Raw genomic sequence first — 115,343 nt, 5'->3', positions numbered from 1 at the left:
TTGCCGTTCCAGACGTCGAGCTTGTCCAGCAGGGAATCGGCGAACGCCATGAATTGCCCGAAGACTCGCCAATGTGTCGGACGTAGCTCGGTACGGCCGCTCCAGTCGGCCAGGCGCCGCTGGTACTGCCACGCCGCATGCCGGGCGCTGCGGCCGAAGATGAAGAAGTACAGAACGATGCCGTACAGCAACGGGCTCAACAGTCGGCGGCCCAGTACCCTGGCGGCGAACGCCGTGAACTTCATCAGCCAGAAACTGCCGCGTTCCTGGCGATCGGCCCAGTGCTGCTGGTCGGTACTCATGTCCGCCACCGTCGCCAGAGAATCAGCGGCAGGCGCACCAGCATGCCGAAGAACAGCCGGGTGTGCATGCGGGTAATCAGTACGTTGTCGTGGAACAGGCGGAAATGCGAGACGCCGTCCTGCGGATAGTGAACCCGGGTGCGCAACCAGCGCATCGGCTGCTTGCGCCACGCCAGACGTACCAGGACGTCCGAATCGAAATCCATGCGCTTGCCGATATTCGCCGAGCCAATCAGCGCCAGGGTCGCAGGCAGGGGATACACCCGGAAGCCGCACATGGAGTCGCGGATTTGCAGGGACAGGCTGTTGATCCACACCATGACGTGGGTCAGGTAACGGGCGTACAGGCGGCCTTTGGGCACGCTGGCGTCATACTGAGGATAGCCGCAGATCAGCGCATCGGGGTAAGCGCGGGACTCGTCAATGAAGAGCTTCACGTCGCCCAGGTCATGCTGCCCATCAGCGTCAACCTGCAAGGCGTGGCTGAAACCCAGGCGCGAGGCTTCCCGCAGGCCTGTCATCACCGCGCCGCCCTTGCCCTGGTTGACCGCCAGCCGGACCAGGTAGACCTGCTTATTCTCGGCCAACTGTTCCAGCACCGCAGCGCAGGCCGGGCTGCTGGCGTCATCCACCAGCACACAGGGCAGGTTATTGCCGAGCAAGGCCTGGACCACCGCCGCGATGGCGGTTTCATGGTTGTAGACCGGGATGACGGCGCAGGGGTTATGCATCAGCCACTCCCAACACTATTCGCCCGCTTGAGCAGGTTGCCGTGTCATTGCGGTAAGCGAAATAGAGCTTGCCGCGTTCCCGGTCAAAGCGCAGGTGCAGTTGGACCTCATCGCCGGGGCGAATCAGTTGCTGGAATTTCAGCACTTCCATGCCGACGAAGCGGGGGGGCAGGTCCAGCAGCTGTCGGCCAAGGCTCAGGGCCCAGTCGACCTGGACTACGCCGGGCAACACCGGCGCGGTGGGAAAATGCCCGCTGAAGTACGCCAGGTCCGGGGGAACCGCCAGTTGCAGGCTCCATTCACCGTCGGCTTCAATTTTCTCCAGCACTTCGGCGGCTTTCGGACGTGGCGCCAACAGCAGGGCTTCGACGTCGGCCTGGGGCAGTTTGCCCTGGGCATTGAAGGGCAACTGCCGCAACCAGCGCCAGCGTCGGGGCAGTGCCAGGGGCTCGCAGTGGCCGCTCAGGTGTTGGCGCAAGGCCTCGGTGATGGCGCGTCGTCCCAGGCTACGCAGAGTGTGGAGGCCGGTTTCGTTCAGTACTACCAGGGCGCCGAGAGAAGCACGATTTTCCTGTACCACCCCGAGCCGTGCTTCGCTGACCCATTCGTGGGCCAGCAGGGCCTGTTCAAGCATCGGCAGGGAGATGCGTTTTTCTTCGAGCTTGACGATGCGGTCCAACCGGCCAAGCAGTTCGAAGCGTCCGTCGGCCGCGATCCGTACCGCGTCGGCGGTGTGCTCCACATGGCCGGGCGGCAGATAGGGCGAAGCGATCAACAACGCACCGTCGCGGTCCTGGCTCAGCTCGACGCCGGCAAAGGGCAGCCACCCTTCGTCGCCCTGGCGCCAGGCGATACCACCGGTTTCCGAACTGCCGAATATTTCCGTCGGCCATTGCCCAAGGCGCTGTTGCAGGCGTTGGGCAGCCTCTGTCGGCAACGCGCCGCCGGAAGAAAATACCCGGCGCACGCCGCTCAGGGCTGGCCAATCGAGGTTGTCGCCCATGCGCTTGAGCAGCGCCGGGCTGGCGACCCAGGCGAAGGCCGGGTGCTCACGGCTGGCGCGTTGCAGGTCTTCCGGGAAAGCCACTTGCCGGCGCACGAAAGGGCGACCCGCGCACAACGGCCAGAGCACCCGGAACAGCAAGCCATAGATGTGCTGGGCGGCAACACTGCCAATGATGCAGGCCGGCCCGAGGTCGGCGCCCCAGAGTTGTTCCAGGGCCTGTACTTCCTGGCTCAGCTGTCGCAGGTTTTTCTCGATGCGCTTGGGCTCGCCGCTGGAACCGGAAGTGCACAGGGTCAGCCAGCACAGCTCCGGATCCAGTTCGGCGGGGGGCAGCGGTGCTTGCTGCACATCACGGGGATGGGCGTCGCCGGTTTGGTCGGTCAGCCACAAGTCGACATCCGCTGACCAGCGTTGGCGGGTCTGTGTCTGCAGGTCAGCGGGCAGCAGCACGTGTGCTCCGGCGCGCCAGGCGCCGAGCAGGGCGATGGCCAGGTCGGCGGCATCTTCCAGGTGCACGGCCACATGCCGTACGTCCCTGGCCCGCAGACCCGAGGCCAGGCGCAGTGCCTCGTCCCGCAATTGCGAGTGATTCATGACCGGATCGACTGCCATGAGGCGTTCCGGTCGAGCGTCGAGCAACATCTGCTCAAGCGTTATCCAATTCATGGGCGGCCTCTTACCCGTTGTCGTATGAGCCATTCAATGGCAAACAGCAGCCCCATCAATCCGTAGGAAATCAGGCCTGTATACAACATCCACCAACTCAGTGGCGCCCAGAGGGTCAGGGCGGCGGCGAATAAACCGTTACACAGGAAAAACACACACCAGACCACCGTGACCTGGCGGGTATAAACCACCGCTTTTGCCGACAACTGCGGCTCGCGCAGGCGGGCGATGCGTTCGATCATCGGCGGGCCGTACTTCAGGCTCAGAATAAACAGCCCGAGCATGAAAGCGCTGATCAGCACCGGGTACCAACGCAGCAGGAGCGGGCTGTCGAACAAGGCGAGCAACACGCAGAACACGATCGCCGTCACCGCCATCCAGCGTGTGCCGGGTCCGCGTTTTCCGAGCACTGAGCGGGCCAGCCAGAGGCTACCCAGCAGCAGGCCGAACTGCCACGGAGCGTAGTGCTCCATGCCGAAATACACCGCAAAGGGGTAAAGCAGGCCTGCCAATAGCAGGCCGAGGCCAATCAACCGGCTCATGCGGCCGGTTGGACCAGTCGATAGACCGCCTCGACCACATCGTTGACGGTGCGCACGGACTTGAATTCTTCGGCGGCGATTTTCTTGCCGGTCTGGCGCTTGATGTGGTCGATCAGATCGACCGCGTCGATGCTGTCGATCTCCAGGTCCTGGTACAGGTTCGCTTCCAGTGTCACACGCTCCGGTTCCAGCTCGAAGAGCTCGACCAGGGCATCGCGCAGGGTGTTGAAAATGTCATCACGAGTTTGCATGGTCCGGTCTCAAGCGCGTTTTGCGGTGACGAAGGCAGCAAGGCTTGCCACATTGCTGAAATGGTTGCGGGTGTCCTTGGCGTCGGCATCAATCTTGATGCCCCACTTTCTCTGGATCGCCAGGCCAAGCTCCAGGGCATCCACCGAGTCCAGGCCCAGGCCTTCGCCGAACAGGGTCTGGTGATCGCCGATATCGTCGACACTGATGTCCTCAAGGCCGAGGGCGTCGATGATCAGCTGTTTGATGTCACGGTGCAGATCGCTCATCTTCGGCGAGCTCCTTGATGTAATAGTGATGCAAAAAATCGTTGAGCCTGCGCGAAGCCTGGGGCGCAGGACCGAGCGCGGCGAATGCCTGTGGATCTATATCGGCCCCCACATGGAAACTGAAGTGCACGCGGCGTTGGGGGATGCGGTACCAGGGTTCGGCTTTGGTCAGGGTGGTGGGGCTGACCTTGATCGTCACGGGCGTGAGAATTTTCGCACCCCGCAGGGCGATGGCCGCTGCGCCCCGATGAAAGGCCGGCGCCTGGCCGGGCTGGGTCCGTGTACCTTCCGGAAACACGATAAGGGTCTGGCCATCCCTCAGGGCATCGCTGGCGGCATCGAGCATGTCCATACTGCCGTCGTTGCTGATGTATTGGGTCGAACGCAACGGGCCACGGGTAAAGGGGTTGTCCCACAGGCTTTTCTTCACCACGCAGTTGGCATCGCGCACCAGCCCGATCAGGAACACCACGTCGATCAGCGACGGGTGGTTGGCAATGATCATCTGCCCGGGGCGGCCAAGCTTTTCCGCGCCGTCGATCCGGTAGGTGAGCACGCCGGTGCGGGCCATGAAGCGGATGAAGAACCAGAACAAGCGTCCAACCGTGCGCCGAGCCCGTTGCCGGTGGGCCTGGGCATCGCCAGGCCAGCGGGCCAGCAGCGGAAACACCAGCAGGCGCAGGCACAGCCCGCCCAACCCGAACAGGGTAAAACTTGCCGCGGTGGCGAGCAGGCGCCAGTAATAGGCGTCGCGGTGTTTTCCTGTCACCGGTTGCGTTGCCAGGTCCATACACGATTCTTCCAGGCATGTTGGCAGGTGGTTTCGTTGTTCAGCAGCGTACGCACCAGATCAAGGGCATGGGGCCATTCGCTGCCTTGCGGTTGGGCGTGCGGGGATGACAAGGTCAGTTGCCAGTCGTCGCCCCGGGTCAGTAAAAGCCCTACCGCATAGGGAAACGGCACATCGTCCACCCAGGGTGAATACACCTGGGGCGGCTGTTCTTCGGCAATGACCAGCAATACTGCCTGCGCGCCTTCATTCAACAGCGCGACGGCTTCCAACACGCCATGTTCCAGCCCGTCGCCGGTCGCGGCCAGGGCGGTCATCTCGCTGGTTTCGCCGCGCATGATCGACCACAGGCCGATCACCGCGTTATGCACCGACAGGCTGAACTGCGTCGGTGACAACGGCTGGTCGATGGCCAGGTCCTTGAGAATCTCAAAAGTGCGTGGGGTTTCACCGTGGCGGGAAATAAAGACCAACGGCAGGTCCGGTCGATTTTCTGCCAGGGGCCAGCCGACACTGAAGGCCATCCGCGCCAGGCGGCTGAGTCGCCGACGCTGCATGGCCGGCAGGAACGAGACGTCAGGGGCGCCGTCGCCTGGGGGCAGCATGACCGGCTGTCGGCTCCACGCCTGCCAGTCGTCCACGCTTTCGAGCCCTGGGGCCCAGGCGCGCCATTGGGCGATGTTGAAATCGATCACAGAATTCATCCCACCCCTGCGGGCTTTTATTGTCACGGTTCAGTGGTTTGACCCGCGTCCAACCCTGCATGATCTTGCGACCCAAGTGGCGCGCATTATCCCGGTGCGGTTGGCTTGTAGCAAATAATGGTTACATTGGCGTGCAGGGAGATTTGAAAGGTCACCCCGGCCTCAGAGACATCATTGTCGCGATTATGACGAGCCTGTCTGTCAGCTGCTTCCGTAAGACTCTGGGCGAATTGACGCCTCCTATTCGGAAAAAGCCACTAACGCGGTAGTCCATCCATTTCGAAGGTAGCGAAGCGAGGGCTTGCCCTACTACACTCGGGAATCTTTGATACACGGAGGTTTTGCCATGCGGCGTGTGGTGTTCAATCAGAAAGGTGGCGTGGGCAAGTCCAGCATCGCCTGCAATCTGGCGGCAGTCAGCGCCAGTGAAGGGTATCGCACGCTGTTGATAGACCTGGATGCCCAAGCCAATTCCACTCAATACCTGACCGGTCTCACCGGCGACGACATTCCCATGGGCATCGCCGATTTCTTCAAGCAGACGCTGTCGTCCGGGCCTTTCTCGAAGAAGAATAAGGTCGACATTTACGAAACGCCGTTCGACAACCTCCATGTCGTCACTGCCACCGCCGAGCTGACGGATTTGCAGCCCAAGCTGGAGGCGAAGCACAAGATCAACAAACTGCGCAAACTGCTCGACGAGTTGGACGAGGATTACGACCGGATTTATCTGGATACACCGCCAGCATTGAATTTCTATGCGGTTTCAGCGTTGATCGCCGCCGATCGGGTATTGATCCCCTTCGACTGCGATAGTTTCTCCCGTCAGGCGTTGTATGGTCTGCTGTCGGAAATCGAAGAACTCAAGGATGACCATAACGACAGCCTTGAAATCGAAGGCATCGTCGTCAATCAGTTCCAGGCACGCGCCAGCCTGCCGCAGCAGATGCTGGATGAACTGATTGCCGAAGGCCTGCCGGTGCTGCCGGTGTACTTGAGTAGCTCGGTACGCATGCGCGAATCCCACCAGGCAAGCTTGCCGTTGATCCACCTGGACGCGCGGCACAAGCTGACCCAGCAGTTTGTCGAGCTGCATGGGTTGTTGGAAAACGCTTGATTTATGGCCGATGCAGGCCTCTGTGGGAGCGGGCACGCTCCCACAGGAGCTGGTGTGTTTTCAAATGCCCTGGCTACGCAACCAGCCCATCAGCTGCGGCAAGGGCAACGCGCCGCTCTGGCGCGCAACCTCCCGGCCGTTTCTGAACAGGATCAGGCTGGGAATCGAGCGAATCCCCAATTGCGCCGATAGCTGCTGATTGGCTTCGCTGTCGAGCTTGGCCAAGCGGCATTTACCCATCAGTTGCGCGGCGGCCTGCTCAAACACAGGCGCGAAAGACTTGCAGGGTCCACACCAATCCGCCCATACGTCGACCAACAGCGGCAGGTCGCCCTTGATCTGGCTGGCATAGTCGCCTTGTTTGAGTTCGAACGGTTTATCCAACAGCACCGGGGACTTGCAGCGTCCGCACTTGGGCCCGTCTGCCAGACGGTCGGTGGACAGGCGATTGAGGCCGTTGCACTGGGGACAGGGAATCAGCATAGGGTCAGGCATGACGGGCCTCCAAAAGACGGTGATGAGCCTGATCTGGTGCCGTCGGCGTGGATTATCAAGGGTTGCCATTCATCAGATACGTTGCACGGATGGCGCGCCCGGACCTCAAAAAAACACCGCGTATCCATTCGCAACCCATGGAGGTCCCATGAGTCATCCAAGAAATGATGCCCTTGACGAAGTAAGGGGCAACCCCAACGACGACGGCTTCGTACTTGGCACGGCCGGTCGCGACGAAGACCCGAACGCCGCCCCTGCCTATGCAATTGACCGTCGTCATGAGCGGGACGAGCTTACCCCGGAGGATGCCCGCGGCATGCCGGGCTACCCTGAGAAAAAGCCACCGACCGAGCCGACCGAGAACGATGGCGCCGAGACGGAATCTGGGATCGAGACCCCTGAACAGGGAAACGACAAAGTGGGGTAAGCGACCCCCATCCGGTCACAGCCGCCGATGGTCTGGCTTGATGCCGTGCAGCCTGTTCAGGACGAGCAGCTGATTTCCAGGTGCTTGCCCCACTCGGGCGGACGTTGGGCGTACGCGTCCATGCCCGGTTGCTCTTCGAACGGGTTGCTCAGCACGTTGTGCAAGCGGCGCACTTCGTCGTAGTCGCCAGACTCGGCGGCGTCGATGGCGTTCTGTGCCAGGTAGTTTCGCAGTATGTACAGCGGGTTGACCGCATGCATGCGAGTACGGCGCCGCTCTTGATCGATGGCGCCTTCGCGGTTGACCCGAGCGATGTAAAGGTCACCCCAGGCGTCGAAACCCTTGAGGTCGACGAAGTCATCGCGCAGGGTGGCGATGGCCTGGCCGGGCGCCTGGTCTCCCAGGCGGCGGAAGAACAGGCTGTAGTCGACGCCGCTGTTCTGCATCAACTGCAGGAGCCGTTCAACCAGTTTCTGGTCATCCTCTTCGGCGCGGGTCAGGCCGAGGCGGCGACGCATCAAATCCAGATAGTGGGCCTGGTACAACGGCAAATACAAACCGAGGGTCTCGCGCAGGGCCTCGACGCTGATGAAGGGCGTCAGGGCCTGGGCCAGGGCACTGAGATTCCATTGGCCGATGGGCACCTGGTTGCTGAAGGAGTAGCGGCCCTGGTCATCGGAGTGGTTGCAGATGAAATTGGCGTCGAAATCGTCGAGGAAGGCGAACGGTCCGAAGTCGAAGGTAATGCCCAGAATCGACATGTTGTCGGTGTTCATCACCCCGTGGCAGAAGCCATAGGCTTGCCATTTCGCAATCAGTTCAGCGTTGCGCTCGACGATTTCTCGAAACATTGCCAGGTACGGCTCCGGCTGCTCGCGGCACTCGGGATAGTGCAGGTTCAACACATGCTCGGCGAGCGTCGCATGCAGCTCGGGCTTCTTGGTGTAGTAGAAGTATTCGAAATGGCCAAAACGCACGTGGCTCGGTGCCAGGCGCAGCACCATGGCGGCGCGCTCCTGTTTTTCACGCCACACGGGGGTGTCCGAACCGATCACGCACAACGCCCGCGTGGTGGGGATGCCCAAGGCATGCAGCGCTTCGGAGGCGAGGAACTCGCGGATCGAGGAGCGCAGCACCGCGCGTCCGTCGCCCATCCGCGAAAACGGTGTTTGCCCGGCGCCCTTGAGGTGCAGGTCCCAGTGCTGGCCGGCTTCGTTGTACACCTCTCCCAATAACAGTCCGCGGCCATCGCCCAGTTGCGGGTTGTAATGGCCGAATTGGTGCCCGGAATACACCATCGCCCGTGGCTCGGTTTCGGCCCACAGCTTATGCCCGCCGAACAGCTCGGCGAACAATGGCGCCTGGGCTTCGGCCGGGTCCAGGTCCAACAGCGCCATGGCGGCCGGGCTGGCGACGACCAGTCGGGGGTTGTCGATGGGTTCAGGCAGGACATGGGCCGAGAAACCGTCGCCCAGGCGGGCGAAGCGGTTATCGAAGGTCAGGGTTTCCAGCGTTTTCATGGCCATCTCCGGCGCGATGCCTGCTGGCACCGGCGCGATCAGTCGAGTGTATCGTGCGGCGGTTCCGGCACCGGTTTGATGTTGGCTACGGTCGAGGGCACGGCCGTGATGGTTTTCTTGTCGGGCTCGGCGGGTACCAGTTTGTATTCCTGGCCCTGGAGGTTCTTCAGGTAGATCTCCATCTGCCGGAAGGAGATGTTGATGTGCTCCTTCTTGAACTCACGGTTGATGAAGCGGTTGATCTCGTCCAGTACCGGGTTGCGGTCACCGAGGTCGCGCACATGCATGCGCAGCTCATGATCGAGGGTGCTCTCGCCGAAGTTCAGGAAATACACGATCGGTTCCGGCTCCTTCAGCACCCGCGGGTTCTCCCGGGCGGCCTTGAGCAGCAGCTCGCGGACCCGATCCAGGTCGGAGCCATAGTCCACGCCCAGTTTCAGGGTGACCCGGGTGACGGTGTCGGTCAGCGACCAGTTGATCAGTTGCCCGGTGATGAAGGTCTTGTTCGGGACGATGATGTCCTTGCGGTCGAAGTCGGTAATGGTGGTGGCGCGAATGCGGATCTTGCTCACCGTGCCCGACAGGTTGCCGATGGTGATGGTGTCGCCGATCCGCACCGGGCGCTCGAACAGGATCATGATCCCGGAGATGAAGTTGGCGAAGATTTCCTGCATGCCGAAGCCCAGGCCTACCGACAGCGCCGCCACCAGCCATTGCAATTTGTCCCAGCTCACGCCCAGGGTGGACAGGGTGGTGACGAAGCCGACGCCGGCGATTACATAGGACAGCAGCGTGGTGGTGGCATAGGCGCTGCCCTGGGCCAGGTTCAGCTTGGACAGCACGAACACTTCCAGCAGGCCTGGCAGGTTGCGTGCCAGGGCGAAGGTGATACCGATGATGATCAACGCGCCGAGCATGTCGCCGATGCTGATGGGCACCATGCTCATATTGACGCCGGTGCCGCTGGTGTATTCGTAGAGCGTGATGTTGTCCAGGTACGAGAACACGCTGATCAGGTCCGACCAGACCCAGTACAGTGCGGCGATGAAACCACCCAGCAGGGCCAGGCGGATCAGGCGCAGGGACTGTTCGTTGACTTTCTCGATATCCAGTGTCGGTTCCTCGACTACTGCTTCGCCGTCGCCGGCTTCCTTGGCCGCCTGGCGCTTGGCCAGGGCCCGCTGATAGGCCAAACGCCGTGCGGCGACCGACAGACCTCGCACGAAGGTCGCCTCGATCACCAGCCAGAACATCAGCAGGTACAGGGTGTTGATCAACCGGTCGCTGAGTTTGAGGGCGGTGTAGTAGTAGCCGAAGCACACCGCCACGAACAAGGCGATCGGCAGGGCGGTGAAAATCACCCCTAGAGCCTTGCGGAACAGTGAGGTATTGCGGTGCGTCGGGCTGCTGAGCAACAGGCGACTGAGCAGCCAGGCCATCAGGGCATAGCAGGTCAGTACCACGGGCATGCCCAGGACGTCGTCGGCCAGGGTCGACGGTTGCAACTCGGCCACAGCCACCACGGCCACCAACGCCAGCACCACCAGACCTAGGCGACGGATCCAGCCCTGGAGAAATTCGACCTGGGGTTTCTCCCAACGGAAATGCAACTCGGCCACGCCACCGGGGGCCAGTATCCGATAGGCGGTGTAGAACACCAGCCAGGCCTGGCCAATCTGCAACAGCGCGGCGCCGAGGTTGGCGTTCTGGCCGCGGGCGTCGATCTGCAAGGCATAGCCACACAAGGCCAGTGCCAGGGCTACCGGCATTGCCAGCAGGATGTTGATCAGGATCGCCTGGGGCGTATGCCACTGGCTGTCGCGCTTGAAGTGGCCAACGTCCTGGTGAACCTTGTTCAGTCGGGCATAAAGATGCTTGCGTCGCCACAGCAGTGCGCCAATCAACAACGCCAGGGGCAGGAACAACAGCGGTCGTTGTGTCAGGCCATCGGCCAGCTCACTGAGGCTCGATGCCCAGGGCAGCGAGTCGATCTGTTTTTCCAGGCGGTTCGGTACGCCGCGCATCCATTCGAAATCCAGGGGTTTGTTGCTGGGGATCCAGAACATCTGTTCTTCGAGGGTCGCCCGCAGGTTTTGCGCGGTGCTGAGCAATTGCTTCTGGTTGAGCTGCAAGGTGATGGATTCGTTGAGCACCGCGCTCAACTCGCGGTTCAGGCGTTCCAGCAGGTCGATTCGGGTCAGGGCCAGGTCCAGCAGGGTCTTGCGCAGCTGCGGTGTAACCTGCTCCGACGGCTGGGATGCCAACAGGCTATCGACGTAGGCGCTCGGATTGTTCAGAAGCTCACGTTGCTGGCTGACTTCGAACTGGTACAGGCGGATATCGGCGATCTGGTCGGCCAGGTTCTGGTCCAGCTTGAGACGCGGCAGCGTCTGGCGTTGTTTGTAGAGAATCTTGGAGAGCAGGAGGCTGCCCTTGAGCACGCTGATCTGCTCGTCCAGGGCCGCGTCGGTCTGGGTGACGCTGTCCAGTAGTTGCTTGGTTTGCAGGTTCTGCTGGGTGACTTCATTAAGGCGGTCGGTGCTTTTGAGCAAATAATCGGAAAGCTTGAGGTTGGCCGCGCTTTCGGTGGCCAGCAGGCTACTGCCGCCAGCCTTCTGTGCTTCGATGGATTGCTGGGTCACCGTCTCCTGGGACTGGGCCAGGCGCTTCTGGTTGATCAGGTTCTGCAGGTCCTGGATTTCCTGCTCCATGCGGGCGATTTTTTCCATCAGCAAGTCGTGCTGGCCGTTGCCCAGGTCTTGCAATTGGCTGTTGCCGGCCAGCTCCTGACGCCGCAACGGGATCAGCGCGTTAAGGGCCGCCAGCTCGGCGTTGAGTTGGTCGCGCTGTTCGCTGCTCAGGGTTTTTCCGGCGTCTCTTCCCGCCTTGAGGGTGGCATTGATCTGCTGGATACGGGTCTGGCTGTTGGCGATCTCGGCCTGGGCCCGCTCGGGACGAGTCTGGGCGGTGATGATCAGGCTGTTGGCGTCTGCGAGGGCCTTTTGCAGATCGCTCTGCTGGGTGGAGCGATCCGTCAGCATTTGTTCGAGCTGGGGAATCGGCAGGTTCGCGTAGCGCTGCGCCACAGGCACCACGGGTGTGTTTTTCAGTCGTGCCAGCTCGCGCTGGTTTTCAATGTTCTGCTTGGGAGCGCTGGCCAATTGCTGTTTGAGGGCCTGCAGCTTCTGCTCGTATTCAGCCTTGCTGGCGAGTTGGGCCAGGGTGCCTTGCAGCACCGCTTGCAAGGCCTTTTGGTCGGCCTCCGGCAGTTTACGGTCGGCGATCTTGTCCAGGCTGGCCTGCACCGATTCGCTCGTAGGCGGTTCAGCGGCCTGCAGTGGGCAGATGGAAAGACTCAGGCCCAGCAGGGCAATGGCGAAAAAGGAGCGCAGGGTAGGCATAGAGACCGGTCAAGCAAATAAAGAATGGGAGCAGTTTAGAGGAACAAGCCGGGGCCCGGGCGACTTCCTTCGGGGAATCTGACGCCCACTTTACCGATCTTGTTCCCGTCCATGGCCGCGACAGTCCACAAGGTGTTGTTCCACTCCACCTGGTCGCCGACTACTGGCGCACCGCCAACTTTCTGGGCGATGAAACGTCCCAGGGACATGTCCGGGTCGATGCCGTCGAGTTTCAATCCGTACAGTGCCGCAACCGCGGCCAGCTGGGCGTCTCCTTCGAGTACGAAGTCGCCGAAGAAGCGCAGATCGAGGCCTCGTTGTGGTGCCTGGCTGAACAGTTTTCCAAGGGCCGGCAAGTCGTGTTCATGGCCGATGACACACAGCAAATCATTGACTTCCAGCACCGTACTACCCGACGGATGGAGCAATTGCTGGCCTCGAAACAGTGCCGCGATACGGGTTCCGTCCGGCATTTTAAGGTCGCGCAAGGGCGAGCCGATGCACCACTTCTCTGCACCGAGCCGATAGATGAACAGTTCCCACTCGCTGGTGACGTGCACTTCCAGCGCGGCGCGGGATATCGGCAGGGGCTCGGGCGGGACGGTGACATGCAGCAGCTTGGCGACCCAGGGCAGGCTCGTACCCTGCACCAACAAGGACACCAGCACGATAAAGAACGCCAGGTTGAAATACAGTTGAGCATGGGGCAGCCCGGCCATCAGCGGGAACACCGCCAGGATGATCGGAACTGCGCCGCGCAGACCGACCCAGGAAATGAAGGCTTTCTCGCGACCGTGGAAAGCCCGGAACGGCATCAGGCCCACCACGACCGACAGGGGCCGTGCAAACAGGATCATCCACAGCGCCAGGCCCAGGGCAGGCAAGGCAATCGGCAACAGGTCATGGGGGGTGACCAGCAGACCCAGCACCAGGAACATGCCGATCTGCGCCAGCCAGGCCATGCCGTCGAGCATGTGCAGGATGCCGTGGCGGCTGCGCACCGGGCGGTTGCCCAGCACCAGGCCGCACAGGTACACCGCCAGGAAGCCACTGCCGTGCAGCGCGTTGGTCAAGGCAAACACGGCCAGCCCGCCGCTGATGACGAGGATCGGGTAGAGGCCGTTGGCCAGGTTGATCCGGTTGACCAGTTGCAGCATCAACCAGCCACCGCCCAGGCCGATCACCGCGCCGATGCCGAACTCGCGCACCAGATGCCCCAAGAGGCTCCAGTGTAGGCCGGTTTCTCCGCTGGCGAGCATGCCGATCAGGGTAACGGTCAGGAACACCGCCATGGGATCGTTGCTGCCGGACTCGATCTCGAGGGTAGCGCTTACCCGCTCGTTCAGGCCTTTGCCGCCCAGCAACGAAAACACGGCCGCGGCGTCGGTCGAGCCGACAATGGCGCCGATCAGCAGGCCCTGGATCAGATTCAGGTTGAACAGCCACGCGGCTGCGAGTCCCGTCAGCCCGGTGGTGATCAGCACGCCGATGGTGGCCAGCGACAATGCCGGCCACAACGCCACCCGGAAACTGGAGACCCGTGTGCGCAAGCCACCGTCCAGCAGGATGACGGCCAGTGCAAGGTTGCCGACCAGGTAGGCCGTTGCGTAGTTATCGAAAAGAATGCCGGCGCCATCGACCCCGGCCACCATGCCCACGGCCAGAATGATCACCAGGATGGGGATGCCCAGGCGGGATGAAAGGGAACTGACCAGAATGCTCGCACCCACCAGCAACGCGCCGATCAAGAACAGGCTGTTGATGGTCGTCGCAGTCAAAGGCAGTACTCCGGGAAACTGAAAGACGGGCACAGACTGACCATGCAGCCTGCGTGCCAGCGATTCTAACCTGTTGAAATGCGATGCTGTCAAAAAGGTTTTGTGTCCGTCAGACACGCCTTCAGGATCCCCGTGTCTGATTCTGTATAAGGGAACAGAGCCAGACCGCGTGGATCCCGGCTATCGAGAGCCAAGGAGCCGAACGCTCCTTCTCAGCCAACCCAGCCAACTGCCGTTTTCGGAATGACCTCGGACTCGTCGAGCTTGGATGCAAACATGCTCACGGCTTCGAGTGCGTCTGTCGTCCCGGTGCGGATCTGTACGATGACCGATCCGGCCTGGTCCGCCAGGGTCACACCGCGCAGGGCGCCTTCGTGGGTGACGTTCATGCTGGTGACGGCTTCGCGGGTTTCGGAAAGGATCATGCCGATCATCTCGGCAATCTCCGCTGTCGAGCGGCTTGTACGCCCTGCCAACTGGCGGACTTCATCGGCGACCACCGCGAAGCCCCGGCCCTGGTCACCGGCCCGCGCCGCTTCGATGGCTGCATTGAGGGCCAACAGGTTGGTCTGGTCGGCGATGCCGCGGATGGTGTTGACGATGGCGGTGATCTCCTCCGAGCGCGATCCCAGTTGTCCGACAAGACGCGCGGACGCGCCGATATTGTCGGCGATCTGACGCATTTCCTTGGCTGTCTGGTGGATAACCTCGGCGCCCTGTTCGGCCACCCGCTCGGTCTCGGCGGAGATGTGGTAGGCGCGTGAGGCGCCGCGAGAGTCTTCCTCGAACTTTTCGACTCGTTCGGTGATGTCGCTGGCGAACTTCACGACCTTGCATAACTTGCCTTCGGCATCGTAGACCGGGTTGTAGCTGGCTTCGAGCCAGACGACCTTGCCGTGCTTGCCTAGACGCTTGTATTGACCGCTGAAGAATTCACCCGCATTCAAGCGCCGCCAGAAATCACTGTATTCCGGGCTGTTCACCAGGTTTGGCTCACAGAACATCCGGTGATGTTTGCCCTGGAGTTCGGCCAAGGAGTAGTTCATGGTCCTCAGGAAGTTATCGTTCGCGGTGAGGATGTGGCCGCTGAGGTCGAATTCGATCACCGCCATGGCGCGGTCGAGGGCTGCCAGCTTGCCTCGGATTTCCGCCTCGTTGGCGACCTTGGCAGTGACGTCCAGGGCGTACTTGACCACTTTCACCACGCGATTGTGCTCATCGACCACGGGGTTATAGCTGGCTTCCAGCCATACCATCTGGCCGCGCCCGCTGCGCCGTTGGAAAGTCCCGGAAACGAACTGACCGGCGCGCAACTGGTTCCAGAATTCGCGGTACTCGGCGCTGCCTGCCAGAGCAGGGCTGCAGAAATCGCGGTGTGACAGGCTGGCCAACTGTTCTGCGCGGTAGCCCATGGTTTTCAGGAAATTGTCGTTCGCACGGAGCACTTTGCCGTCGGGACTGAACTCGACCACGGCCATCGACCGTTCCAAGGCGCCTACCAGTCCCTTGTATGTCGTTAATTCGGCTGTCCTAGCCGTCAGTTCACTTTTTAGAGTTGTATTAAACATGACGTACCCTCGGCGAACCCGGAGATGACCGGACCATATCTCGCTATCGACATGCCGATGGCGGAACTGAAGGGGCAGGCGTAATCATGTTTCGGCGTCAAAAAATGCCGAATTCAGTGATCAGGTTCTATAGGGGACCCTGGCAAACAAACGAAGGTGTTCCCAGGCTGGGTGCGGGAGCGCCGCCAGGAACGCTCCGCGGGCTGGAAGACAGCCGCGGAGCGAGGCGAGGCATGCCCACGTCAGACGTGGGAATGCTCAAAGGTCAGAGGCTGAAGCGCCCTACCATGCTGTTCAGGTCCACCGCCAGGCGCGACAGTTCGGCGCTGGCAGCGCTGGTCTGATTGGCGCCGGTGGCCGATTGCACCGACAGGTCGCGGATGTTCACCAGGTTGCGGTCGACTTCCCGGGCCACTTGGGCCTGTTCTTCGGCAGCGCTGGCGATCACCAGGTTGCGCTCGTTGATCTCGACGATGGCTGTGTTGATCGTGTCCAGGGACATGCCGGCGCCACGTGCAATATTCAGAGTCGACTCGGCACGTTCGGTGCTGTTGCGCATCGAGTCCACAGCCTGCTCGGTGCCGCTCTGGATGCTGCCGATCATGCGTTCGATTTCGCTGGTCGACTGCTGGGTGCGATGGGCCAGGGCACGGACCTCGTCCGCTACCACGGCGAAACCACGACCGGCCTCACCGGCCCGTGCCGCCTCGATGGCTGCGTTCAGGGCCAGCAGGTTGGTCTGGTCCGCCAGGCCACGAATCACGTCCAGAACCTTGCCGATGTCACGGGACTCGTCGGCCAGGTTGCCGATCAGTGTGGCGGTGCTCTGCACGTCGGCGCTCATGCGTTCGATGGCGCCAACCGTTTCCTGCACCAGATCCCGACCGTCGCCGGCGGAGGTGGTGGCATTTCTCGAGGCTTCGGAGGTGCTGACCGCGTTGCGCGCCACTTCTTCCACGGCGCTGGTCATTTCGTTCACCGCCGTAGCGGCCTGTTCGATTTCGTTGTTCTGCTGGGTCAGGCCCCGAGCGCTTTCGTCGGTGACGCTGTTGAGTTCTTCCGCGGCGGAGGCCAGTTGCGTGGCCGAGCCGGAAATACGCTGCAAGGTGTCCCGCAGTTTTTCCTGCATGGTCGACATCGCCCGCAGCAGGCGACCGGCTTCGTCGCTGCCATCGACAGTGATCGGCCGGGTCAGGTTGCCCTTGGCGATTTCTTCGGCGGCGTCCAGGGCATTGGCGATCGGGCGAGTAATGCTGTTGGTCAGCAGCCAGGCGAACAACAGGGTCAGGCCGGTGGCGATGACCAGCAGCGTGACGACCCAGTTGAACGCCATCGAATATTGCTGCGTTGCGCCTTGGTTCAGGGATTCGGCTTGCAGGTTGTTGATTTCCACCAAGCGGCCGATGGCCGCGTTGACGGCATCGGAATTACTCAGCAGTTCGGTGTTGAGCAAGGCGCGCAAGTCATCGATCTGGTTGTTGCGCGACAGGGTTTTCATCCGATCTTCAAGCTGACGGTACTGGCCCAGCAGTTGTACCAATTGGTCATAGGCGGCGCGTTCATCCGCAGCGCTGATGAGTTTTTCATACGCGGCCTGGGCAGTTTGCAACTGTTGGTTGCGCTGATCGAACAGCTCATAGGTTTTCTGTTGGATGTCCGCTTCACGGTTGACCAACAAGCGATAGGACAGCACTCGCAGGCGCAGCGAGAGCTGGGTGAACTCGTTGAGGGCCTTGATGCTGGGCACGCTGTTCTCGACGATATTCTCGCCGGAGGTGCGGATCTTGCTCATCTGGCTCAGGGCAAATACCCCGAGGGCCAGCATCAGGGCGCCGATCAGGGCAAACCCCAGGAACGCCCGTGGCGCGATATTCATATTACGTAGAGACATGGGAAGTACCGGGAAAAGCGCGTCCGTGCGGAGCTGTGGCGGGTATGTACAGACTTATCGGACATACGAATGAAGTCTTGAGTGGGGTGGGGCCTTTTGTCGCAGAGCATCCCGGCAAAGCGACGAAGGGTAGGAACCAGACTCCTCGTTCACAGTCTTTACGACTCGCCAGCGAAGTACCGCCGCCGCTGGACCGTGGCATTGGCGGTCACTTTTCTTTATCGTACGCGCCCCCTGAAAAAGCCTGGAAATCAATATGTTGGAAACATCCCTCAGCCAGCTGGAGCAACTGGTCAACGACCTGGTGCAACAGAACCGTCATCTCGCCGGCCTGAATGAAACCCTGAGCGCGGAACTTGCCAGGGCCAAGGACGAAAACGAGAGCCTGCAACTGAGCCTGATGGAACAGGAAGAACTGCACGGTGCCACCGCCGCCCGTATCCAGGCGCTGATCGAGCGCGCCAGCACCGGCCCTGTCAGCGCATGAAGCAGGGTGTCAATGGGGTGACTGTCATCTCGATCCTGGGAGAGGACTATTCGATCAAGGCCCCGGCCGGGCAGGAGCAGGCTCTGCTGGACGCCGCAGCGATGCTCAAGACGGCCCTGACCGATACCAAGCGCAAATACCCGACACTGATCGGCGATCGGCTGTTGGTGTTGACGGCCATGAACCTGTGTTCGCAGCAGATTGAAATGCAGAAGCAGCATGAGGCCGAGCTCGACCGTTACCAGGAGCAGGTCAGCGCCACGGTGGATGTCATTGCCAAGACGATCCAGCAGGCCTGAATGGATCGAGAATGACTGTGGGAGCGGTCTTGCTCGCGAAGGCGGTGTGTCAGCAGGCACATATGTAGCTGACACACCGCTTTCACGAGCAAGCCCGCTCCTACAGTGGATTTGGATGGCCGCTCAATCAGTGTTTACAGCAGAACTACTATGGGAGCGAGCCTGCTCGCGATAGCGATTTGAGTCCGTTGCAAAAGCCGGATCAGAACCACTCATCCCGCATCCCCAGGCACGTATCGTCCCGCGCCTCGAGCAATGCCAGCTCATGGTGGCAACCGGGAACTTCCCAGGTCAGGAAGTACCGCGCCGCTTGCAGCTTGCCTTTATAGAAGTCGCTGTCCGCGGCGTTGCCCCTGGCCAGCCCTTCTACGGCACGAATGGCTTGTTCCAGCCAGCGCCAGCCGATCACCATGTGGCCGAATACCTTGAGGTACAGCGCCGAGTTGGCGAGGCTGCTGTTGACCTTGCCTTGAGCCAGGTCCGTCAGCAGGCCAAGGGTGACCGTTTGCAGGTTCGCCACCAGGGTTTCCAGCGGCTGGCGCAGTGGCGTCAGTGTATCGTATGCCTGGGCGCGTTCGGTGGTGTCGGCTACCAGGCGGATCAGTTGCTTGAGCCCGGCGCCGCCATTCTGCGCCAGCTTGCGCCCCAGAAGGTCCAGGGACTGGATACCATGGGTGCCCTCGTGAATAGGGTTCAGGCGATTGTCGCGGTAATACTGCTCTACCGGGTATTCGCGGGTGTAGCCATGACCGCCGAGAATCTGGATCGCCAGCTCGTTGGCCTTCAGGCAAAACTCCGAGGGCCAGGATTTGACGATTGGAGTCAGCAAGTCCAACAGTTCATGGGCACGCCGGCGTTCGGCATCGCTCTCGAGTGTGGTGGTGTCGTCGAACAGTCGCGCCGCGTACAGGCCCAGGTCGAACGCGCCTTCCACATAGGCTTTCTGGGTCAGCAGCATGCGGCGCACGTCGGCGTGCTGGATGATCGCCACGGGGGCGGTGGTCGGGTCCTTGCTGTCGGGCAACCGACCCTGGGGACGCTCGCGGGCGTATTCCAGTGAATACAGGTAGCCGGCGTACCCCAGCATTACCGCGCCCATGCCGACGCCGATCCGTGCCTCGTTCATCATCTGGAACATGTAGCTCAGGCCATGGTGCGGTTTCCCCACGAGGTAACCGACACAGTCGCCATTGTCGCCGAAGTTCAGTGCCGTGGAGGTGGTGCCGCGCCAGCCCATCTTGTGGAACAACCCGGCCAGCAGCACGTCGTTACGCTTGCCGAGGCTACCGTCGTCGTTGACCAGGAACTTGGGCACGATAAACAGCGAAATCCCTTTAACGCCGGGCGGCGCGTCCGGCAGTTTCGCCAGGACCATGTGCACGATGTTTTCCGACAGCGGATGATCACCGCCGGAGATGAAAATCTTGTTGCCCTTGAGTCGATAAGTGCCGTCGGGTGCGGGTTCGGCACGGGTGCGGATATCCGACAGTGAAGAGCCCGCGTGGGGTTCGGTCAGAGCCATGGTGCCGAAGAAGCGACCGTCGATCATCGGTTGCAGGAAGCGGCGCTTCTGCGCCTCGTCGCCGAAGCTTTCGATCAGGTTCGCCGCGCCCATGGTCAGGAACGGATAAGACGTCGATGCGGCATTGGCCGATTGGAAATGCGCGAAGCAGGCCTGGGACAGCAGCGTCGGCAATTGCATGCCGCCTGCCTCGAAACTGCGCGCAGCGTTGAGGAAGCCTGCCTCCAGGAAGGCGTCCACCGCGGGTTTCACTTCCGGAATCAGGATGGCCTGACCGTCTTCGTAGCGCGGTTCGTTCTCATCGTTCTTGCGGTTGTGCGGCGCGAAATATTTCTCGGCGATGTTGCGGGCCGTACCAATGGCCGCGTCGAAGGTTTCGCGGGTGTGCTCGGCGAACCGCTCGCGCTGGGTCAGACCCTCGGCGTCGAGGACTTCATACAGCTCGAAAGCCAGGTTGCGGGAACTGAGCAGCGTCTCGGACATGGCGGCCTACCTTTCTTTGGAATGGGCCGAGTCTAGGCGGGGGAATAGAGGTTGAACAGGATGATTGATTTGGGTGATGAAGAGGCGGGGGCGACACTAATCCAAATGTGGGAGCGGGCTTGCCAGGCACCCATTGCGGGTGCCTGGCTTGCAGTGGTTTAACCGATGGTCATCAGGCTGGCATTACCGCCCGCTGCTGCGGTGTTGACGCTCAACGCCCGCTCGATCACCAGGCGCTCCAGCGCAATGCCGGTTTCGCCCTGGGACAAGCCGTGGACCCCGACGATGGCGCCGGCACGCTTGGCCACTTGTTGGCAGACGCTGCGCAACTGGTCCGAGTCGCCGTGATGCAGGACAGCGTCGAACACCACGTCATCCTTGGTCCAATCGGAAACGCGTTGGACACGTGCCTGAATATCCTTGGGCAAGCGTGCGAACAGTGCCTTGGTGGTATCGGTTTCCGGCCACACGACCGAGCCGCCCACGGCCAGTACGGCCGCCAGTTGCGTCAGCAGGTCACCTTCCACCTCGGCCAGGCACAGCACATGTTCGCGCGGCAGAATGGCGTAGCTGTTGCGTTCACCGGTCGGGCCGGTCAGCTGGCGGGTGATACCGCTTTGCGATTGGGCTGCGAACTGCACGCACAGGGCGCTCAGTTCGGCGAGCTTCTGGCTGTCGGCCCAGGCTTGCAGGGCGGTCAGCGGTTTGCTCATGGCCTCGCGCAGGCGCAGGTCCGGCGCGCTGACGGCATCGGCGCGAACGAAGGATTGCTGGATCGCATCGGTAGGACGAGTCGACAGCAGGCGGTACAGGTACAGCGGACCACCGGCCTTGGGCCCGGTGCCCGACAAACCTTCGCCACCGAACGGTTGCACGCCAACCACGGCACCCACGATGTTGCGGTTCACGTAGACGTTGCCGGCATGGACGTTATCGATCACCTTGGCGATGGTTTCATCGATACGGGTATGCACGCCCAGGGTCAGGCCATAGCCGGAGGCGTTGATCTGGTTGATCAACTGATCCAGCTCCTTGCGCTTGTAGCGCACCACGTGCAGCACTGGGCCGAAGATCTCGCGCTGCAGCTCATCGAAGCTTTCCAGCTCGATCAGGGTCGGCATCACGAACGTGCCGCGCTTGCACTCTTCACTGTCGGCAATTGCCATCTGGTAAACGGTGCGACCTTTGTCGCGCATGGCCTGGATATGTTTCTCGATGCCGGCCTTGGCTTCGGCGTCGATCACCGGGCCAATGTCCACCGACAGGCGCTCCGGGTTACCCAGGCGCGATTCGGCCATGGCGCCCTTGAGCATTTCGATGACGCGGTCAGCGGAGTCTTCCTGCAAGCACAGCACGCGCAGGGCCGAGCAGCGCTGGCCTGCGCTGTCGAAGGCCGACGACACCACGTCGATGACCACTTGTTCGGTCAGGGCCGAGGAGTCGACGATCATGGCGTTCTGGCCGCCGGTTTCAGCGATCAGCGGGATCGGACGACCCTGGCTGTCCAGGCGACCGGCAATGTTGCGTTGCAGCAGGCGAGCGACTTCGGTGGAGCCGGTGAACATCACCCCCTTGACCCGCTCGTCACCCACCAGGCGGGCGCCGACGGTTTCGCCACGGCCCGGCAGCAGTTGCAGCACACCTTCCGGGATACCGGCTTCGAGCAGCAGGCGCACGGCCTGGGCGGCCACCAATGGCGTCTGTTCGGCTGGCTTGGCCAATACCGGGTTACCGGCGGCCAGGGCAGCGGCTACCTGGCCACTGAAAATGGCCAGGGGGAAGTTCCACGGGCTGATGCAGACCACCGGACCCAATGGGCGGTGGGCATCGTTGGTGAAGTCATTGCGTGCCTGCACCGCGTAGTAGCGCAGGAAATCCACGGCTTCGCGAACTTCGGCAATGGCGTTGGCGAAGGTCTTGCCGGCTTCACGGGCCAGCAGGCCCATCAATGGCTGGATCTCGCCTTCCATCAGATCGGCGGCGCGCTCCAGGATCGCGGCGCGCTCGGCCGGTGGCGTGGCCTGCCAGATCGGCGCGGCGTTGAGCGCGCACTGAATGGCATTGTCGACATCAGCCACCGTGGCTTCCTGCACATGGCCGACCACGTCGCGGTGATCGGCTGGGTTCAGGACCGGGGTCGGTGTTTCTTCACTGGCGGCGCAACCGAGCATCGGCGCGGCTTTCCAGTCGTTATGGGCGGTCGCCAGCAGGGCGCAGGACAACGAGGCCAGGCGATGTTCGTTCGCCATGTCGATGCCGCTGGAGTTGGCGCGCTCGCTGCCGTACAGGTCGCGTGGCAGGGGAATGCGCGGATGCGGCAGGCCGAAACCACCTTCCAGAGTCGCCATCTGCTCAATGCTGGCGACCGGGTCGGCCACCAGTTCCTGAATGGAAATCGACTGGTCGGCAATGCGGTTGACGAAGGAGGTGTTCGCGCCGTTTTCCAGCAGGCGACGCACCAGGTAAGCCAACAGTGTTTCATGGGTGCCGACTGGAGCGTACACGCGGCACGGACGGTTCAGCTTGCCTTCGGAAACCTTGCCTACAACCTGTTCGTACAGCGGCTCACCCATGCCATGCAGGCACTGGAATTCGTACTGGCCCGGGTAATAGTTCTGACCGGCGATGTGATAAATAGCCGACAGCGTATGGGCGTTGTGCGTGGCGAACTGCGGGTAGATGGCTTCTGGTACCGACAGAAGCTTGCGGGCGCAGGCGATGTAGGACACGTCGGTGTACACCTTGCGGGTGTAGACCGGATAGCCTTCCAGGCCTTCGACCTGGGCGCGTTTGATCTCGCTGTCCCAGTACGCGCCTTTTACCAGGCGGATCATCAGGCGATGGCGACTGCGGCGCGCCAAGTCGATGACGTAGTCGATCACATACGGGCAGCGCTTCTGGTAGGCCTGGATCACGAAACCGATGCCGTTCCAGCCGGTCAGTTGCGGCTCGAAGCACAGGCGCTCCAACAGATCCAGGGACAGTTCGAGGCGGTCGGCTTCTTCGGCGTCGATGTTCAGGCCGATGTCGTATTGCTTGGCCAGCAGGGTCAGCGACAGCAGGCGTGGGTACAGCTCATCCATGACGCGCTCGTACTGGGCGCGGCTGTAACGCGGGTGCAGGGCCGAAAGCTTGATGGAAATGCCAGGGCCTTCATAAATCCCACGACCGTGGGAGGCTTTGCCGATCGAGTGGATGGCTTGTTCATACGAGGCCAGGTACTTCTGAGCGTCGTGCTCGGTGAGTGCGGCTTCACCCAGCATGTCGTAGGAGTAGCGGAAACCCTTGGCTTCGAATTTGCTCGCGTTGGCCAGGGCTTCGGCGATGGTCTCGCCGGTGACGAACTGCTCGCCCATCAGGCGCATGGCCATGTCGACGCCCTTGCGGATCATCGGTTCGCCGCTCTTGCCGATGATGCGGCTCAGGGAGGAGGTCAGGCCTGCTTCATTATGGGTAGCGACCAGCTTGCCGGTCAGCAGCAGGCCCCAGGTCGCGGCGTTGACGAACAGCGATGGGCTGTTGCCCAGGTGTGGCTGCCAATTACCGGTGCTGATCTTGTCGCGGATCAGTGCATCACGGGTACCTTTGTCCGGGATGCGCAGCAGCGCTTCGGCCAGGCACATCAACGCCACGCCTTCCTGGGACGACAGGGAGAATTCCTGCAGCAGGCCCTGGACGATACCGGCGCGACCACCGGCACTCTTCTGGTTACGCAGTTTTTCTGCGATCGAAGCGGCCAGCTTGTTAGTGGCTTCGGCCATCTCCGCCGGCAGGCGAGCCTGTTCGATCAACATCGGTACCACTTCGGGTTCCGGTCGTCGGTAAGCGGCAGTGATGGAGGCACGCAGCACCGATTGCGGCAGGATGCTTTCGGCAAACTCCAGGAAACATTGGTGAGCATGGTCAGGCTGGACATCGCCAGCCTCGTCATTGTCGACGCGGGTCGAACCGTTCAGCTCGGTCAGGGTTGCACCACCCTCGAGTTTTTCCAGGTAATTGAAAATTGCCTGCTTGATCAGCCAGTGCGGCGTGCGATCAATCGAGGTAGCGGCCGCTTTGAGGCGTTCGCGGGTCGGGTCATCGAGTTTGACCCCAAGAGTGGTGGTAGCCATATTTTTATCCTCATGTTTACCACGTATCGCGTGGCATCAGCTGGCGGCAAGATTAGCCCCGAGCTGCATGAGGTGCAACCGGGTGCAACCCTTTTTTTGACGAAACATCAGGCTGCTCATCAGGAAGTGAGCGCTGATCTCGTTGCGCTGCACCGGCTTAGTGCGTTGGCTTATAGCGAGACTGTCTCCACTGCACAAAAAGGGAGCAAAAAACACGGTTCGGATGGAAAAACCGATCAGGTGCAACTTATTCGAGCGAAACAGGTTGCACCTTATTTGATTTGTTGAATAGCATTCGCGGCCAAGGTGCAACCGGTTTCGAGCCGAGGGGCATCGGCTGATGGCTTTCCTGGGGAAACATCAGTCATAAATTCGCGGGTCTGCTAATCGTCGCTACAACATCTGTGTTGTCGGCGCTTTCAACTGCCACCGCTACATAAAAACAAAGCCAGGGCGTAACTCATGAGTGTAAGCAATCCCACCCTGATCACCTTCGTGATCTATATCGCAGCCATGGTCCTGATCGGCCTGATGGCTTATCGATCCACCAACAACCTTTCCGATTACATCCTGGGCGGCCGCAGCCTGGGCAGCGTCGTGACCGCATTGTCCGCCGGTGCCTCCGACATGAGCGGCTGGCTGCTGATGGGCCTGCCTGGTGCCATCTACATGTCCGGCCTGTCGGAAAGCTGGATCGCCATCGGCCTGATCGTCGGTGCCTACCTGAACTGGCTGTTCGTGGCTGGTCGCCTGCGGGTCCAGACCGAGCATAACGGCGATGCACTGACCCTGCCGGACTACTTCTCCAGCCGTTTCGAAGACAAGAGCGGTGTGCTGCGTATCATCTCCGCGGTGGTGATCCTGGTGTTCTTCACCATCTATTGCGCCTCCGGCATCGTGGCCGGTGCCCGTCTGTTCGAAAGCACTTTCGGCATGTCCTACGAGACAGCGCTGTGGGCCGGTGCCGCGGCGACCATCGCCTACACCTTCGTGGGTGGTTTCCTGGCCGTGAGCTGGACCGACACCGTACAAGCCACCCTGATGATCTTCGCCCTGATCCTGACGCCGATCATCGTGCTGCTGGCCACCGGCGGCGTGGACACCACGTTCCTGGCTATCGAAGCGAAAGATCCTTCGTCCTTCGACATGCTGAAGAACACCACCTTCATCGGTATCATCTCGCTGATGGGCTGGGGTCTGGGCTATTTCGGCCAGCCTCATATCCTGGCGCGTTTCATGGCGGCGGATTCGGTCAAGTCGATCGCCAATGCCCGTCGTATCTCCATGACCTGGATGATCCTGTGCCTGGGCGGCACCGTGGCCGTGGGCTTCTTTGGCATTGCCTACTTCTCGGCGCATCCCGAGGTGGCCGGTCCCGTGACCGAAAACCCTGAGCGCGTATTCATCGAGCTGGCCAAACTGCTGTTCAACCCATGGCTTGCCGGTGTCCTGCTGTCGGCCATCCTGGCGGCGGTGATGAGTACCCTGAGCTGCCAGTTGCTGGTGTGCTCCAGCGCCCTGACCGAAGACTTCTACAAGACCTTCCTGCGCAAGAATGCTTCGCAGCTGGAACTGGTCTGGGTCGGCCGTGCCATGGTGTTGTTAGTGGCTTTGATCGCCATCGCCATGGCCGCCAACCCGGAAAACCGCGTTCTGGGCCTGGTGAGCTATGCCTGGGCCGGTTTCGGTGCTGCCTTCGGTCCGGTTGTCCTGATCTCCGTCATCTGGAAAGGCATGACCCGTAACGGTGCACTGGCCGGTATCCTGGTGGGTGCACTCACCGTGATCGTCTGGAAGCACTTCGAATTGCTGGGCCTGTATGAAATCATCCCGGGCTTTATCTTCGCCAGCCTGGCCATCTACTTCGTCAGCAAGATGGGCTCGCCTACCGCCGGTATGGTGCAGCGCTTCGAAGCGGCCGAGAAAGATTTCCGCCTGAACAACTAAACAAGGCTTTCGGCGAGGCCTGGACGGCTCGCTCGAAGGTTGGATGAAAAAAACGGCCCGGCTCCAGTGGAGGTGGGCCGTTTTCATTTGCGCGGTCAGTCCACCGTGGCGTCGGGCTGGTTGAGGAAGATCAGTACACCCAGCAGCGCCATGTAGAACCTGAACGCAGCGTCCTGGCCATTCCAGATTTCGGATTGCCACATCAGAAACCATTCCCCTCCGACCACCATGAAGCCAAAGAACCAGACGAGGAATCCCGTCGTCAGGCCGGCGATGCTCCAACGTTTGGCCCGTGTGAATATCGCGCCCTCGGCCTTGCGCGCCTGCCACAGTTTCAGTGCCCCGTAGCCGAGCAGCCCGGCAGTGAACGCTTCGCCGAGGATGATCAGCCAGTAGGCGCCATGCCACAGCCATGGCTGGACGATAGCCCGATAGCGGGCGGCGTTGTCCGGGAACGTGGTGTCCATGCTCAGCACGTGCTGGACGAAATTGAAGTTGGAGCGGTAGTCGGTGATGTTGTTGAACACGGTCAGGAAAGCGAATGTGGCGAGTGCCAGGGTCATTGCGATTTTTGCGTAGCGAGTCGTCATGCGGTGCGTCCTTTGCTTTTTTGCGACGAAGGGAACGTTATCACGCCGTGTTGCAGTCCCGAGGCTCGTCAGGTTGTAAGACGCCGCTGATTCAATCGTGCGACGGGTTCCGTAGGCTGCTACGCAAAGGATGTCTATCGGAAAATGCAGCACATGCTGCGGCTTTTATCTCCCCAGATGTAAGGCAAATCTGTTTTTCCTGACCTCCAGCCCGCTCTCCGTGTGGCTCATGCAGAATCGTCCGCCTACATTTTTGCAGAGAGACATCGGATGTTCGCGTCTGCCAACCAACCGCGTTTCACGCTGACGCTCGACGACGGACCGAATGAGTTCAAGGTGCTTGAGTTCACGGGCGAGGAGGGCATCAGTCAACCCTATTGCTTCGATGTAGAGCTGGTGAGCGAGCGAGGGGATCTTGCGTTGGAGGCATTGTTGCATCGCCAGGCTTACTTGGGGTTCGACCACTTGGGGCGCGGGATTCATGGCCAGGTTTACAGCGTGGCCCAAGGCGATCCGGGGAAGCGCCTGACTCGTTACCAGATCAGCCTGGTGCCACGCCTGGCTTACCTGCGCCATCGCATCAACCAACGGATTTTCCAGCACCTGAGCGTGCCTTCGATCATCGCCAGGGTGCTGAAGGATCATGGCATCCATGGCGATGGGTTCCAGTTCAGCCTCGGTGGTGAGTACCCCGAACGTGAATACTGCGTGCAATACGGTGAAAGCGATCTGGCCTTTATCGAACGGTTGTGTGCCGAGGTGGGGATCCATTACCACTTCCGGCACAGCCCCGACGGCCACTTGCTGGTGTTTGGTGATGACCAGACCGTCTTCCCCCGCCTGCCCGAGCCGACGTTGTATCTGCCGGGCAGCGGCATGGCCGCCGGGGAAGCGGCGATCAAGCGCCTGGCGGTCCGGCTCCAGACACGCACCAACGCGGTGACGCTGCGCGACTACGATTTCCGCCAACCCGGCCTGCTGTTGCAAACCCACCAGGATAGCCAGCAGCAGCCGGCGCTGGAGGAGTATCGCTATCCCGGTCTTTTCTCTGATCGCGAGCATGGCACGCATTTGGCCCGGCGTGCACTGGAGCGCCATGGCGCCGATTCCCGACTGGCCGAAGGCCGCGGTGATCAGTGCGCCCTCGCCAGCGGACATTTCATGCAGATCGCCGGGCATCCACAGGTGCAGTGGAATGATCTATGGCTCCTGACACACCTCACTCATCGGGGCCGTCAGCCGCAGGTGCTGGAAGAGACGGTCACGGATAGCGCGGATGAGTTCCAGGGCTACAGCAATACTTTTTTTGCGACGCCGTGGGACGTATTTTTCCGCCCCTCGCTGCATTACGAAAAACCCTCGGCCCGTGGTTATCATCCCGCGGTGGTGACGGGACCGGTCGACAGCGAGATCCATTGCGACGAGTTCGGACGGGTCAAGGTGCAGATGACTTGGGATCGCGAAGGCCAGCGGAACGAGCATTCCAGCTGCTGGCTGCGGGTGGCCTCGGGATGGGCCCATAATCGCTATGGCGGTGTGATGATTCCCCGGGTCGGCATGGAAGTGCTGGTGGGCTTCATCGACGGGGACGTGGACAAGCCCCTGGTGGTCGGCTGTTTGCCCAACGGAGCCAACCCATTGCCGTTGGATCTGCCAGCGGACAAGACCCGCAGCATATTGCGCAGCCAGAGCAGCCCTGGCGGAGGCGGCTACAACGAATTGCGCATCGAGGATCGCAAGGGGGCCGAAGAAATCTATCTGCGGGCACAACGGAACTGGACCCAGCATGTACTTCATGACCAACGGGTGCAGGTCGATCATGAGCGCAGTGTGGTCGTCGCCGGTACGGCTCGGCATGAGCTCGGGGCCGATGACCTGCACATCGCCCGTGGTCGCCGCCAGGTTGAAATCGGGCACGACGATCACTTGCTGGTCAGCGGTGACCGGCACATCCGTGTGACCAGCCAGACCCTCGGTGCCAGCCAGCATTTCCACGTCAGCGCCGGTCAGCAAGTGGTGCTGGAAGGTGGGGCCAGTGCAACCATCCAGGCGGGCGGGCACTGGATTAACATCGGCGCGGGCGGGATTTTCAGCAGCGTGCCGATCCAGGTCGGTGGGGCGCCTGTGGCCGTGATGAAGGCCGCGCCGGGTTCGCCGGGCAAGGCCGAGACACTGGTGGCCGCGGTGGCGCCCCGGTTGTCCCTCGCGCAGATGCTCAGCCTGCAAGGTCCGGCACCGTTCTGCGAGGAGTGCGAACGTTGCAGGAGCGGTATTTGCGATACCGGGGGATGCTTATGAGCTGCCGCATGTCTCCCTACGAATGGCTTGAGCGGCATCCGTTGCAAACATCCGAGCAGCTCTTCGCGATCTTCGGTAACGCCAGCACCGCCATGTCGTTGGCAGCCTGGAGGCGTTCGACGATGGTCACGCCCAGCCCGATCTGGGCCGATACGCCCTATGCCGGCTGGGAAGCGGTCATGCCTTATGTGGGAGTGGTCCCTGTGGACGGTGAGTTCCTTCGTTGGGTGGCGAACACCGATTCGCTCGATTGGGGCTGGCTGGCGGTGTCCTCCGTCGATCAGCAAACCCTTGCCGAGCATTTGCGCGGGCTCACCCAGGTGCTTTTGCCGGGCGGCAGCCCTGTGTTTTTCCGCTTCTGGGATGGGCGGTTTCTCCAGCCGATCCTTCAATCCGACGAGGCCGATGCCGGCCAGTTATTGCCTGTCGTCAGTCGTTGCCTTATCAACGGCCAAGCCCTGGCGATCATGGGAAATGCCCGGCAGCCGGGACGAGCCTTCCCCTGGTGGGAAGTCCCTGCCGTTCTGTTGAACGCGTTGGCCGAGGGTACGCAAGACTGCCTGCTGGCTAACCTGCTCAGGTGGCTCGACGAAGAGCATCCGTATCTGTTCGAGCGGGTCGATGAGCGGATCCTGCGCCGTAAGATCGAACACTTTTTTGACGAGTATGAGCCGGTCAGTGGGCCCAAGGCGCCGTTGCACGCTTATCTGTTACAGGAGCTGGGCTGAGGGTCATTGGGGCGGTCGGCGCTCGTCCGCTCGGCTGCGAACCCCTGACGTCCGATGCGCTTCAAGGTAAACTCGTCGCCCTTCGCAGGAGCCGCCATGAATTATCGCCACGCCTTCCACGCCGGCAATCACGCCGATGTGTTCAAACACCTGACCCTGACTCGCCTCATCGCCTTGATGTCGCGCAAGGAACAGCCGTTCGCCTACCTCGATACCCATGCGGGCATCGGCCTGTACGACCTGCAGGGCGACCAGGCCAATCGGACCGGTGAATACCTGGAGGGCATCGCACGGTTATGGGGGCAGGACGACTTGCCGGCACTGACCGCTGATTACATGAACGTGCTGCACGACATGAACCCGGACGGGCAGTTGCGCTACTACCCGGGGTCTCCGGAGCTGGCACGGCGCCTGACCCGGGCGCAGGATCGGGTGTTGCTCAACGAGAAGCATCCCGAGGACGGTGTGCTGCTCAAGGACAACATGAAAGGTGACCGTCGGGTGGCGGTGCACCTGGGTGAAGGTTGGCATGTGCCCCGGGCGTTGCTGCCAGTGGCGGAGAAACGTGGCCTGATGTTGATTGATCCGCCGTTCGAGAAGCTCGACGAGATGCAGCGCTGTGCCGCCTCCCTCAAGGATGCCATTGGCCGGATGCGCCAGACGGTGGCCGCGATCTGGTACCCGGTGAAGGACCAGCGAATGTTGCGCCGTTTCTACCAGGACCTGGCCGGCACCGGTGCGCCGAAGCTGTTGCGAGTGGAGTTGCTGGTGCATCCGTTGGCCACGCCCAACAGCCTGAACGGCTCTGGCCTGGCGATTGCCAACCCGCCGTGGGGGCTTGAGGAGGAGTTACGGGAGCTGCTGCCTTGGTTGTCGAAGAAACTCGGGCAGACCCAGGGTGGGTGGCAGATGGATTGGTTGATTGCAGAAAGCTGAATGGCAATCAGATGTAATGATGGCATCCGAGGGGGCGCCTTCGCGAGCAAGCCCGCTCCCTCAATAGGCCTGTGCTGATCACAAAAATGCGGTCGGACACAAAGCCCATGTGGGAGTGGGCTCGCTCGCGAAGCTCTTCAAGCTTGAAGTCAGATCGGGCAGGTCACGCCCGTGCCACCAATCCCGCAATACCCTTCCGGATTCTTCGCCAGGTATTGCTGGTGATAAGCCTCGGCATAGTAGAACGTCGGCGCTTCGTCGATTTCGGTGGTGATTTCCCCGAGGCCGGCCTTGGTCAGTTCGGCCTGGAAAACTTCCTTGCTCTTTTTCGCCGCTGCCAGCTGTTCTGGCGTGGTGCAGTAGATCACCGAGCGGTACTGGGTGCCGATGTCGTTGCCCTGGCGCATGCCCTGGGTCGGGTTGTGCAGTTCCCAGAACATCGCCAGCAGTTGCTCATAGCTGACTTTCTCCGGCTCATAGACCACCAGCACCACTTCGCTATGGCCGGTCAGGCCCGAGCAGACTTCTTCATAGGTGGGGTTGGGGGTAAAGCCGCCGGCGTAGCCCACCGAAGTGCTGTAGACCCCTTCACGTTGCCAGAAACGCCGTTCCGCGCCCCAGAAGCAGCCCAGGCCAAAGATTGCGAATTCAACATTGCCGGGAAATGGGCCGAGCAGTGGGTTGCCATTGACGAAATGTTCATCCGGAACCTTGATCGGGGTTTCACGGCCAGGCAGGGCTTGTTCTTGAGTAGGCAGCACGTTTTTGTTCACCAGGATTTCCGAGCGCAAGACCATCATCAGTCCTCTCAGTCAGATTGAGTTGAGCGAAGTTGAATAATAAGACTGTCAGTGTGCCCGAGTGTTACATCGCTGTCAGGCAATTGGGCCGCGCGGATAGCGTTTGAGCTTCTCGACCAGCTCTCCTCCGGGGATTGGCCGGTCGAACAGGTAGCCCTGGCCGACGTCGCAGCGGTGGCGGCGCAGGAACGCCAATTGCTGCGCGGTCTCGATGCCCTCGGCCACGACCTTGAGCTTCAGGTTGTGGGCCATGGCGATCACGGCCGAGGTGATTTCCATGTCGTCCTGATTGTCCGGGATCTCATGGATGAAGCTGCGATCGATCTTGATGATGTCGATTGGGAATTTTTTAAGGTAACTCAGGGATGAATAACCGGTGCCGAAATCATCCATGGCCAGGGTCAGGCCCAGCCGCTTGAGCTGGTCGAGTTGCTGGTGGGTGTCTTCGGTGGCTTCCAGCAGCAGGCCTTCGGTCAGCTCCAGTTCCAGCAGGTGTGCGGGCAGTTGTTCTTCCTTGAGGATACTGGCGATCGAGGCGACCAGGTCCGGGTCGGAGAACTGTTTGGGCGACAGGTTGATTGCCACTTGCAGGTTGCCCAGCCCGGAGGCGGTCAGTTGCTTGCTCATCCGGCAAGCCTGGCGGGCGATCCACTTGCCGATGGGGATGATCAGGCCGGTTTCTTCGGCCACGCTGATGAACTGGTCGGGGCGGATCATGCCCTTTTCCGGATGATTCCAGCGCAGCAGCGCTTCCATGCCCAGCAGGCGGCCGCTACGCAGGCACAGCTTGGGCTGGTAGAACACGTCCAGTTCGTTTTGGGTCAGGGCGCGGCGCAGGTTGTTTTCCACGAACAGCTTGTAGCTGGCCTCGGCATTCAGTGCCTCGGTGAACACCTGGACCTGATGCTTGCCGTTGGCCTTGGCCTTGTGCAGGGCGAGCCCGGCGTTGCGCATCAGGGTCTGGGGGTCGCGGCCGTGCAGCGGCGCACAGGCCAGGCCCACGGAGCCGGTCACGCTGATCAGCTGGTTGTCGACGAACATCGGCTTGTCGAGGGTCATCAGCAGTTGACTGGCGACTTGCTGGCCGGCCTCAAGGTCGGTGTCGTCCAGCAGTACGGCAAATTCATTGCTGGCGAAGCGCGCGAGGCTACCGCCCGGGCTCAGGCTGTTGCGCAGGCGCCGTGCCAGGCTGATCAGCAATTTGTCGCCGGTCTGGTGGCCGAGGCTGTCATTGATGCGCTTGAAGTTATCGATGTCCACCAGCAGCAGGCTGATGGGTGAGTCGCTATCCCGTGCGAAGCGTTCGTCCAGGTTGCGAATGAACGCAGGGCGGTTGCCCAGGTTGGTCAGGTTGTCGGTGTAGGCCAGGCGCTCGATGCGCTGCTGGGCGAGCTTGGCCTGGGTAATGTCTTCGTAGATGCCGATGTAGTGGGTCAGCTCGCGATTATCGCCATACACCTTGGAAATCGACAATTGGCCCCAGTACGGTTCCAGGTTCTTGCGCCGGCTCTTGAACTCGCCCTGCCAGCTATTGCTTTGCGCCAGGGCCGAGGGCGCGTCGAACAGCAGTTCGCTGAGGTTTTCCAGGGCTGGCAGTTCGGACAGGCGCTGGCCGTGAACCTCTTCGGTGGTGTACTGGGTGATGGCGGTGAAGCTGGGGTTAACGTATTCCACCACGCCGTCGCAGTTGACCAGCAGAAACGCGTTGGCGCTTTGTTCCACGGCACGCTGGAACAGATGCAGGGCGCTGGTGGCAATGCGTCGGTTGTGGTTGTTGATAACCTGGGCGAACTGGTCCGCCAGCTCGCCGGCAAAGGCTATCTCGTCCGACTGCCAGGCGCGGGTGGCGCCCACCTGTTCCAGGCACAGGACGCCCACCACCTGGCCGTCGATCCGCACGCTGGCATCGAGCATGGCGTTGACGTTGCGCGCGCGCAGGTTTTCAGCCATTTCCCGGGTGCGTGGGTCGCGTGTCGCGTTGTGGGCGTCGATGGCGCGGCAGGTCTGCAAGGCCTCCATGTAATTCGGATACTCGTTGGCATCGATTACATCCGGGCGAAAGTATTCCTGGGTTGCGCGGTTATAGGCCGAAATGGGCACCAGCTTGCCGTCTTCCAGATTCCAGATGCTGGCGCAGTCGATCTGGTAAATGTCGCAGGCACTGCGAGTAATGAGTTCGGCGGCTTCCAGCAGGGAATTGTTGGCGCTGTAGCGTTGGCGGGTCAGCAACAGGATCAGGTCCTGCTGTGCACGTACCCGGTCCAGGTGCTGGAGCTGTTCTTGCTGAGCGCGCTGGTTCAGCTCCAGGGCGATTTGCAGGCGCGAGTTCTGGGTTTCCAGATCCAGGGCCGGCGCCGGAGTCGACGGCTCGCTTTGCAGCAGGTTGTCCACCGCCAGCAGGTAACCACGCAGCAGATGGCGGTTGTGTTGCTTGTAGGCTTCACCCATCTCCAGCAGGTTCATGGGGCCTTTGGCGGTGTGCAGCGTGTAGCGAACCAGATAATGCGGGGCCTCGGCCAGTTGCTGCTGGATCGCGTCGTGCAATTGATAGCGCGCTTCGGGCTCCATCAGGCTGGCATAGGGTGAACTGACCAGCGAGCAAAGCTCCACGGCCGGTACGCCGAAGTAACGTTCGCAATTGGGATCGAGGAATAGCAGCGCCCAGCTCGCTTCATTCAGCCGTTCGAAACGCAGCATACCGAGCCGCGAGGGCACCGGTAATTGCGTCACTACCTCGGCCGCCATACGGCTGGCGGCATCGGGTTGGCTTTTCATGGGGAAACTCGCTTCGAAAATGCTGATCGCGCCGGGCTGACGCCCTCGTTCTCAAGGATTGCCGCAAGGTTGCATCATTGCGACACTGGCTGACAAGAGAGATGAAGGCCAAGTGCTATAAACCTTATCGGCCAATCGGCGGATTTCTCCAGTCCTCCGGTCGATCAGAGGGCGCCGCAAGAGCAACCGTTTGTCAGCGCAACGGGATGTCGACCGTATGCAGGGGCCCTGCGTCGCCGTCGTAGAACGTGACTTGGACGCTCTGGGCCGCGACCTGCAGGTGGGCGAAGTTATCCTGGCCGATCACAGGGCTGGTCAGCTCATAGCGGTATTCACCGTTTCCGGTTCGGGCCATGGCGTTATCGAAAATAAAATCCGATGCCGACGCGTATGGCAGCAGTTCGCTGTTGTAGAACGGCGAGGAAACGATGGTGTGCACCTCGAAATCGGCATCCTCGCTATGGCCCAGACGACTGGTCATGGAGCCATGTACATCGCCGGACACGAATATCACGTTCCTGATCTTCCGTTTACGAATGTGTTCCAGAAGCCGCAGGCGCTGTTGCGGGAAGGCCTGCCAGGCATCGCCGTCATTACGCTTGCTGTCCGGGTAGAACATGACGCTGGTCACGATGAATTTGACTCGGGCTGTGCTGTTGTTGAGCCATTCAAGCAGTACCCGCTCCTGTTCTGTATCCAGGATCCGTCGGTCTTGCGGTGATAGATTGCGCTGGGTCCGGCTATCGGTAACGAACCATTCGATATCGTCATGGGCAAGTTCATACCAATAATGCTTCAGCGACCTGTTCAATGCTCCGTCGCTCATTAGTTCATGGGCGGGACTATGACTGACTTGATAAAGTCGATAAGCGCTCATGGCATTCGCGTACAGGATTTCATCGTGGAGTTGTTTGTTGGCGGGCCAGTTATCTTCGATTTCATGGTCGTCGAGAATCATGTAGGTCGGTACGCTGGACATCAACTTTCCGATATGGGGTTGGGAAAACACTGTGCGGTATTTGAACAGAATGTCTTTATAGGTTCGATCCGGCGCGACGATATTCAGGTCGTCGAGATAAACCTGGTCCCCTGTCATCAGGACCCCGCGGATGGGAGGATCGGCCCGGTCCACGACGCGCTGGATTCCGGCAAAGGTCCGGTCCCCCCGTTCAGGGGTCGATGGGGTACCGGCGGTGATTCTCAAATAGCGACACGAACCCACGATATAGCCGTGTAGCGCGCTGTTTTCACGGGGCAGAGTCCGTAGGCAATAGATGTTTTCGGGCCATCGTACTGGCTGTTTCTGAAGAAGTTCCAGGGAAAGGTTCGGACTTTCCGGGGTGAACCAACCCGCTTGATATTGGTAGAGGCTGTCTGCCTGGAGGCCCGTCAATACGATGACATCGGACATGTCACGGTGGGCATGCAGCTGGATAAAGCGGCCTTTTGACCACTCTCTGTCACCCTGAAGCCTGTAACGCAATCCAGCGTATACCGGATTGTTATTGTATTGATCGCCGCGCAGGAATATCCGTGCATGATCGGTTGTAGTGTGACCAACAATAGGGCCGACAGTGGGTTTGAACATAATTCGAATCCATTCGAAAACAATGTTTGAGGAAGTTTGGTGTTCAGCCGTGCAGAGGCCATGCTAAAGCCCGACGTGGCATTGTTTTTCAAAGGGAAGGGGACAGATGTTGTCGGCCATAACCAACAGGAAACGTAGCCATTTATGTTCTTCAGAGTAGGAAAAGTGGATAGTGCTTTTCCCGTTGCGCAGTCGAGTGTTTATGGCGCGCAAAAAAAAAGCCCCGCCAAACGGGCGGGGTTGAGGTACGAGCGTGGCGCTCGGAAACAGCGGTCTGGAGGGCCCTCCGGTGAAGGAGGGCCGTCCGGTTACAGCAAGATGGTGCGGATGTCGCCCAGCAGGTCACTCAGGCGCTTGGTGAAGCGTGCAGCGGCCGCGCCGTTGATCACTCGGTGATCGTAGGACAGCGACAGCGGCAGCATCAGCTTGGGCTGGAAGGCCTTGCCGTCCCAGACAGGCTGGATGGTGGCCTTGGAGACGCCCAGGATCGCCACTTCCGGCGCGTTGACGATCGGCGTGAAGCCGGTGCCGCCAATGTGGCCGAGGCTGGAGATGGTGAAGCAGGCGCCCTGCATGTCGTCGGCGGTGAGCTTCTTGTTCCGGGCCTTGTCGGCCAGGGCAGCGGCTTCGCCGGCCAGTTGCAGCAGGCTCTTCTGGTCGACGTTGCGGATGACCGGTACCAGCAGGCCTTCCGGAGTGTCGACGGCAAAACCGATGTGCACGTACTTCTTGCGGATCACAGCCTTGCCGCTCGGGGCCAGGGAACTGTTGAAGTCCGGCAGTTCCTTGAGCAGGTGCGCACATGCCTTGAGCAGCAGCGGCAGCACGGTCAGCTTCACGCCGGCCTTTTCCGCCACGGCTTTCTGCGCGACGCGGAAAGCTTCCAGCTCGGTGATGTCGGCCTGGTCGAACTGGGTCACGTGCGGGATGTTCAGCCAGCTGCGATGCAGGCTCGACGCGCCGATCTGCATCAGGCGGGTCATGGCCACTTCTTCGGTTTCGCCGAAGCGGCTGAAGTCCACCGCCGGGATCGGCGGGATGCCCGCGCCGCCGGTGGCGCCTTCGGCAGGGGCGTTCTTGGCCTTCTGCATCATGGCTTTGACGTGAGCCTGCACGTCTTCCTTCAACACACGACCGTGTGGGCCGCTTGGGCTGACGGCCGACAGCTCGACGCCGAATTCACGGGCCAACTGACGCACGGCAGGACCGGCATGGACTTTGGCACCGCTTGGCGCAGGCGCGGCGGCCGGTGCTGGCGCAGCGTCGACCTTGGCGGCTGGCGCGGCAGCCGGGGCCGGAGCGGCTTCGGTCTTGGCGGCAGCAGGTGCAGGGGCTGGCGCTGGGGTAGCGGGTGCAGCGGCACCGGCTACTTTCAGCTTCAGGATCAGGTCACCGGTGCCGACTTCGTCTTCCAGCTTGATCTCGACGCTTTCCACCACACCGGCGGCCGGCGACGGGATTTCCATGCTGGCCTTGTCGGATTCCAGGGTGATCAGCGACTGGTCGGCTTCGACGGTGTCGCCGGCCTTGACCAGTACTTCGATGATCTTGGCCTTGCCCGACGAACCGATGTCCGGGACATGAATGTCCTGGACAGTAGCGGCAGCCGGCGCGGCGGCCGGGGCAGGTGCCGCCTCGGCAGCCGGTGCAGCGGCAGGCTTCTCAGCCGCCGGGGCAGCAGCGGGTGCGGCCGCCTCAGGCGCCGCAGCGGCGCCCTCGACTTCCAGTTCCAGCAGCTCGTCGCCTTCTTTCAGGCGATCGCCCAGCTTCACTTTCAGGCTCTTGATGACACCGGCCTTCGGCGCAGGCACTTCCATGCTGGCCTTGTCCGATTCAAGCGTCAGGATGCTCTGGTCGGCTTCGATACGGTCGCCGACCTTCACAAACAGTTCGATTACTTCACCTTCACCGCTGCCGATGTCAGGTACGCGAATGAGTTCGCTCACGAAAATTCTCCTCAGCAGTCCAGTGGGTTGCGTTTTTCCGGATCGATGCCGAACTTCGCGATGGCTTCGGCCACCACTTTAGGTTCGATATCGCCACGGTCAGCCAGGGCTTCCAGGGCTGCCAACACAACGAACTTACGGTCGACTTCGAAGAAGTGACGCAGCTTCTTGCGGCTGTCGCTACGGCCGAAACCGTCGGTGCCCAGCACCTTGAATTCCTTGGAAGGAACCCACTGGCGGATCTGCTCGGCGAACAGCTTCATGTAGTCGGTAGAGGCGATGACCGGACCCTTGCGACCGTTCAGGCATTCTTCGACGTAGCTCAGCTTTGGCTTCTGGCCAGGGTGCAGGCGGTTGCTGCGCTCTACGGCCAGGCCGTCGCGACGCAGTTCGTTGAAGCTGGTGACGCTCCACACGTCGGCGCCGACGTTGAACTCTTCGCGCAGGATCTTCGCCGCTTCACGCACTTCGCGCAGGATGGTGCCGGAGCCCATCAGCTGGACGTGGTGCGCCGCTTCGCGGGTGTCTTCCTCGAGCAGGTACATGCCCTTGACGATGCCTTCCTCGACACCGGCCGGCATGGCTGGCTGCTGGTAGGACTCGTTCATCACGGTGATGTAGTAGAAGACGTCCTGTTGCTCTTCGGTCATCTTCTTCATGCCGTCCTGGATGATCACCGCCAGCTCGTAGCCGTAGGTCGGATCATAGGTGCGGCAGTTCGGGATGGTGCCGGCCAGCATGTGGCTGTGACCGTCCTCGTGCTGCAGGCCTTCGCCGTTCAGCGTGGTGCGGCCGGCGGTACCGCCGATCAGGAAGCCACGGGTGCGGCTGTCGCCGGCGGCCCAGGCCAGGTCGCCGATACGCTGGAAGCCGAACATCGAGTAGAAGATGTAGAACGGCAGCATCGGCTGGTTGTGGCTGGAGTACGAAGTACCGGCGGCAATGAAGGAGCTCATGGCGCCCGCTTCGTTGATGCCTTCTTCGAGGATCTGGCCCTTCTTGTCTTCGCGGTAGAACATCACCTGGTCTTTATCGACTGGCTCGTAGAGCTGGCCGACGGACGAGTAGATGCCCAACTGGCGGAACATGCCTTCCATACCGAAGGTACGGGCTTCGTCCGGGATGATCGGGACGATGCGTGGGCCGATTTCCTTGTCCTTGACCAGTTGCGCGAGGATCCGCACGAAGGCCATGGTGGTGGAGATTTCGCGGTCGCCCGAACCATCCAGGATTGCCTTGAGGGTTTCCAGCGGAGGCGTCGGGACGCTGAAGCTCTTGGCGCGACGCTGCGGCACGAAGCCGCCCAGCGCGGCACGACGCTCGGCCAGGTAACGGGCTTCGGCGCTGCCTTCTTCGGGCTTGAAGAACGGCAGGTTTTCCAGTTCGCTGTCCTTGACCGGGATGTCGAAGCGGTCGCGGAACAACTTCAGGCTGTCGACATCGACTTTCTTGGTGTTATGCGCGGTGTTCTTCGCTTCGCCGGCGCCGGTGCCATAACCCTTGATGGTCTTGGCCAGGATGACGGTTGGCTGCTCTTTGTGGTTGACCGCCTGATGGTACGCCGCGTAGACCTTGTACGGGTCGTGGCCGCCGCGGTTGAGTTTCCAGATCTCGTCGTCGGACAGATCGGCAACCATGGCCTTGAGTTCAGGCGTGTTGAAGAAGTGCTCGCGGACGAACGCGCCGTCCTTGGCCTTGTAGTTCTGGTATTCGCCGTCGATGACTTCGTCCATGCGACGCTGCAGGATACCGTCGACGTCCTTGGCCAGCAGTGGGTCCCAGAAACGGCCCCAGATGACCTTGTTGACGTTCCACTGGGCACCACGGAACACGCCTTCGAGTTCCTGGATGATCTTGCCGTTGCCGCGAACCGGGCCGTCGAGGCGCTGCAGGTTGCAGTTGATGACGAAGATCAGGTTGTCCAGCTTCTCGCGGCCAGCCAGGGAGATCGCACCCAGGGATTCCGGCTCGTCGCACTCGCCGTCGCCCATGAAGCACCAGACCTTTTGCTTGCCCGGCTGGATGAAGCCACGGGCTTCCAGGTACTTCATGAAGCGTGCCTGGTAGATCGCCTGGATCGGGCCCAGGCCCATGGAAACGGTCGGGAATTGCCAGAAGTCAGGCATCAGCCAAGGGTGCGGGTACGAGGACAGGCCGTTGCCGTCCACTTCCTGGCGGAAGTTGTTCATCTGCTCTTCGCTGATGCGACCTTCCATGAACGCACGGGCATAGACGCCTGGCGATGCGTGACCCTGGAAGTAGATCAGGTCGCCGCCGTGTTCGTCGGTCGGGGCCTGGAAGAAGTAGTTGAAGCCGATGTCATACAGCGTCGCGCTGGAGGCGAAGCTGGAGATGTGACCGCCCAGGTCAGAATCTTTCAGGTTGGTACGCATGACCATGGCCAACGCGTTCCAGCGTACCAGCGAGCGAATGCGGCGTTCCATGAACAGGTCGCCAGGCATGCGTGCTTCGTGGGTGACGGGGATCGTGTTGCGGTACGGCGTGGTGATGGCATAGGGCAATTGCGAACCGCTGCGGGTCGCGAGTTCGCCCATGCGGGTCATCAGGTAGTGAGCGCGGTCTTCGCCTTCTTTGTCGAGAACCGATTCCAGGGCGTCCAGCCATTCCTGGGTTTCGACGGGATCGAGGTCTTGCATGGCTTGCTCCAGGGCGGAAAGGCTACCAGAATCGGTTGCCTGAGTTTGCGACTGGCCTTGTGGGCAGACGATATAAATTCTTGGATTGCCGAAGGTTGTCTCGGCGGCGTGTAGTTTTACTACAAATCGTCGGCCGTTTCAGCCATCCGGATGTATATACGAGTAGTAAAACTACACATGAAAGGCTTTTGGCCCCTCGTTTCGTTGTGAGAATAATCGTTACTGTTGGTCTTGAGCTAACTCGAACAGGTAAAAACTTGATGTCGGCTGCCAATAAAATCAGATTTTCAGCTATTTATCATCTTTGTTCGACAGTCGATCAGGTAGTGTCTATGGGAAAAACACTACATCCAGCCTTTCCCGCGCCGATCAAGGATAGACCATGAGCCTGCCTCTGCTTGCCCAAATACCGGAAATGGTGCCGGGAATTCTCCAGTCTTTGGTCAGTCGTGCCGAGCAGTCGTTCCGTGCGGTGGTCGGTTCACTGGATGATGACCATGGGCTTTGCGCCTGGACGTCGGAACGCTGGATCGAATTCCAGCGCGTCGCGGCCGCCAGCGATTTTGTCATCGAACAGAGTCTTCGTGATCCGATGATGCTGCTGGAGTTGGTGCGCAGCGGCGAGCTGGACCGCAGCCTGGTCGCCGGGGAGATGTGCGCGCAGATCGGCGCCGCGGTCCAGGCCGCCGAGACCGAGGATGAACTCGGTCGGGTCCTGCGCCGCCAGCGCACCCGCCAGCAGGTACGGATCATCTGGCGTGACCTGAATCGCAAGGCGGACCTGGTCCAGACCTGTCGCGACCTCTCGGACATGGCCGACGCCTGCATCGACCAGGCTTACCAATGGCTGTACCAACGCCTCTGCCAGCAGTTCGGCACACCTACCGGACGGCGCAGCGGCGCGCCGCAGCAGATGGTCATCCTGGGCATGGGCAAGCTTGGCGCGGTGGAGCTGAACCTGTCATCGGACATCGACCTGATCTTCGCCTATCCCGAGGGCGGCGAAACCGTCGGCGTGAAGCGAGCGCTGGATAACCAGGAGTTCTTCATCCGCCTGGGCCAGCGCCTGATCAAGGCCCTGGACCCGATGACCGTCGACGGTTTCGTGTTCCGTGTCGACATGCGCCTGCGACCCTACGGCTCGGCCGGTGCCCTGGTGCTGAGTTTCAACGCGCTGGAACAGTATTACCAGGACCAGGGACGAGACTGGGAACGCTACGCGATGATCAAGGCGCGGGTCGTGGCCGGTGATCAGGTGGCCGGTGCGCAACTGCTCGACATGTTGCGCCCGTTCGTCTATCGGCGTTACCTGGACTTTTCCGCCATCGAAGCGCTGCGCACCATGAAGCAACTGATCCAACAGGAAGTGCGGCGCAAGGGCATGGCCGACAACATCAAGCTGGGATCGGGCGGCATCCGCGAAGTGGAATTCATCGCCCAGGCGTTCCAGTTGATCCACGGCGGTCGTGACCTGAGCCTGCAGCAGCGTCCGTTGCTCAAGGTACTGGCGACGCTCGAAGGCCAGGGCTATCTGCCGGCCAAGGTGATCGACGAGCTGCGCCAGGGCTATGAATTCCTTCGTTATACCGAACACGCCATCCAGGCCGTTGCCGATCGCCAGACCCAGATGCTCCCGGACAGCCCCCAGGATCAGGCGCGCATAGCGTTCATGTTGGGTTTTGCCGACTGGGCGGCGTTCCATGAGCAGTTGATGTACTGGCGTGGCCGCGTGGCCTGGCATTTTGGTCAGGTCATTGCCGATCCGGATGAAGAGACGGGGAGCGAAAGCGAAGTGGTGGTGGGCGGCGAATGGTTGCCGTTGTGGGAAGACAGCCAGGACGAAGGGGCTGCGTGCCGTCAGTTGGAGGAGGGCGGATTCATCGATGCGCCCAAGGCGTTGAGGGCCTTGGCGATCCTGCGCGGCAGTCCGCAATTACGCGCCATGCAGCGTCTGGGACGCGAGCGTCTGGATGCATTCATCCCGCGTCTGTTGGCCCAGGCGGTTGAGCATGACAACCCCGACCTTGTACTCGAGCGCGTGCTGCCGCTGGTGGAGGCTGTCGCCCGTCGTTCGGCCTATCTGGTACTGCTGACGGAAAACCCGGGAGCCCTGAGACGTTTGCTGACGCTGTGCGCGGCGAGCCCGTGGATCGCCGAGCAGATCACTCGCTTCCCATTGCTGCTCGATGAGTTGCTCAATGAAGGGCGTTTGTTCAAGCCGCCCCTGGCGCCGGAACTGGCGGCGGAGTTGCGCGAGCGTCTGACGCGAATTCCCGAGGACGACCTGGAACAGCAGATGGAAGCCCTGCGGCATTTCAAGCTGGCGCACCGCCTGCGCGTGGCGGCGTCGGAGATTGCCGGCAGCTTGCCGCTGATGAAAGTCAGTGACTATCTGACCTGGCTGGCGGAGGCGATTCTCGAACAGGTATTGGCCCTGGCCTGGCGCCAGACCGTGGCCAAACATGGTGTGCCATTGCGCACCGATGGCAGTTTGTGCGATCCGGGATTCATCATTGTCGGTTATGGAAAAGTCGGCGGCCTGGAGTTGGGGCATGGTTCCGACCTGGATCTGGTGTTCATCCACGACGGCGATCCCCAGGCGGAAACCGACGGACCGAAACCCACCGACGGGGCACAGTTCTTTACCCGGCTTGGCCAGCGCATCATTCACTTGCTGACTGCCCAGACCAACTCCGGGCAGCTTTATGAAGTGGATATGCGCCTGCGACCATCCGGTGCGTCGGGGTTGCTGGTCAGCTCTCTCGGTGCGTTCGCCCGTTATCAGGAGAACGAGGCGTGGACCTGGGAGCATCAGGCGCTGGTGAGGGCTCGGGTGCTGGTGGGTAGCCCGGACGTGGGCCAGGCGTTCGAGAAAGTCCGTGCCCAGGTGCTCGGGCGCAAGCGTGATCTGCCGACGCTGCGCCAGGAGGTCAGCGAGATGCGTGCCAAGATGCGCGATAACCTTGGCAGCAAGGCCACTGCCGCCGGAACCGCGCCAAATGCCTTCGAGGCCACGGCGCCCTTCGACCTCAAGCAGGACGCGGGAGGTATCGTCGATATTGAATTTATGGTGCAATACGCGGCCCTGGCGTGGTCCGAGCAATACCCGTCGCTGCTGCGTTACACCGATAACATTCGCATCCTCGAAGGGTTGCAGGAGGTCGGGCTGATGCCGTCCGAGGACGCCACTTTGTTGCGCGAGGCTTATAAAGCCTACCGCTCCGCCGCTCACCGCCAGGCCTTGCAGAAAGATGCCGGGGTGATCACCGGCGACCAGTTCGTCGAAGAGCGCCGGCAAGTCATGCGCATCTGGCATGAGTTGGGGTTGAATTGAGTACTGATTGAATGTGGGAGCGAGCCTGCTCGCGATGGCGCAATGTCAGGCAACATGGATGTCGGAGGTAATGGCCCTTTCGCAAGCAAGCCCGCTCCCACAACGGGGTTGCAGTGTTTTTTGAGGCGGGGAGGCGTAGGCCTCCCCGTATCGTTTTTGGAAGCCACATGAATATTCTGATCGTTGGGCCCAGTTGGGTCGGTGACATGGTGATGGCACAGACACTGTTCCAGTGTCTCAAGCAGCGCCATCCGCAATGCGAAATCGACGTCCTGGCCCCGGAATGGAGCCGGCCGATCCTTGAACGCATGCCACAGGTGCGCAAGGCCTTGAGCTTTCCGCTCGGCCATGGCGTGCTGGAACTGGCAACCCGTCGGCGTATCGGCAAATCCCTGGCTGGTCAATATGACCAGGCGATCCTGTTGCCCAACTCATTGAAGTCGGCCCTGGTGCCATTCTTCGCCGGTATCCCGAAACGCACTGGCTGGCGTGGCGAGTTCCGCTACGGGCTGCTCAATGATGTGCGCACGCTGGACAAGGACCGCTATCCACTGATGATCGAGCGGTTCATGGCCCTGGCCTACGAGCCGGGGACCGAGCTGCCGAAACCCTATCCGCGCCCAAGCCTGCAAATTGATCCGTTGACCCGAGAAACGGCGTTGACCCGATTCGGCTTGAGCCTTGACCGTCCGGTGCTGGCTTTGTGCCCGGGTGCTGAATTCGGCGAATCCAAGCGCTGGCCGGCGGAGCATTACGCCCAGGTTGCCGAGGCGAAGATCCGTGAAGGCTGGCAAGTCTGGCTGTTCGGTTCGAAAAAGGATCACCCGGTGGGTGAAGACATTCGCTCGCGACTGATTCCCGGCTTGCGAGAGGAGTCGGTGAACCTCAGTGGCGAAACCTCCCTGGCCGAAGCCATCGACCTGCTCTCCTGCGCCGATTCCGTGGTGTCCAACGACTCCGGGCTGATGCACGTGGCGGCGGCCTTGAACCGTCCATTGGTGGCAGTCTATGGCTCCACCTCGCCAGGCTTTACCCCACCGTTGGCCGACAAGGTCGAAGTGGTGCGCCTGGGCATCGAATGCAGCCCGTGCTTCGACCGCACCTGCCGCTTCGGTCATTACAACTGCCTGCGCCAGCTCATGCCACCGGCGGTGAACGATGCCCTGGCGCGTTTGCAGGGCACCCCGGTGGAGGTCCAGTAACTTGCGGGTATTGTTGATCAAGACCTCTTCGCTGGGCGATGTGGTCCACACCCTGCCAGCATTGACCGACGCGGCGCGAGCGATCCCTGGCATCCGGTTCGATTGGGTGGTGGAAGAAGGCTTCGCCGAAATTCCCACCTGGCACCCGGCCGTGGGCAAGGTCATCCCTGTGGCGATCCGTCGTTGGCGCAAGAACCTCTGGCAAACCGTCAAGAGCGGCGAATGGCGACGCTTCAAACACAGCATGCGTGCCGAAAAGTACGATCTGGTGATCGACGCCCAGGGCTTGCTCAAGAGCGCCTGGCTGACCCGCTACGTCAAGGCCCCGGTGGCGGGCCTGGACAGACACTCGGCCCGCGAACCCCTGGCCGCACGCTTTTATTCCCGTCGATTGGCGGTGGCCCGTGGTCAACATGCGGTCGAACGGGTGCGGCAATTGTTCGCGTTGGCGCTGGGGTACGACTTGCCGCAGACCCTGGGCAACTATGGCCTGAGCGTCGATAAGCTGGTGGAACTGCCGCGCCAATATCCTTACGTGGTGTTCCTGCATGGCACCACCTGGGAGTCCAAACACTGGCCGGAGCTTTACTGGCGTCAATTGGCCGAGCGCATGGGCCAGCTCGGCGTGGTAGTGAAGTTGCCATGGGGCAGCGCGCCGGAAAAGGCCAGGGCCGAGCGTATCGCCAAAGGACTGCGCAATGCCCTGGTGCTGCCGAAGCTGAACCTGGGCGGAATGGGCAAGGTACTGGCCGGCGCCCAGGCCTGTGTGGCCGTGGACACCGGATTGGGACACCTGGCCGCCGCCCTGGACGTGCCGACCATTTCCCTGCTCGGCCCCACCAACCCGGTACTGACCGGTGCCTATGGCAAGGGCCAGATCCATCTCGCCAGCGATTTCCCTTGTGCGCCGTGCATGCAGAAACAATGCACCTACCCGCCGACCGCCGAAGATGCGCGTCGGTTCGACCTGAAACGCGAGCAGCCCCTGTGCTTCACGCGTCTGAATCCCGAGCGTGTCGCCAGCCACCTGAGCACGTTATTGGCTGAGGAACCACGCTGATGCAATTGGCTTTTGTCCTTTATAAGTACTTCCCCTTCGGTGGCCTGCAACGCGACTTCATGCGCATTGCGCTGGAGTGTCAGCGGCGCGGGCATCAGATTCGCGTCTACACGCTGATCTGGGAAGGTGACGTCCCACCGGGCTTCGAAGTGCTGGTCGCGCCGGTCAAGGCGCTGTTCAACCACCGTCGCAACGAGAAACTCAGCGCATGGATGGAGGCTGATCTTGCCAAGCGCCCGGTGGACCGCTTGATCGGCTTCAACAAGATGCCCGGCCTGGACGTGTACTACGCCGCCGATGGCTGCTTCGAAGACAAGGCGCAGAACCTGCGTAACTCCTTGTACCGACGCTGGGGCCGCTACCGGCATTTTGCCGAGTACGAGCGGGCCGTGTTCGCCAAGGATGCCAAAACCGACGTACTGATGATTTCCGAAGTCCAGCAGCCGCTGTTCATCAAGCACTACGGCACACCGCTGGAACGCTTTCATCTGCTGCCACCGGGTATCGCCCAGGACCGCCGTCGGCCTGTCGATGCCGACGAGATTCGCGCGGCGTTCCGTGCCGAGTTCGAACTTGCCGAGGATGACCTGCTGCTGGTGCAGATCGGTTCCGGGTTCAAGACCAAGGGGGTGGATCGCAGCCTCAAGGCCCTGGCTGCGCTGCCGCCCGAGCTCAAAAAACGTACCCGGCTGTTTGTAATTGGCCAGGACGACCCCAAGGTATTCCAACTGCAGGGCGCCGCGTTGGGCCTGGGTGACAATGTGCGGTTCCTCAAGGGGCGCAGTGACATCCCTCGGTTCCTGTTGGGCGCCGACCTGTTGATTCACCCGGCGTACAACGAAAACACTGGCACCGTTCTGCTTGAAGCATTGGTGGCCGGGCTGCCGGTGCTGGTCAGTGCGGTGTGCGGGTACGCCCATTACATCGCCGAGGCCGACAGCGGCCTGGTGTTGGACGAGCCGTTCGAACAGGCCCAGCTCACCGGGTACCTGGAGCGAATGCTGAGCGACGCCGAGGCGCGGGCGGCCTGGAGCCGCAACGGTCTGGCGTTCGCCGAAACGGCGGACCTCTACAGCATGCCGCAGCACGCGGCCGACGTGATTCTGGCGGAGCACGCACAATGAAAGTGATGTTGGCCGAACCGTTCAAGAGCCTTTGGGCCGGGCGCGATGCGTTCGCTGAAGTCGAGGCGCTCAAGGGCGAGGTCTACCGTGAACTGGAAGCCCGGCGCACCTTGCGCACCGAGGTGAACGGCCGCGGCTTTTTCGTCAAGATCCACCGGGGCATCGGTTGGGCCGAGATCGTCAAGAATCTGGTCACTGCCAAATTGCCGGTCCTCGGCGCGGGGCAGGAATGGGCCGCCATCCAGCGTTTGCAGGAAGTCGGTGTGCCTACCATGACCGCCGTCGCGTATGGCGAGAAGGGTAGCAATCCGGCGGACCAGCATTCGTTCATCATCACCGAGGAGCTGGCCCCCACCGTCAGCCTCGAGGATTTCAGCATCGACTGGGTCCGCCAGCCGCCGGAGCCTGCCCTCAAACGTGCCCTGATCGCTGAAGTGGCGCGCATGACCGGCATGATGCACCGTGCCGGCGTCAACCATCGCGACTGCTATATCTGTCATTTCCTGTTGCACACTGACAAGCCGGTCACCGCCGCAGATCTCAAATTGTCGGTAATCGACCTGCATCGTGCCCAGACCCGTCCGGCCATCACCCCCCGCTGGCGCAACAAGGACCTGGCGGCGCTGTATTTCTCGGCACTGGACATCGGCCTGACCCGTCGCGATAAGCTGCGTTTTCTCAAGGGTTATTTCCAGCAGCCGCTGCGCCGGATCCTGGCTGACGAAGCGCTGTTGCTGCGCTGGCTCGAAGGCAAGGCCAACAAGCTCTATGCACGCAAGCAGCGATATGGGGATGCGCTCTGATGTCGGGTTGGAATCTGGAGCCTGCCTACGCGGAACTGGCGCAGGATTTCGGCAGCCTCGACGCGGTGTTCGCCCTTGAGGGTGAGCGGCTGACCCGCGATCCGCTGTCGGAGGTGATCCGGGTGCGGCGCAACGGTGTGAACTACTATGTCAAGCGCTACACCGGGGCTGGCAAGGGCTTGCGGCGTTACCTGGGCAAGCCCCGGGTCAAATCCGAATGGCAGAATCTCAAGCGTTTCGCCAAATGGGGAATTCCCACGGCGCAAATCGTCGCCTGGGGGCTGGAGCGACATGGCGCAGCCTATGCCCGTGGCGCGATGATCACCCGTGAATTGCCCCATACCGAAGACCTCTCGGCCCTGGCCGAACGTCACGACCAGCGTTTGACCGATCGCGCATGGGTCGACAAGGTGAGCCTGCAACTGGCCGGATACACGCGGACCATGCATGAACATCGTTTCACCCATAACGATCTGAAATGGCGCAATCTGTTGGTGGACGACCAGTCGCGACTGTTCCTGATCGACTGCCCCAACGGCGATTTCTGGCGTGGCTTCTGGCTCAAATACCGCATCACCAAAGACCTGGCGTGCCTGGATAAGGTGGCCAAGTATCACCTGTCCGCCACCCAGCGCCTGCGCTTTTACCTGCAATATCGCCAGCATGACCGGCTCGATGCGTGCGATAAGAAACGCATCCGCCACGTAGTGAGATTTTTCGAGGGGCGTGAATGACTGATTTTCTGGCCGCCGAAGACCGGCCATTACTGGCGCGTCACGGCCTGGACAGCTTCGAGGCCCTGTGGGCCCGGCAATTGGATGCGGTGGACGAACCCAACACCTCGGGTGGAGGCTGGAGCAGCGTATTCCGGCTCGAACTGGAAGGGCAGGGGTATTACCTCAAGCGCCAGAGCAATTACCTGACCCGGACCTGGTCCCACCCTTTCGGCGAGCCGAGTTTCTCGCGGGAGTTTCGCAATATCAGCCGCTATCGCGAGTTGGAAATCCCTGCCCTGCAAGCGGTGTTCTATGGCCAGCGCAAGGTGGATGGCGACGTACGGGCAATTCTGTTGACCCGCGCCCTCGACGGCTGGGATGACCTGGAATCGCTGTTACAGCGCTGGCCGGCCCTGGCGTCGGCGCAACGTGTCGCCATCCTGAAGGCCTGTGGTTTATTGGCGCGGCGCCTGCATGGCATGCGCCAGATTCACGGTTGTTTCTACCCCAAGCACATCTTTTTGCAGGCGAGCACGAACGGCTATCAAGCACAGTTGATTGACTTGGAGAAGACCCGACCGCTGCTTTTCGGTCAGCGCGACCGGGTCAAGGATCTGGAGCCCTTGCTGCGGCGCGCACCCGCCTGGAATGACAACGACGTGCGTCAGCTGCTGTCTACCTATCTGGACCAACCGAACGAGGGCGCGCTGGTCGAAAGTTGGATGAACCGCCTTGTCGCCAGGCGCAGTCACAAGGAAGCCCACTGATGCAATTGTCCGAACTCAAAGATGCCGGTCGCAGTCCAGTGCTGCCATTGAGCCTGGAATTGGCGGACGCCGCCGGACCGGCGCAACTGCAACTGCTTTCTCTGCTGCGGGTACTGCCGGGGCAGCGTTATGTCGGCGCCGGTGTGTGGCGCGGCCGACCGGTGCTGGCCAAACTGCTGGTGGGCAGCAAGGCCGCCCGGCACTTCCAGCGTGAACGGCAAGGTGTCCGCCTGCTGGCTGAACAGGGTCTGACCACGCCGCTGCTGCTCGCCGATGGCCTGAAGGACGGCGAGGGCGGCTGGCTGCTGTTCGAGTTGCTCGAAGGGGCCGAGAGCCTGGGCGACGCCTGGAAGCAGGTCGAGCATCTGCCATTGTTGGCCGATGAACAGACAGACGTGCTGGCCGAAGCCTTGGGTGCCATCGCACAACTGCACAGCAAGGGCTTGTGGCAGGAAGACCTTCATCTGGACAATCTGCTGCGCCATGGCGGCAAGCTCTATCTGATCGACGGTGCCGGCATCCGCGCCGAAACCCCCGGGCAACCCTTGTCGCGACAGAAAGTGCTGGAGAACCTCGGGGTGTTTTTTGCCCAACTGCCCAAGGCCATCGAACCGTTCAACGAAGAACTCCTGGTGCATTACCTGCTGAGCAACGCCGAACATGCGCTGCCCATGGAAGCGCTGCAAAAGCAGATCGACAAGGTGCACGGCTGGCGGTTGAAGGACTTTCTGGAAAAGGTCGGGCGCGAGTGCAGCCTGTTCAGCGTGCAGCGCGGCCCGTTTGGTCTGAGAGCAATCCGTCGCGATGAAGAAGTCGCTATGGCACCGGTGCTGGCGCAGGCCGACGCCTTGCTTGACCGGGGGCATCTCTACAAGACCGGGGGCGCGGCGAGTGTCGGCAAGGTCGAGGTGGACGGTCGTCCTCTGGTGATCAAACGCTACAACATCAAGCACTTCGCCCATTGGCTCAAACGCTTCTGGCGCCCCAGTCGCGCCTGGCATTCCTGGCGCGAGGGTAATCGCCTGGCCTTCCTCGGCATCGCCACGCCCAAGCCCCTGGCGTTGCTGGAAAAGCGTTTCCTGTGGCTGCGCCGGAGCGCTTATCTGGTGACCGAACATCTGTCGGGGCCGGACATCATCGAGCGCTTTGCCCCTTACGTGGAAAGTGGCGAGGCGCCTGAACCTGAACTGCTTGCCCTGGATCGTTTGTTCGCCGATCTCATCCGCGAACGCATCAGCCATGGTGATCTCAAGGGGCATAACCTGTTCTGGCAACACGACCGCTGGGCGCTGATCGACCTGGATTCCATGTGCCAGCACCGCTCCCACGCGAGTTTCGCCCCGGCTTACGCCCGGGATCGGGCGCGGTTCATGCGCAACTGGCCTGAGGGGAGTGGGTTGTATCGGGTGATTGATGAGCGGTTGCCCAAGGAAATCTCCAGCGAATCCTGAAGCGGGCCTGCGGCCCTATCAGGTGCCAGCCGCTCACCGCTAGCGGCTTACCGCCGCTTTTAAGCTATAATCCCGCCCTTTAGCTGCCCAACGCCCCTGGCGAGCGGCACATCAATTTTTCGAGGCGCTTGTCGCCCGCATGCAGACATAAGAGGCTAGACCCTGTGGCATTGACGATTCTTGGCCTGTCCGGCGCCCTTAGCCATGATCCTTCCGCCGCGCTGTACATCGACGGCAAGCTGATCGCGGCGGCTGAGGAGGAGCGCTTCGTACGCGATAAACATGCAAAGAACCGCATGCCCTACGAGTCGGCGAAGTTCTGCCTGGAGCAGGCAGGCATCAAGCCGTCCGACGTCGACGTGGTGGCGATTCCGTTCGCCCCGATCAGCCTGTTCGGCGAAGCGCGCTGGCACTACGCCAAGCGCTACTGGTACGCACCGGATCGCGCCCTTGATGCGATCCTGATGGGTAACCGTCGCTACAAGCGTTATCGTCGCAAGATCGTCTGGTGCCTGGAACAACTGGGCTTCGACCCGAAAAAAGTCAAGATCGAACCGGTGGAGCACCACCTGGCCCACGCCTCCAGCGCCTACCACTGCTCAGGCTTTCAGGAAAAAACCGCGATCCTGGGCATCGACGGCAAGGGTGAGTACGCCACGACTTTCTTCGGCTACGGCGAAAACGGCAAGATCCACAAGATCAAGGAATTTTACGATCCGGATTCCCTCGGTGGCCTGTACGGTGCGATCACTGAGTTCCTTGGCTTCGAAATGCTCGACGGCGAGTTCAAGGTCATGGGCATGGCGCCTTATGGCGATGCCAGCAAGTACGATTTCTCGCGCCTGGCTTCGTTCGAGAATGGCCAGTTGGTGATCAATACCGACTACGCCAACGTGATCGGCCTGCGTCGCTATAAAGAGAAGGGTAAGGGCTTTTATTTTTCGCCGAAGCTGATCGAGTGGCTGGGCCCGAAACGTGAAGGCGACATCGCCGACGAGCCATATATCCACTACGCGGCCAGCATGCAGGCGCTGTTCGAGAAGCTTGCGTTGCAAATGATCGATCATTACCTGGGCGACATCCTCAAGGAAACCGGCAAGTTGGCGTTCGCCGGCGGCTGCGCCTTGAACGTCAAGCTGAACCAGAAGATCATCGCCCGCGATGACGTCAAGGAACTGTTCGTACAGCCGGCGTCCGGTGATGCCGGCACCGCGGTGGGCGCGGCGGCCTATGTGTCCCATGCCCGTGGCGTGCCCGTGGAGAAGATGGAGCACGTCTACCTCGGCCCGGCCTACAGCAATGAAGATGTGATCGCCGCGTGCGCTCGTCACCCGAGCAAACCGGCCTGGCGCAAGATCGACAACACCCCCGAGCGCATTGCGAAAATCATGGTCGACGGTAACCCGGTGGCCTGGTTCCAGGGACGCATGGAGTTTGGTCCGCGTGCCTTGGGTGGCCGTTCGATCATTGGTTGCCCGAGCGCTACCGGCGTGGCTGACCGCATCAACGAACAGATCAAGTTCCGTGAGCGCTGGAGGCCGTTCTGCCCGTCGATGCTCGACACCGTTGCGCCGCAGATGATCAAGGTCGATCACCCCGCGCCTTTCATGACGTTCACTTTTGAAGTGGCCGAAGAATGGAAAACCCGCGTGCCGGAAGTCGTCCATGAAGATGGCACTTCCCGGGCCCAGGTGCTCAAGCGCGAATACAACCCGCGCTACTACGACATGATGAAGGCGCTCGAGGTGCTGACCGGCAACGGCGTGTCCCTGAACACGTCGCTCAACCGCCGTGGCGAACCGATGATCTGCTCGCCGACCGACGCGTTGAATATGTTCTACGGTTCCGATCTGCAATATCTGATCATGGAAGACATTCTGGTGGTCAAAGACGGCGTGGACGCTTATGACACGCTCGGCTGAGCGACATGTGCTGCAGTTCTGCCACGGTTATGACGGGCCGTTCCTCGACTGCGCCCGTCAATATGCCAGCCTGTTCGCGGGCACTGGCTATCGCGTGACCACCGTGTTTCTCACTGGGGCGGCCGATGCCGAGGTCGCCGCCGGCTGTGCCTCGGACGAGGTGCTGTTCATGGAGTACAGCTCCAGTGCCGTGCGCGGCCTGAAGCTGGGTGCCATCGGCGATCTGCGCAGGATCGCCGCTTCGCGCAACTTCAGTTTCTGCATTGCCCATCGCTTCAAGCCGATCTACATCGCTCTGCTCGGTACCGGCCTGCCGGTGATTGGCGTGCACCATGCCTTCGGGGACTACCAGCGGCGTACCCGCCGGTTGTTCGCCCACATTTTTCGCAAACGCCTGAGTTTGCTCGGGGTCTCCGACGCGGTACGCGACGACATGCGCCGCTGCCTGCCGAAGTGGCCATCCAGCCGGATCCAGACCCTCTACAACCGCATCGATCTCGACGCCACCCAGGCCAGCCTGGTTTCCCGGGAGGAAGCGCGGCAGACCCTCGGGTTGGATTCGAACGCCTGGATCGTCGGCAATGTCGGGCGCCTGCACCCGGACAAGGACCAAGCCACGTTGCTGCGGGGTTTCGCCGCAGCATTGGCTTATCTACCGGGTAACAGCCAATTGGCGATTCTCGGCAAGGGGCGCCTGGAGCGGGATCTTCGCGATCTGGCACTGGAATTGGGCGTTGCAGACCGCGTCCTGTTCCTCGGCCAGGTGCCCGAGGCTCGTCGTTATTTCCGCGCCTTTGATGTGTTCGCCCTGAGTTCCGATCACGAACCATTCGGCATGGTGTTGCTCGAAGCCATGGCGGCCGGCGTGCCCCTGCTGGCTACGGCCTGCGGTGGGGCGAAGGAAGTGGTCGAGGGTGTCGGTATCCTCTTTCCGCTGGGCGACGCCGAGCACTTGGCCCAAGGGCTGCAGCACCTGGCGGCCATGGACGACATGCAGCGTCGCCAATGCGCCGAATTGATGCGTGATCGCCTGCGTGAGCGCTTCTCGGATCGCGCTGTACGCGAGGCTTTCTGGCGCTTGCCCCAAGTCATCGAACTGGCACCGGGGGCCTGATGCTCAATCGATTCCAAGGCTGGCGCGAGCGCGGCTGGACGGCGGTAGACGCTTCGGTTTATGCCCAGGCCTGGCAACGCTTTGGCGGAAGTGTGGCGACCCATCCGTTGGTGGTCGAGCGTCTGGCGGCCCTGGCCGATATTCCCGTGCGCTACCTGGCCTATGAGCATGAGGGTGAGCTCAAGGCCGCAATCCCGACCTGGGGGCGCGACCTGGCCTTGTCCAAGGACGTGCTCAAGCGCAGCGGCAAAAAAGGCCTGTTCGACCTGGGCAATGCTGAGCTGATCCTGCCGGCCGCAGCCGATGCCCAGGCGCCGTTGCGCCATCGCGGACGTTACCTGTCGGTCCTCAATGAGGGGCGTTTCAGTGGCTTGAAGCCGCAACAGGAACAGCTGGCCATGGCGCGTACACCGGAAGAGCTGTCCAAGAAGTTTCGCTATAACCAGCGCCGCGAGTTGCGCTTGCTGGAAGAGGCCGGCGGAGTGGTGCGGCCGGTCGAGACATTCTCCAGCGAGGAACTGGCCGCGATCTACTGTGATCTGTTCCTGCGTCGCTGGGGCTTTGCGGCTACCGGGGCCGAGCGCATGGCCGAGGTGATCGAGCTGCTGCGCGAGCTGCTGATCGGCTCGGTGATCCTGCTCAACGATGCGCCGATTGCCATTCAACTGGTCTATCGCGTTGAAGCGCCCGAGTGGATCAGTGTTGAATACATCAACGGCGGTGTCGACCCGCAGACCCGTGCGTTCAGCCCTGGCAGTGTGTTGAGCTTCCTTAATACGCAAAGCGCCTGGGAACAGGCTCGTGCCATCGGCAAGCCAATGCGCTTTTCCTTCGGCCGGGCGGACCGCGAATACAAGGACCGCTGGTGCAACCCGGTGCCGGTGTTTACCGTATGAATGCCTCCACGAGTCGCAAGCAGCAATTACTCAAGCGCCACCGTCGCAACAAGCGTATCGGACTGATGTTCGCGCTCGTAGTGCTGGTGATGTCGGGGATCGTGGTGGCCTGGTGGCTACCGTTGGTGCTGGCAGTGTTGGGCTGGATTGCCCATGAAGCATGGTTCGCCGATCATCTGTTCTATTCGCCCAGGGACGACTATCAGTACAGCTTCCCGCCGTTCACCCAACAACCCAAGGTGCATCTGAATGCCGGGCGGTTGCGACTGGATGAAGGGGTAATGCTGGACGAGGGGGCAACGCTGGTCCTGGCGCTGCGAATCAAAAGCAACTGGCTGGGGCGCTTCATCGACCCGGTCGTCGAGTTGTCGGGCGGTGAACATCCGGATCGACAGACTTTCGAGCGCGGGGTCAACGGCCTGCGCTATCTCAATCTCAGCGAGCAGGGGGACGTGCTGTCCCGGGGTGAGCTGCGTCTGCGCGGGCGTTTCTGCCGGGTCCAGGGCGAACCGAAGCTGTGGTCCTTTGCGGCGGCGCAGATGAAGCATCAACGGGTCATGGTCATCGCCCCCCATGCCGATGATGCCGAGTTGGCGGCGTTCGGCTTGTATAGCCGGGCCGACGACACCTGGATCGTGACACTGACCGCTGGCGAAATCGAAGCCGAGCATTACCGCAAGATGGGCCTGGACAGCATCGAGGCGGCACGCCTCAAGGGCCGTTTGCGTGCTTGGGACAGCATCGCCGTGCCACGCTGGGCCGGGGTGCCGCAGGCCAATTGTGTGCAATTGGGTTACTTCTGCCTGCAACTGGCAGCCATGCAAGCCGCGCCGGGCCATCCCCAAGGGTCGCGCGAGGCGGACCTGAGCGATACCCGGCTGTTTCGTCAATTGAACCCATTCACCTTGCCTGGCGATGTCGACGGCGCGCCGACCTGGAACAATTTGCTGGCCGACCTGCGCGAGCTGATCATCAGGGCCCGCCCCGACGTCGTGGTCTTGCCGCACCCGACGCTCGATCCGCATCCCGATCATGTCTGCGCCCATGATGCCGTGACCCAGGCCCTTGAGGGCCTGGAGTGGCAGCCCGCGGTCCTGTTGGGCTATGCCAATCACCTGCACGACAATGACCGCTGGCCCATGGGCGATGCGGGTGCCGGTGTTGCACTGCCGCCGTATTTCGATCCGGTCCGGCCGATGCATCCCATCAGCCTTGCATTGGATTTGGCCGGCCAGCGTGACAAGGCCATGGCGCTGGGCATGATGCATGATCTGCAACCGCCAGCGCCGTTCAAGCGACGTCTGCGTCGTCATATCCAGCGGATACTGGCCGGACGCGGGGGGTCGCCGTATGGCGAGAATGAGTTTTTTCGCAAGGCTGTGCGTCGCCATGAACTGTTCTGGCGGCTGTAGAAGGCCACGGCGGGAGAGTGTTGTGTTCCGACGCACAAAGGCTCCCGGTTATTTCTCAAGTCGTTTGGTACCGCAAGGAAGACGATGAAAGTTCTGTTTCTGGTGCAGAAAGAACAGCGGGCCATCCTGGACCGGCTCTATGAAGGCGTGGCCGCTCATTGCGAGTGTGACCTGCGCTGGCTCGATAGCCAGGAGCAACGCAACCTGCGGAGCTATTTCCGACGTCACGTCGATGTATCGCGCTACGACCGGATCGTCTTCTTCCTGCGCTTCAAGCAAGAGATCCGTCAGACCCGGTTCATCCGTACGATCCCCAACCTGGTGATCCTCGAACACGACGCCTACCAGAACTACATCCCATGCAAATACACCGGTAAGTTCAGTGCCCACTATCGCCGCCTGCCTTGGGCGAGGGTGATCAGCTCCGGCTTCATGGTCACGGAACGCCTGCGAAGCGAAGGTTTCGATGCGGTATTCGTGCCAAAGGGCTACGATCAATCCTTGCTGCAGGATCTGGGGCGCGAACGGGATATCGAACTGGCTTTCGTGGGCAGCACCAACAGCGTCGCCTACAGTGGCCGCAAAGCGCTGTTGGACGAGCTGGGGCGTGTCGAGTCATTGGTGGTGACTCGCACCAAGTCTGGCGAAGAATATTGCGAGACTCTCAATCGCATCCGTTTTTTTGTCAGCGCCGATGTGGGCATGGGGGAGTTCATGATCAAGAACTTCGAAGCCATGGCCTGCGGCTGTGTGTTGTTGGCGTTCGATCAAGGGGCTGACGAAGCCCGCGCATTGGGGTTGCAGGATATGCAGAACGTGGTGTTGTATCGCGACATCCCGCAGCTTCAGGAGAAGCTTGCCCAGCTTCGCGCCGATCCTGAACTGGCTCGGAATATCGCGTATAACGGACAGAAGCTGGCGCTGGAGCAATTCAGTTTCGCACGTATAGGCCAGAAGATCGTCGAAGCGCTGGTGCCGCCACTGCGACCCCGTGCGCCGTTGAGCCTGCTGGAAAGATTGCGCCTGAGGCTGGGCGTTTGACAGGAACCGTTCAGCCATCCCATATCGGGATGGCATCTGACTAAGTGGTATTTCAGGTGCAGTTTTCCAACGAGAGTGACATCACCCTGGTGGTAACCAGTTGCGGTCGACTCGATCTGCTCAAGCGGACGCTGGAGAGCTTCGACCGTTTCAATACCGCGCCGATTCGAGAGGTCTTCATCACCGAAGACGCTGGCGATGAAGGCGTGCATGCCGTTATCCCGGTGCACTGGAAAGACCGTTGTACAGTGTTTATCAATCGGCCGAAGCTGGGGCAGTTGGCCTCGATCGATCTGGCCTACGGGCATGTCAAGACGCCTTATATCTTCCATTGCGAGGACGATTGGGAATTCTATCGTCCTGCCTTCGTGGAGGATTCACGCGCGATCCTGGAACAACGACCCGATATTCTCCAGGTGTGGCTGCGTAACTATGTTTACGACTTGTGTGTACACAGTCCTTACATACGCCTGGGCGAGCGTGAGCTCATCCGGGGGGTGGCCTGCTACCCGCTGATCTCCGACAAACCCGAATGGCAAGGCTTTTCCCTCAATCCTGGCCTTCGTCGGCTCAAGGAATACCGGTTGTGTGCTCCATTTGCCGGCTTCGGTGGCGAGAAAGCCCTGTCGCTGCGCTATGCACAACTGAGCTTGACGGCGGTCACATTGGAAGGGGATGCTGTTTTGCACACAGGATTCGGCGTCCACGTGGAAGTCCCCGTGGAACGTCAGCGCAAGGAGCGCCGCAGGCGTCGCGAGCAAGCCAAGTTGTCCCTGGTCCTTTTGCTCGGAGTCTGCATTGGTTGGCTTATCAATTATTAGATGCCTCGCAGCACGAATCCTGGAGCGCGATGAAAGGTTTGCTGCTCAATGAGCATTATTAATGTCATGTGGGCGGGCGGTTCGCCGTTCGCTTCGGTACACAAGGTTCACCACCAGATACTTTCGCGGATCGAGCCGTCAATGCCCATCAAGACATGGCTCTTGCAGGGCTCGGGAGCTGCCTGCAAGGTCAATGTGGGACAGGCCAGGGAGTGGCATCTCTCGTCTGCCCGGCTCAAGGGACGGCATATCTGGCGGTTGTTCAAACCCTTGATGCGCAGGCGCTTCCGCCAGGCGTTGCTCGACAGCGATGCACGTGTCGTATTGCTCGACGGCCTTGGCGTCGCCCGTACCTTGTTGCCGGTCCTGAAGGACATGCCACAGATCCGCGTCGTAGTGATCTTCCATGGTGTGACACGACTCAACGCCGAAGGCCGTGAATTGCTGCGCGGGTTCCCTGCCTCGCGCTTGAGCCTGGTGGCGGTCTCACAGACCCTGGCAGCTGCCCTCCGGGATGACCTCGCAATGTCGGTGACGGTGCTGCGCAGCGCTTTCGATCCGAAGGCCTTCCGGTCCGCGCTTTTGCCGCGCGAAGAAGCCTGTGCTCGATTGGGGGTGCCGTTGGCCGATCTGAGGGTCTTTGGCGCCGTCGGGCGACTGGTGGATGACAAGGGGTTCGCATGCCTGCTGGAAGCGTTTGCCCTGGTCGCGCAAAGCCAGCCTGACTGGCGCCTGGTCATCGTTGGGGAAGGGCCGCAGCGCGAGGCGCTGCAAGCGCGAATCGTCCAGCCGGATCTATTGGGCAGGGTGGTGCTGACGGGGCATCTGGATAATGTTGCAACACTTTACACGGCATTCGACTGGGTGCTGATCCCGTCCCTTGATGAAGGCCTGGGCTTGATCCTGCAAGAAGCGGTCATGGCCGGTGTTCCGGTGTTGGCCAGTGAACTGCCGGTGTTCCGTGAACAATTGGGCGATGCAGGTTGGTACGCCCCGGTGAACGACGCCAAAGCCTGGGGGGAAGCGCTCCGGCGGATCTCGCAGGCTTCGGCCGCCGTGGTCGCGTCAGCCCAGTATCAGGCGCTGGCCCCCGATGAGGCCTGGCTGAATTTCAGCCAGACCGCCCGGCAATTGTTCTCAGGCGGGCAATAGAGCGTTTTCCAGCGCCTGCATCGGAAAGCTCCCGTTCAGGTTCTCTCTGGCAATATAACGAGCGAAATGCTGCAAATTGCGGCGTGCCAGGTAGCGCGGCAGCGGAGAGCGCAGGAAACGCATGTCGGCCACATCGATCAGCCCCAGTTCGTTGCCCGGGGTAACCACGATGTTGCCCAGGTGCAGCGAGCGGAAATAAATACCGCTGGCATGCAGGCTGCGGATCAGGTCGACCAGCGCAGGCAGGGATCGTTGCCAGCTGAAATCTTGCTGGTTCGATAATTGACGCAGGGTTTTTCCGGGAAGCGGCCGATAGAGAACGGCAGTCATGCCGGGCTTTGGCAACTTGTAGAAGGCCAGTACATCGAGGGTCGGTACGCCGAGTTGCTGCAAGCGGGTCGCGTTCTGGATGAATCGAGCCGAATAAGGCCGTAGAAGGGCCGAAGAAAAAAGCCGCTTGCGGCGAAATAACTTGAGAATATTGCCATCCTGTAACAGATAGACTTTTGGGCCGTAGCTGTCGGCCTCCAGAATACTGGCGCCTTCAATCAATTGATTCAAAGCGGCTTGGGGAAGCCGAGTGGATTGCATCGTAGGGAAACCTTGTTGAAAGAGCCGGTACCATGGCGGGCCATGATGCCCAAAACTTTTCGTTTTAACCATGCCGGTTTGGCGGGTGAGCCGTATTAGGAGCGAAGATGCAAGCGAGACGCTGGGCGCAGGGCTGGATGGCTTTTGGCTTATTATGGTTTTTGCTGGCAATCGCCCTGGCACCGACCAACAAGATTTATCAGCAGGGTCTGGTCGTCTTTGTCTGGTTACCGGTAATCGTGCTCGCCTGGCCGGCCCGTGATCGGCTGGCGCAGCTGTGGCATGCCCAACGTCTGATCTATACGACATTGCTTGCGCTGGCGATCTGGGCGCTGATTACCTTGCTCTGGGCTCACGCACCGGAGCCGGCGCGCGAAGCCAAGCGGTTGCTCTATATCCTGGCGTTTCTGCTGTTCTTCCCGATCCTGGCCGACGGGCAGCCAGATCGAGTGATTCGCATCATGCAGTGGGGAGGTGTTGGACTTGCGCTGACAGCCCTGATGGCAATCATTTATTTCTACGGAATCAAAAACAATCCCTGGGTGGCGCGCTTGGGGGGATTGGGCGAACTGGCCCATCCGATTCTGGGTGGCTATGTAATCGGACTGGCGGTGATCTGGATGCTGCACTGGATACCGCGTTCCATCGGATTTCAGATCGTCTATGGGGTGGCCCTCGCGTTGCTGGGCGTATTTGTCGTGATGAGCCAGAGTCGCGGTGCGGCGCTGGCCCTGCTACTCAGCGTACTGGCCATGCCGATCTACTGTCGGGACCGGCGCACCCGCTTTATCGCCGCGACGGCTCTGGTGCTCGCCATGTTGACCTTCTGGCTGCTCGAACCGTTGGTCCTGGCACGCGGTGCTTCCTACCGACCCGAAATCTTCATGTCGAGTCTGCGCATGATTGCCGAGCGCCCATGGGGTGGCCTGGGACTGGCGGGAGACTACCGGGTTTCCGTCGGCCGCATTTCCTTTGAACACGCGCACAACCTGTTCAGCCATGTCGCCATCCAGCTTGGTTTGCCGGGATTGGTGTTGTGGTGCATCGTCTGGTTCGCCGTGCTGCGAGAAGCCTGGCGGGCTCGCGAGACGCTGCTGGGCCGTGGCGTGCTCGGTATGTGGATATTCTCGTTCCTGGCGATGCAGTTCGACGCCGCGAGCCTGACCGGGACTCCGCGCGCCGAATGGTTCATCAGCTGGTTGCCGATTGGTTTGGCCGGCCTTTTGACCTGGACGCGGGTCATGCCGGATGGCTGTGATAAAATTCCGCGTTCTTCCTAACAGTGAGCTCTACGATGAGTGATGCACCGCCCAAAGCGGAACAGGATTCCAGCCTGAAAATCTATTTTCGGCTGCTGGGATACGTCAAACCCTACGTGGGCATCTTTTTGCTGAGTATCGTGGGTTTCGTCATATTTGCTTCCACCCAACCCATGCTGGCCGGGATCCTCAAATATTTCGTCGATGGCTTGAGCAACCCCGATGCGGTGCTCTTTCCCAACGTGGCGTACCTCAAGGACTTGAAATTGCTGATGGCGGTGCCATTGCTGATCATCCTGATCGCCGCCTGGCAGGGCCTGGGGTCGTTCCTGGGGAACTACTACCTGGCCCGGGTTTCCCTGGGGCTGGTACACGACTTGCGGGTGGAGCTGTTCAACAAATTGCTGGTGCTGCCCAACCGCTATTTCGACACCCACAATTCGGGGCATCTGATCTCCCGCATCACATTCAACGTGACCATGGTCACCGGTGCCGCGACCGATGCCATCAAGGTGGTAATCCGCGAAGGCCTCACCGTGGTGTTCCTCTTCGCTTACCTGGTCTGGATGAACTGGAAACTGACTCTGGTGATGCTGGCGATCCTGCCGCTGATCGCCTTCATGGTCAGCAATACCAGCAAGAAATTCCGTAAGCAGAGCAAAAAGATCCAGGTGGCCATGGGCGACGTGACGCACGTGGCGTCCGAAACCATCCAGGGCTACCGCGTCGTGCGCAGCTTCGGTGGCGAGGCCTACGAAGAGCAGCGCTTTGCCCAGGCCAGCCAGGGCAACACCGACAGGCAACTGCGCATGACCCGCACTGGCGCGGTCTATACGCCGATGCTGCAGTTGGTCATCTACACCGCCATGGCGGCCCTGATGTTCCTGGTGCTGTTCCTGCGCGGCGATGCGACGGCCGGCGATCTGGTGGCCTATATCACTGCCGCCGGCCTGCTGCCCAAGCCGATTCGCCAGCTTTCGGAAGTCAGCTCCACGATCCAGAAAGGCGTGGCTGGCGCCGAGAGCATTTTCGAACAACTGGACGTCGAACCGGAAGTCGACAACGGCACGGTCGAGCAGGAGCGCGTCAGTGGTCGCCTCGATGTGCGCAACCTGAGCTTCACCTACCCCGGCGCCGAGCGCGAGGTGCTCAAGGACATCAGCTTTACCGCGGCCCCCGGACAGATGATTGCGCTGGTCGGTCGTTCGGGCAGCGGCAAGTCGACCCTGGCGAGCCTCATCCCGCGCTTCTATCACCATGAAATCGGCCAGATCCTGCTCGACGACGTGGAAATCGAAGACTATCGCCTGCGCAATCTGCGCCGGCATGTTGCCCAGGTAACCCAGCATGTCACGCTGTTCAACGACACGGTGGCCAACAACATCGCCTACGGTGACCTGGCCGGCGCGCCCCGGGCCGACATCGAGAAAGCCGCCCGGGATGCCTATGCCATGGACTTCATCGAGCAGTTGCCCCAAGGGCTGGATACCGAAGTCGGAGAGAACGGTGTGCTGCTCTCCGGCGGACAGCGCCAACGCCTGGCCATCGCCCGGGCATTGCTCAAGAACGCTCCGCTGTTGATTCTGGACGAGGCTACCTCGGCGCTGGACACCGAGTCCGAGCGGCATATCCAGGCCGCGCTGGATCAGGTGATGAAAGGTCGCACGACACTGGTCATTGCCCACCGCCTGTCGACTATTGAAAAGGCTGATCTGATTCTGGTGATGGACCAGGGCCGCATCGTCGAGCGTGGCACCCACGGCGAACTGCTCGCCCAGAATGGCTACTACGCGCGTCTTCACGCCATGGGCCTGGATGCGCCCGCCCAGGATATCGCCTGATACGGAGTGCTGGCCGCGCGACTACGGGAGACTGGCTTATGGATGAGACGTCAAAGGTATCGATGCAACAGCCGCAGATCCGCCCCTGCGCGCTGGCGCTTACGCCCGGGGACCGGGCCACGCTGAAGTCTCAGCGCCCCTGTTGCATCTGGTTGACCGGGTTGTCGGGAGCCGGCAAGTCGACCCTGGCCAATGCGTTGGAAGTGCAGCTCAATCGGCAGGGCTTGCATACCAGTCTGCTTGATGGCGATAACCTGCGCCGGGGGCTGTGTCGGGACCTCGGAATGGACGATGAGGCCCGCAAGGAAAATGTCCGGCGCATTGCCGAAGTGGCACGGCTTATGGTCGATGCCGGCCTGATTGTCATCGTCGCGGCAATTTCGCCGTTCCGTGCCGATCGGGACGCGGCCCGGCGACTGTTTTCCCCGGACGAGTTCGTGGAAGTGTACGTGAGCACGCCTTTCGAGGTCTGCGCCGAGCGGGATCCCAAGGGGCTGTACCGCGAGGCGCGCGCTGGACGTATCAAGAATTTCACAGGGCTCGACAGTCCCTACGAAGCGCCCTTGGCGCCTGAATGCGAAATCAATACCTGCGAAGTGGAGTTGTCCCAGGCCTGCGACCGGCTTGCGGCCTTGCTGCCAACGTAATTAAAGGAGCGGCTTGCGACTGCCATGGACGAGCCTATCTCCACCCTGTGCTAATATCGCGCCCCTGTTCATTTTGTATGTGGGATGCTCCATGAAGTTGTCGATGCCGCGATTCGATCAAGCCCCTGTCCTGGTGGTCGGCGATGTCATGCTCGACCGCTATTGGCATGGCGGTACCTCACGGATTTCTCCCGAGGCACCGGTGCCGGTGGTCAAGGTCGAGCACATCGAGGATCGTCCCGGTGGCGCGGCCAACGTCGCGTTGAACATTGCCGCGCTCGGCGCCCCGGCCTCCCTGGTTGGCGTCACCGGCGACGACGAGGCCGCCGACAGCCTGGCCAATAGCCTCAAAGGCGCTGGCGTGCGGGCGAGATTCCAGCGCGTCGCGCATCAGCCGACTATCGTCAAGCTGCGGGTCATGAGCCGTCACCAGCAACTGCTGCGGATCGATTTCGAAGAACCGTTCGCCACCGATCCCCTGGCCCTGGGTGCCGAGGTCGACCAGATGCTCGATGGCATCAAGGTGCTGGTGTTGTCCGATTACGGCAAAGGCGCGCTGAAAAATCATCAGGCATTGATCCAGGCCGCCCGTGCCCGTGGTATTCCCGTACTGGCCGATCCCAAGGGCAAGGATTTTTCCATCTACCGTGGCGCGAGCCTGATCACGCCGAATCTCAGTGAGTTCGAAACCATCGTCGGCGGTTGTGTCGATGAGCATGAGCTGGTAAGCAAGGGCGCACAGTTGATGCAGGACCTGGACCTCGGTGCGCTGCTCGTGACCCGTGGCGAGCATGGCATGACCCTGCTGCGTCCCGATCACCCGGCCTTGCACCTACCGGCTCGCGCTCGGGAAGTGTTCGATGTGACGGGTGCTGGCGATACCGTGATTTCTACCCTGGCCGCGGCGATTGCCGCCGGCGAGGAACTGCCTCATGCAGTGGCCCTGGCGAACCTGGCGGCGGGCATCGTCGTCGGCAAGCTCGGTACGGCGGCCATCAGTGCCCCGGAACTGCGTCGCGCCATCCAGCGTGAAGAAGGCTCCGAGCGAGGCGTGCTCGGCCTGGAGCAGTTGCTGCTGGCGGTCGACGATGCGCGTGCCCATAACGAGACCATCGTGTTCACCAACGGCTGCTTCGACATCCTGCATGCCGGCCACGTGACCTACCTCGAGCAGGCCAGGGCTCAGGGCGATCGCTTGATCGTTGCGGTCAATGACGATGCTTCCGTGAGCCGTCTCAAGGGGCCGGGGCGTCCGATCAACAGCGTCGACCGACGCATGGCTGTCCTGGCCGGTCTTGGTGCGGTGGATTGGGTGATCAGCTTCAGCGAAGGCACACCGGAAAACCTGCTGCGCGAGGTCAAGCCGGATGTGCTGGTGAAAGGCGGCGATTACGGGATCGACCAGGTCGTGGGGGCGGACATCGTCACCGCGTACGGCGGTACCGTGAAAGTGCTGGGGTTGGTGGAAAACAGCTCGACGACCGCGATTGTGGAAAAAATCCGCAATAACTGAAGTGCTCCGCAGACGGATCGATGGGAGCGTGGCTCCCACTGATCCATTCTTCTAACGGGCCGCCTTGCGCGGCACGATCTTCTTGAGCAATTGCCGGGCCTTGCCCTTCAATAGCGTCAGCCCGGACTCCTTGCCCACTGGCGTCAGCCCTTGCTGGCGCAGCCAGTCCTTCCAACGAATCCGTTCATCTCGCACCAGCCAGCCGTCCTGCCTGGCAAAACTTTCCGCCAGGTACAGCCCTCGGGTGCTGGCGGGATACAACTGGTCTTTTTTCAGGGTGTACAACTCGGGCAAGGGCTGCCCGTCGTGCAGTGGCATCAGGTAAAGATCGGGGCGCTTGCGATCCAGCCTCGCAACCAGTTGGTCGCCTTCCAGGCGCTCATCGACATGAAACAGGCTCAGCGACTTGGCTTCCCTGGGCACATCCAGGCGCAAATCGTAGATCAGCTGCAGCGATGCCGTCGGCAGATGCACATAGGCCCGTGGCCGCTCGATCAACTGCAGGTTGGCGCTACGCACCGGGCGCGCCGAACCGGACAGCGGGGCCAGGCGAAACGGCAAGGCTTCGCGATAATGCAAGGCGGCGGCGTAGGGGGCCGGCAGCCAAGTGTCGTTGAAGCGTCCGCCAAGCCAACCTTCGGGGGTTTCCAGGAGACACTCCTCCGCCACTTCCTGAATGGCGGTGAGCAGCGGCAGGTTCAGTTCGTGAGCCGGGACGTAGCCGGAAATCAGCTTGAGCACTACATCGCCGCGATCCTGCCGTCGCTGGCGCACCAGCACCCAATAATCACGGTTCTGCCAATGCAGGGTCAGACGCACCGAGACCCCCAGGTTTGCCAACTCCAGGGAGAAGCGTTCGGCATCGGCGACCGTTACGGGACGGCGGCGTTGCAAAGTCTGGGCAAAGTTCAGCGGCATCCCGACGCTCTGGTACGTGAGGCCTTCGGGTGTCGCTTCGACGAACAGGGGCAGGGTCTTGAAGTTGCTGGGGTTTTTTCTGATAAGCGTACGCGGCATGTCGGCTCCTGCTTCATACCGCGAAATGCGGTGTCAGTTTTCTCGTAGGACCGTGGCGACGGTCGCGACGTTATGGGCGAGGTGCAGCGGATTGATGGTGCCGACAATAGCACTGGCGACACCCGGATGCGCAAACAAGAGTTCGAAACTGGCGCGGACCGGATCCATCCCCGGGGTCAGGCAGACATGGCCGCTGGCCAATGCCTTTTTCACCAGGATCGCCTTGCCGTGATCGTTAGCGTAGTCAATGACCGCTTTCTCGCTGCGTTCGTTCAAGTTGTAAGTCACCATCGCGCAATCGCCTTGCTCCAGCGCCTTCAGGCCACCGTCGACGGTTTTGCCGGAAAAGCCGAAACCACCGATCTTGCCCTCGCGCTTGAGGGCCGCGAGGGTCGGGTAGACCTCGCTGTCGTTGAGGATCGCCAGGTCGTTGCCATCGGAATGCACCAGTACCAGGTCGATGTAATCGGTTTCCAGGCGCTGGAGGCTGCGCTCCACCGAAAAGCGGGTGTGGGCGGCGCTGAAATCGTGGCGCGACTGACCGTTGCTGAACTCTTCGCCGACCTTGCTGACAATCACCCAGTCCTGGCGTTGGCCACGCAACAGTGGGCCGAGACGTTCTTCGCTGCGGCCGTAGGCCGGCGCGGTGTCGATCAGGTTGATGCCCAGGTCGCGCGCCAGTTTGAGCAACATGCGCGCTTCGTCATCATCGGGAATCCGGAAACCGTTGGGGTATTTGACGCCTTGATCGCGACCTAGCTTGACAGTGCCCAGGCCCAAGGGCGAAACCATCGGGCCACCATGGCCCAGCGGGCGGTGGAGATCGTGCAGGGTTGGCTGGCTCATGGCAGCAATTGCTCCCAGGCAGGTACGCCCATGGGTGGTTTCGGCAGGTCCGGCAGTGGGGCCGGATGGCTTGGCACGATGCCGTCTCGTTGCAGTGACGCGATCACCCGGTCGGCAAAATCCGGAGCCAGGGCCAGCTTGGTCGGCCAACCCACCAGCAGGCGGTTCTGCTCGGCCAGGAAGGCATTGTCCGGACGGGTCAAGCCCGATTGCAGTGGTTCGGCACGATCCACTCGCAGCGTGGCCCATTGTGCCGTGCTGAGATCGATCCAAGGCAGCAATTGACCGAGCTCCTTCTGGGCCGTGGCGATTTGCGCGGCGGAGTCGCGGGCCACGCCATCGGCTTCGGCAATGTCGCCACCCAGGTACCAGACCCATTGGCCATCAGCGGCCGGGTGCGTGGTGACCGTGATGCGTGGCTTGGGGCCGCCCCCGAGGCAGTGGGCGTAAAGTGGCTTGAGGCTGGGGCCCTTGACCAGGACCATGTGCAGCGGCCGGCGCTGCATGGCCGGCTGATCGAGGCCCAGGGCGGCAAGCAGGTCGGCGGTGCCGGCCCCGGCGCTCAGTACGATGCGTTGGGCGCGGATCTCACGGTCGTCAACCATCAGACCCACCAGTTCGTCGCGTTCGCGCAGCGGTTCGATGCGCTGACCGGCGAGCAGTCCATCGCCGGCCAGTTCTGCCAGGCGCGCGATCAGGCTGGGGACATCCACCACCAGTTCTGCCAGGCGATAGACCTTGCCCTTGAAGCGTTTGTCCTGCAGGGCTTCGGGCAGTTGCTCGCCCTTGACCTGATCGACGCGCCCACGCACGGCCTTACTGGCAAAGAAGCTGGTGAGGTTGCCGGCCAGGGTGCCGGGCGACCACAGGTAATGGGCTTCCGACAGCAGCCGCACGCCCGACAGGTCCAACTCGCCGTCGCCGCTCAGGGCTTGGCGCCAGCGGCGCGGCATGTCGGCGATGGCTTCCGAGGCCCCGGTCAGCGCGCCATGCAGCGCGTACTTGGCGCCGCCATGAATGATGCCCTGGGACTTGACGCTCTGCCCGCCACCCAGGCTGGCGCTTTCCACCAGTACAGTCGAGAAACCCTGGCGGCGCAGGCGTGCGTTCAGCCAGAGGCCGGCGACTCCGGCGCCGACTATCAGCACGTCGGTGGAAATAACGGATGGCATGCAGCGACCTCGGAGCGGATAAAGCTGCAAGTTTCAAGCTTCAAGCTTCAAGTTACAAGCCAGAGCGTCAGCCTGTGCTTGCAGCTTCAATGCCCTGCCGTTTTCGAAAAAAGCTGGATCACCACAACCCCCAACACAATCAGCGCCATTCCCAGCATCGCCGGCACGTCCAGCTTCTGCCCGTAGAGGAACAGGGCGGCGACACTGACCATCACGATACCCAGCCCGGCCCAGACCGCATATGCCACGCCCACCGGAACGGTGCGCACCACCAGGGTGAGCATCCAGAAGGCGGTAGCGTACCCGACGATGACCAGTAACAGCGGCAGCGGCGTGCTCAACCCTTTGATCGCTTTCATGGAAACGGTGGCAATCACTTCGGCGCAGATGGCGATGGCCAGGTAGTAGTAGGCGTTCATGGGCGATTCCTCGTGGTCTGATGCGCTTTCGATGGGATCATTCTAGGGAACGCCCAGATGGGGTAAAGTCATTACCTATCTGTATTCTAGATGGGTTGGGCAATGAACGTTCAGTGGAACCTGGAGCAATTGCGGCTGTTTGTCGGCGTCGCCGAGAAGCGTTCGTTTTCGGCCGTGGCCCGGGATCAGCGCAAGGCCCAATCGGCTATCAGCAGCGCGATTGCCATGCTGGAAACCGACCTGGGGGTGAGCTTGTTCGAGCGCAGCAGCGGTCGTCAGCCAAAGCTCACCGAAGCCGGGGAGGCGCTGCTGGAAGAGGCGCGGGAAGTGCTGCGCCAGTGCGAGCGCCTCAATGGCCGGGCCCTGGCCCTGATGCGGGGACAGGAAGCACGGCTGCGCCTGGCCCAGGACGAAGCGATGCCTTACCAGCCGGTTATTGACAGCCTGGCGGCCCTGGCCGAGCGATTTCCCACCCTGGAAGTGCAACTGGCCAGCGCCGCCCAAGGTGATGTGGCGCGCAAACTCGTGGAGCGCCGTGCCGACCTTGGGCTGTTGTTTCGTCATGACCAGATTCCCGACGCGCTGGAGCGCCGAGTGCTGGGCAGTGTCGAGATGGTGACGGTGTGCGGGCGCGACCACCCCATGGCGGCGCTCGACTACGTCAGTTGCCTGGAAATGGCCCGGCACCGGCAGTTGCTCATGGCGACCCAGTCCAGTGTTTATCCCGGCAGCGAGCAGGCCAGCCCGCACGTCTGGCGCGCCGACAGTTTCTATGTCCTGGCCGAATGGTTGAGGAGTGGCCTGGGTTGGGCCTGGCTGCCACGCCACGTGGTGCAATACCCGGCGTATCAGGGAGAGATGATCGAACTCAACAGCGAATGGACCCCGCCGGCTCTGGTGGTGGAGCTGGTCTGGCGTCGCGACGAACCCCTGGGCCCGGCCGGACGCTGGCTGGCGGAACGTTTTGCCGTGCAGTTGCAGGCGATCGGCTGAAAACCCGATAAACTCCGCCGCCATGAACAGAACTCTCTATAGCGCATTGTTTTACCTGGGGCTGCCACTGGTAGCGATTCGGCTGTGGCTGCGGGCTCGCAAGGCGCCGGCGTATGCCCGGCGCATCGGCGAGCGATTCTCCTGGGGGCTGCCGGTCATGGTGCCGGGTGGCATCTGGGTCCATGCCGTGTCGGTGGGCGAAAGCATTGCCGCCGCGCCGATGATCCGTGCCTTGCTGCAACGTTATCCACAGTTGCCGATCACCGTCACCTGCATGACGCCTACGGGGTCGGAGCGAATCCAGGCGTTGTTCGCCAACGAGCCGCGTATCCAGCATTGCTATCTGCCTTACGACTTGCCCTGTGCCGCAAAGCGTTTCCTCGACCGGGTTCGCCCGACGCTGGCGGTGATCATGGAGACCGAGTTGTGGCCCAATCACATCCATCAGTGCGCCAGGCGGGGTATTCCCGTGGCCTTGGCCAACGCCCGGTTGTCGGAACGCTCGGCGCGTGGCTACGGGCGCTTTCCGAGGCTTACCCGGCCGATGTTGGCCGAGATGAGCTTGTTCGCCGTCCAGACCGACGCCGAGGCCGAGCGTTTCCGTCAACTGGGTGCCCGTGACGAAACCATCGCGGTGACCGGTTCCATCAAATTCGACCTGACCATCGACCCGCAACTGCTCGAAAGCGCCAGCGCCCTGCGCCGACAATGGCAGGCGACGGAGCGTCCGGTGTGGATTGCCGCAAGCACCCATGAAGGCGAAGACGAAGTGGTGCTGGCCGCCCACCGCCGATTGCTCGCCAGCTATCCCGATGCGTTGCTGATCCTGGTGCCCCGTCATCCCGAGCGTTTCGACTCGGTGTACCGACTCTGTGAAAGCGAAGGCTTTGCCACGATCCGCCGCTCCGGAGCCCAGCCGGTGACTGCGCAGTCCTCGGTGCTGCTGGGCGACACCATGGGCGAGCTGTTGTTTCTTTATGCGCTGGCCGATAGCGCGTTCGTCGGTGGCAGTCTGGTGCCCAACGGCGGACACAATCTGCTGGAGCCGGCGGCGCTGGCCAAGCCTGTGCTGAGTGGCCCACACCTGTTCAACTTTCTTGAAATCGCCGCGCAACTGCGCGCCGCCGGGGCCTTGCAGGAAGTCGAGGATGCCGAAAGCCTGGCCCTGGCTGTGCAACGCCTGTTCGAACTGCCCCGCGATGCCCAGCGTATGGCCGAGGCGGGGCTTGCGGTGATGCGTACCAATCAGGGGGCGCTGCAGCGGTTGCTGGATGGGTTGGGGCGGTTGATCGACTGACGGTCAGTGGGAGCAAGACCTGTGGGAGCAAGGCTTGCCCGCGATGGATGCAACCCGGTCTTTGCTCAAACCGCAGTGTTTGCATCGCGAGCAAGCTTTGCTCCCACAGGCATGGATTCCTCCAGCCTCGTTCCTATAGGTTTTTCACTGAGCCGGCCTTGAGCGCAGTTGCTCCGCCGCTGCCTGCGCCAGGTCCGGTGGCAGGAAGTCCTTGTCCGGGTTGTAATCAGGCTTGAGGTAGCGCGACAGGTCCTGCAAGTCGGCCGGGCTCAGGGTGCCGGCGGCTTGCTTGAGGCGCAGGTTATCGAGGATGTAGTCGTAGCGGGCGTTGTTGTAGTTGCGCACCGAGGTGTACAGCTGGCGCTGAGCGTCGAGCACATCGACGATATTGCGCGTGCCCACCTGATAACCGATTTCCGTGGCTTCCACCGCGCTCTGGTTCGAAATGATCGACTGGCGTCGGGCCTGGACCTGCTCAACATCGGTGTTCACCGCTCGATGCAGGTTGCGGGTGTTCTCCACTACCTGCCGGCGTAGGCCTTCGCGCTGCTGTTCGGTCTGGGTCAGTTGCGAGTAGGACTCGCGGACCTGGGAGCTGGTCAGGCCGCCGCTGTAGATGGGGATGTTCAGTTGCAGGGCCAGGGTGCGCTGCTCGACATCGCCACCATACGGCCGGCCAATCGGGTTCGGATTACTGAAGCCCAGCGCATCGTTGTCGCCTTTCTCATATTTCGCCACGGCATCGAGGGTCGGAGCGTGACCGGCCTTGCGCTGGCGCAGGGTGTCTTCGGCGGCGTCGACGGCATGGTTGCTGGCCAGCAGGTTGAGGTTCTGTCTGGCGGCAGTGTCCACCCAGGCTTTGGCGTCGTTCGGGGTCGGTGGCAGGATTGGCAACGTGTGGACGATGCCCTGGATCGAGTTGTACTGACGGTTGGTCAGGGTGATCAGCGCTTCGAACGCATCCTCGACCTGGCGCTGGGCGAGGATCCGGTTGGCCCGCGCGGTATCGTAGCTGGCCTGGGATTGCAGTACGTCGGTCTTGTCCGACAGGCCCACGTCGAAGCGCTCGTTGGACTGGTCGAGCTGGCGCTTGAACGCTGCTTCCTCGGCCTTGGTCGAGGCCAGGTTGTCCTGGCTTCGCAGCACATTGAAATAGCTCTCGGCGCTCTGCAGGATCATGTTCTGTTCGGTGGCGGACAATTGCAGCGCCGCTTGTTCGTTCACCGACTTGGCAGCCTGGAACTGGAACCAGCGGTCGGCACGGAACAGCGGCTGGGACAGCGTCGCCTGGTATGAACGGGCACTGCGGGTAGCGATGGCGGCGGGCTGATCGATATCGGTGCGAACGTTGGCGACTTCTGCGCCGCCGGACAGGTTGGGCAACAACCCGGCGCGGGCCTGGGGCACCACTTCTTTCTGAGCTCCGTACTGGGCACGGGCGGCGGCCAGGTCGGCGTTGTTATCGACTGCTTCCTGGTACACGCTCACCAGATCGGTTCTGGTGGATAAGGGCGCTTCGGCAGCCCAGGCCATTCCGTTGGACGCACAAGACACGGCGAGGGCCAGTGAGAGTTTGCGCAGCATGAGGCGATCCCTAGACAAATGAGTGCGCACAAAAGGCGCGGCGTAGCGAGTGTAGTTGTGCGCACGCACGGCAACAATCCTGTATTTGCGCCATTCATCACGCCTTTTGCCGCGGCGATGGCGTTCTCTCGTGGTTGTGTCTAGACTGGCCGGGTTCTTGTCGGGGTGCCTTGCTATGAGGCTGAGATCGAATAATTTCGGATCCCGTTGAACCTGATCAGGTTAGCGCCTGCGTAGGGAACAAGATTTCTCGTCACCCGGCGAGTCCTCTTGTGCTTCGTCCGGGGTATTGTTCGACAATCGAACACGTCTTGCATCAAGCACAGCATCCGCACAACCGTGCCGGGATGCGTCCATTCGTAACAGGTTCGCTCCGACAAAAATCCACTGCCTGGATGTGTGTCTGGAGAGCCCGTGATGACGACAAAATCAAAAAACGCGATCAACCTCAGTGATTCGGCCCAGGTCGATCAGCAATCGGTTCAGCCCTTTACCCGCTCGCAAAAAATCTACGTCCAGGGCAGCCGCCCGGACATCCGCGTGCCCATGCGCGAGATCAGCCTCGACGTGACCCCCACCGACTTCGGCGGCGAGATCAACGCGCCAGTGACCGTGTACGACACTTCGGGTCCCTACACTGATCCGAACGTGATCATCGATGTGCGCAAAGGCCTGGCCGACGTGCGCTCGCCGTGGATCGAAGCCCGTGGCGACACCGAGCGCCTGGCGGGCCTGAGCTCCAACTTCGGCCAGCAGCGCCTGGCCGACCCCGAACTGACCAAGCTGCGCTTCGCCCACGTCAATAACCCGCGTCGCGCCAAGCCGGGCGCCAACGTCAGCCAGATGCACTATGCGCGCAAGGGCATCATCACCGCCGAGATGGAATACGTCGCCATCCGCGAAAACATGAAGCTGGAAGTAGCCCGCGCAGCCGGACTGCTGGACCAGCAACACGCCGGCCACAGCTTCGGCGCCAGCATCCCGAAGGTCATCACCCCGGAATTCGTGCGTGACGAAATCGCCCGTGGCCGTGCGATCATCCCGGCCAACATCAACCACACCGAACTGGAACCGATGATCATCGGCCGCAACTTCCTGGTGAAGATCAACGGCAACATCGGCAACAGCGCCCTGGGTTCGTCCATCGAAGAAGAAGTGGCGAAACTGACCTGGGGCATTCGCTGGGGCTCGGACACGGTGATGGACCTGTCCACCGGCAAGCACATCCATGAAACCCGCGAGTGGATCATCCGCAACTCGCCGGTACCCATCGGCACCGTGCCGATCTACCAGGCCCTGGAAAAAGTCGGTGGCGTGGCCGAAGACCTGACCTGGGAGCTGTTCCGCGACACGCTGATCGAACAGGCCGAGCAGGGCGTCGACTATTTCACCATCCATGCCGGCGTGCTGCTGCGCTATGTACCGATGACCGCCAAGCGCGTCACCGGCATCGTCAGCCGTGGCGGTTCGATCATGGCCAAGTGGTGCCTGGCGCACCACAAGGAAAACTTCCTCTACACCCATTTCGAAGACATCTGCGAAATCATGAAGGCCTACGACGTCAGCTTCTCGCTGGGCGATGGCCTGCGTCCGGGCTCGATTGCCGACGCCAATGACGAAGCGCAGTTCGGCGAGCTGGAAACCCTCGGCGAGCTGACCAAGATTGCCTGGAAGCACGACGTGCAATGCATGATCGAAGGCCCGGGCCACGTGCCGATGCAATTGATCAAAGAGAACATGGACAAGCAGCTCGAATGCTGCGACGAGGCGCCGTTCTACACCCTTGGCCCGCTGACCACCGACATCGCGCCGGGCTACGACCACATCACTTCCGGTATCGGCGCGGCAATGATCGGCTGGTTCGGCTGCGCCATGCTCTGCTACGTGACGCCGAAAGAACACCTGGGCCTGCCGAACAAGGATGACGTGAAGACCGGGATCATCACCTACAAGATCGCCGCTCACGCCGCCGATCTCGCCAAAGGTCACCCCGGCGCGCAGATCCGCGACAACGCTCTGAGCAAGGCGCGCTTCGAATTCCGTTGGGAAGACCAGTTCAACCTCGGCCTGGACCCGGACACCGCCCGCTCGTACCACGACGAAACCCTGCCGAAGGACTCGGCCAAGGTGGCGCACTTCTGCTCGATGTGCGGACCGAAGTTCTGCTCGATGAAAATCACCCAGGAAGTCCGGGAGTACGCGGCCAACCAGCGCATCGAAGCGGTGGATGTGGACGTCGCCCAGGGGATGGCCGAGCAGGCCGAGCGGTTCAAGCAGGAAGGCAGTCAGCTTTACAAGAAAGTGTGATGTAGGGCTGAGGGCGATGGTGATCTCGCCGCCGTCTTCGCGAGCAAGCCCGCTCCCACAGTGGATTGCTGGTGTGCACCGAAGGTGTGTTCACAGCAGGTTCACTGTGGGAGCGGGCTTGCTCGCGAAAGCGATTATCAAAACGACAAATATTCTGCAGAGATAACCCCCTTGAACATCCAACCCAGCACTTACTCCCCAGACACACCAGTCCCCCTGGACAAACGCGTCTTCGGCGCCCGAGATCTGTTCTCCCTCTGGTTTTCCCTGGGCATCGGCCTCATGGTCCTGCAAGTCGGCGCCTTGCTTGCGCCGGGCCTCGGGCTGAGCGGTTCGTTGCTGGCGATTTTCCTCGGCACGTTGGTGGGCGTCCTGCTACTGGCGGCCGTTGGCGTGATCGGCAGCGACACCGGCCTGTCGGCCATGGCCGCCCTCAAACTCAGCCTCGGCAGCAAAGGCGCGAGCGTGCCGGCGGTGTTGAATCTGTTGCAACTGATTGGCTGGGGCTCGTTCGAAATCATCGTCATGCGCGACGCCGCCAGCCTGCTCGGCGCCCGGGCTTTCAGCGAAGACAGCCTGGGCGCGAACCCGCTGCTGTGGACCTTGTTCTTTGGCGCGCTGGCGACCTTGCTTGCCGTGAGTGGACCGCTGACGTTCGTGCGCAAAGTGCTGCGCAAATGGGGTATCTGGTTGCTGTTGGGGGCTTGCCTGTGGCTGACCTGGAACCTGTTCGCCAAGGCCGACCTGGCGGCATTGTGGGCTCGGGCGGGCGACGGCTCGATGTCACTGGCGGTGGGATTCGATATCGCGATTGCCATGCCTTTGTCGTGGTTGCCGCTGATTGCCGACTATTCACGTTTCGGCAAGCGCGCCACAAATGTCTTCGGCGGCACCGCCCTGGGCTTTTTCATCGGTAACTTCTGGCTGATGAGCCTGGGCGTCGCCTACACCCTCGCCTTTGCGCCAAGCGGTGAGGTCAATGCATTGCTGCTGGCCCTGGCGGGCGCCGGATTGGGCATTCCGTTGCTGTTGATTCTGCTGGACGAATCGGAAAACGCCTTTGCCGACATTCATTCGGCGGCGGTGTCCAGCGCAATGCTGTCGGGGGTGAAGGTCGAGCACCTGGCCTTGGCCATTGGTGTCATCTGCACGCTGATCGCCTGCTTCGCGCCGTTGGCGCAGTACCAGAACTTCCTGTTGTTGATCGGCTCAGTGTTCGCGCCGCTGTTCGGGGTGGTGCTGGTGGATCATTTCATCCTGCGCAAGCGCAGCGGCCAAGTGGCTTCGACTGCGTTGCGCTGGCCGGCGCTGCTGGCGTGGTTGGGCGGAGTGAGTACTTATCATCTGCTCGCCAACGTCTATCCGGACGTTGGCGCAACCCTGCCATCGCTGGTCCTGGCAGGGTCGCTGCAACTGGTGCTGGGCCGGGCGTTCAGCTACGGCCGGGAAACAGCTCGGGCTTGAGGATGCCGTTGAGGCGCGGGTAAGGAATCTTCAATTCGATATGACCCAGGGCGTAGGGCGCGATGGTGCTCGTTTCGTACTTGAGGATCACCCCGCCGTAGGTCAGCGCCACGTTCTGGGTTTTCTTGAAGGGCCACTGCTTGATGAACTCGGGCTCCTGATCCAGTTTGGTGCTGATCAGCCAACTGTTGTGGGCGACCTGGACGGCTTTCCAGAAGGCCTCTTCCTGACCCGGTAGCAACATGTCCGACAGGGTCAGCACTTTATGTTGCTGGCGCGAGTAGTTGATGAAACCGCGCCCCGGCGTTCCGTGCTCGCCGCCGGTGGCCAGATAGCTGGAAAGCTCGATGATCACCAGTCCGTCATGTTGCTCCCGTACCTTGGCCTGCAAATAGCTGCTGGTGCCAGGGGCGGCGCTGCGCAGGAATTGCTCGCGGTAGGCTGTCAATGTCGGCGCCACCGGAGCATCGGAAGTGGTACGCGTCATTTCCAGCAGGCGTTTTTCGATGATGCCATCCAGGGCCGGCTCGGCGGGAAAGCGCAGGGTATCGATGTTCACCAGGGGGCAGTCGGTGCTGGCGCAACCGGGTTGCAGTTGCTCGGAGGCATCGCGGGTGCTCTCCAGCGGGGCGCGATAGTTGGGCTGGAACAGGCTTTGACAAGCGCCCAGGGCCAGGGCGACGAGGGCCACTGAAACGAATTTGAAAAGCGACATGGGTGTCCTTCATGAAACTGGGAAAGGCGGAAAGCTCCCCGCTTCGACTGCCAGCAGGGCAATCAGTTCGCCACTAAACTCATTAGAATTCTTTCACCCCCTGCCGTCCATCCCGGTGAGAGGAAAGGGGCTGCATCAAAGGGGGTGGGCGCGTTAGGATGGCGCGAAGCCGAGGTAGGAACCTCGCATCGATCCGCTCCATACGAGGACTGTCATGACTGATTTCGCCAACGCCACACCGACCGCCGTGGACATCGTCAAGCGCGAAAACTGCTATCAGGGTTTCTACAAACTCGATCGCGTCCATCTGCGTCACGAATTGTTCGCTGGCGGCATGAGCCGTGAAATCAACCGTGAACTGTTCGTGCGCCACGATGCGGTGTGCGTATTGCCCTACGATCCGCAGCGCGATGAAGTGGTGCTCATCGAGCAGTTTCGCGTAGGCGCCATGGGCAAGACGGTCAATCCCTGGCTGGTGGAGCTGGTGGCCGGCCTGATCGACAAGGATGAACAGCCGGAAGAAGTTGCTCATCGTGAGGCACAGGAGGAAGCTGGGCTTGTCTTCACCGCGTTGTGGCCCATGACCAAGTATTTTCCCTCGCCGGGGGGCAGCAATGAGTTCGTGCATCTCTACCTGGGACGTTGCGACAGTGCTGGGGCGAGTGGCTTGCATGGTCTTGAAGAAGAGGCCGAAGACATCCGCGTGAAGGTCTGGGCCTATGAAGATGCATTGCAGGCGGTACGCGACGGACGTATCTGCAATGCGGCCAGCATCATTGCCTTGCAATGGCTGGCCTTGAACCGCGATGAAGTGAGGGGGCTATGGTCCTGAACAAGCTGCGCGATCGCTATCGCGTCGATCTGGTGGGGTTGCAGGCGGCCTGTGAGGCCAACTACGCCCGCCTGATGCGCTTGTTGCCGGACATGCGTAACGACCCGGCGCCGCGCCGCATCGCCGTGACCCACGGCGACCAGATGCTCGGCGTGCTGGCCCTCGAAGTGTTGCAAACCTGTCCGTACACCACCACGTTGCAGGTGCGTCAGGAGCACAGCCTGCCCTGGTTGCCGGTGCCGCAACTGGAAGTTCAGGTCTACCACGATGCACGCATGGCCGAAGTGGTCAGCGCTGAACATGCACGACGCTTTCGCGGCATCTATCCTTATCCCAATGCCTCGATGCACCAGCCGGACGAGAAGGCCCAGTTGAACCTGTTCCTGGGCGAGTGGCTGAGTCATTGCCTGGCGCTGGGTCATGAGTTCGAAGTGGTTCGCTAGCTTTGCCGGTTGCGGGTTGTGAACCGGTTCCGGTTCGCGGGTTTCCCCTTTCGATCATCCCCCGCATAATTGCGACTTCATCCAATGGCGTGATCGCGCCTGGGAGAGAGCGATTTGCCGAGCGTATCCACCTTGACCACCGCCGATGCGGCGTTGTTGGTCCAACTGTCCGACACCCATTTGTTCGCCGAGGCCGACGGCGAGTTGTTGGGCATGAACACCCGTGACAGCCTGCGGGCCGTGATCGACCTGGTCCTGGGACAACAACCGGACATTGACCTGTTGCTTGCCACGGGTGACTTGTCCCAGGACGGTACGCGGCAATCCTATGAGGCGTTCCGGCAGATGAGCGGGCGGATCGGCGCGCCGGCGCGTTGGCTTCCGGGCAATCATGATGAACCGCGGGTAATGCTGGAAGCTGCGGTCAAGAGCACGTTGCTCGATCCGGTGGTGGACGTTGGCAATTGGCGCGTTACGTTGCTGGACTCTGCGGTGCCAGGTTCGGTGCCGGGGTTTCTGGCCGAGGAACAATTGATTCTGTTGGCCAATGCCTTGAGCGAGGCGCCGGAGCGGCATCATCTGGTGTGTTTGCATCATCATCCGGTGTCGATTGGCTGCCCCTGGATGGAGTCCATCGGGTTACGTAACCCCGAGGCGCTGTTCGCGGTGCTGGATCGGTTTCCTCAGGTGCGGGCTGTGCTTTGGGGGCATGTGCACCAAGAGATCGACCGGGAGCGCAATGGGGTGCGGTTGTTGGCTTCGCCTTCGACCTGTATTCAGTTTGAGCCTGGTTCTGTGGATTTTGCGGTGGATGAGCAGGCGCCGGGGTATCGGTGGTTGCGGCTTTGGCCGGATGGGCGGTTGGAGACGGGGGTTGAGCGGGTGGTTGGGTTTTCGTTTTCTGTTGATTACGAGTCCAACGGGTACTGACCTGCTCGCTCACTGATCAACCTGTGGGAGCGAGCCTGCTCGCGATGGCGGCCTCATCGAGTACATATCCATTTCTGTGGTAACGGCCACCTATGGTTCCGCCCTTACGGCGGGTCACTTTTGGCAAACGCCCCAAAAGTAACCAAAAGGTCTGTGCCCCACCACTGGGCACCTCGCCAAGGCGAGGTGTTCCCTCACTCCGGCATTACTCCGTGGGCCCGCCGCGAAGGGCCATCCATGGCCCAGCGCGGCTATCCCGGCATCCATGCCGGGATGCCCACTACGCAATGCCTGCGTTCGGCCCTTGTGGTTAATGGGGCGTCTCAGATCATAAGCCAAAGCAAAGCAAAACAAAGCAAAGCGAGGCGGCCTGATGGCCGACCTGACTCTTCCGGTTCTAACCCAATCAAACTGTGGGAGCGAGCTTGCTCGCGATGGCGGCTTTACAGTCGACCTAAATCTGTGGGAATGGTCGGACACACTTTTGATTCAGGAAGATTTTTCCGACGAGTTCTGGCGGTTGCCGGGTGGGAAGGGCTCTCTTTACTCTCGGGCCGTCGCTGCCAATTCAGCGACCGGGCTTGGAAACCTGACCAGTAAACAGCGCAAATGCGCTCCTCATAACGTAAGCTTGCGTCCGTTTTCGCACGATTCGTTATGGCGGCTGTGCGCGGGAGACCTTCGGGGTCTGCCGGGCTCGTTTACCCTGGTTTTCCAACCTGCGTACGGCTGCCACCCCCTCGCTTGGAAACGAACGTGGCAGCTCCAACCAGTAAACGGAATGCCACATATGATCAAAGTTACTCCCAATCCTCCAGAAACCGCCTCTACCTCAGCCGACGTCGGCTCCGATTCGAAGAAAATCGATGAAGTCACCGAACGCGTCCTGAACCATTACCTCGACCCAAAACCCCAACCCAAGAAAAAACCAATACCCGGCCAGCTGTTCACTGTCGTGGAGGGCCTGGACAGTGAAACGCTCTTGGCTAACCTCAGTGAGACGCTGGCCTCCGCCAACGCCCTGCTCAATGATCTGACCTTTGACCTGGACGGATCACGTCGGCATATCGCCTCGGGTGTCCAGCAGATGATCGAACTCAGTGAGTTATTGGCGAGTCGGGCATTGGATATCGTTGATCCGCGCTGACGTAGAACCATTCGACATTGAAGCAACCTGACCCACCGCTATCGCGAGCAGGCTCGCTCCCACAGTTGGATCGCAGGGCAACCGGGAGAAACAGGCCGGCTGTCAGATCGTCTCGCGAGCAAGCTTTGCTCCCACAGGTGGTGGCTATCGGTACAGGCCGCTTCGCTCTTGTTCTTGCTCTTGCTCTTGCTCTTGCTCTTGCTCTTGCTCTTGCTCTTGCTCTTGCTCTTGCTCTTGCTTTGGCTTTTGATCTTGGACGCCCCGTTAACCACAAGGGCCGAACGCAGGCATTGTGTAGTGGGCAACCCGGCATGGATGCCGGGTTAGCCGCGCTGGGCCATGGATGGCCCTTCGCGGCGGGCCCACGGAGCAATGCCGGAGTGAGGGAACACCTCGCCTTGGCGAGGTGCCCAGTGGTGGGGCAGAGCGCTTTTGGTTACTTTTGGCGCTTTTCCAAAAGTGACCCGCCGTAAGGGCGGAACCCTAAGCGGCCGTTACCGCAGCAATGGATATGTACCCGGTCAAAAAATCCACACAGACCGACACAAAGCCATCGCGAGCAGGCTCGCTTGTATGTTTAGACTTGAAGGGGTGGGCGGGACTAAAAGCTCGATTCCGACTCTAGCCAGTACGGACCGTGGGAGACTTCTCGTCCCGCCCCTTCTACCCAAAGCGCCAATAAGGAATTCATCGACAAGATCGACGATAGATGCAAGCCAGCGCAAAGGTAGACCCCGACAAGCACCTAAACCCTAGCCCCGAGGATTTGTTATGACAATCCTTACCTCGCAAACGGTTGTTGGCATTGATGTCGCTAAGGCCGAAATCGCTGTATATCGCTCTGATCTGCAAACGATAGATACCGTTAAGAATGATCGAACAACCCTAAAACGCTGGCTTAAAACGTTGCCCGCCCAAAGCGCCATTGCCATTGAAGCTACCAACATTTATCACCTGGACACCGTCGACTTGGCTCATGCGATGGGGCATCAGGTTTATGTCGTGGATGCTTATCGGGTAAGTAACTATCGTCGCGGCATTGGGCAGCGAGCCAAGAACGATCCTTGTGATGCTCGTTTGTTAGCGCGGTATTTGACCAATGAACAGCACGAGCTGCGGCTCTGGTGTCCCCCTCCAAAGGCCTACACAACGCTAAAGAGCTTGCTTCATAGACGTGCGACGCTGGTCAGAAATCATACCGCTCTGATGTTGAGCTGGATCGACGAGCCTCTGCTGAAGGAAGCGCTGGCCACTCAGCAAACAGCCTTTGAGCAAGCGATCAAGGCTATTCAGAAACTGCTACGAAAGGTCAGCAAAGACTCAGGAATTGCAGAAAACATCGTCCGTTGTAAAGCCATCGAAGGCGTAGGCGAGCTGGTCGCAACCGGACTGGCCACCAGTTACATGCGGGGCAATTTTGCGAACAGCAATGCATTTATTGCGTTTTTGGGAATGGACCTGAGGGTGGATGACTCTGGCAAAAAGAATGGCCCCCGGTATCTAACCAAGAAAGGCGATCCAGAGATAAGGCGCTTAGCTCACATCGCTGCGATGACGGCCTCTCGCTCGCCTAGATGGAAACCCTTCTACGAGTCATACCTGGCAAGAGGCTTTTCAAAAACTCAGGCATTGGTGGTGCTTGCCCGTAAGCTCTGCCGAGTTGCATTCGCTCTGATGAAAAATCAGAGCGAATACCAGCCGAAGCCGATGTTGCAGGGTTGCCCTGCAACATAGAATCTCCCACATTGGAATGCAATTCCCTGTGGGAGCGAGCCTGCTCGCGATTGAGGCGACTCGGTCTTGAGGCTACAGCACCATCGCCGCCACCCAACCAAACGCCAGCAGCGGCAGGTTGTAGTGGATGAAGGTCGGCACCACAGTGTCCCAGATATGGTTGTGCTGGCCGTCGATGTTCAGGCCGGAGGTCGGGCCCAGGGTCGAATCCGAGGCCGGCGAGCCGGCATCGCCGAGAGCACCCGCCGTACCGACGATGCAGACGATGGCCAGCGGGCTGAACCCCAATTGCAGGCACAGCGGTACGAAAATCGTCGCCAGGATCGGTACCGTGGAAAACGACGAGCCGATGCCCATGGTCACCAGCAGCCCCACCAGCAGCATCAGCAGCGCGCCGATGCCCTTGTTATGGCCGATCCAGCCTGCAGATGCTTCCACCAGGCTCTGGACTTCACCGGTGGCCTTCATCACTTCGGCGAAACCCGAGGCGGCGATCATGATAAAGCCGATCATCGCCATCATCTTCATGCCTTCGGTGAACAGATCGTCGGTCTCGCGCCAGCGCACCACGCCTGACAGCGAAAAGATCAGGAAGCCGACCAGGGCACCGATGATCATCGAATCCACCAACAGTTGCACTGCGAACGCCGCCACCACTGCAAGCCCGGCCACCATCAGGCTCATCGGGTTATAGCGCACTGCCACCTGCTCGACCCGGGCGATTTTCTTCAGATCGTAGACCCGCTTCCTGCGGTAGCTGAAGAACGACAGCAGCAGGCCGAACACCATGCCCAGCGCGGGGATGCCCATGGCGTGGGTGACGTTGATGCCGCTGACATCCACGCCGCTGCGGGCGATGTTGGCCAGCAGAATTTCATTGAGGAAGATGTTGCCGAAGCCCACCGGCAGGAACATGTAGGGGGTGATCAGGCCGAAGGTCATGACGCAGGCGATCAGCCGGCGGTCGAGCTGGAGCTTGGTCAGCACATACAGAAGCGGCGGTACCAACAGCGGGATGAAGGCGATGTGGATCGGCAGGATGTTCTGGGAAGCGACGGCGACGCTGCCCAACAAGCCGATCAGCACCCACTTCACACCGGAACCACCGGCGGCGTCCTGGCGATCCACCATGGCCAGAGCCTTGTCGGCCAAGGCATGGGCCATGCCGGACTTGGCAATCGCCACCGCGAACGCGCCGAGCAACGCATAGGACAACGCCACCGTCGCCCCACCGCCCAGGCCGGCGTTGAACGCCTTGAGCGTCGCCTCGATGCCCAGGCCACCGGTCATGCCACCCACCAACGCGCCGATAATCAGCGCGATCACCACATGCACGCGGGACAGGCTGAGTACCAACATGACGCCAACCGCGGCAATTACTGCATTTATCATCGTTACCTCAAAGCACAGCGATGGAAAGCCACCGGACAAAAAGGTCGCGACTGTGCAGCAAGCGGCGCCAGGCTGCAAGGGCCATGCGGCGGGTTTTCGAACGCTACGTTGTCGCACCGTCCCTGTGGGAGCGGGCTTGCTCGCGAAAACGTCGTGTCAGTCATGAATTTTCAGCTGACACACCGCTTTCGCGAGCAAGCCCGCTCCCACAAGGGGTCTTGGGTCGTGAAGTACGTCAGCGCTTAGGCAGTTCAATCAGGACTTTCAACCCGCCCCATTCACTGTCATGCAAGGCCAGTGTCCCGCCCCAGGTATCGACGATGTCCCGTACGATGCCGAGCCCCAGGCCATGGCCATCGGTCTGTTCGTCCAGGCGCGTGCCTCGGCTGAACACCTGGTCGCGCCGGTCCGCAGGGATGCCAGGGCCGTCGTCTTCCACCGCCAGAACGAATGCCCCAGCCGTCTCGGTCACGGTCAGGCGCACTTCGGCGTCCGCCCATTTGCAAGCGTTGTCCAACAGGTTGCCCAGCAGCTCCAGCAGGTCCTCGCGGTCCCAGGGCAAATGCAGGCCTGGCGCGGCGACGTATTCCAGATGCAGGTGCTCACCGTGAATCATGTTCAACGTCGCCAGCAGTCCCGGCAGTTCGGTATCGCAGTCCAGGTGTGCCCCCGGCAAGGCGTCGCCGGACAGCCGGGCACGGTTGAGTTCACGATTCAGGCGCTGCCGGACCTGCTCCAGCTGATCGAGCAGCAATGCACGCAATTCAGGGTACGGATCGAGCTTTTCGTTCGAGGCCAGACTTTGCAGCACCGCCAGCGGGGTCTTCAAGGCATGACCCAGGTTGCCCAAGGCATTGCGCGAACGCTTGAGACTGTCTTCTGTGTGGGCCAGCAAGTGGTTGATCTGCGCCACCAGCGGTTCCAGCTCCCGGGGCACCTGCTCGTCGAGTTGCGAGCGCTGCCCGCGCTGGAGCTGAGCAATCTGTTCCCGGGCCCGCTCCAGCGGGCGCAGGGCCCGGTGCACCGTGAACCGTTGCAGCAACAGAATCAGCAGCAACCCCGCCAGGCCAAGGCCAAGGCCGATCTGTTGCATGCGTCGAAAACTATCGCGCACTGGCGTGTAGTCCTGAGCCACGCTGATGGTGATCGCCTGTCCAAGGCGTCGGTAGTCGGTGCGCAGTACCAGCAGCTTCTGCCCTTCCGGCCCCAGTTGCAGGTTACTGTGCAGGCCCGGATGGTCGAGCCGGGGCAGTTCCTGGTCCCACAGGGAGCGGGAACGCCAGTGCACGTCGGCAAAATCGATGCGGAAATAGTGCCCGGAGAACGGCCGCAGGTAAGCCGGCGACAAGCGTCGCTCATCCAGTTGCAATCCCTGGGGGCCACGCACCAGGGCCACCAGCAGGCTTTCACTGTCGTTGCGCAAACCCGCTTCCAGGTAACGCTGCAGACCCAGTTCGAACAGCCACAGGCTGGTCTGCGCCAGGACCAGGCCGACCACCACCATCACACCGATCAGGCCCAGGCTCAGGCGCCGCTGGATGGACCTCACGGCCTGGCGCTCATTGCGCCTGTCCGCCGAACAGGTAACCCTGGCCGCGACGGGTTTCGATCACGCTACGCCCCAGCTTGCGCCGCAGGTGGTTGACGTGAACTTCAAGCACGTTGGAGTCACGCTCGGTTTCACCGTCGTACAGATGTTCGGCGAGGTGGCTCTTGGACAGGATCTGCTCGGGATGGAGCATGAAATAGCGCAACAGGCGAAATTCGGCGGCGGTGAGCTGGATGTCCGTGCCATCGCGAACCACGCACTGCCGGCCCTCATCCAGATGCAAGCCGGCGGCCTGGAGCGTCGGCTGGTTCGCCTGGCCGTGAGACCGGCGTAGCAATCCCTGGACCCGCAGGTGCAACTCTTCAGGGTGAAAGGGCTTGGTCAGGTAGTCGTCGGCACCGGCCTTGAGACCTTCGATGCGCTCGGCCCAGGAACCCCGCGCCGTGAGAATCAACACGGGGGTGCTCAAGCCACCGGCCCGCCATTGGGCCAGCACGTCGAGCCCCGGAACCCCCGGCAGGCCAAGATCGAGGATGATCAGGTCATAGGGCTCGCTGCTGCCCTGGTACACCGCGTCGCGACCATCGGCGAGCCAATCGACGGCATAACCCTGCCGCGTCAGCCCGGCCATCAACTCGTCGGCCAGGGGAACATGATCTTCCACCAGAAGCAGGCGCATCAGTCTTCCTTATCTTTGAGTAAACGGCCGGTCTTGGCCTCAAGGTCCAGTTCGCGCACGACGCCGTCGGTATCCAGCAGCTCGACCTCGTAAATATAAACGCCGTGCTTCTCTTCCAGCTCGGCCTCCAGCAGCTTGGCGCCGGGGTGCAGGTCCAGCGCCTGTTGCAGCAGGTGTTCCAGCGGCAATATCACGCCCTGTTGGCGCAATTGCAGGGCCTCGTCCTGGTCGAGGTCCCGAGCCATGACCACCGAGCAAAACGCCAGCAGCGCCAGCGGCCATGGACGGCGGGCGCATCGATTAAGCTTCATTACGTATCCTGATGATTCTTGAGCACCTCACCGGTCACGGCGTCCAATTCCAGGTCCCAGTCAATGCCCTTGGCATCGCGCAGTTCCACTTGATAGATGAACTTGCCGTACTCTTCTTCCAGCTCGGCATCGGTCAACGTGGCGCCAGGGTGTTTGGCCAAGGCAGCAGCGTCGAGTTTTTCATAGGTCAGAATGGTACCAGCGTCCCTCAGTTTTTGGGCCTCGTCGTCTGTAAGATCTCGTGCGTGGGCCAGGCCAGCACCGAGGGCCATGAGCATCGCGATGAAAAAGGCAGTCAGGCGGTTCACGGGGTGTCTCCTTTTTATAATCGTCACGGGGCGACTGTATCGGGATGAACTTAACTGAAACTGAATTGCCATCATTGAACCCAGATCAATGTGGCCAAACTCTTGTGTGTGGGAGCGGGCTTGCTCGCGAAAGCGGTGGGTCAGTTTGCACCAATGTCCGATGTGCTGACGCCTTCGCAAGCAAGCCCGCTCCCACTGCAAGAGCGTGCCGCTATAATCCGTTGCTTGCCCAAGCCAAGAGACCGGTATGACCGCCATCCATATCAAGTTCCCTGCCCTCACCCTCAAGGCCGGCCCCCGGGCTTTCGCACGGATTCGCCAGGCGGGCCTCGACGCGGCCGACGTCGGTATCCTGCCCGGCGCCGCCGGCGGTCCCAAGGCCTTGGGGATCCAGGGGCTGGACCTGGCCTTGTTTGGCGAATGGCTGCCCGCCGCCCCCCGGGAGCGTTCGCTGATCGGGGCCTCGGTGGGTTCCTGGCGCTTCGCCAGCGCCTGCCTGCCGGACGCCGCCGAAGGGATCCGGCGCCTGGGTACCCTGTACAACGAGCAAAGCTTCTCCAAAGGCGTGACCATGGCCAGTGTCAGCCAGAGTTCGCAGCGCATGCTCGACGACCTGCTCGAAGGCCGCGACGCTTCGATCCTCGGCAATCCTCATTATCGGCTCAACATCATGGTGGTCAAAAGCCATGGACTGCTTGCCCAGGATCATCGCGGACGGCTGGGCCTGGGACTGTCGTCGGTGATTGCGGACAACCTGCGCGGCCGCGCCCGGCTGTCGCGCCACTTTGAACGGCTGATCGTCCACGACCCTCGCCTGGCGCCACCCTTGCACCCTCTGAACGATTTTCCATCGCGCTTCGTCCCGCTGGAAGCCGGTAACCTGCGCCAGGCGTTGCTGGCGTCGGGTTCGATTCCGATGGTGATGGAGGGCGTGCGCGACCTGCCGGGCGCAGGTGCCGGTACCTATCGTGATGGCGGCCTGCTGGACTATCACCTCGACCTGCCCTACAGCGGCGATGACATCGTGCTGTATCCACACTTTACCGACCGGGTGATTCCCGGTTGGTTCGACAAGACCCTGCCGTGGCGCCGGGCCAACGTCGAGCGCCTGCAAGACGTGCTGTTGCTCGCGCCGTCCCGGGAGTACCTGGCTCGCCTGCCCTTCGGCAAACTGCCGGACCGTAACGACTTCAAGCGCTTCATGGGCGATGACCCGAGCCGCCGCAAATACTGGCGCACCGCAATGGACGAAAGCCGACGGCTGGGCGACGAGTTCCTTGAGCTGGCGGCAAACGGCGGGCTGGGGGAGCGTTTGCTGACCCTTTAGTCAGCACGGTCGCGCAACGCCGGGGCCAACCTGATAAACTCCGCCGCCTGCTTCGCGACCGCTACCTTAAAGAGCCCGAACCCCGTGGAAATCTTCAAAGAATTTACCTTCGAATCCGCCCACCGCCTGCCCCACGTCCCGGACGGCCACAAATGCGGCCGCCTGCACGGCCACTCGTTCAAGGTGGCGATCCACCTGAGCGGCGACATCGACCCACATACCGGCTGGATTCGTGATTTCTCGGAAATCAAGGCGATTTTCAAGCCGCTGTACGAGCGCCTGGACCACAACTACCTCAACGACATCCCCGGTCTGGAAAACCCCACCAGCGAAGTCCTCGCCAAGTGGATCTGGAATGAGTTGAAGCCGTTGTTGCCGGAACTCAGCGCCATTCGCATCCATGAGACGTGCACCAGCGGCTGCATCTATCGCGGCGAGTGACCGGTGCCTGGCGGCTGATCGGCCAGTTTTTTGTGACTATGCTCTTGGATTCGAACATGCCAAGAGGACACGCCAATGACCCACTGGCCGCTGGATCAGGTATACGACTTCAACGGACATGCCATCCGCTACGCTATCCAGGGCGATGGCCCGCCGCTGGTATTTGTCCACGGAACGCCCTTCTCCTCCTATGTCTGGCACCGAATCGCCCCGCTGTTCCTTGCCACCCACACCGTGCATTACTTCGACCTGCTGGGCTATGGCCAATCGGCACAACCCGACGCGGACGTGTCCCTCGGGGTGCAAAACCAACTGCTCGCGCAACTGCTGGAGCATTGGGGCCTGGACAGCCCGGATGTGGTGGCTCACGATTTCGGCGGCGCCACCGCGCTGCGCACGCATTTACTCAATGGCAAAAACTACCGCAGCCTGACCCTGATCGACCCGGTGGCACTGTCGCCCTGGGGATCCCCCTTCGTGCAGCATGTACGCCGACACGAAGCCGCTTTCAGCGGACTGCCTGACTACATTCAACGGGCCATCGTACCGACGTACATCCGCGGCGCAATCAAACGGGACATTCCGGACGAGGAACTGGCGCCGTATGTCCAGCCCTGGCTAGGCGAGACAGGCCAGGCCGCGTTCTACCGGCAGATTGCGCAAATGGACGAACGCTATACCCGTGAAGCTGAAGGCAGGTATCCGCACGTGCGTTGCCCGACCCAGATACTGTGGGGAGAAGACGACCAGTGGATCCCCATCGAACGCGGCCGGGCCCTGCAACGGATGATCCCGGGAGCGCAATTTCATCCCGTTCCGAACGCCGGGCACCTGGTCCAGGAAGATGCGCCGGAAGCCATCGTGGCGGCGCTGTTGCGATTTCTGCCATTGCACTGCGCGGCCTGAAGAGCGCTGTACTTTCTGTGGGAGCGGGCTTGCTCGCGAAGGCGGTGTGTCAGTCAATCCATTGATAGCTGACAGATCGCCTTCGCGAGCAAGCCCGCTCCCACATCCGTGATCCAACTTGAATCACCCCCGCACCGCTTTTGCCCTCTTCCCTCACGAAATTCCCCGGTTTGACTATAAATAACTCGCGATCACTCGTTTGGCACGGCCGCTGCAGGCTTGCGACTTTCCTCTCTGACCGCAAGGACCGCCACATGACCCAGAACGATCCGGGCAACGACTACCCGCTGAGTGAAGTGCCGATGCATGCCCGCAAGGGCCTGGCTTCCACGGCCATGGTGCTGCTGGGCTTCACCTTCTTCACCGCCACGATGTTTGCCGGGGGCAAGCTGGGGGTGGCGTTCGGCTTTGCCGAGATGCTCACAGTGATCGTGATCGGCAACCTGCTGCTGGGCCTTTATGCCGCGGGCCTGGGCTACATCGCGTTCAAGAGCGGGCTCAATTCGGTGCTGATGGGTCGTTTCTGCTTCGGTGAGGTGGGCAGCAAGCTCAGCGACCTGATCCTGGGCTTCACGCAGATCGGCTGGTACGCCTGGGGCACGGCGACCGCGGCCGTGGTGCTGGGCAAGTATTTTCAGTTAGACCAAAGCACCGTGTTGGGCTTGATGGTGCTGTTCGGCCTGGGCTTTTGTGCCACGGCCTACATCGGTTATCGGGGGTTGGAAATCCTTTCGTATATCGCTGTGCCAGCCATGATGTTGCTGCTGATGCTGTCGATGTGGGTGGCGACGGTGAAGGTCGGTGGCTTCGACGGCTTGCTGGCCGTGGTACCCACGGGCAGCCTCGACTGGTCCACGGCGATCACGCTGGTGTTTGGCACCTTCGTCAGCGGCGCGACCCAGGCCACCAACTGGACACGCTTTTCCCGCTCGGCGAAAGTCGCGGTGCTGGCGAGCCTGATCGGCTTCTTCCTCGGCAACGGCCTGATGGTGCTGATCGGCGCCTACGGGGCTATCGTTTACCAACAGCCGGACGTGGTCGAAGTGCTGCTGTTGCAGGGCTTCGCCATGGCGGCGATGGCGATGCTGCTGCTCAACATCTGGAGTACCCAGGACAATACCATCTACAACTTCGCCGTGGCCGGCTGCAACCTGCTGCGCACCGGTCGTCGCAAGACCGTCACCCTGGGCGGCGCGGTGATCGGCACGCTGCTGGCGCTGCTGGGCATGTACGACATGCTGGTGCCGTACCTGATCCTGCTGGGCACGGTCATCCCACCCATTGGCGGCGTGATCATGGCCGACTTCTTTTTCCGCTGGCGCGGCCATTACCCACGCCTGGCCGATGCACGGCTGCCAGCATTCAATTGGCCCGGATTGTTGGCCTATGGGCTCGGCACCGTCGCCGCGTTCAACTCGCCATGGATCGCGCCACTGGTAGGAATCGCCACCGGCGCGCTAACGTATGTGTTATTGACCGGCGTCATGGGTACCCGCACCGCTGTTGCGCCACTCCAAGACCTATAACAAGGACTCGCCCGATGCACATCATCAACGCCCGCCTGCGCAACCGCGAAGGCTTGCATGAGCTGCACCTGGAAAACGGCCTGATCGCCAACATCGCCCGCCAGACCGAAGCCCCCAGCCTCGGCCCCGACGACCTCGATGCCGGCGGCAACCTGGTGGTGCCGCCCTTTGTCGAACCGCACATACACCTGGACGCCACCCTCACCGCCGGCGAACCGCGGTGGAACATGAGCGGCACGCTGTTCGAAGGCATCGAGTGTTGGGGTGAGCGCAAAGCCACCATCACCCAGGAGGACACCCGGACCCGCGCCCAAAAAACCATCCAGGCCCTCGCCGCCCATGGCATCCAGCACGTGCGCACCCACGTCGACGTGACCGACCCCGAACTCACCGCCCTCAAGGCCATGCTGCAAGTGCGCGAGGAGAGTCGTCATCTGGTCGACATGCAGATCGTCGCGTTTCCCCAGGAAGGCATCGAGTCCTACCGCAACGGCCGCGAGCTGATGGAAGAAGCGATTCGCATGGGCGCCGATGTGGTGGGCGGTATCCCGCATTTCGAATACACCCGCGACCAGGGTGTCAGTTCGGTGAAATTCCTGATGGACCTGGCCGAACGCACCGGCTGCCTGGTGGATGTGCACTGCGACGAAACCGACGACCCGCATTCGCGCTTCCTGGAAGTGCTCGCCGAAGAAGCCCGCAGCCGCGACATGGGCAGCCGGGTGACCGCCAGCCACACCACGGCCATGGGCTCCTATGACAATGCCTACTGCGCGAAGCTGTTTCGTCTGCTCGGCCACTCGGGCATCAGTTTTGTCTCCTGCCCCACCGAAAGCATCCACTTGCAGGGACGCTTCGACACCTTTCCCAAGCGCCGCGGCGTCACGCGGGTCAATGAACTGCTCGAAGCCGGGATGAACGTGTGCTTCGGCCAGGACTCCATCGTCGACCCGTGGTACCCGCTGGGCAACGGCAACATCCTGCGGGTACTGGAAGCCGGGCTGCACATCTGCCACATGCTCGGCTACCGCAACCTGCAAAGCGCCCTGGACCTGGTCACGGACAATAGCGCCAAGGCCATGGCCCTGGGCGAGCGCTACGGGTTGGAACCCGGACGGCCGGCGAACCTGTTGATCCTGTCGGCCGACAGTGATTACGAAGTGATCCGCAGCCAGGGGTTGCCGCTTTATTCGATTCGCAATGGCGCAGTGTTGATGAAGCGGCAGATGCCGGTGGTGGAGTTTGGGGCTCAGGTGGGTTGAGTTCCTGTGGGAGTCCGCTCGCGATGGAGTTGGTCCAGATGCATTGATGTTCGGCATGCTGGCCCCTTCGCGAGCAAGCCCGCTTCCACACAGGTTCTGCACCGAACATAAAGTTAATGCCCACTGAAGATCGAGTGTGGGAGCGGGCTTGCTCGCGAAGGGGCCATCAGCCACACCCCCTCACTCAAGGACTCTGGCAGCCCCGAACAAACTCACCCGTATCAGTTCCCCACCCTGCTCCTGCAACAGGATCGGCGCCGTGCCGCCCGGCATGACGACTTTCAACGGGCCCGCCGTCACCCAGCCCACCCGCCACGCAGCGCACGCCACGGCGCTGGCGCTGGTGCCTGAGGAGGCGGTGGGACCTTCGCCGCGCTCGAAGACGCGGGCGGCGATTCGTCCCGGAGCTTCGAGCCGGGCCCATTGCAGGTTCACACCCGCCTGACAGGGAACCCCGTCCCCACCGGGCGCGGCATAGGCGATGCGCGTCAGGCTTTGCGACAACGCCGTGGCGCGCATCTGCGAGTTGTCCGGCAAGGCCTCGGCGCTATCGACCAGCGTCACACAGTGCGGATTGCCGATGCTCACGAACTGGCTGTGGCCCCATGCCGGGTTCAGCGCGTGCAGCCCGGCCACCCGGCTGATGTCCCGTTGATTGACCGTCACCGTCTCCACGCCCCGCGCACCCACCGCCTGAGGTCCGAACGCAGGCTGCCCCAGGTCCAGCCAGAAACCCGAGAAGCCCTCGAACTCGGCGGGCCGGACCGACGTTTGCAAGGGTGACTGGCCGTCGCCCTTGCCATGATGGACCTGCAACACATAATCGCCGTCACCCGGCATCAAGCCCTGCTCTCGCAACGCCTGGGAAAAGATCGTCAGGCCATTGCCGCTGCGCTCGGCCAGGGTGCCATCGGTGTTGACGATCAATAGATCGAAGGGCGGTTTGTCCTGGAACGGACCGATCAGCAGACCATCGCTGCGATGAGCCTTGGCATCGGGCGGTGCTTCACCGGGCGCCCAGGCACAAAAGGCCTCTATGGAGGCCTTTGCCCAGGCGCCGCGAGCCTGTGCAGCCTGGACCGCCGAGAATGGCAGATCCACGCCCTGAGCACGGACCTGTTGCGGTGATACAACCCCATAGATATTGCCGCGCGCATCGTAGAACTGTGACATGGACCGGTCCTGAACCAGGAAAGCCGCCACTTTAAAGGCTGATACACAAAAGCACACCTGCGGCGCCTGCACCCCGGCAAGACGTCGCGTCCGCACCTGTCAGGTCTGACAGGTGCGGACCTGATCGGCGACCCCGTATTTTGGGCACTCCCACCGAACAAGGAGCCCAGTATGAAGCGCAAACCTCACGTCAGCCCCATGGCCGAGCTCTACAGCGAAGGCCGCAAACACTTCATCGAGCTGGTACCCGACGGCGGCGCTCGGCTCGATGCGCTGTTTCATACCGCACCGGCACTCGGTGAGCTCGCGGTAGGCGTCGTGTATGGCCATCTGCAGAGTCGGCCCGGCCTCGACCCGCGCCTGCGAGAGGCTGCGACGCTAGCTGCCATCGTGGCGGCCGGTATGGTGGGGCCACCCCTGAGCGTGCATTTCAGGACCGGCATGGCGTCCGGCCTGGCGCCAGGAGAAATCACCGAACTGGTCGTGCAAGCCAGCGCCTTTACCGGCTTTCCCAGGGCTGTCGCCACGGCCGATCAACTCAATCGATTGTTCGAAGAGGCCGGTCTCGTCTCGCCACCGCCACCCACGCCGCGCGAAGTGGCGATCGCTTTCTGCGACAGCGTGCGCGAGGGGCGTCCCCCCATGCCCGTCGACATCAAGATCAAGCGTGCGCTGCGCCAGGCCCAACGCCTGGCGGCCCAGGCCACCTCGGCCCGGAACGTGATCGTGCAATGCTTCGATGACCACCAGGCCTTTCCCACCAGCCTTCTTTACCTGGAAGTAGAGGCAGACCGTGTGGTGAGTGTCCGGCTGTTCAAGGATCGGTAGGCCATTGAAGGATGGCGCCTCAAGGCATTGGCACCTCGGGGTCGCGGTGCGGTCAGTGGATATGCAAGCATAGGCGCTTGCCCGCACCAAACAACGCAAAACCAAAGGACGCTTCATGACCGCCATCACGCCACCGCCCACCTTCATTCCCGGACGCCTGGAACAGATGTCCACCCGCATTGCCTATCTCATCGCCGGTGTCGGCATCGCGGCCTGGGCGCCGCTGGTGCCTTATGCCAAGGTCCGGGCCAATCTCGATGAAGGCACTCTCGGGCTGCTGCTGTTGTGCCTGGGGGTGGGGTCGATCCTGGCGATGCCGATTTCCGGTGCGCTGGCGGCGCGGTTCGGCTGCCGTCGGGTGCTCAGCGGCGGCACGATCCTGATCTGTCTGGCGCTGCCGTTGCTGGCAACGATGACAACGCTGCCCTGGCTAGTGGCTGCGTTGTTCGTGTTCGGCGCCGGGCTTGGCACCGTGGATTCGACGGTCAACCTGCAAGCGGTGATCGTCGAGCGAGCCAGTGGCAAGACCATGATGTCGGGCTTCCACGGCATGTTCAGCCTGGGGGGCATCATCGGTGCGGCTGGGGTCAGTGCCTTGCTCGGCCTTGGGCTGTCGCCCTTGGGGGCGACACTGGTGGTCAACGCCTTGCTGTTGGTGGCGCTGTTCAAGGCGGCACCGCATCTGCTGCCCTACGGCAGTGAGAGTTCGGGACCGGCGTTTGCCATTCCCCATGGCGTGGTGTTGTTCATCGGCATCCTCTGTTTCATCGTATTTCTGGCCGAGGGCGCGGTGCTGGACTGGAGTGCGGTGTTCCTGGCCACCGAGCGCGGGGTGGAAACCGCCTACGCCGGACTGGGTTATGCCGCGTTCGCGCTGACGATGACCGTCGGCCGGTTGACGGGCGATTCAGTGGTGCATCGCCTGGGCGCCCGGCGCGTGATCATCTACGGCGGCGCGACCGCCGCGGCCGGGTTCCTGCTGGCGACCCTGGCACCGATGTGGCAGGCGGCGTTGCTGGGATATGGGTTGGTGGGGGCTGGTTGTTCGAACATCGTGCCGGTGCTGTACACCGCCGTCGGCAAGCAGACCCTGATGCCCGAAGCAATTGCCGTACCGGCCATCACCACCATCGGTTACGCCGGCATCCTTGCCGGTCCGGCGCTGATCGGGTTCGTGGCCCACGGCAGCAGCCTGAGCATTGCGTTCGGGCTGATTGCGCTGTCACTGGTGGCGGTGGCGATCAGCGGCAAAGTGCTCAAAGTCTGAACCTGTAGGAGCGAGACTGATGAGGGAGCAAGACTGTGGGAGCAAGGCTTGCCCGCGATGCAGGCAACTCGATTGCGGGAAGACCGCAGCGCTTCCATCGCGGACAAGCCTTGCTCCCACAGTGTCGATCCTCCTACCCTCTGTCAGAACCCCACGCTGGCCTGCACGAAGAACGTCCGCGGCGCCCCCACGTAGATCCCCGAGTTGTTGTCGCTCGAACGGGTGTAGTACTGGTGATCGAACAGGTTTTTCACCCCGGCGCCGACTTTCAGGTTCGACATTTGCTCACCGAAGTCATAGCCGCCGCGCACGTTCCACAATACGTAGCCCGGCATGTCGCCGAACTGCCCGTCGGCGCTGCCGTCGGTGATGTAGTTGTCACTGAAGCTGCCATCGGCGTTCACGTTGTTACCGGGTGAGCGTTGCTTGGATTGGGCAAAGGCATCGAGGTTGTAGGTCCAACGGTTGACTTCATAGCGCAAGCCCAGGTTCGCCACCTGACGGGAGTAGAACGGCAGGTCGCGGCCCTTGAAACTCGGGATCTGGCCTTCGTAGGTCGCTCGGGTGTAGGTGAAACCTGCATTGGCGCTCAAGCCTTCGAGACGGGGGTCCAGCGCGGCCAGGTCATAGTGCACCGAGGCTTCCAGGCCCTGGTGCTTGGTGGCGCCCATGTTGGTCCAGCCGATGTCGTTGCTGATGTACTGCAGTTCGTCATCGAAATCGATGTAGAACAGCGTTACCTCCCCACCCCACACGTCATCGTTGTAGCGCGTACCAATCTCGTAGGTCTTGGCTTTTTCCGGGCTCAAGCCATCGGCCGTGTTATTGCCGTTGCCGCCCTGGCCGAGCTGGAAATACTGCAGGCTGCCGAACGACGTTTCGTAGTTGGCGAACAGCTTCCACGCATCGGACAAGTGGTACATCACGCTCAGGGCCGGCAATGGCTCGTTGCTGTCGATGCTGCGGCGCTTTTCCTGCACGGGGCGGCCGGAGGTGTCGAGCACCGGCCGGTCGTGCCATTCGGTGCTGATGCTTTCGAAGCGGATGCCCGGCGTAATGGTCCACTTGCCGACGTCGATCTTGTCATCGATGTAGACCGCATGGGCCTCGGTGCCGCCGGTACGGTCCTGGTAGACATGGCCATCGGAGCCGGGACGCACCACCGGCTGATTATCCCGCAGCGCCAGGCGACTGGCCTCTTCGTGCATGCCTTCTTTGAGGTAGCGATAGCCGATGCTGGCCTCTTGGGTGGTAGAACCCAGGTCAAACACATGGGACACCCGCGGCTCGATACCGAAGGTGTAGTAGGTGCGGGGGTATGACACCAGGTTGCGCTGGTCCCGCGAGGCGATGGTGCTGCCGCGGTAGCTGTCGGAGTAATAGGTCAACACTTCGGCCTGGGTGCGGTCGCTGATTTCCCGGATCCACTTGAAGGACACGTCCTTGCGCCGGCCGGCAAAAGTGTCCCAGTCGCGGTCGGACTGGTACGGGTCGGCGTCATATTGCGCCTGGGTCAAGCCGCCCGGCATGTCGGCCTTGGCGTCGTAATAGTGAAAATTCAGTGAGAAATCGTCCACGTCGGTGGGCGCCCAGTGGGTCTTGAGGATGACGTCGTCGATGTCGTTACCGTTGTTGCTCTGGCGATAACCGTTGCCGTTGACGCCCGAATACAGGAGCGCAACGCCCAGGCCATTGTCGGCGGTGCCGCCGAGGAACGCCGTGTCGATGTGCTTCCAGCCGCCGCGCTGGGAAGTCTCCAGGGTAGAGCCGATTTCACCGGTGGCTTTCTCGGGAATGGCGCGGGTCACGAAGTTGATCACCCCGCCGACGTTCTGCGGCCCGTAGCGCACGGAGCCAGCGCCACGTACCACATCGATGCTGTCCAGGTTGCCCGAGGAAATCGGCGCCATGGACAGTTGCGGCTGGCCATAAGGCGCGAACGCCGCCGGCACGCCGTCGATGAGCACCGTGGAGCGCGGCGACAGGCGCGAAGTGAGTCCGCGAACGCCGACGTTGAGGGAAATATCGCTGCCACCGGTGCCGTTGGCATCCTGCACTTGCACGCCGGGCACACGTCGCAGCACATCGCCGACGTTCATGGCGCCCTGTTCCTGCATCGCCTCGCGGCGGATCACCGTACGTGCGCCGGGGTGGTTCTGCACCACTTCGGCGTTGGCATCGCCGAGCCAGTCGCCGACTACCTGGATATCCGTGGTGCCCAGCTCCAGCGGACCGCCGTTGGTGGCCGAAGGCGCCGGCAGCACCGTCACCGAGCCGTCATTGATCTGATATTGCAGGCCACTGCCTTGCAGCAACTGGCGCAGAGCCGCTTCCGGGGACAAGTTGCCATCCACCGCCGGCGCCTGCTTGCCCGCCACCAGTTCCGGGCTGAAGAACACTTGCAACGAGGTCTGCTGCGCCAGTTGGCTCAAGGCCTGGCCCAGCGGCTGCGCCTGGATATGGATAGCGCTGGTCGTCTGATCGGCGAACGCCTGGGGCATCGCGGCGCTGACCGCCAGCGTCAAGGCCAGTGGCAACCAGCGTGGGTGGAGGCGTTTGTTGTTTTTGGCAGAAGTTTTCACGTCGAACCTTGTCCTGTGGAATAGCAAGAATACGCGTCTGTTAATGAAAACCAGTTGCAGTTGGACAAGAAGACGAAGAACTCGAAAAAAACCTGAATCTACCGCGCAATTATTTCCTGGCTGCCGTCCTCCAGCGTACGGATGGCCACGGGCAGGATATTCGGCAAGGCTTTGAGCAGCGCCTCGGGGTTGTCCGAGCGGAACACGCTGGTCAGGCGCAGGTTGCCCACCGCCGCGCTGCCGACCCGCAGGGGTTTGGCGCGATAGCGGGAAACCTCTTCGGCCACCTCATTCAACGAGGCATTGGTGAACACCAGCTTGCCATTGCGCCAGGCAGTGAGCGCATCGGCATCGATGGCATAAGGCGTGGCGACCTTGCCCTGGGCGTCGATCTGGGTACCCAGGCCAGCCGTGAGGCTGACAAAGCGGGCCTGGGACACATCGCGCCCCTGGACCTTGACGCTGCCCTGCTCCACTGCCACCCGGGTCTTGTCTAGGTCACGACGCACGTCGAAGCGCGTCCCGGTGACTGTCACCTGGCCGTTGCCGGCATCAACGGTGAAAGGTCGGCCCGCGTCATGCTCGACGCGAAACAAGGCCTCGCCTTCGGCCAATTCCACCCGCCGTTGATGGTGCGCGTATTGAATACGCACCCGGCTGCGACTATTGAGATCGATTACCGAACCATCCGGCAGCGCGACGTGCCGGCGCTCACCGAGGGCCGTGGCGAATTCAGCGCTGTAGTCGGTGGAAGAGCCCAGGCCGCTGAACAGCCCCAACCCGACGGTCATCGCCAGCAACCCGGCGGCCACGGCATAGCGCAGCAATGGTCGACGCGAGGGGCGTTTGGCGGGCGGTTCGCACAACGCTCGCAGACGCTCCCGGGGCAGCAAGTCCGTCGCGCTCCAGATGCCTTGCAGTAGCTGGATTTCATCTCGATGGTTGGGGTGTTCGTCCAGCCAGCCATTAAAACGCTGACGCTCTTCGACACTCATGACAGGGGCTTGCAAGCGCACGAACCATTGCGCCGCCTCGTCGCGAACCCGGTTCTGCCCGCAGGGGCATTCACGGCTATCCATCATGGAAGGTCCTCGGGTTCGGGGGAACGGGTTCAAGTGAAAGATGACGGCGAATCATTGTCCTGGCCCGTCCAGGCGATCGCGCAGATGCCGCAGGGTGCGGATCATATACTTTTCCACCATGTTTTTTGACAGGCCCAGGCGCTCGGCGATCTCCGCCTGGGTCAGGCCCTCGATCTTCTGCCAGACAAACACCGTGCGGCAATTGGCCGGCAGCTCGGCAAGTGCCTGTTCGATGGAGTCCGCCAGTTGTATCGCGTGCATGAAGTGCTCCGGGTCGCTGGTAAGCGACTGGCTGAAGTCGACTGCTGCCTCCTCCATGGCACCCCGTCGATCTTCGCGCCTAAAGCCATCCACTGCAATGTTGCGTGCCGTCTGGTGCAGATAAGCCCTCGGCTGCTCGACCCCGGCCGAATCGGCTTCGAGCACCCGCACGAAGGTATCGTGAGCCAGGTCCTCGGCCTGCTCGCGATTGCGCAGGCGACGGGTCCAGGTCCCGATCAACTCTTCGTAATGCTCGAAAAAGCCGGGTCTGCGGGGCAACTTGGGGGTCATCACGGCGCGCTGCGGGAACGGGACGTGAATAGTAATGCTTCCTATTAATGAGAGGCAAACCCAATGCACTGCCTGTCATCCGAAGCTTTCAGAAATGAGAATGTCCAGTGGGAGCGAGCCTGCTCGCGATGGCTAAGTGACAGTCAATACATCATTGAATGCCCTACCGCATCGCGAGCAGGCTCGCTCCCACCGGTATTTTCTTCGCTCAATTACGCCTCGGGCATCTTGCGAAAGCCCACCGCCAAACGGTTCCAGCCATTGATCGTATTGATCGCCACCGTCAGGTCGACCATTTCCTTGGGGTTGAAATGCTGGCTCAGCAATTCGTAGTCGGCGTCCGGTGCGTGGGTTTCGCTCACGCGGGTCAAGGCTTCGGTCCAGGCCAGCGCGGCGCGCTCACGGCCGGTGAAGAACGGCGCTTCACGCCAGGCGGTCACGGCGTACAGGCGACGCTCGGTTTCACCGTCCTTGCGGGCGTCGGCGGTGTGCATGTCGATGCAGAAGGCGCAGCCGTTGATCTGCGAGGCACGCAGCTTGACCAGTTCGAGCAGGGACTTTTCCAGGCCCAGCTTCGAAACGGCGGTTTCCAGGGCCATCATGGCTTTGAAGGCCTCAGGGGACGCGGTGTAGAAATCGATACGCGGTTGCATGGTGAACTCCAGAACGATTGGGTGTGGCGCTACGTTAGCCTTCAGGTAGCGCCGTACAAATAGCCAATTATTGGGAAGTTCGGGTGGCCAATGGGCGAACGTCACCCTGTGGGATTTCGCTCAGGCCCGGCTGCGCAACCATTGCAGAAAGCGCTTTTTGGCGACGGGCTTGGGCGCCTCGCGGGTCAGGTTCTGGGCCAGGTGCATGCGGAAGTCCAGGAGGTTTTTCATGGCGTCGTTGATGTCGTGACGGGCGTCGAGGCAAGGCTTGAGATAATCCTTTTCGATGCGATAAAGGGTGCAGTACGTCTTGGCCGAAAAATCCGCCAACGTCGCCTGATCCGCAACGATGCCGGCCTCACCAATCACTTCCCCCGGCCCCATGCGCCCGCCTTCCAGCACCTGGCCATTGCGAACCAGGGTCACGCTGACCACGCCCGATTCAATGATGAACAGGTGATCGCTGACCTCGCCCGCCGGCAGGATCATGTCCCCGGCGCGGAAGGTCTGCAGGGTCATGTTCTGGCTGAAGGTGTCTTTTTCTTCCGGACGCAAGGTGGAGAATATGCTCGAACTGTCCAACAACGCCCGCGGTCGCGACGCGCCATTGGCCGAAGCGTTTTCGCCAGTGGACAGCAGGCTGATGCCAGACGCACGCAAATGCCGGAACGCCAGGTCGAACAACTGGTTGCGCACCTCGCGCTTCTGGCTCATCGAGGCGACGAACCCACTGATTTCGTATTGCGCCCCGTCGCTGCCGGAGCTCTTGAGCGTGACACAAGGAGCCGGAGTGGCAAGCAGCGCACGACAGCCGATCATCGCCCGTTCCAGTGCATCGATCACTTTTTGCGGCCGGGCATGGGGGCTGACCTGAACGCTGATGGACAGCCCGTGCACATCGCTGGGCCGACTGAAGTTGACGATCTTGGCCTTGGCCGCCAAGGAGTTGGGGATCACTGCCATGCTGCCCTGGGAGGTCTGCAACCGCGTGGCCCGCCAGTCGATATCGGTGACCCGGCCTTCGGTGCCATCGATGGAAATCCAGTCATCGAGCTGATAGGGCTTGGTGGTGTTGAGCACGATGCCGGAGAACACGTCGCTGAGGGTGCTTTGCAACGCCAGGCCGACAATGATCGCCATGGCCCCGGAAGTCGCCAACACGCCCTTGACCGGCAGGTCCAGCACATAGGCCAGGGCCGCGATGACGGCGATGAGGAAGATCACCGCGCCGAGCAGATCCTGCAACAACCGTCCGGTATGGCCGACCCGTTGCATCATCGCCGCGCCGATCATCACCGTCAGGGTGCGCGCGGCGAACAACCACCAGGCGATCTGCAGGCCGGTGGCCGCCAGGTGCCTGGGTACGTCGTCGACCCACTGCGCCGGTTGCATGGGATTGAGGCCTTCGTTGAACAGCAGCATGCTGAACAAGGAAAAGATCGCCAGCCGCACGCCTATCTTCCAATAGGTCCGCTCCACACTGACCAGCCGCCACAACAGCAAGTCGAGGACAAGCAGCACCAGGGCGCAGAGCAGCGGGTGGTCGGCAATCAGAGACAGCATCGGGACAGCTCCAGGGAAATCATTGGAGCGAAGATTGGCACAGATTGAACACGCCACAAACTTTTGTGGGAGCGGGCTTGCTCGCGAAGAGGACGGCACAGTCGACAAAGGTGTCGACTGTGCCTGCGCCTTCGCGAGCAAGCCCGCTCCCACAGAGTCCCGGTTCGTCAGTGATTGGATCGCGCCACAAAAGCCGCGTAGGCTTCAGTCATCCATCCGCCCAAAGCGCCCGGAATGAAAATCGCTGAACGCCTGATGAATTTCCTGCTCGCTGTTCATCACGAACGGGCCGTGGCCGACGATGGGTTCGTCGATCGGTTCACCGCTGAGCAATAGCACTACCGCATCGTCATTGGCTTGCAGCGTTATCCGGTCGCCAGACCGGTCGAACAGGGCCAGTTGCCCGGCCTCGGCCCGCTCGCGACCATTGACCTGGACCGTACCGCGCAGCACCACCAGCGCGACGTTGCGCCCTTCATGCAGGTCCAGGGTCAGGCTTTTCCCCGCGTTCAAGCGGATGTCCCAGAGGTCGATCGGGGTGAAGGTCTTCGCCGGTCCGTGCTGCCCCTGGAAAGTGCCGGCAATCAGGCGCAAACGGCCGGCATCGTCTTTCAAGGCAATATCCGGAATATCGCCGTCGAGGAGGGTCTGGTAGCCGGCCGGCGTCATCTTGTCCTTGGCGGGCAAGTTGACCCACAGCTGGACCATTTCCATGAATCCACCCTGACGGGCAAAGGCTTCGGAATGAAATTCTTCGTGGATAATACCGGAACCGGCAGTCATCCACTGCACGTCACCTGGGCCGATCCTGCCGCCACTGCCGGTGGAGTCCCGGTGTTCCAGTTCGCCCTGGTAGACGATGGTCACGGTTTCGAACCCCCGGTGCGGATGCTGGCCTACACCACGACGCTCCCCGGTGGGGGCAAATTCGGTCGGGGCCGCGTGGTCCAGCAGCAGGAACGGACTGATGTGCTCGCCCAGGCTGTCGTAGGAAAATAACGTGCGAACCGGGAAACCGTCACCGACCCAATGGGGCCGTGGGCTGGCGTAAAGGCCAATGATACGTTTCATGCTGCGTCTCCAAATCCGGTAAGGCCAAGCGATGGAGACAGATTAAAGGCGGCTCCGCCAATCCACTAGGCTGTAAAAATCAGCCTCAGCGTTCTATATGAAGAACGATCATGACGTTTTACAGGTGATTGCGCTTGGCGAAATCCGACAACCCCACCAACGTCTTCAAGCCAAGCTTTTCCAGCAGGCGAGTCTTGTAGGTGCTGACGGTTTTCGGGCTCAGAAACAGAGACTCGGCGACATCCTTGCCCCGCATGCCCATGGCGAGCATTCGCAGGATGGACAGCTCGCGGGTGGAAAGGCTTTCCAGGGCCTGCTGTTCGGTGCGCTGCCGCAGGTCCAGCCTGACGGGCATCTGGGGGAAATAGGAATAACCGGATTTCAGGGCATGAAGCGCCTTGGCCAGTTCCTTCAAGTCGCTTTTCTTGGTCACGAAGCCCCTCGCCCCCGCCGAGATGCAACGGTTACAGAAGTGCTGCGCATCCTGGGAGGTGAACACCAGCACAGCGCACTCCGGGTATTGGGCCATGATCCACACCAGCAGGTCCAGGCCATCGAAGCCGTTCATGACCAGGTCCAGGATGACCAGGTCCGGCGCACTCTCCTTGATCAGTGCCCTGGCATCGGCCACGCCGCTGGCGTCTCTGACACGGCTAAACCCTTCGTTCTGGCAAATGAGCCGCAACGCCCCCCGTATGACAGGGTGGTCATCGACGATCAACACGTTTTTCAAGGCTACTCCCCGGACGAAAATAAACGGCACCGATGCCATGGGTGCACCGGACTCTTACACAGGCGAAAGGCCAGGCCACCTGTCAGCTCTGACAGTCCCGACCGAAGGTCAAGTCAACCTCCGAGGCCCTGCCTGATGGCTCTGTCCCAGGGCGCTGCCGACACGTTGTCCTGAGGGTCGATCCGGGCCATCAGGTTCGCCAGCGAAACAAGATCAGGCAACGCGGCAGGATGCAGGTACACGCTGGTCCGACGCTCACCCGGCACCGACATGGGTCCGGCCTGCCGGGCGTTGTAGATCATCCCGTGGCGAAGCTGAGGGTGTTCTAGGAAGAAACCCGGCAGGTCCGCCCCGTCCGCCAGGCAGGCGTCGACGACCAGCAGGTCGAACGGCTCGCTGGCGTACTCCACCAGCGTCATCAACTCCTGCACATCACCCACGGGAACAATGCGGAAGTAGCCCTGCTGATTGAACAGGAACTCGAGCCTCATTCGATGAGCATGTTGTGTATCGGCAATCATGATGCGCAATGCTTTATTCGGCATGACGGGCCATCCCAATGACGACGCGAGGGGTCGAGCCGGCGCGTGTCGTGAACGTTAAGTGGCCGTCAGGCTAGAGAAAGCTTTTGAGGGGCGCTGTAGGACGAATCCTAAATTGAGACGGAAAAAGCCACCCCGGACGTGCGGCGTTGGAATGTCATCCCCGCGCCCCACCCGTTTGCAGCCGCTCCGCCAGCCGGTCCATGGCTTGCTGCAAGCCATCCACCGTGCTGGCGAGCTCCGTGGCATCGGCGCCTCGGCAGGCGTTTTCCAATGCTTCACAGGCAACGATCAGGCTCTGCGCCCCGATGATCCTGGCACTGCCCTTGATCCGATGCGCCAGGTCTGCCAGCCCTGGCACATCACGACGGATGAACAACTGCAACAGCCGCGCCCTGTCTTCGGCATTGCTGTCGGCCAGCGCCTGCATCAGTTCCGTCATCGCAGCCGTGTCGCCCCCGATCAACGCTTCGAGACTGGAAAAATCCGCACCATCAGCGGTCGCCATTTCGTCAAATCGTGAGGCGACACTCTCCTCCAGGCGCACCTTCAAGTGCCGGAGGCCGATAGGCTTGAACAGACAGTCATCCATCCCGGCTTCGATGCAACGGTCCTTTTCCTCACGCTGAGCGTTGGCTGTGAAGCCCAGGATCACCACTGGCGAAACACCTCGGGTCAGCTCATCGCTGCGAATGGCGCGAGCCAACTCGTAACCACTCATCAGCGGCATGTTGCAGTCTGTAATGACCGCATCGAAGTGTCCGGCGCGCCAAAGACGCAACCCTTGTGAGCCGTCTTCGGCCGACTGGACCCGGTGCCCCAGATAACTCAACTGCCGTGCCAGCAGCAAGCGATTGGCCGGGTGGTCGTCCACCACCAGGATATCCAGCGCCCTGACCGGCATCGCCACCTCGGATTCAGGCTGCGGCGCTCGCTCCTCGGTGCCGAGCAAAGGCAGGCTCAGCCGGACCTCGACCTGCGTGCCCTCTCCCGGCGCACTCTGCAACGTAAGGGTACCGCCCATCATCTCGCACAGGGTACGGCTGATCACCAGCCCAAGCCCTGAACCACTGCGGGCCGACTGAGGGTTGTCGGTGGCCTGGCTGAAGGGACGGAACAGCTTGCGTTGTTCCGGCAACGAGATACCGCAACCGGTGTCTTCGACGCGCAGGCAGACGCCCAAGTGCTCATCGTCACCGCCCGGCTCGGTGCGGGCACTCAAACGCACCTGGCCTCGTTCGGTGAACTTGATGGCATTGCCCAACAGGTTCGACACGATCTGCTTGAAGCGCAACGGATCGATCGACACGTCGCGGCTTACCGCTTCATCCAGGTCCAGTGACAGCTGCACGTGTTTCTGCCGCGCCAGTCCGTCGAACATTCGCACCACTGACTCGATCAATTGCCCCAGGTTGGCGCGCTCCGGCGCCAGGGTCAGTCGCCCCGACTCGATGCGGGCGATGTCGAGAATGTCGCCAATCAGGTCCAGCAAACCCTGGGCCGCCCCGTAAGCGACCTCGATGGCAACCCGGTCCACGACCCCTTCTTCGGCTTTTTTCAAAGCCAGTTCCAACATGCCGATCACCGCGTTCATCGGCGTGCGAATTTCATGGCTCATGGTGGCTACGAAAGTGGTCTTGGCTCGATTGGCGTCGTCGGCGCGCTCCTTGGCCATACGTAACTGTTCCAGCAGCCGGCGCAGGTAAACGACCCACCCCAGGGCCAGCAGCAACAACAGCGCGGCGAGGGCGAACCCCTGGAGGATGGCAGTGCGGTTGCGCAGCCAGTAACTGTCGTCAATCACCACTTCACTGCGCCAGCGGTTGGTCAGCTCATCCATTTCTTCGGGTGAGATGCCCAGCAGCGCCTTGTCGAGTATCGAATGCAACTGCGGTGCATCCCGGTGAGTCGCCAAGGCAATGCGCGCCGGCAGCGTGCCCACGGTGCTGGTGACCTGCAACCGGTCGCGATATTGGCGGGAGATCATATAGCGGGCGCTGATCAGCGAATTGACCGCGCCATCCACCGTACCGGCGGCTACCATCGCCATGGCCTCGGGTACGTTTTCAGCGGGTACCAGTTGCACCCGTGGAAATGTCTGTCGCAGGTAGTCATGCAGAACGTTGCCGCGCACCAGCGCCAATCGCTTGCCGTCCATCTGGTCCAGTGTCAACGGAGCCTTGGCCTTAAGGGATGTCACCAGCACGAAGGGATTGGTCAGGTACGGTCGGGTGAAACGCAGCGCATCCTCATCCTCGGAGCCGACGCTGACGGTGATCGCCGCCAGCACATCGGCCTGGCCGTTCTTGACCTGCTCGATCAGGTCGTACACCGATTTGCCACGCTGGATATCGAACTTAAGGCCCGTGCGCAAACTGATCCGGGCCAGCACATCGGCGCTAATACCCCGGAAATGACCTTGTTCGTCACTGAATGTCAGCGGCAGGAAGTTGTCATCGATCACGACCCTGACCCGCGGATGGGCCGCCAGCCAACGCTGTTCATCAACGCTGAAATGCAACGCCTGCTGGCCCGGCATGCTCGCGCCGCCGGCGCTCCAGCGGCGCAGAATGATCATGTTTTCACCAGCGGGAATGGCTTGCAGCGCCGCGTCGACGATCCGCAACAGACGTGTATTGTCGCGCCTGAGCGCGAAGGCGAACGGCTGCACTTGCATGGGCGAGAAATCCGCCAACTGCACATTGTTCAGGTAGTTCTTGCTGATCAGGTAATTGGAACTGATGGAATCCCCCAGGTAGACATCGGCCTGGCCGAACGCCACGGCGCCGATGGCACTCAGGGTCGAGGGGTACAACTGTAACGTCGCCTCCGGGTAGAACGCTTCGACCCGGTCCGGCGGCAAGTAGTGATAGAGCATCGCCAGCCGCTTGCCCGCCAGGTCCGGGGGCAGGTCCTGACTGTCGTCGACGCGGGCCACCAGCGTGGGCAGGTCATCGGCATAGGCCCGTGACATCGCCAACGCCGGATCGTCGGCCTCGAAATCATTGGCCGTGCCGAGCAAGTCGATTTCACCATCGCGCAGGGCCTGCAGCGATTCGGCACGGGACGGGTAGCGCAGCACCTGCACCTGTACCTGTAGCAATTGACCGAGCAACTGCGCGTAGTCAGCGGTCAGCCCCTCATAATCACGGCCATTGTCGGTCATGCTGAACGGCGCGTAATCCGGTGCCGAGGCGCCCAAGCGCAACGCCCCTTTCTGCCGCAACCAGGCCTGGTCGGCCGCGTCCAGGGTCACCGAATAACCGTCCACATGGGAGCGCCCGAGCACTTGCAACCCTTCGGGAGCCGCGCCAGCCTGTGGCGCCATACTCAATAAGCCCAGCAACAGCGCCACCAGGCCCGTGCGTAGAAGCAGCATCATCTGAATCTGTTCGCATGGCGAAATCGACCCGGCATACCACCGACTCCAGGCCAGGGCGACCGGCTGATAGGTTCAGACTGACAATGCGAGGGAACAGCGAACCGTCAACACGCCTGCCAAATGCGGGACAGGCGTGGGATGAGTGTAGGAAATTTCTGAAGATTTGCTTACCCGATTCCCCCCCTGGCGAAAGACCTGAGATGGAACCTGTGGGAGCGGGCTTGCTCGCGAAGGCGTCAGACCAGTCAACATAGACAGCGACTGACCCACCGTATTCGCGAGCAAGCCCGCTCCCACGAGGATTGTGTTGATTGACACGTTCCGAACGTCGCTACACCGCGGCCAGCCGTTGTTCGCGCACCGAGCGCCCCTGGCCGAGATATTTGCCATGCTCATACAGCGAGCCGGCGATTTCATCGGCGCGTACCGGCAGGATCGACAGCAAGGTATCGCTCAGGCCATGACTGGCCTGGCAGAAACCCTGCATATAGATCGCAGCCTTGCAGCGCTCGTCGGTGACCAGCTTGTAGTTGCGGTCCACTTCGAAGTCGCCCAGGTATTGCGCAAGCGGCGCCAACAAGGTGCGGTGCGTCTGGCGCTCGTACCCCGTGGCCAGCACCACGGCGTCGTAGAGACGCACGCTCACCTCGCCGGTGGCATTGTTGCGTACCGCCAGCTCCACGCCCGCGTCGGTGGCGGTGGCTTTTTCCACAGTGGTGAGGGTACGGAACGCATGACGGGCGATGCCGGAAACTTTCTGGCGGTAGAAAATCCCGTAGATGCGTTCGATCAAGTCGATATCCACCACCGAATAATTGGTGTTGTGGTACTCGTTGATCAGGCGTTCACGCTCGCTGTGGGGTTGCTGGAACACCAGGTCGGTGAATTGTGGCGAGAACACCTCGTTGACGAACGGGCTGTCGTCGGCCGGCTTGAGGGCCGAGCCGCGCAGAATCATGTCGACCTGCGCCGAAGGGTAACTGTCGTTCAAGTCGATAAAGGCTTCCGCCGCGCTCTGCCCACCACCGATGATGGCGATGTTCATGGGCTGGCCTTTTACACAGGGCTGAGTCGCCATGCGCTCCAGGTACTGGGAGTGATGGAACACCCGGTGGTCATCCTTGAACGCCTTGAATGCCTCCGGAATACGCGGTGTACCACCGGCACTCACCACCACCGAACGGGTGGTGCGCACGCGCTCTTCGCCCTGGCGATCGCGGGAAATCACTCGCAGGGCTTCGACCTGCTGGTTGTGCAGCACCGGTTCGATACGCAGCACTTCCTCGCCATAACGACTCTGCCCGGCGAACTGTGCGGCGACCCAGCGCAAGTAATCGTTGAACTCCATGCGGCACGGGTAGAAGGTACCCAGATTGATGAAGTCCACCAGGCGGCCATGGTGCTTGAGGTAATTGACGAACGAATAGGGGCTGGTGGGGTTGCGCAGGGTCACAAGGTCCTTGAGGAAGGAAATCTGCAACTCACTCTGGTTCACCAGAGTGTTGCCGTGCCAGCGGTAGTCGGCCTGCTTGTCGAGGAACAGCACATCCAGCTCGCCCTGGACCAGGCCGCGTTCCTGCAACGCGATGGCCAACGCCAGGTTCGAGGGGCCGAAGCCGATACCGATCAAATCGTGAACGTGTGGCGTTGCAGTTGCCTGTGTCATGTCCAGTGTCCTCTGGAGAGAAGGCCCCTCAACAGGGCGCGAAAAGCCGTAAAAACCGGCCGGCGGTGACCATGCAACCGGGCCGGCAAGTCGTCAGTAGTTGCTGTTGAGTGGTAACGAGGACGATGAAAGAAAATTTAACGCACTGCGGTGTTCAGCCCTTGTCCCATTGCCGGACGCGAATACGGCAATGTTTCATGGCATTGACGATGTGCTTTTCCACCAACGCCCGGGAAATGCCCAGGCGCTCGGCGATCTGCGGATGAGACAAGCCTTCGAGCTTGCGCAGCAGAAAACTGTCCCGGCACAGCGGCGGCAGCTCGGCCAGGGCACGTTGCAGCATATCCAGGCGCTGACCGTGGTCGAGGCTGGCATGGGGCGATGGCGTGAAGAAGCGCTCTTCACTGTCCAGGACATCCAGGGATTCGACCTGGCGCAGGGTATTGCGACGATGCCCGTCGATCACCAGGTTCAGCGCGGTGCGATACAGGAATGCCCGAGGCTGTTCGATGGGCGTGTCGCTGGCCCGCTCCAGCACCCGCACATAGGCGTCATGCACCACATCCTCGGCCGCCTGGCGGTTGCCTAGCCTGGCGTTCAGGAAACACACCAGCTCGCGATAGTAGTTTTCCAACATGACTCCCGTGCGCAATGGCTGCGCCAGCTATCCCTGTGCCACCCGGCTTGCCCCGCAAGGCAATAGCACGATGGTGGCAGATCCAATCACGTAATTTATAGTAATTCTCATATAGATTTAAAGCTTTCGTTTGTGTCGGAGTTGACTCGCCCCCTCGGCTTTCGCAAAACATGGCGCATCCCTTCAACCTGCTACCAAGTGTTTCAGCCAGTAAATTCCCGGCCAAAGCGCTCGTTTAACGAAACAGCCGTCCGTCCCGCAGCCTCTCGGAACGGGCCCGTTTTCACCGGTCGGAACCCTGCATGAAACGTCCTCGCCCTACCCGACGCGCCTGGCTTTTTACTATTGCCGTGCTCCCGGCCGTCGCCTTCGCCGCCTGGCAGGCGGTTGTACCCAGCCGCGCCCCCCTGGCCACCGTCACCGTCAGCCGTGGCGACATCGAAAACAGCGTGACCGCCCTGGGCACGTTGCAGCCGCGACGGTATGTGGACGTGGGCGCCCAGGCCTCCGGACAGATCCAGAAGATCCACGTGGAAGCCGGAGACGAGGTTCGCGAAGGCCAGTTGCTGGTGGAAATCGACCCGTCCACGCAAAAAGCCAAATTGGATGCCGGTCGGTTCTCCATCGAAAACCTCAAGGCGCAGCTTCAGGAACAGCGTGCCCAGCACGACCTGGCACAGCAGAAATTCCGCCGCCAGCAGCAACTCAAGGCAGGCGGCGCCACCCGCGAGGAGGACGTACAGACCGCCCAGGCCGAAGTGCGGGCGACCCAGGCGCGCATCGACATGTTCCAGGCGCGGATCCGCGAGGCCCAGGCCAGCCTGCGCAGTGACGAGGCCGAGCTGGGCTACACCCGCATCTATGCGCCAATGGCCGGCACCGTGGTCGCCGTCGGCGCCCGGGAAGGCCAGACCCTCAACGCCCAGCAGCAAACGCCTCTGATCCTGCGCATCGCCCGGCTGTCGCCGATGACGGTGTGGGCCGAGGTCTCGGAAGCCGACATCGGCCACGTGAAGCCGGGCATGACCGCTTACTTCACCACCCTGGCCGGCGGCACCCGGCGCTGGAGCAGCACCGTGCGCCAGATCCTGCCGGTGCCGCCGCGCCCGCTGGAAGCCAGCCAGGGCGGCAGCCCCACCGCCGGACGCAGTGGTACCGAGCGGGTGGTGCTTTATACCGTGTTGCTGGACGTGGACAACGCCGACCGCGCCCTGATGACCGACATGACCGCCCAGGTGTTCTTCGTCGCCGCCCAGGCTCACGATGTGTTGACCGTACCCACCGCAGCCCTGCAGGACAACACCGGTCAGGTGCGGGTGCTGGCCGATAACGGCGATGTTCAGGCACGCACCGTTCGTACCGGCGTCAGTGATCGCTTGCGCACCCAGATTGTCGACGGCCTGAGCGAGGGTGACCGGGTGCTGATCGACCCGGCCTCCGGCAACGGAGGCTGAATGAACACACCGCTGATCGAACTGCGGGACATTCGCAAGGCCTACGGTGGGGGCGACAGTCCCCGGGTGGAGGTGCTGCGAGGCATCGATCTGTCCATCCATGCCGGGGAATTCCTGGCAATTGTCGGGGCATCCGGCTCCGGCAAATCCACACTGATGAACATCCTCGGCTGCCTCGACCGCCCTACCAGTGGCGAGTACCGCTTTGCCGGCGAAGATGTCGCCCATCTGGCCAGCGACGAGCTGGCCTGGCTGCGACGCGAAGCGTTTGGCTTCGTGTTCCAGGGGTATCACCTGATTCCGTCCGGCACCGCCCAGGAAAACGTCGAAATGCCGGCGATCTATGCCGGCACTTCGGCCGCCGAGCGCCACGCCCGGGCCAGCGCCCTGCTCGAACGCCTGGGCCTGGCCAGCCGCACCGGCAACCGCCCGCACCAGTTGTCCGGCGGGCAGCAGCAACGGGTGTCGATTGCCCGGGCGTTGATGAACGGTGGTCATATCATTCTCGCCGACGAACCCACCGGCGCCCTCGACAGCCAGAGCGGCATCGAGGTCATGGCCTTACTCGACGAGCTGGCGAGCCAGGGCCATGTGGTGATCCTGATCACCCACGACCGCGACGTGGCGGCCCGGGCCAAACGCATCATCGAAATCCGCGACGGACTGATCATCAGCGACAGCGACAGCGACAGCGACAGCGCCCACGCCGATCCGACACCGCCGCGGGCCAACCCGAATGCGTTGCAGGCCGTGGACCTGCGGCAACGCCTGAGTGCCGGCAGCGAACACAACGGCGCCTGGAAGGGCGAGCTGGTGGACGCGGTACAGGCGGCGTGGCGGGTGATGTGGATCAACCGCTTCCGCACCGCCCTGACCCTGCTCGGCATCGTCATCGGCGTGGCCTCGGTGGTGGTGATGCTGGCGGTGGGCGAAGGCAGCAAGCGCCAGGTCATGGCCCAGATGGGCGCCTTCGGCTCCAACATCATCTACCTCAACGGTGCCGCGCCCAGCCCGCGTGCCGCCAAAGGCATCATCAGCGAACATGACCTGGCCGCCCTCGCCGCCCTGCCCGAGGTGCAACGCATCATGCCCGTCAACGGCGCCAACGCCAGCGTGCGTTTCGGCAACCTCGACCACACCAGTTACGTGGGCGGCAACGACACGAACTTCCCGACCATCTTCAACTGGCCGGTGACCGAGGGCAGCTACTTCACCGACGCCGATGAACGAGGTGCGGCAGCGGTGGCGGTGATCGGCCACAAGGTCCGGCAGAAACTGCTCAAGGACGTCACCGACCCCATCGGCCGCTACATCCTGATCGAGAACATGCCGTTCCAGGTGGTCGGCGTATTGGCGGAAAAAGGCGCCAGCTCCGGCGACTCCGATGCCGACAACCGCATCGCCGTGCCCTACTCCGCCGCCAGCGTCAGGCTGTTCGGCACCCGTCATCCCGAATACGTGGTCATCGCCGCCAGGGATGCGACCAAGGTCAAGGAGGCCGAGCAGGCCATCTCCCGGACCCTGCTGCGCCTGCACGACGGCAAGCGGGATTTCGAGCTGACCAACAACGCCGCGATGATCCAGGCCGAAGCCCGGACCCAGGGCACCCTGTCGCTGATGCTCGGTGCCATTGCCGCGATTTCGCTGCTGGTGGGCGGTATCGGTGTGATGAACATCATGCTCATGACCGTGCGCGAGCGGACCCGTGAGATCGGCATCCGCATGGCCACCGGCGCTCGCCAGCGCGACATCCTGCGCCAGTTCCTCACCGAGGCGGTGATGCTCTCGGTGGTCGGCGGACTGACGGGCATCGGCCTGGCCCTGCTAGTGGGCGGCGCGTTGCTGCTGGGCAGGATCGCCGTGGCCTTCGAATGGCTGGCGATGTTCGGCGCCTTCGGCTGCGCCCTGGTCACCGGCGTCGTCTTCGGCTTCATGCCGGCTCGCAAGGCCGCCCGCCTCGACCCGGTCGCGGCCCTCACAAGCGAATGAACCCCAACCTATGAAAGCGCACCTGACCCTTTTGGCTGCCGGCCTGTTGTTGGCGGCCTGCGGCACTCCGATGCCGACGCCGGAGAGCGGCATCCAGCCGCCACTGACCTGGCAGAACCCCGACACGTCAGGCACCCAGGCTGACAACTCACTCTGGTGGACGCACTTCGGCAGCCCACAATTGAACCGGCTGATCGAACAGGCACGCCTGGACAGCCACGACCTGGCGGCCGCCACGGCAAGGGTTCGTCAGGCGCAGGCCAGCGCAGTGATCGCCGGCGCCCCGCTGCTGCCCGAGATCACGGCCGGGCTCAACGGCAACCGCCAGGAGCTGCTTCGCGGCAAGGGTTACAGCCAATTGGATGTGGATCGGAACAACCGCACCATCGATTACTACGATGCCCACCTCAGCGCCAGCTACGAGCTGGATTTCTGGGGTGGCAAACGAGCGGCCCGGGACAGTGCGACGAGCAGCCTGTCGGCCAGCTGGTTCGACCGGGCGACCGTGGAGCTGACCCTGCTCAGCGGCGTCGCCAACAGTTACACCCAGGCGCTGTCCTTGCGCGAACAACAGCGCATCGCCGAGCTGAACCTCGCCAACGCCCGGCATGTACTCGATCTGGTGCAGACCCGCTACGACGCCGGCAGCGCCACGGCCCTGGAACTGTCCCAGCAAAAAAGCCTGGTGGCAGCCCAGCAACGCCGGTTGCCGCAAGTGCAGCAGCAGGCCCAAGAGGCGCTGGTCACCCTGGCGACGTTGCTGGGGCAGCCGGTGCAAGCGGTCAGGCTCGACGATGAACCGTTCGACCGCTTGCACTGGCCGTCCATCGACGCCGGCGTGCCCAGCGACCTGCTGCGCCGACGGCCGGACATCGCCGCCGCCGAAGCACGCCTCGCGGCGGCCCAGGCTGACATCATCGTCGCCCGGGCCGCGATGCTGCCTTCCGTGACCCTGGGCCTGGGCCTGGCCACCGGCGCCGACATCGCCGACCAACTGCTGCGCAACAACGTCTACAACCTCAGCGCCGGCCTGGCCACGCCAATCTTCAACAACGGCCGCCTCAAGGCCGAACGAGACAAGGCCAGCGCTCGCCAGGAAGAACTGCTGGAACTCTACCGGGGCGCCATCATCAACGGCTTCGCCGACGTCGAGAAAGCCCTGAACACCGTGCACGGACTCGACCAGCAACGGCAGTGGCAAACCGAAGAACTACAGCAAGCCCAGAACGCCTTCGACATCGCACAAAGCCGCTATCAGGCCGGGGCCGAAGACCTGCTCACCGTGCTGGAAACCCAACGTACGCTCTACGCCGCTCAGGACATGAACGTGCAATTGCGATTGGCGCGGGTGCAGGCGAGCGTGGCGTTGTACAAGGCATTGGGTGGGGGTTGGCGGGTGCGTTAGCGCCCGAGCCGAGCACCTTTGTGGCGAGGATTTAACTGTGGGAGCAAGGCTTGCCCGCGATCAAGGCCACTCGGTCTTCCTTGAAAAACGCGTCGCTCTCATCGCGGGCAAGCCTTGCTCCCACAGACAAACGTCTCATGGCACAACGATGTCGATTTCAGTCTTGTTGAGGCTGCAACGTAGGACTCCCGAGCGAGGCTACATCGCCTTACGTCATTGCCTACAACTGCGCCAGAATCCGCCGGCTTGTGCGCCTGGCTCGTGGCTTTTACTGTTTCCGGGTTGCTGATTTCAGCGATCGGATCTGCAAGTGATGAATGTCAGCCCACGTGAATAACCAGGAGCTGCACCATGTCCAGCAGATGGTCGAGTTGGGCGAACTGCTGGCGAACCGTGCCCTGGATATCGCCGAACGGCCGTAGTCCTGAGCAAAGTCCTATCAAGCCCCCCAATATGAAAGAGCCACATTTTGTGGGAGCGAGCCCTGCTCGCGATGCGGTCTACCTGAACCGGTGATGCTGGATGTGCCGCCGCTTTCGCGAGCAGGCTCGCTCCCACAGGGGGTCGCGGTGTATCTGACAAGCTGCGGTCATTGTGGGAGCTGGGCTTGCCCGCGATGGCGGTGTATCTGACGGACCGCGGGCACTGTGGCCTGGGTTTATCCTGCCGGTTCGGGCACCCTGGTTGCGGCGATGGCGAGATCGATCAGCGCCTGACTGTCGGCTGCGTCCACGTCGTTATCCCCGTCCATGTCTCCATGTACCGAAACCTTGTCGAGGGGACCTTGCGGGTTTGTCCTGGTCACTCGGACGCCGTAGGCGGACACAATCGAGTCGATGAACTCAGTGTCCGGGTCGTCATCGATGAACCCCG

At 61.7% G+C, this 115,343-nt stretch carries 92 protein-coding genes, 4 pseudogenes and 1 riboswitch (2 of these 97 cut by a window edge); of the genes and pseudogenes, 47 read left to right on the top strand and 49 right to left on the bottom strand.

All coding sequences use genetic code 11. From position 1 onward, the window contains the following. The 8 genes in view from AD666_RS03705 to AD666_RS03670 are tightly spaced (at most 9 nt apart) and all read right to left on the bottom strand, a layout consistent with a single transcriptional unit that may run on beyond the window. On the bottom strand, nucleotides 1-302 hold the start of the coding sequence (locus tag AD666_RS03705; protein ID WP_053147689.1) for a glycosyl transferase. It extends 637 nt beyond the left edge of the window; only the first 302 of its 939 coding nucleotides appear in the window; it begins with the start codon at nucleotides 300-302; its stop codon lies off the left edge, out of view. Then, nucleotides 299-1,033: a glycosyltransferase family 2 protein gene (locus AD666_RS03700; protein ID WP_053147687.1), complete on the bottom strand. Its 735-nt coding sequence runs from the start codon at nucleotides 1,031-1,033 to the stop codon at nucleotides 299-301. Before AD666_RS03700 ends, AD666_RS03705 begins: the two co-directional genes overlap by 4 nt. Then, the gene (locus tag AD666_RS03695; protein ID WP_053147685.1) at nucleotides 1,026-2,705 is read right to left on the bottom strand and encodes an acyl-CoA synthetase family protein; all 1,680 of its coding nucleotides are present in this window, start codon (nucleotides 2,703-2,705) and stop codon (nucleotides 1,026-1,028) included. Before AD666_RS03695 ends, AD666_RS03700 begins: the two co-directional genes overlap by 8 nt. Further along, entirely contained in the window at nucleotides 2,702-3,247 is a 546-nt protein-coding gene (locus AD666_RS03690; protein ID WP_053147683.1) for a hypothetical protein, read from the bottom strand. Before AD666_RS03690 ends, AD666_RS03695 begins: the two co-directional genes overlap by 4 nt. Then, nucleotides 3,244-3,498: an acyl carrier protein gene (locus AD666_RS03685; RefSeq protein WP_053147681.1), complete on the bottom strand. Its 255-nt coding sequence runs from the start codon at nucleotides 3,496-3,498 to the stop codon at nucleotides 3,244-3,246. Before AD666_RS03685 ends, AD666_RS03690 begins: the two co-directional genes overlap by 4 nt. 9 nt (nucleotides 3,499-3,507) lie before the next feature. Further along, nucleotides 3,508-3,765 carry a phosphopantetheine-binding protein gene (locus AD666_RS03680; RefSeq protein ID WP_053147679.1) on the bottom strand — a complete coding sequence of 86 codons (258 nt, stop codon included), beginning with the start codon at nucleotides 3,763-3,765 and terminating at the stop codon, nucleotides 3,508-3,510. Beyond that, complete coding sequence (locus tag AD666_RS03675) at nucleotides 3,746-4,555, bottom strand: 1-acyl-sn-glycerol-3-phosphate acyltransferase (protein WP_053147677.1); 810 nt, start codon at nucleotides 4,553-4,555, stop codon at nucleotides 3,746-3,748. Before AD666_RS03675 ends, AD666_RS03680 begins: the two co-directional genes overlap by 20 nt. Then, nucleotides 4,531-5,259 carry a beta-ketoacyl synthase chain length factor gene (locus AD666_RS03670; protein ID WP_053147674.1) on the bottom strand — a complete coding sequence of 243 codons (729 nt, stop codon included), beginning with the start codon at nucleotides 5,257-5,259 and terminating at the stop codon, nucleotides 4,531-4,533. Before AD666_RS03670 ends, AD666_RS03675 begins: the two co-directional genes overlap by 25 nt. A 346-nt stretch (nucleotides 5,260-5,605) precedes the next feature. Between AD666_RS03670 and AD666_RS03665 the strand changes: the two genes are divergently transcribed. Next, complete coding sequence (locus AD666_RS03665) at nucleotides 5,606-6,376, top strand: ParA family protein (RefSeq protein ID WP_053147673.1); 771 nt, start codon at nucleotides 5,606-5,608, stop codon at nucleotides 6,374-6,376. A 60-nt stretch (nucleotides 6,377-6,436) separates the two neighbouring features. Here the strand turns inward: AD666_RS03665 and trxC are convergent, their stop codons facing one another. Then, a complete protein-coding gene (trxC, locus tag AD666_RS03660; protein WP_053147671.1) occupies nucleotides 6,437-6,871 on the bottom strand; it encodes a thioredoxin TrxC in 435 nt (144 codons plus the stop codon). Nucleotides 6,872-7,019: 148 nt separating this feature from the next. On the opposite strand from trxC, the gene AD666_RS03655 reads away from it, so the two are divergent. After that, complete coding sequence (locus tag AD666_RS03655) at nucleotides 7,020-7,298, top strand: hypothetical protein (protein ID WP_053147669.1); 279 nt, start codon at nucleotides 7,020-7,022, stop codon at nucleotides 7,296-7,298. A gap of 56 nt (nucleotides 7,299-7,354) precedes the next feature. On the opposite strand, the gene selO is transcribed toward AD666_RS03655, so the two are convergent. The 7 genes and pseudogenes from selO to AD666_RS26965 form a co-directional block, all read right to left on the bottom strand. After that, nucleotides 7,355-8,818, bottom strand: a complete 1,464-nt coding sequence (selO, locus tag AD666_RS03650) for a protein adenylyltransferase SelO (protein ID WP_053147667.1) — start codon at nucleotides 8,816-8,818, stop codon at nucleotides 7,355-7,357. A gap of 38 nt (nucleotides 8,819-8,856) precedes the next feature. Then, the gene (gene mscK, locus AD666_RS03645) at nucleotides 8,857-12,219 is read right to left on the bottom strand and encodes a mechanosensitive channel MscK (RefSeq protein ID WP_053147665.1); all 3,363 of its coding nucleotides are present in this window, start codon (nucleotides 12,217-12,219) and stop codon (nucleotides 8,857-8,859) included. Between the two features lie 35 nt (nucleotides 12,220-12,254). Next, nucleotides 12,255-13,997 carry a potassium/proton antiporter gene (locus AD666_RS03640; RefSeq protein WP_053147663.1) on the bottom strand — a complete coding sequence of 581 codons (1,743 nt, stop codon included), beginning with the start codon at nucleotides 13,995-13,997 and terminating at the stop codon, nucleotides 12,255-12,257. A 212-nt stretch (nucleotides 13,998-14,209) separates the two neighbouring features. Then, nucleotides 14,210-14,683, bottom strand: a pseudogene (locus AD666_RS26980) (methyl-accepting chemotaxis protein); the annotation flags it as partial. 114 nt (nucleotides 14,684-14,797) lie between these two features. Next, nucleotides 14,798-15,475 (bottom strand): annotated as a pseudogene (locus AD666_RS26975) (PAS domain-containing protein); the annotation flags it as partial. A gap of 355 nt (nucleotides 15,476-15,830) precedes the next feature. Beyond that, nucleotides 15,831-16,430: pseudogene (locus tag AD666_RS26970) on the bottom strand (methyl-accepting chemotaxis protein); the annotation flags it as partial. 303 nt (nucleotides 16,431-16,733) lie between these two features. Then, nucleotides 16,734-17,390: pseudogene (locus AD666_RS26965) on the bottom strand (MCP four helix bundle domain-containing protein); the annotation flags it as partial. 322 nt (nucleotides 17,391-17,712) lie between these two features. On the opposite strand from AD666_RS26965, the gene AD666_RS03625 reads away from it, so the two are divergent. Both AD666_RS03625 and AD666_RS03620 read left to right on the top strand, forming a co-directional pair. Next, nucleotides 17,713-17,943, top strand: coding sequence for a hypothetical protein (locus AD666_RS03625; protein ID WP_053147657.1), 231 nt, complete (start codon nucleotides 17,713-17,715; stop codon nucleotides 17,941-17,943). Next, a complete protein-coding gene (locus tag AD666_RS03620) occupies nucleotides 17,940-18,242 on the top strand; it encodes a cell division protein ZapA (protein WP_053147655.1) in 303 nt (100 codons plus the stop codon). Before AD666_RS03625 ends, AD666_RS03620 begins: the two co-directional genes overlap by 4 nt. 202 nt (nucleotides 18,243-18,444) lie before the next feature. On the opposite strand, the gene AD666_RS03615 is transcribed toward AD666_RS03620, so the two are convergent. Both AD666_RS03615 and putA read right to left on the bottom strand, forming a co-directional pair. Further along, a complete protein-coding gene (locus AD666_RS03615) occupies nucleotides 18,445-20,247 on the bottom strand; it encodes an acyl-CoA dehydrogenase (RefSeq protein ID WP_053147654.1) in 1,803 nt (600 codons plus the stop codon). A 158-nt stretch (nucleotides 20,248-20,405) separates the two neighbouring features. Then, nucleotides 20,406-24,359, bottom strand: a complete 3,954-nt coding sequence (gene putA, locus AD666_RS03610) for a trifunctional transcriptional regulator/proline dehydrogenase/L-glutamate gamma-semialdehyde dehydrogenase (protein WP_053147653.1) — start codon at nucleotides 24,357-24,359, stop codon at nucleotides 20,406-20,408. Between the two features lie 12 nt (nucleotides 24,360-24,371). On the opposite strand from putA, the gene AD666_RS26395 reads away from it, so the two are divergent. Both AD666_RS26395 and putP read left to right on the top strand, forming a co-directional pair. Continuing rightward, entirely contained in the window at nucleotides 24,372-24,647 is a 276-nt protein-coding gene (locus AD666_RS26395) for a hypothetical protein (protein WP_156315909.1), read from the top strand. A gap of 174 nt (nucleotides 24,648-24,821) precedes the next feature. Continuing rightward, a complete protein-coding gene (putP, locus tag AD666_RS03605) occupies nucleotides 24,822-26,306 on the top strand; it encodes a sodium/proline symporter PutP (RefSeq protein WP_053147651.1) in 1,485 nt (494 codons plus the stop codon). A 95-nt stretch (nucleotides 26,307-26,401) separates the two neighbouring features. Here putP and AD666_RS03600 read toward each other — a convergent pair whose 3' ends face one another. Further along, a complete protein-coding gene (locus AD666_RS03600; RefSeq protein ID WP_053147649.1) occupies nucleotides 26,402-26,896 on the bottom strand; it encodes a DUF2165 family protein in 495 nt (164 codons plus the stop codon). A gap of 270 nt (nucleotides 26,897-27,166) precedes the next feature. Between AD666_RS03600 and AD666_RS03595 the strand changes: the two genes are divergently transcribed. The 3 genes from AD666_RS03595 to AD666_RS03585 all read left to right on the top strand — a co-directional run bounded on the left by AD666_RS03595 (nucleotide 27,167) and on the right by AD666_RS03585 (nucleotide 30,858). Further along, complete coding sequence (locus AD666_RS03595; RefSeq protein WP_053147647.1) at nucleotides 27,167-29,194, top strand: type VI secretion system tip protein VgrG; 2,028 nt, start codon at nucleotides 27,167-27,169, stop codon at nucleotides 29,192-29,194. Between the two features lie 8 nt (nucleotides 29,195-29,202). Further along, nucleotides 29,203-29,922 (top strand): DUF4123 domain-containing protein, encoded by a 720-nt coding sequence (locus AD666_RS03590; RefSeq protein ID WP_256222450.1) that lies wholly within the window; start codon nucleotides 29,203-29,205, stop codon nucleotides 29,920-29,922. 96 nt (nucleotides 29,923-30,018) lie between these two features. Continuing rightward, on the top strand, nucleotides 30,019-30,858 hold the full coding sequence (locus AD666_RS03585; protein ID WP_053147643.1) for a 23S rRNA (adenine(2030)-N(6))-methyltransferase RlmJ: 840 nt from the start codon (nucleotides 30,019-30,021) through the stop codon (nucleotides 30,856-30,858). A 149-nt stretch (nucleotides 30,859-31,007) separates the two neighbouring features. Here the strand turns inward: AD666_RS03585 and msrA are convergent, their stop codons facing one another. The 5 genes from msrA to aceE all read right to left on the bottom strand — a co-directional run bounded on the left by msrA (nucleotide 31,008) and on the right by aceE (nucleotide 40,624). Beyond that, nucleotides 31,008-31,655 (bottom strand): peptide-methionine (S)-S-oxide reductase MsrA, encoded by a 648-nt coding sequence (gene msrA / locus AD666_RS03580; RefSeq protein WP_053148168.1) that lies wholly within the window; start codon nucleotides 31,653-31,655, stop codon nucleotides 31,008-31,010. Nucleotides 31,656-31,733: 78 nt separating this feature from the next. Further along, nucleotides 31,734-34,433 carry a bifunctional diguanylate cyclase/phosphodiesterase gene (locus AD666_RS03575; RefSeq protein ID WP_053147640.1) on the bottom strand — a complete coding sequence of 900 codons (2,700 nt, stop codon included), beginning with the start codon at nucleotides 34,431-34,433 and terminating at the stop codon, nucleotides 31,734-31,736. Between the two features lie 193 nt (nucleotides 34,434-34,626). After that, on the bottom strand, nucleotides 34,627-36,021 hold the full coding sequence (locus tag AD666_RS03570; protein WP_053147638.1) for an alkaline phosphatase D family protein: 1,395 nt from the start codon (nucleotides 36,019-36,021) through the stop codon (nucleotides 34,627-34,629). A gap of 308 nt (nucleotides 36,022-36,329) precedes the next feature. After that, nucleotides 36,330-37,967 (bottom strand): dihydrolipoyllysine-residue acetyltransferase, encoded by a 1,638-nt coding sequence (gene aceF, locus AD666_RS03565; RefSeq protein ID WP_053147636.1) that lies wholly within the window; start codon nucleotides 37,965-37,967, stop codon nucleotides 36,330-36,332. A gap of 11 nt (nucleotides 37,968-37,978) precedes the next feature. Continuing rightward, entirely contained in the window at nucleotides 37,979-40,624 is a 2,646-nt protein-coding gene (aceE, locus tag AD666_RS03560) for a pyruvate dehydrogenase (acetyl-transferring), homodimeric type (protein WP_053147634.1), read from the bottom strand. 382 nt (nucleotides 40,625-41,006) lie between these two features. Between aceE and glnE the strand changes: the two genes are divergently transcribed. The 15 genes from glnE to AD666_RS03485 all read left to right on the top strand — a co-directional run bounded on the left by glnE (nucleotide 41,007) and on the right by AD666_RS03485 (nucleotide 59,439). Then, nucleotides 41,007-43,958, top strand: a complete 2,952-nt coding sequence (gene glnE, locus AD666_RS03555) for a bifunctional [glutamate--ammonia ligase]-adenylyl-L-tyrosine phosphorylase/[glutamate--ammonia-ligase] adenylyltransferase (RefSeq protein WP_053147632.1) — start codon at nucleotides 41,007-41,009, stop codon at nucleotides 43,956-43,958. A 167-nt stretch (nucleotides 43,959-44,125) separates the two neighbouring features. Then, entirely contained in the window at nucleotides 44,126-45,160 is a 1,035-nt protein-coding gene (gene waaF / locus AD666_RS03550; RefSeq protein ID WP_053147630.1) for a lipopolysaccharide heptosyltransferase II, read from the top strand. Nucleotide 45,161: 1 nt separating this feature from the next. Continuing rightward, nucleotides 45,162-46,220: a lipopolysaccharide heptosyltransferase I gene (waaC, locus tag AD666_RS03545; RefSeq protein ID WP_053147628.1), complete on the top strand. Its 1,059-nt coding sequence runs from the start codon at nucleotides 45,162-45,164 to the stop codon at nucleotides 46,218-46,220. Further along, nucleotides 46,220-47,344, top strand: a complete 1,125-nt coding sequence (locus tag AD666_RS03540; protein ID WP_053147626.1) for a glycosyltransferase family 4 protein — start codon at nucleotides 46,220-46,222, stop codon at nucleotides 47,342-47,344. The genes waaC and AD666_RS03540 overlap by 1 nt, the downstream gene beginning before the upstream one ends. Continuing rightward, the gene (gene rfaP / locus AD666_RS03535) at nucleotides 47,341-48,147 is read left to right on the top strand and encodes a lipopolysaccharide core heptose(I) kinase RfaP (RefSeq protein ID WP_053147623.1); all 807 of its coding nucleotides are present in this window, start codon (nucleotides 47,341-47,343) and stop codon (nucleotides 48,145-48,147) included. Before AD666_RS03540 ends, rfaP begins: the two co-directional genes overlap by 4 nt. Then, nucleotides 48,147-48,881: a lipopolysaccharide kinase InaA family protein gene (locus tag AD666_RS03530; RefSeq protein ID WP_053147621.1), complete on the top strand. Its 735-nt coding sequence runs from the start codon at nucleotides 48,147-48,149 to the stop codon at nucleotides 48,879-48,881. Before rfaP ends, AD666_RS03530 begins: the two co-directional genes overlap by 1 nt. After that, on the top strand, nucleotides 48,878-49,630 hold the full coding sequence (locus AD666_RS03525) for a lipopolysaccharide kinase InaA family protein (RefSeq protein WP_053147615.1): 753 nt from the start codon (nucleotides 48,878-48,880) through the stop codon (nucleotides 49,628-49,630). Before AD666_RS03530 ends, AD666_RS03525 begins: the two co-directional genes overlap by 4 nt. Beyond that, the gene (locus tag AD666_RS03520) at nucleotides 49,630-51,081 is read left to right on the top strand and encodes a lipopolysaccharide kinase InaA family protein (protein WP_053147613.1); all 1,452 of its coding nucleotides are present in this window, start codon (nucleotides 49,630-49,632) and stop codon (nucleotides 51,079-51,081) included. The genes AD666_RS03525 and AD666_RS03520 overlap by 1 nt, the downstream gene beginning before the upstream one ends. Before the next feature lie 164 nt (nucleotides 51,082-51,245). After that, the gene (locus AD666_RS03515; RefSeq protein ID WP_053147611.1) at nucleotides 51,246-53,003 is read left to right on the top strand and encodes a carbamoyltransferase; all 1,758 of its coding nucleotides are present in this window, start codon (nucleotides 51,246-51,248) and stop codon (nucleotides 53,001-53,003) included. After that, nucleotides 52,987-54,117 (top strand): glycosyltransferase, encoded by a 1,131-nt coding sequence (locus AD666_RS03510; RefSeq protein WP_053147608.1) that lies wholly within the window; start codon nucleotides 52,987-52,989, stop codon nucleotides 54,115-54,117. The genes AD666_RS03515 and AD666_RS03510 overlap by 17 nt, the downstream gene beginning before the upstream one ends. After that, nucleotides 54,117-55,013: an antimicrobial resistance protein Mig-14 gene (locus AD666_RS03505; RefSeq protein ID WP_053147606.1), complete on the top strand. Its 897-nt coding sequence runs from the start codon at nucleotides 54,117-54,119 to the stop codon at nucleotides 55,011-55,013. The genes AD666_RS03510 and AD666_RS03505 overlap by 1 nt, the downstream gene beginning before the upstream one ends. Then, nucleotides 55,010-56,425: a PIG-L deacetylase family protein gene (locus AD666_RS03500; RefSeq protein WP_053147603.1), complete on the top strand. Its 1,416-nt coding sequence runs from the start codon at nucleotides 55,010-55,012 to the stop codon at nucleotides 56,423-56,425. The genes AD666_RS03505 and AD666_RS03500 overlap by 4 nt, the downstream gene beginning before the upstream one ends. 84 nt (nucleotides 56,426-56,509) lie before the next feature. Beyond that, nucleotides 56,510-57,466, top strand: coding sequence for a glycosyltransferase (locus AD666_RS03495; RefSeq protein WP_053147601.1), 957 nt, complete (start codon nucleotides 56,510-56,512; stop codon nucleotides 57,464-57,466). Between the two features lie 56 nt (nucleotides 57,467-57,522). Further along, a complete protein-coding gene (locus tag AD666_RS03490) occupies nucleotides 57,523-58,287 on the top strand; it encodes a hypothetical protein (RefSeq protein ID WP_053148167.1) in 765 nt (254 codons plus the stop codon). Nucleotides 58,288-58,335: 48 nt separating this feature from the next. Further along, a complete protein-coding gene (locus AD666_RS03485) occupies nucleotides 58,336-59,439 on the top strand; it encodes a glycosyltransferase (protein WP_053147599.1) in 1,104 nt (367 codons plus the stop codon). Here AD666_RS03485 and AD666_RS03480 read toward each other — a convergent pair. Continuing rightward, nucleotides 59,425-60,030: a toluene tolerance protein gene (locus AD666_RS03480; protein WP_053147597.1), complete on the bottom strand. Its 606-nt coding sequence runs from the start codon at nucleotides 60,028-60,030 to the stop codon at nucleotides 59,425-59,427. The genes AD666_RS03485 and AD666_RS03480 overlap by 15 nt on opposite strands. A gap of 107 nt (nucleotides 60,031-60,137) precedes the next feature. Here AD666_RS03480 and AD666_RS03475 point away from each other — a divergent pair, with 107 nt between their 5' ends. The 4 genes from AD666_RS03475 (at nucleotide 60,138) to hldE (ending at nucleotide 65,290) form a co-directional block, all read left to right on the top strand. Beyond that, entirely contained in the window at nucleotides 60,138-61,310 is a 1,173-nt protein-coding gene (locus AD666_RS03475) for an O-antigen ligase (protein WP_053147595.1), read from the top strand. Nucleotides 61,311-61,324: 14 nt separating this feature from the next. Then, nucleotides 61,325-63,130 (top strand): lipid A export permease/ATP-binding protein MsbA, encoded by a 1,806-nt coding sequence (msbA, locus tag AD666_RS03470; RefSeq protein WP_053147594.1) that lies wholly within the window; start codon nucleotides 61,325-61,327, stop codon nucleotides 63,128-63,130. 38 nt (nucleotides 63,131-63,168) lie between these two features. Further along, complete coding sequence (cysC, locus tag AD666_RS03465; RefSeq protein WP_053147592.1) at nucleotides 63,169-63,777, top strand: adenylyl-sulfate kinase; 609 nt, start codon at nucleotides 63,169-63,171, stop codon at nucleotides 63,775-63,777. Nucleotides 63,778-63,868: 91 nt separating this feature from the next. Beyond that, nucleotides 63,869-65,290, top strand: coding sequence for a bifunctional D-glycero-beta-D-manno-heptose-7-phosphate kinase/D-glycero-beta-D-manno-heptose 1-phosphate adenylyltransferase HldE (hldE, locus tag AD666_RS03460; RefSeq protein ID WP_053147590.1), 1,422 nt, complete (start codon nucleotides 63,869-63,871; stop codon nucleotides 65,288-65,290). A gap of 51 nt (nucleotides 65,291-65,341) precedes the next feature. Here hldE and AD666_RS03455 read toward each other — a convergent pair whose 3' ends face one another. From AD666_RS03455 to AD666_RS03440, 4 genes are all read right to left on the bottom strand, one after another. Beyond that, on the bottom strand, nucleotides 65,342-66,307 hold the full coding sequence (locus AD666_RS03455; RefSeq protein WP_053147588.1) for a hypothetical protein: 966 nt from the start codon (nucleotides 66,305-66,307) through the stop codon (nucleotides 65,342-65,344). Between the two features lie 33 nt (nucleotides 66,308-66,340). Next, nucleotides 66,341-67,153 carry an aldo/keto reductase gene (locus tag AD666_RS03450; RefSeq protein ID WP_053147586.1) on the bottom strand — a complete coding sequence of 271 codons (813 nt, stop codon included), beginning with the start codon at nucleotides 67,151-67,153 and terminating at the stop codon, nucleotides 66,341-66,343. Next, nucleotides 67,150-68,325, bottom strand: coding sequence for an FAD-binding oxidoreductase (locus tag AD666_RS03445; RefSeq protein ID WP_053147584.1), 1,176 nt, complete (start codon nucleotides 68,323-68,325; stop codon nucleotides 67,150-67,152). The genes AD666_RS03450 and AD666_RS03445 overlap by 4 nt, the downstream gene beginning before the upstream one ends. 86 nt (nucleotides 68,326-68,411) lie before the next feature. Further along, nucleotides 68,412-68,744 carry a multidrug efflux SMR transporter gene (locus tag AD666_RS03440; RefSeq protein ID WP_053147582.1) on the bottom strand — a complete coding sequence of 111 codons (333 nt, stop codon included), beginning with the start codon at nucleotides 68,742-68,744 and terminating at the stop codon, nucleotides 68,412-68,414. 102 nt (nucleotides 68,745-68,846) lie between these two features. Between AD666_RS03440 and AD666_RS03435 the strand changes: the two genes are divergently transcribed. Next, the gene (locus AD666_RS03435; RefSeq protein WP_053147581.1) at nucleotides 68,847-69,737 is read left to right on the top strand and encodes a LysR family transcriptional regulator; all 891 of its coding nucleotides are present in this window, start codon (nucleotides 68,847-68,849) and stop codon (nucleotides 69,735-69,737) included. A gap of 22 nt (nucleotides 69,738-69,759) precedes the next feature. Next, nucleotides 69,760-71,034 carry a lipid IV(A) 3-deoxy-D-manno-octulosonic acid transferase gene (gene waaA / locus AD666_RS03430; RefSeq protein WP_053147579.1) on the top strand — a complete coding sequence of 425 codons (1,275 nt, stop codon included), beginning with the start codon at nucleotides 69,760-69,762 and terminating at the stop codon, nucleotides 71,032-71,034. Between the two features lie 144 nt (nucleotides 71,035-71,178). Here waaA and AD666_RS03425 read toward each other — a convergent pair whose 3' ends face one another. Then, nucleotides 71,179-72,618: a TolC family outer membrane protein gene (locus tag AD666_RS03425; protein WP_053147577.1), complete on the bottom strand. Its 1,440-nt coding sequence runs from the start codon at nucleotides 72,616-72,618 to the stop codon at nucleotides 71,179-71,181. Nucleotides 72,619-72,769: 151 nt separating this feature from the next. Then, nucleotides 72,770-72,875, top strand: a riboswitch (TPP riboswitch). Between the two features lie 160 nt (nucleotides 72,876-73,035). Between AD666_RS03425 and thiC the strand changes: the two genes are divergently transcribed. Together thiC and cytX are read left to right on the top strand one after the other, a co-directional pair. Beyond that, the gene (thiC, locus tag AD666_RS03420) at nucleotides 73,036-74,925 is read left to right on the top strand and encodes a phosphomethylpyrimidine synthase ThiC (RefSeq protein WP_053147575.1); all 1,890 of its coding nucleotides are present in this window, start codon (nucleotides 73,036-73,038) and stop codon (nucleotides 74,923-74,925) included. Nucleotides 74,926-75,096: 171 nt separating this feature from the next. Beyond that, a complete protein-coding gene (gene cytX / locus AD666_RS03415) occupies nucleotides 75,097-76,389 on the top strand; it encodes a putative hydroxymethylpyrimidine transporter CytX (RefSeq protein ID WP_053147573.1) in 1,293 nt (430 codons plus the stop codon). On the opposite strand, the gene AD666_RS03410 is transcribed toward cytX, so the two are convergent. Then, nucleotides 76,358-77,104, bottom strand: coding sequence for an RsiV family protein (locus AD666_RS03410; RefSeq protein ID WP_053147571.1), 747 nt, complete (start codon nucleotides 77,102-77,104; stop codon nucleotides 76,358-76,360). The two genes, cytX and AD666_RS03410, sit on opposite strands and share 32 nt — an antisense overlap. Before the next feature lie 214 nt (nucleotides 77,105-77,318). On the opposite strand from AD666_RS03410, the gene AD666_RS03405 reads away from it, so the two are divergent. The 5 genes from AD666_RS03405 to AD666_RS03380 all read left to right on the top strand — a co-directional run bounded on the left by AD666_RS03405 (nucleotide 77,319) and on the right by AD666_RS03380 (nucleotide 82,190). After that, nucleotides 77,319-77,936: an NUDIX domain-containing protein gene (locus AD666_RS03405; protein ID WP_053147569.1), complete on the top strand. Its 618-nt coding sequence runs from the start codon at nucleotides 77,319-77,321 to the stop codon at nucleotides 77,934-77,936. Beyond that, on the top strand, nucleotides 77,927-78,379 hold the full coding sequence (locus AD666_RS03400; RefSeq protein ID WP_003186471.1) for a DUF1249 domain-containing protein: 453 nt from the start codon (nucleotides 77,927-77,929) through the stop codon (nucleotides 78,377-78,379). Before AD666_RS03405 ends, AD666_RS03400 begins: the two co-directional genes overlap by 10 nt. A 114-nt stretch (nucleotides 78,380-78,493) precedes the next feature. Then, the gene (gene cpdA, locus AD666_RS03395) at nucleotides 78,494-79,309 is read left to right on the top strand and encodes a 3',5'-cyclic-AMP phosphodiesterase (protein ID WP_053147567.1); all 816 of its coding nucleotides are present in this window, start codon (nucleotides 78,494-78,496) and stop codon (nucleotides 79,307-79,309) included. Between the two features lie 790 nt (nucleotides 79,310-80,099). Continuing rightward, nucleotides 80,100-80,456, top strand: coding sequence for a DUF6124 family protein (locus AD666_RS03390; RefSeq protein WP_053147565.1), 357 nt, complete (start codon nucleotides 80,100-80,102; stop codon nucleotides 80,454-80,456). A gap of 771 nt (nucleotides 80,457-81,227) precedes the next feature. Continuing rightward, nucleotides 81,228-82,190 carry an IS110 family transposase gene (locus tag AD666_RS03380; RefSeq protein WP_053147561.1) on the top strand — a complete coding sequence of 321 codons (963 nt, stop codon included), beginning with the start codon at nucleotides 81,228-81,230 and terminating at the stop codon, nucleotides 82,188-82,190. 72 nt (nucleotides 82,191-82,262) lie between these two features. On the opposite strand, the gene AD666_RS03375 is transcribed toward AD666_RS03380, so the two are convergent. The 5 genes from AD666_RS03375 to AD666_RS03355 all read right to left on the bottom strand — a co-directional run bounded on the left by AD666_RS03375 (nucleotide 82,263) and on the right by AD666_RS03355 (nucleotide 86,429). Further along, nucleotides 82,263-83,579, bottom strand: a complete 1,317-nt coding sequence (locus tag AD666_RS03375) for a Na+/H+ antiporter family protein (RefSeq protein WP_172679590.1) — start codon at nucleotides 83,577-83,579, stop codon at nucleotides 82,263-82,265. 238 nt (nucleotides 83,580-83,817) lie between these two features. Further along, the gene (locus AD666_RS03370; protein WP_053147557.1) at nucleotides 83,818-85,131 is read right to left on the bottom strand and encodes a sensor histidine kinase; all 1,314 of its coding nucleotides are present in this window, start codon (nucleotides 85,129-85,131) and stop codon (nucleotides 83,818-83,820) included. Nucleotides 85,132-85,141: 10 nt separating this feature from the next. Then, the gene (locus AD666_RS03365) at nucleotides 85,142-85,810 is read right to left on the bottom strand and encodes a response regulator transcription factor (protein WP_053147555.1); all 669 of its coding nucleotides are present in this window, start codon (nucleotides 85,808-85,810) and stop codon (nucleotides 85,142-85,144) included. Then, nucleotides 85,810-86,121 carry a PepSY domain-containing protein gene (locus tag AD666_RS03360; RefSeq protein ID WP_053147550.1) on the bottom strand — a complete coding sequence of 104 codons (312 nt, stop codon included), beginning with the start codon at nucleotides 86,119-86,121 and terminating at the stop codon, nucleotides 85,810-85,812. Before AD666_RS03360 ends, AD666_RS03365 begins: the two co-directional genes overlap by 1 nt. Further along, a complete protein-coding gene (locus AD666_RS03355) occupies nucleotides 86,121-86,429 on the bottom strand; it encodes a PepSY domain-containing protein (protein ID WP_172679588.1) in 309 nt (102 codons plus the stop codon). The genes AD666_RS03360 and AD666_RS03355 overlap by 1 nt, the downstream gene beginning before the upstream one ends. Before the next feature lie 247 nt (nucleotides 86,430-86,676). Between AD666_RS03355 and AD666_RS03350 the strand changes: the two genes are divergently transcribed. The 5 genes from AD666_RS03350 (at nucleotide 86,677) to codA (ending at nucleotide 91,891) form a co-directional block, all read left to right on the top strand. Continuing rightward, nucleotides 86,677-87,756: a hypothetical protein gene (locus AD666_RS03350; RefSeq protein WP_053147548.1), complete on the top strand. Its 1,080-nt coding sequence runs from the start codon at nucleotides 86,677-86,679 to the stop codon at nucleotides 87,754-87,756. Nucleotides 87,757-87,840: 84 nt separating this feature from the next. Further along, nucleotides 87,841-88,197: a 6-carboxytetrahydropterin synthase QueD gene (gene queD, locus AD666_RS03345; protein ID WP_047700553.1), complete on the top strand. Its 357-nt coding sequence runs from the start codon at nucleotides 87,841-87,843 to the stop codon at nucleotides 88,195-88,197. A 75-nt stretch (nucleotides 88,198-88,272) separates the two neighbouring features. Next, nucleotides 88,273-89,103, top strand: a complete 831-nt coding sequence (locus tag AD666_RS03340; RefSeq protein ID WP_053147546.1) for an alpha/beta fold hydrolase — start codon at nucleotides 88,273-88,275, stop codon at nucleotides 89,101-89,103. Between the two features lie 254 nt (nucleotides 89,104-89,357). Then, a complete protein-coding gene (gene codB, locus AD666_RS03335; RefSeq protein WP_053147544.1) occupies nucleotides 89,358-90,629 on the top strand; it encodes a cytosine permease in 1,272 nt (423 codons plus the stop codon). Nucleotides 90,630-90,643: 14 nt separating this feature from the next. Beyond that, the gene (codA, locus tag AD666_RS03330) at nucleotides 90,644-91,891 is read left to right on the top strand and encodes a cytosine deaminase (protein WP_053147542.1); all 1,248 of its coding nucleotides are present in this window, start codon (nucleotides 90,644-90,646) and stop codon (nucleotides 91,889-91,891) included. Nucleotides 91,892-92,071: 180 nt separating this feature from the next. Here the strand turns inward: codA and AD666_RS03325 are convergent, their stop codons facing one another. After that, nucleotides 92,072-93,064 (bottom strand): DeoR family transcriptional regulator, encoded by a 993-nt coding sequence (locus AD666_RS03325; protein ID WP_053147540.1) that lies wholly within the window; start codon nucleotides 93,062-93,064, stop codon nucleotides 92,072-92,074. Between the two features lie 171 nt (nucleotides 93,065-93,235). Between AD666_RS03325 and AD666_RS03320 the strand changes: the two genes are divergently transcribed. Further along, nucleotides 93,236-93,892 carry a carboxymuconolactone decarboxylase family protein gene (locus tag AD666_RS03320; protein WP_053147538.1) on the top strand — a complete coding sequence of 219 codons (657 nt, stop codon included), beginning with the start codon at nucleotides 93,236-93,238 and terminating at the stop codon, nucleotides 93,890-93,892. Nucleotides 93,893-94,007: 115 nt separating this feature from the next. Next, a complete protein-coding gene (locus AD666_RS03315) occupies nucleotides 94,008-95,159 on the top strand; it encodes an MFS transporter (protein WP_053147537.1) in 1,152 nt (383 codons plus the stop codon). A gap of 143 nt (nucleotides 95,160-95,302) precedes the next feature. Here the strand turns inward: AD666_RS03315 and AD666_RS03310 are convergent, their stop codons facing one another. From AD666_RS03310 to AD666_RS03260, 11 genes are all read right to left on the bottom strand, one after another. Further along, complete coding sequence (locus AD666_RS03310; protein WP_053147533.1) at nucleotides 95,303-97,741, bottom strand: TonB-dependent receptor; 2,439 nt, start codon at nucleotides 97,739-97,741, stop codon at nucleotides 95,303-95,305. 98 nt (nucleotides 97,742-97,839) lie between these two features. Next, nucleotides 97,840-98,823, bottom strand: a complete 984-nt coding sequence (locus AD666_RS03305; protein WP_053147530.1) for a FecR family protein — start codon at nucleotides 98,821-98,823, stop codon at nucleotides 97,840-97,842. Between the two features lie 51 nt (nucleotides 98,824-98,874). Further along, nucleotides 98,875-99,375 carry a sigma-70 family RNA polymerase sigma factor gene (locus tag AD666_RS03300; protein WP_053147529.1) on the bottom strand — a complete coding sequence of 167 codons (501 nt, stop codon included), beginning with the start codon at nucleotides 99,373-99,375 and terminating at the stop codon, nucleotides 98,875-98,877. Between the two features lie 212 nt (nucleotides 99,376-99,587). Then, nucleotides 99,588-100,028, bottom strand: a complete 441-nt coding sequence (locus AD666_RS03295; protein WP_053147527.1) for a carboxymuconolactone decarboxylase family protein — start codon at nucleotides 100,026-100,028, stop codon at nucleotides 99,588-99,590. Between the two features lie 120 nt (nucleotides 100,029-100,148). Next, nucleotides 100,149-101,591 (bottom strand): mechanosensitive ion channel family protein, encoded by a 1,443-nt coding sequence (locus AD666_RS03290; RefSeq protein WP_053147525.1) that lies wholly within the window; start codon nucleotides 101,589-101,591, stop codon nucleotides 100,149-100,151. Nucleotides 101,592-101,795: 204 nt separating this feature from the next. Continuing rightward, nucleotides 101,796-102,662 carry a pirin family protein gene (locus tag AD666_RS03285; protein WP_053147523.1) on the bottom strand — a complete coding sequence of 289 codons (867 nt, stop codon included), beginning with the start codon at nucleotides 102,660-102,662 and terminating at the stop codon, nucleotides 101,796-101,798. A gap of 118 nt (nucleotides 102,663-102,780) precedes the next feature. Beyond that, nucleotides 102,781-103,395 carry a response regulator transcription factor gene (locus AD666_RS03280; protein WP_053148163.1) on the bottom strand — a complete coding sequence of 205 codons (615 nt, stop codon included), beginning with the start codon at nucleotides 103,393-103,395 and terminating at the stop codon, nucleotides 102,781-102,783. A gap of 113 nt (nucleotides 103,396-103,508) precedes the next feature. Next, nucleotides 103,509-103,940 (bottom strand): response regulator, encoded by a 432-nt coding sequence (locus AD666_RS03275; protein WP_053147521.1) that lies wholly within the window; start codon nucleotides 103,938-103,940, stop codon nucleotides 103,509-103,511. Between the two features lie 154 nt (nucleotides 103,941-104,094). Continuing rightward, on the bottom strand, nucleotides 104,095-107,319 hold the full coding sequence (locus tag AD666_RS03270; protein WP_053147520.1) for a transporter substrate-binding domain-containing protein: 3,225 nt from the start codon (nucleotides 107,317-107,319) through the stop codon (nucleotides 104,095-104,097). Between the two features lie 331 nt (nucleotides 107,320-107,650). After that, a complete protein-coding gene (locus AD666_RS03265) occupies nucleotides 107,651-108,985 on the bottom strand; it encodes a lysine N(6)-hydroxylase/L-ornithine N(5)-oxygenase family protein (RefSeq protein WP_053147518.1) in 1,335 nt (444 codons plus the stop codon). A 154-nt stretch (nucleotides 108,986-109,139) separates the two neighbouring features. Then, nucleotides 109,140-109,622 (bottom strand): sigma-70 family RNA polymerase sigma factor, encoded by a 483-nt coding sequence (locus AD666_RS03260; protein WP_053147516.1) that lies wholly within the window; start codon nucleotides 109,620-109,622, stop codon nucleotides 109,140-109,142. 302 nt (nucleotides 109,623-109,924) lie between these two features. Here AD666_RS03260 and AD666_RS03255 point away from each other — a divergent pair, with 302 nt between their 5' ends. Genes AD666_RS03255 through AD666_RS03245 form a run of 3 tightly spaced genes read left to right on the top strand, consistent with a single transcriptional unit; the run spans nucleotide 109,925 to nucleotide 114,470 of the window. Continuing rightward, nucleotides 109,925-111,076, top strand: a complete 1,152-nt coding sequence (locus AD666_RS03255) for an efflux RND transporter periplasmic adaptor subunit (protein WP_053147514.1) — start codon at nucleotides 109,925-109,927, stop codon at nucleotides 111,074-111,076. After that, on the top strand, nucleotides 111,077-113,065 hold the full coding sequence (locus AD666_RS03250) for a MacB family efflux pump subunit (RefSeq protein ID WP_053147512.1): 1,989 nt from the start codon (nucleotides 111,077-111,079) through the stop codon (nucleotides 113,063-113,065). It begins immediately after the preceding gene. A 10-nt stretch (nucleotides 113,066-113,075) separates the two neighbouring features. After that, complete coding sequence (locus AD666_RS03245) at nucleotides 113,076-114,470, top strand: efflux transporter outer membrane subunit (RefSeq protein WP_053147509.1); 1,395 nt, start codon at nucleotides 113,076-113,078, stop codon at nucleotides 114,468-114,470. A 658-nt stretch (nucleotides 114,471-115,128) separates the two neighbouring features. Here the strand turns inward: AD666_RS03245 and AD666_RS03240 are convergent. Further along, on the bottom strand, nucleotides 115,129-115,343 hold the 3' portion of the coding sequence (locus AD666_RS03240; RefSeq protein WP_053147507.1) for a hypothetical protein. 91 nt of this gene lie beyond the right edge of the window; 215 of the gene's 306 nt are visible here — the last part of the coding sequence; the start codon falls outside the window, past its right edge — the gene reads right to left on this strand; the stop codon is at nucleotides 115,129-115,131.

Origin of the sequence: Pseudomonas sp. Pf153 (genome assembly GCF_001269775.1) — a bacterium.
Lineage (GTDB): Bacteria > Pseudomonadota > Gammaproteobacteria > Pseudomonadales > Pseudomonadaceae > Aquipseudomonas > Aquipseudomonas uvaldensis.
Note: the sequence above shows the minus strand (reverse complement) of the source record. Positions and strands in the feature narration are given on the sequence as shown.

Bases quoted from the DNA above. Each gene is read 5' to 3' on its own strand.
- aceE (WP_053147634.1), bottom strand. From the start codon at position 40,624: ATGCAAGACCTCGATCCCGTCGAAACCCAGGAATGGCTGGACGCCCTG.
- AD666_RS03575 (WP_053147640.1), bottom strand. From the start codon at position 34,433: ATGAAAAGCCAACCCGATGCCGCCAGCCGTATGGCGGCCGAGGTAGTG.
- AD666_RS03360 (WP_053147550.1), bottom strand. From the start codon at position 86,121: ATGAAGCTTAATCGATGCGCCCGCCGTCCATGGCCGCTGGCGCTGCTG.
- AD666_RS03305 (WP_053147530.1), bottom strand. From the start codon at position 98,823: ATGATGGATAGCCGTGAATGCCCCTGCGGGCAGAACCGGGTTCGCGAC.
- AD666_RS03270 (WP_053147520.1), bottom strand. From the start codon at position 107,319: ATGATGCTGCTTCTACGCACGGGCCTGGTGGCGCTGTTGCTGGGCTTA.
- AD666_RS03505 (WP_053147606.1), top strand. From the start codon at position 54,117: ATGCTCAATCGATTCCAAGGCTGGCGCGAGCGCGGCTGGACGGCGGTA.
- AD666_RS03485 (WP_053147599.1), top strand. From the start codon at position 58,336: ATGAGCATTATTAATGTCATGTGGGCGGGCGGTTCGCCGTTCGCTTCG.
- AD666_RS03480 (WP_053147597.1), bottom strand. From the start codon at position 60,030: ATGCAATCCACTCGGCTTCCCCAAGCCGCTTTGAATCAATTGATTGAA.
- AD666_RS03495 (WP_053147601.1), top strand. From the start codon at position 56,510: ATGAAAGTTCTGTTTCTGGTGCAGAAAGAACAGCGGGCCATCCTGGAC.
- AD666_RS03315 (WP_053147537.1), top strand. From the start codon at position 94,008: ATGACCGCCATCACGCCACCGCCCACCTTCATTCCCGGACGCCTGGAA.
- putP (WP_053147651.1), top strand. From the start codon at position 24,822: ATGAGTGTAAGCAATCCCACCCTGATCACCTTCGTGATCTATATCGCA.
- AD666_RS03405 (WP_053147569.1), top strand. From the start codon at position 77,319: ATGACTGATTTCGCCAACGCCACACCGACCGCCGTGGACATCGTCAAG.
- AD666_RS03245 (WP_053147509.1), top strand. From the start codon at position 113,076: ATGAAAGCGCACCTGACCCTTTTGGCTGCCGGCCTGTTGTTGGCGGCC.
- AD666_RS03455 (WP_053147588.1), bottom strand. From the start codon at position 66,307: ATGCCGCGTACGCTTATCAGAAAAAACCCCAGCAACTTCAAGACCCTG.
- AD666_RS03685 (WP_053147681.1), bottom strand. From the start codon at position 3,498: ATGCAAACTCGTGATGACATTTTCAACACCCTGCGCGATGCCCTGGTC.
- cysC (WP_053147592.1), top strand. From the start codon at position 63,169: ATGGATGAGACGTCAAAGGTATCGATGCAACAGCCGCAGATCCGCCCC.
- AD666_RS03625 (WP_053147657.1), top strand. From the start codon at position 17,713: ATGTTGGAAACATCCCTCAGCCAGCTGGAGCAACTGGTCAACGACCTG.
- AD666_RS03570 (WP_053147638.1), bottom strand. From the start codon at position 36,021: ATGTTCAAACCCACTGTCGGCCCTATTGTTGGTCACACTACAACCGAT.
- AD666_RS03400 (WP_003186471.1), top strand. From the start codon at position 77,927: ATGGTCCTGAACAAGCTGCGCGATCGCTATCGCGTCGATCTGGTGGGG.
- codA (WP_053147542.1), top strand. From the start codon at position 90,644: ATGCACATCATCAACGCCCGCCTGCGCAACCGCGAAGGCTTGCATGAG.
- AD666_RS03675 (WP_053147677.1), bottom strand. From the start codon at position 4,555: ATGGACCTGGCAACGCAACCGGTGACAGGAAAACACCGCGACGCCTAT.
- AD666_RS03425 (WP_053147577.1), bottom strand. From the start codon at position 72,618: ATGCTGCGCAAACTCTCACTGGCCCTCGCCGTGTCTTGTGCGTCCAAC.
- AD666_RS03475 (WP_053147595.1), top strand. From the start codon at position 60,138: ATGCAAGCGAGACGCTGGGCGCAGGGCTGGATGGCTTTTGGCTTATTA.
- AD666_RS03530 (WP_053147621.1), top strand. From the start codon at position 48,147: ATGTCGGGTTGGAATCTGGAGCCTGCCTACGCGGAACTGGCGCAGGAT.
- mscK (WP_053147665.1), bottom strand. From the start codon at position 12,219: ATGCCTACCCTGCGCTCCTTTTTCGCCATTGCCCTGCTGGGCCTGAGT.
- AD666_RS03290 (WP_053147525.1), bottom strand. From the start codon at position 101,591: ATGCTGTCTCTGATTGCCGACCACCCGCTGCTCTGCGCCCTGGTGCTG.
- AD666_RS03695 (WP_053147685.1), bottom strand. From the start codon at position 2,705: ATGAATTGGATAACGCTTGAGCAGATGTTGCTCGACGCTCGACCGGAA.
- AD666_RS03680 (WP_053147679.1), bottom strand. From the start codon at position 3,765: ATGAGCGATCTGCACCGTGACATCAAACAGCTGATCATCGACGCCCTC.
- AD666_RS03260 (WP_053147516.1), bottom strand. From the start codon at position 109,622: ATGTTGGAAAACTACTATCGCGAGCTGGTGTGTTTCCTGAACGCCAGG.
- waaA (WP_053147579.1), top strand. From the start codon at position 69,760: ATGAACAGAACTCTCTATAGCGCATTGTTTTACCTGGGGCTGCCACTG.
- hldE (WP_053147590.1), top strand. From the start codon at position 63,869: ATGAAGTTGTCGATGCCGCGATTCGATCAAGCCCCTGTCCTGGTGGTC.
- AD666_RS03510 (WP_053147608.1), top strand. From the start codon at position 52,987: ATGACACGCTCGGCTGAGCGACATGTGCTGCAGTTCTGCCACGGTTAT.
- AD666_RS03410 (WP_053147571.1), bottom strand. From the start codon at position 77,104: ATGTCGCTTTTCAAATTCGTTTCAGTGGCCCTCGTCGCCCTGGCCCTG.
- AD666_RS03600 (WP_053147649.1), bottom strand. From the start codon at position 26,896: ATGACGACTCGCTACGCAAAAATCGCAATGACCCTGGCACTCGCCACA.
- trxC (WP_053147671.1), bottom strand. From the start codon at position 6,871: ATGCCTGACCCTATGCTGATTCCCTGTCCCCAGTGCAACGGCCTCAAT.
- msrA (WP_053148168.1), bottom strand. From the start codon at position 31,655: ATGGTCTTGCGCTCGGAAATCCTGGTGAACAAAAACGTGCTGCCTACT.
- waaF (WP_053147630.1), top strand. From the start codon at position 44,126: ATGAATATTCTGATCGTTGGGCCCAGTTGGGTCGGTGACATGGTGATG.
- AD666_RS03265 (WP_053147518.1), bottom strand. From the start codon at position 108,985: ATGACACAGGCAACTGCAACGCCACACGTTCACGATTTGATCGGTATC.
- glnE (WP_053147632.1), top strand. From the start codon at position 41,007: ATGAGCCTGCCTCTGCTTGCCCAAATACCGGAAATGGTGCCGGGAATT.
- AD666_RS03435 (WP_053147581.1), top strand. From the start codon at position 68,847: ATGAACGTTCAGTGGAACCTGGAGCAATTGCGGCTGTTTGTCGGCGTC.
- AD666_RS03655 (WP_053147669.1), top strand. From the start codon at position 7,020: ATGAGTCATCCAAGAAATGATGCCCTTGACGAAGTAAGGGGCAACCCC.
- AD666_RS03590 (WP_256222450.1), top strand. From the start codon at position 29,203: ATGTCTCCCTACGAATGGCTTGAGCGGCATCCGTTGCAAACATCCGAG.
- AD666_RS03670 (WP_053147674.1), bottom strand. From the start codon at position 5,259: ATGAATTCTGTGATCGATTTCAACATCGCCCAATGGCGCGCCTGGGCC.
- AD666_RS03520 (WP_053147613.1), top strand. From the start codon at position 49,630: ATGCAATTGTCCGAACTCAAAGATGCCGGTCGCAGTCCAGTGCTGCCA.
- AD666_RS03700 (WP_053147687.1), bottom strand. From the start codon at position 1,033: ATGCATAACCCCTGCGCCGTCATCCCGGTCTACAACCATGAAACCGCC.
- thiC (WP_053147575.1), top strand. From the start codon at position 73,036: ATGACGACAAAATCAAAAAACGCGATCAACCTCAGTGATTCGGCCCAG.
- AD666_RS03665 (WP_053147673.1), top strand. From the start codon at position 5,606: ATGCGGCGTGTGGTGTTCAATCAGAAAGGTGGCGTGGGCAAGTCCAGC.
- AD666_RS03440 (WP_053147582.1), bottom strand. From the start codon at position 68,744: ATGAACGCCTACTACTACCTGGCCATCGCCATCTGCGCCGAAGTGATT.
- AD666_RS03340 (WP_053147546.1), top strand. From the start codon at position 88,273: ATGACCCACTGGCCGCTGGATCAGGTATACGACTTCAACGGACATGCC.
- AD666_RS03255 (WP_053147514.1), top strand. From the start codon at position 109,925: ATGAAACGTCCTCGCCCTACCCGACGCGCCTGGCTTTTTACTATTGCC.
- AD666_RS03500 (WP_053147603.1), top strand. From the start codon at position 55,010: ATGAATGCCTCCACGAGTCGCAAGCAGCAATTACTCAAGCGCCACCGT.
- AD666_RS03450 (WP_053147586.1), bottom strand. From the start codon at position 67,153: ATGAGCCAGCCAACCCTGCACGATCTCCACCGCCCGCTGGGCCATGGT.
- AD666_RS03295 (WP_053147527.1), bottom strand. From the start codon at position 100,028: ATGCAACCGCGTATCGATTTCTACACCGCGTCCCCTGAGGCCTTCAAA.
- AD666_RS26395 (WP_156315909.1), top strand. From the start codon at position 24,372: ATGTTTACCACGTATCGCGTGGCATCAGCTGGCGGCAAGATTAGCCCC.
- codB (WP_053147544.1), top strand. From the start codon at position 89,358: ATGACCCAGAACGATCCGGGCAACGACTACCCGCTGAGTGAAGTGCCG.
- AD666_RS03320 (WP_053147538.1), top strand. From the start codon at position 93,236: ATGAAGCGCAAACCTCACGTCAGCCCCATGGCCGAGCTCTACAGCGAA.
- AD666_RS03595 (WP_053147647.1), top strand. From the start codon at position 27,167: ATGTTCGCGTCTGCCAACCAACCGCGTTTCACGCTGACGCTCGACGAC.
- selO (WP_053147667.1), bottom strand. From the start codon at position 8,818: ATGAAAACGCTGGAAACCCTGACCTTCGATAACCGCTTCGCCCGCCTG.
- rfaP (WP_053147623.1), top strand. From the start codon at position 47,341: ATGAAAGTGATGTTGGCCGAACCGTTCAAGAGCCTTTGGGCCGGGCGC.
- AD666_RS03300 (WP_053147529.1), bottom strand. From the start codon at position 99,375: ATGACCCCCAAGTTGCCCCGCAGACCCGGCTTTTTCGAGCATTACGAA.
- AD666_RS03380 (WP_053147561.1), top strand. From the start codon at position 81,228: ATGACAATCCTTACCTCGCAAACGGTTGTTGGCATTGATGTCGCTAAG.
- AD666_RS03620 (WP_053147655.1), top strand. From the start codon at position 17,940: ATGAAGCAGGGTGTCAATGGGGTGACTGTCATCTCGATCCTGGGAGAG.
- AD666_RS03540 (WP_053147626.1), top strand. From the start codon at position 46,220: ATGCAATTGGCTTTTGTCCTTTATAAGTACTTCCCCTTCGGTGGCCTG.
- AD666_RS03285 (WP_053147523.1), bottom strand. From the start codon at position 102,662: ATGAAACGTATCATTGGCCTTTACGCCAGCCCACGGCCCCATTGGGTC.
- AD666_RS03445 (WP_053147584.1), bottom strand. From the start codon at position 68,325: ATGCCATCCGTTATTTCCACCGACGTGCTGATAGTCGGCGCCGGAGTC.
- AD666_RS03250 (WP_053147512.1), top strand. From the start codon at position 111,077: ATGAACACACCGCTGATCGAACTGCGGGACATTCGCAAGGCCTACGGT.
- AD666_RS03525 (WP_053147615.1), top strand. From the start codon at position 48,878: ATGACTGATTTTCTGGCCGCCGAAGACCGGCCATTACTGGCGCGTCAC.
- msbA (WP_053147594.1), top strand. From the start codon at position 61,325: ATGAGTGATGCACCGCCCAAAGCGGAACAGGATTCCAGCCTGAAAATC.
- AD666_RS03615 (WP_053147654.1), bottom strand. From the start codon at position 20,247: ATGTCCGAGACGCTGCTCAGTTCCCGCAACCTGGCTTTCGAGCTGTAT.
- AD666_RS03390 (WP_053147565.1), top strand. From the start codon at position 80,100: ATGATCAAAGTTACTCCCAATCCTCCAGAAACCGCCTCTACCTCAGCC.
- AD666_RS03690 (WP_053147683.1), bottom strand. From the start codon at position 3,247: ATGAGCCGGTTGATTGGCCTCGGCCTGCTATTGGCAGGCCTGCTTTAC.
- putA (WP_053147653.1), bottom strand. From the start codon at position 24,359: ATGGCTACCACCACTCTTGGGGTCAAACTCGATGACCCGACCCGCGAA.
- AD666_RS03365 (WP_053147555.1), bottom strand. From the start codon at position 85,810: ATGCGCCTGCTTCTGGTGGAAGATCATGTTCCCCTGGCCGACGAGTTG.
- AD666_RS03585 (WP_053147643.1), top strand. From the start codon at position 30,019: ATGAATTATCGCCACGCCTTCCACGCCGGCAATCACGCCGATGTGTTC.
- AD666_RS03325 (WP_053147540.1), bottom strand. From the start codon at position 93,064: ATGTCACAGTTCTACGATGCGCGCGGCAATATCTATGGGGTTGTATCA.
- AD666_RS03275 (WP_053147521.1), bottom strand. From the start codon at position 103,940: ATGCCGAATAAAGCATTGCGCATCATGATTGCCGATACACAACATGCT.
- AD666_RS03350 (WP_053147548.1), top strand. From the start codon at position 86,677: ATGACCGCCATCCATATCAAGTTCCCTGCCCTCACCCTCAAGGCCGGC.